General features: G+C 71.5%; 91 protein-coding genes, 1 tRNA gene and 5 pseudogenes. 60 read left to right on the plus strand and 37 right to left on the minus strand.

Annotated elements, in window-relative coordinates; translation table 11 throughout:
- The first annotated feature begins 13 nt into the window (after positions 1-13).
- A complete protein-coding gene (locus ACGFW5_RS06165; RefSeq protein WP_393832988.1) occupies positions 14-1,000 on the plus strand; it encodes an MDR family oxidoreductase in 987 nt (328 codons plus the stop codon).
- Here the strand turns inward: ACGFW5_RS06165 and ACGFW5_RS06170 are convergent.
- Positions 990-1,955 carry a TetR/AcrR family transcriptional regulator C-terminal domain-containing protein gene (locus ACGFW5_RS06170; RefSeq protein WP_393832989.1) on the minus strand — a complete coding sequence of 322 codons (966 nt, stop codon included), beginning with the start codon at positions 1,953-1,955 and terminating at the stop codon, positions 990-992. The two genes, ACGFW5_RS06165 and ACGFW5_RS06170, sit on opposite strands and share 11 nt — an antisense overlap.
- 218 nt (positions 1,956-2,173) lie before the next feature.
- Here ACGFW5_RS06170 and ACGFW5_RS06175 point away from each other — a divergent pair, with 218 nt between their 5' ends.
- Positions 2,174-3,292 (plus strand): FAD-dependent monooxygenase, encoded by a 1,119-nt coding sequence (locus ACGFW5_RS06175; protein ID WP_393832990.1) that lies wholly within the window; start codon positions 2,174-2,176, stop codon positions 3,290-3,292.
- A 12-nt stretch (positions 3,293-3,304) separates the two neighbouring features.
- Here the strand turns inward: ACGFW5_RS06175 and ACGFW5_RS06180 are convergent, their stop codons facing one another.
- Entirely contained in the window at positions 3,305-4,243 is a 939-nt protein-coding gene (locus ACGFW5_RS06180) for a DMT family transporter (protein ID WP_393832991.1), read from the minus strand.
- The gene (locus tag ACGFW5_RS06185) at positions 4,240-5,175 is read right to left on the minus strand and encodes a phosphatase PAP2 family protein (RefSeq protein WP_393832992.1); all 936 of its coding nucleotides are present in this window, start codon (positions 5,173-5,175) and stop codon (positions 4,240-4,242) included. Before ACGFW5_RS06185 ends, ACGFW5_RS06180 begins: the two co-directional genes overlap by 4 nt.
- 181 nt (positions 5,176-5,356) lie before the next feature.
- On the opposite strand from ACGFW5_RS06185, the gene ACGFW5_RS06190 reads away from it, so the two are divergent.
- On the plus strand, positions 5,357-5,956 hold the full coding sequence (locus tag ACGFW5_RS06190) for a TetR/AcrR family transcriptional regulator (protein WP_393832993.1): 600 nt from the start codon (positions 5,357-5,359) through the stop codon (positions 5,954-5,956).
- Between the two features lie 87 nt (positions 5,957-6,043).
- Here the strand turns inward: ACGFW5_RS06190 and ACGFW5_RS06195 are convergent, their stop codons facing one another.
- A complete protein-coding gene (locus tag ACGFW5_RS06195) occupies positions 6,044-6,823 on the minus strand; it encodes a DeoR/GlpR family DNA-binding transcription regulator (RefSeq protein ID WP_393832994.1) in 780 nt (259 codons plus the stop codon).
- 139 nt (positions 6,824-6,962) lie between these two features.
- On the opposite strand from ACGFW5_RS06195, the gene ACGFW5_RS06200 reads away from it, so the two are divergent.
- The 6 genes and pseudogenes from ACGFW5_RS06200 to ACGFW5_RS06225 all read left to right on the plus strand — a co-directional run bounded on the left by ACGFW5_RS06200 (position 6,963) and on the right by ACGFW5_RS06225 (position 13,063).
- Positions 6,963-7,847 (plus strand): SIS domain-containing protein, encoded by an 885-nt coding sequence (locus ACGFW5_RS06200; protein ID WP_393832995.1) that lies wholly within the window; start codon positions 6,963-6,965, stop codon positions 7,845-7,847.
- 65 nt (positions 7,848-7,912) lie between these two features.
- Positions 7,913-8,770, plus strand: coding sequence for a ketose-bisphosphate aldolase (locus ACGFW5_RS06205; RefSeq protein ID WP_393832996.1), 858 nt, complete (start codon positions 7,913-7,915; stop codon positions 8,768-8,770).
- Between the two features lie 108 nt (positions 8,771-8,878).
- Positions 8,879-10,108, plus strand: coding sequence for a cytochrome P450 (locus tag ACGFW5_RS06210; RefSeq protein WP_393832997.1), 1,230 nt, complete (start codon positions 8,879-8,881; stop codon positions 10,106-10,108).
- A 159-nt stretch (positions 10,109-10,267) separates the two neighbouring features.
- Positions 10,268-11,023, plus strand: a complete 756-nt coding sequence (locus ACGFW5_RS06215) for a (Fe-S)-binding protein (protein ID WP_393832998.1) — start codon at positions 10,268-10,270, stop codon at positions 11,021-11,023.
- Positions 11,020-12,437, plus strand: a pseudogene (locus ACGFW5_RS06220) (lactate utilization protein B). The gene ACGFW5_RS06215 and the pseudogene ACGFW5_RS06220 overlap by 4 nt, the downstream one beginning before the upstream one ends.
- Positions 12,434-13,063, plus strand: a complete 630-nt coding sequence (locus ACGFW5_RS06225; RefSeq protein ID WP_393832999.1) for a lactate utilization protein C — start codon at positions 12,434-12,436, stop codon at positions 13,061-13,063. Before ACGFW5_RS06220 ends, ACGFW5_RS06225 begins: the two are co-directional and overlap by 4 nt.
- A 77-nt stretch (positions 13,064-13,140) precedes the next feature.
- On the opposite strand, the gene ACGFW5_RS06230 is transcribed toward ACGFW5_RS06225, so the two are convergent.
- The gene (locus ACGFW5_RS06230; protein ID WP_393833000.1) at positions 13,141-13,626 is read right to left on the minus strand and encodes a DUF309 domain-containing protein; all 486 of its coding nucleotides are present in this window, start codon (positions 13,624-13,626) and stop codon (positions 13,141-13,143) included.
- Between the two features lie 93 nt (positions 13,627-13,719).
- Between ACGFW5_RS06230 and ACGFW5_RS06235 the strand changes: the two genes are divergently transcribed.
- A tRNA-Pro gene (locus ACGFW5_RS06235) sits at positions 13,720-13,793 on the plus strand.
- 244 nt (positions 13,794-14,037) lie between these two features.
- Here the strand turns inward: ACGFW5_RS06235 and ACGFW5_RS06240 are convergent.
- Positions 14,038-16,002: an FG-GAP-like repeat-containing protein gene (locus ACGFW5_RS06240; protein ID WP_393833001.1), complete on the minus strand. Its 1,965-nt coding sequence runs from the start codon at positions 16,000-16,002 to the stop codon at positions 14,038-14,040.
- A 65-nt stretch (positions 16,003-16,067) separates the two neighbouring features.
- Complete coding sequence (locus tag ACGFW5_RS06245) at positions 16,068-16,787, minus strand: hypothetical protein (RefSeq protein WP_393833002.1); 720 nt, start codon at positions 16,785-16,787, stop codon at positions 16,068-16,070.
- A 285-nt stretch (positions 16,788-17,072) separates the two neighbouring features.
- Between ACGFW5_RS06245 and ACGFW5_RS06250 the strand changes: the two genes are divergently transcribed.
- A complete protein-coding gene (locus tag ACGFW5_RS06250; protein ID WP_393833003.1) occupies positions 17,073-18,170 on the plus strand; it encodes a hypothetical protein in 1,098 nt (365 codons plus the stop codon).
- 43 nt (positions 18,171-18,213) lie between these two features.
- Complete coding sequence (locus tag ACGFW5_RS06255) at positions 18,214-18,702, plus strand: hypothetical protein (RefSeq protein ID WP_393833004.1); 489 nt, start codon at positions 18,214-18,216, stop codon at positions 18,700-18,702.
- 54 nt (positions 18,703-18,756) lie between these two features.
- Here ACGFW5_RS06255 and ACGFW5_RS06260 read toward each other — a convergent pair whose 3' ends face one another.
- Both ACGFW5_RS06260 and ACGFW5_RS06265 read right to left on the minus strand, forming a co-directional pair.
- Positions 18,757-20,283, minus strand: coding sequence for an RICIN domain-containing protein (locus ACGFW5_RS06260; protein ID WP_393833005.1), 1,527 nt, complete (start codon positions 20,281-20,283; stop codon positions 18,757-18,759).
- 488 nt (positions 20,284-20,771) lie between these two features.
- Positions 20,772-20,954 carry a hypothetical protein gene (locus ACGFW5_RS06265; protein ID WP_393833006.1) on the minus strand — a complete coding sequence of 61 codons (183 nt, stop codon included), beginning with the start codon at positions 20,952-20,954 and terminating at the stop codon, positions 20,772-20,774.
- Positions 20,955-20,979: 25 nt separating this feature from the next.
- Here ACGFW5_RS06265 and ACGFW5_RS06270 point away from each other — a divergent pair, with 25 nt between their 5' ends.
- The 4 genes from ACGFW5_RS06270 to ACGFW5_RS06285 all read left to right on the plus strand — a co-directional run bounded on the left by ACGFW5_RS06270 (position 20,980) and on the right by ACGFW5_RS06285 (position 23,630).
- Complete coding sequence (locus ACGFW5_RS06270) at positions 20,980-21,465, plus strand: aminotransferase class III-fold pyridoxal phosphate-dependent enzyme (RefSeq protein ID WP_393833007.1); 486 nt, start codon at positions 20,980-20,982, stop codon at positions 21,463-21,465.
- Positions 21,466-21,710: 245 nt separating this feature from the next.
- On the plus strand, positions 21,711-22,238 hold the full coding sequence (locus ACGFW5_RS06275) for a hypothetical protein (protein ID WP_393833008.1): 528 nt from the start codon (positions 21,711-21,713) through the stop codon (positions 22,236-22,238).
- Between the two features lie 157 nt (positions 22,239-22,395).
- Complete coding sequence (locus ACGFW5_RS06280) at positions 22,396-22,860, plus strand: HIT family protein (protein WP_393833009.1); 465 nt, start codon at positions 22,396-22,398, stop codon at positions 22,858-22,860.
- A 125-nt stretch (positions 22,861-22,985) separates the two neighbouring features.
- Positions 22,986-23,630, plus strand: a complete 645-nt coding sequence (locus ACGFW5_RS06285) for a hypothetical protein (RefSeq protein ID WP_393833010.1) — start codon at positions 22,986-22,988, stop codon at positions 23,628-23,630.
- Between the two features lie 93 nt (positions 23,631-23,723).
- Here the strand turns inward: ACGFW5_RS06285 and ACGFW5_RS06290 are convergent, their stop codons facing one another.
- A complete protein-coding gene (locus tag ACGFW5_RS06290; protein ID WP_393833011.1) occupies positions 23,724-24,305 on the minus strand; it encodes a dihydrofolate reductase family protein in 582 nt (193 codons plus the stop codon).
- Between the two features lie 496 nt (positions 24,306-24,801).
- Between ACGFW5_RS06290 and ACGFW5_RS06295 the strand changes: the two genes are divergently transcribed.
- Together ACGFW5_RS06295 and ACGFW5_RS06300 are read left to right on the plus strand one after the other, a co-directional pair.
- On the plus strand, positions 24,802-24,996 hold the full coding sequence (locus ACGFW5_RS06295) for a hypothetical protein (protein ID WP_393833012.1): 195 nt from the start codon (positions 24,802-24,804) through the stop codon (positions 24,994-24,996).
- Positions 24,997-25,057: 61 nt separating this feature from the next.
- Complete coding sequence (locus ACGFW5_RS06300; RefSeq protein WP_393833013.1) at positions 25,058-25,705, plus strand: hypothetical protein; 648 nt, start codon at positions 25,058-25,060, stop codon at positions 25,703-25,705.
- Positions 25,706-25,828: 123 nt separating this feature from the next.
- Here the strand turns inward: ACGFW5_RS06300 and ACGFW5_RS06305 are convergent, their stop codons facing one another.
- On the minus strand, positions 25,829-26,575 hold the full coding sequence (locus ACGFW5_RS06305) for an alpha/beta hydrolase (protein WP_393833014.1): 747 nt from the start codon (positions 26,573-26,575) through the stop codon (positions 25,829-25,831).
- Positions 26,576-27,273: 698 nt separating this feature from the next.
- Between ACGFW5_RS06305 and ACGFW5_RS06310 the strand changes: the two genes are divergently transcribed.
- The 4 genes from ACGFW5_RS06310 to ACGFW5_RS06325 all read left to right on the plus strand — a co-directional run bounded on the left by ACGFW5_RS06310 (position 27,274) and on the right by ACGFW5_RS06325 (position 29,720).
- A complete protein-coding gene (locus tag ACGFW5_RS06310; RefSeq protein WP_393833015.1) occupies positions 27,274-27,519 on the plus strand; it encodes a hypothetical protein in 246 nt (81 codons plus the stop codon).
- Positions 27,516-28,088: an RNA polymerase sigma factor gene (locus ACGFW5_RS06315; protein WP_393833016.1), complete on the plus strand. Its 573-nt coding sequence runs from the start codon at positions 27,516-27,518 to the stop codon at positions 28,086-28,088. The genes ACGFW5_RS06310 and ACGFW5_RS06315 overlap by 4 nt, the downstream gene beginning before the upstream one ends.
- Positions 28,088-28,834 (plus strand): hypothetical protein, encoded by a 747-nt coding sequence (locus tag ACGFW5_RS06320; protein ID WP_393833017.1) that lies wholly within the window; start codon positions 28,088-28,090, stop codon positions 28,832-28,834. The genes ACGFW5_RS06315 and ACGFW5_RS06320 overlap by 1 nt, the downstream gene beginning before the upstream one ends.
- 166 nt (positions 28,835-29,000) lie before the next feature.
- Positions 29,001-29,720, plus strand: coding sequence for an MgtC/SapB family protein (locus ACGFW5_RS06325; protein WP_393833018.1), 720 nt, complete (start codon positions 29,001-29,003; stop codon positions 29,718-29,720).
- A 264-nt stretch (positions 29,721-29,984) separates the two neighbouring features.
- Here the strand turns inward: ACGFW5_RS06325 and ACGFW5_RS06330 are convergent, their stop codons facing one another.
- Positions 29,985-30,713: a hypothetical protein gene (locus tag ACGFW5_RS06330; protein WP_393833019.1), complete on the minus strand. Its 729-nt coding sequence runs from the start codon at positions 30,711-30,713 to the stop codon at positions 29,985-29,987.
- Between the two features lie 393 nt (positions 30,714-31,106).
- Between ACGFW5_RS06330 and ACGFW5_RS06335 the strand changes: the two genes are divergently transcribed.
- Positions 31,107-31,766 (plus strand): chaplin, encoded by a 660-nt coding sequence (locus ACGFW5_RS06335; protein WP_393833020.1) that lies wholly within the window; start codon positions 31,107-31,109, stop codon positions 31,764-31,766.
- A gap of 193 nt (positions 31,767-31,959) precedes the next feature.
- On the opposite strand, the gene ACGFW5_RS06340 is transcribed toward ACGFW5_RS06335, so the two are convergent.
- On the minus strand, positions 31,960-32,490 hold the full coding sequence (locus tag ACGFW5_RS06340; protein WP_393833021.1) for a hypothetical protein: 531 nt from the start codon (positions 32,488-32,490) through the stop codon (positions 31,960-31,962).
- Positions 32,491-32,741: 251 nt separating this feature from the next.
- On the opposite strand from ACGFW5_RS06340, the gene ACGFW5_RS06345 reads away from it, so the two are divergent.
- Positions 32,742-33,617, plus strand: a complete 876-nt coding sequence (locus tag ACGFW5_RS06345) for an ABC transporter substrate-binding protein (protein ID WP_393833022.1) — start codon at positions 32,742-32,744, stop codon at positions 33,615-33,617.
- Positions 33,618-33,808: 191 nt separating this feature from the next.
- Entirely contained in the window at positions 33,809-34,633 is an 825-nt protein-coding gene (locus ACGFW5_RS06350; RefSeq protein ID WP_393833023.1) for an SAM-dependent methyltransferase, read from the plus strand.
- Between the two features lie 23 nt (positions 34,634-34,656).
- Here ACGFW5_RS06350 and ACGFW5_RS06355 read toward each other — a convergent pair whose 3' ends face one another.
- The 3 genes and pseudogenes from ACGFW5_RS06355 to ACGFW5_RS06365 form a co-directional block, all read right to left on the minus strand.
- A complete protein-coding gene (locus ACGFW5_RS06355; protein ID WP_393833024.1) occupies positions 34,657-34,926 on the minus strand; it encodes a hypothetical protein in 270 nt (89 codons plus the stop codon).
- Positions 34,927-35,146: 220 nt separating this feature from the next.
- Positions 35,147-36,046: a hypothetical protein gene (locus ACGFW5_RS06360; RefSeq protein WP_393833025.1), complete on the minus strand. Its 900-nt coding sequence runs from the start codon at positions 36,044-36,046 to the stop codon at positions 35,147-35,149.
- Positions 36,047-36,141: 95 nt separating this feature from the next.
- A pseudogene (locus ACGFW5_RS06365) lies at positions 36,142-37,143 on the minus strand (SPFH domain-containing protein); the annotation flags it as partial.
- Positions 37,144-37,539: 396 nt separating this feature from the next.
- Here ACGFW5_RS06365 and ACGFW5_RS06370 point away from each other — a divergent pair.
- A complete protein-coding gene (locus ACGFW5_RS06370; RefSeq protein ID WP_393833026.1) occupies positions 37,540-38,775 on the plus strand; it encodes a hypothetical protein in 1,236 nt (411 codons plus the stop codon).
- A 335-nt stretch (positions 38,776-39,110) separates the two neighbouring features.
- Positions 39,111-39,311 carry a hypothetical protein gene (locus tag ACGFW5_RS06375; RefSeq protein WP_393833027.1) on the plus strand — a complete coding sequence of 67 codons (201 nt, stop codon included), beginning with the start codon at positions 39,111-39,113 and terminating at the stop codon, positions 39,309-39,311.
- Between the two features lie 131 nt (positions 39,312-39,442).
- Here the strand turns inward: ACGFW5_RS06375 and ACGFW5_RS06380 are convergent, their stop codons facing one another.
- Positions 39,443-40,168 carry a phosphatase PAP2 family protein gene (locus ACGFW5_RS06380; protein WP_393833028.1) on the minus strand — a complete coding sequence of 242 codons (726 nt, stop codon included), beginning with the start codon at positions 40,166-40,168 and terminating at the stop codon, positions 39,443-39,445.
- Positions 40,169-40,292: 124 nt separating this feature from the next.
- Positions 40,293-40,967, minus strand: coding sequence for a DedA family protein (locus ACGFW5_RS06385; protein WP_393833029.1), 675 nt, complete (start codon positions 40,965-40,967; stop codon positions 40,293-40,295).
- 122 nt (positions 40,968-41,089) lie between these two features.
- Between ACGFW5_RS06385 and ACGFW5_RS06390 the strand changes: the two genes are divergently transcribed.
- The 5 genes from ACGFW5_RS06390 (at position 41,090) to ACGFW5_RS06410 (ending at position 44,319) form a co-directional block, all read left to right on the plus strand.
- Positions 41,090-41,485: a BlaI/MecI/CopY family transcriptional regulator gene (locus ACGFW5_RS06390; RefSeq protein ID WP_393833030.1), complete on the plus strand. Its 396-nt coding sequence runs from the start codon at positions 41,090-41,092 to the stop codon at positions 41,483-41,485.
- On the plus strand, positions 41,482-42,414 hold the full coding sequence (locus ACGFW5_RS06395) for a M56 family metallopeptidase (protein WP_393833031.1): 933 nt from the start codon (positions 41,482-41,484) through the stop codon (positions 42,412-42,414). Before ACGFW5_RS06390 ends, ACGFW5_RS06395 begins: the two co-directional genes overlap by 4 nt.
- Before the next feature lie 214 nt (positions 42,415-42,628).
- Positions 42,629-43,159 carry a DoxX family protein gene (locus ACGFW5_RS06400; protein ID WP_393833032.1) on the plus strand — a complete coding sequence of 177 codons (531 nt, stop codon included), beginning with the start codon at positions 42,629-42,631 and terminating at the stop codon, positions 43,157-43,159.
- A 126-nt stretch (positions 43,160-43,285) separates the two neighbouring features.
- Positions 43,286-44,137, plus strand: a complete 852-nt coding sequence (locus ACGFW5_RS06405; RefSeq protein WP_393833033.1) for a helix-turn-helix domain-containing protein — start codon at positions 43,286-43,288, stop codon at positions 44,135-44,137.
- A complete protein-coding gene (locus tag ACGFW5_RS06410) occupies positions 44,134-44,319 on the plus strand; it encodes a DUF397 domain-containing protein (protein WP_393833034.1) in 186 nt (61 codons plus the stop codon). The genes ACGFW5_RS06405 and ACGFW5_RS06410 overlap by 4 nt, the downstream gene beginning before the upstream one ends.
- Before the next feature lie 121 nt (positions 44,320-44,440).
- Here ACGFW5_RS06410 and ACGFW5_RS06415 read toward each other — a convergent pair whose 3' ends face one another.
- The 6 genes and pseudogenes from ACGFW5_RS06415 to ACGFW5_RS06440 all read right to left on the minus strand — a co-directional run.
- Positions 44,441-45,700, minus strand: a complete 1,260-nt coding sequence (locus ACGFW5_RS06415) for a PASTA domain-containing protein (RefSeq protein WP_393833035.1) — start codon at positions 45,698-45,700, stop codon at positions 44,441-44,443.
- A gap of 225 nt (positions 45,701-45,925) precedes the next feature.
- Complete coding sequence (locus tag ACGFW5_RS06420) at positions 45,926-46,546, minus strand: hypothetical protein (protein ID WP_393833036.1); 621 nt, start codon at positions 46,544-46,546, stop codon at positions 45,926-45,928.
- A gap of 193 nt (positions 46,547-46,739) precedes the next feature.
- Complete coding sequence (locus ACGFW5_RS06425; protein ID WP_393833037.1) at positions 46,740-47,249, minus strand: hypothetical protein; 510 nt, start codon at positions 47,247-47,249, stop codon at positions 46,740-46,742.
- 1,866 nt (positions 47,250-49,115) lie between these two features.
- On the minus strand, positions 49,116-49,544 hold the full coding sequence (locus ACGFW5_RS06430) for a hypothetical protein (RefSeq protein ID WP_393833038.1): 429 nt from the start codon (positions 49,542-49,544) through the stop codon (positions 49,116-49,118).
- A gap of 261 nt (positions 49,545-49,805) precedes the next feature.
- Entirely contained in the window at positions 49,806-51,431 is a 1,626-nt protein-coding gene (locus ACGFW5_RS06435; RefSeq protein WP_393833039.1) for a SpoIIE family protein phosphatase, read from the minus strand.
- Between the two features lie 178 nt (positions 51,432-51,609).
- A pseudogene (locus ACGFW5_RS06440) lies at positions 51,610-51,812 on the minus strand (hypothetical protein); the annotation flags it as partial.
- A 445-nt stretch (positions 51,813-52,257) separates the two neighbouring features.
- On the opposite strand from ACGFW5_RS06440, the gene panD reads away from it, so the two are divergent.
- Together panD and ACGFW5_RS06450 are read left to right on the plus strand one after the other, a co-directional pair.
- Positions 52,258-52,689: an aspartate 1-decarboxylase gene (gene panD, locus ACGFW5_RS06445; RefSeq protein WP_393833040.1), complete on the plus strand. Its 432-nt coding sequence runs from the start codon at positions 52,258-52,260 to the stop codon at positions 52,687-52,689.
- 151 nt (positions 52,690-52,840) lie between these two features.
- The gene (locus tag ACGFW5_RS06450) at positions 52,841-53,482 is read left to right on the plus strand and encodes an aspartate/glutamate racemase family protein (protein WP_393833041.1); all 642 of its coding nucleotides are present in this window, start codon (positions 52,841-52,843) and stop codon (positions 53,480-53,482) included.
- Between the two features lie 530 nt (positions 53,483-54,012).
- On the opposite strand, the gene gndA is transcribed toward ACGFW5_RS06450, so the two are convergent.
- On the minus strand, positions 54,013-55,455 hold the full coding sequence (gene gndA / locus ACGFW5_RS06455) for an NADP-dependent phosphogluconate dehydrogenase (protein WP_393833042.1): 1,443 nt from the start codon (positions 55,453-55,455) through the stop codon (positions 54,013-54,015).
- A 232-nt stretch (positions 55,456-55,687) separates the two neighbouring features.
- On the opposite strand from gndA, the gene ACGFW5_RS06460 reads away from it, so the two are divergent.
- Positions 55,688-56,923, plus strand: a complete 1,236-nt coding sequence (locus tag ACGFW5_RS06460) for a transglycosylase family protein (RefSeq protein ID WP_393833043.1) — start codon at positions 55,688-55,690, stop codon at positions 56,921-56,923.
- Here the strand turns inward: ACGFW5_RS06460 and ACGFW5_RS06465 are convergent.
- Positions 56,893-57,852, minus strand: a complete 960-nt coding sequence (locus tag ACGFW5_RS06465) for a DMT family transporter (protein WP_393833044.1) — start codon at positions 57,850-57,852, stop codon at positions 56,893-56,895. The two genes, ACGFW5_RS06460 and ACGFW5_RS06465, sit on opposite strands and share 31 nt — an antisense overlap.
- Before the next feature lie 392 nt (positions 57,853-58,244).
- On the opposite strand from ACGFW5_RS06465, the gene ACGFW5_RS06470 reads away from it, so the two are divergent.
- The 7 genes from ACGFW5_RS06470 (at position 58,245) to ACGFW5_RS06500 (ending at position 68,274) form a co-directional block, all read left to right on the plus strand.
- Positions 58,245-58,946 (plus strand): (2Fe-2S)-binding protein, encoded by a 702-nt coding sequence (locus ACGFW5_RS06470; protein WP_393833045.1) that lies wholly within the window; start codon positions 58,245-58,247, stop codon positions 58,944-58,946.
- A 161-nt stretch (positions 58,947-59,107) separates the two neighbouring features.
- Positions 59,108-60,634, plus strand: a complete 1,527-nt coding sequence (locus tag ACGFW5_RS06475) for an SDR family NAD(P)-dependent oxidoreductase (protein ID WP_393833046.1) — start codon at positions 59,108-59,110, stop codon at positions 60,632-60,634.
- 457 nt (positions 60,635-61,091) lie between these two features.
- The gene (locus tag ACGFW5_RS06480) at positions 61,092-61,265 is read left to right on the plus strand and encodes a hypothetical protein (RefSeq protein WP_167152006.1); all 174 of its coding nucleotides are present in this window, start codon (positions 61,092-61,094) and stop codon (positions 61,263-61,265) included.
- Positions 61,266-61,504: 239 nt separating this feature from the next.
- Positions 61,505-63,553 (plus strand): prolyl oligopeptidase family serine peptidase, encoded by a 2,049-nt coding sequence (locus ACGFW5_RS06485; RefSeq protein WP_393833047.1) that lies wholly within the window; start codon positions 61,505-61,507, stop codon positions 63,551-63,553.
- Between the two features lie 135 nt (positions 63,554-63,688).
- Positions 63,689-64,858: a DUF6777 domain-containing protein gene (locus tag ACGFW5_RS06490; protein WP_393833048.1), complete on the plus strand. Its 1,170-nt coding sequence runs from the start codon at positions 63,689-63,691 to the stop codon at positions 64,856-64,858.
- Positions 64,859-65,086: 228 nt separating this feature from the next.
- On the plus strand, positions 65,087-66,106 hold the full coding sequence (locus tag ACGFW5_RS06495) for a hypothetical protein (RefSeq protein WP_393833088.1): 1,020 nt from the start codon (positions 65,087-65,089) through the stop codon (positions 66,104-66,106).
- Positions 66,107-66,282: 176 nt separating this feature from the next.
- Positions 66,283-68,274 (plus strand): SpoIIE family protein phosphatase, encoded by a 1,992-nt coding sequence (locus tag ACGFW5_RS06500; protein ID WP_393833089.1) that lies wholly within the window; start codon positions 66,283-66,285, stop codon positions 68,272-68,274.
- 10 nt (positions 68,275-68,284) lie between these two features.
- Here ACGFW5_RS06500 and ACGFW5_RS06505 read toward each other — a convergent pair whose 3' ends face one another.
- Positions 68,285-68,959 carry a TetR/AcrR family transcriptional regulator gene (locus ACGFW5_RS06505; protein WP_393833049.1) on the minus strand — a complete coding sequence of 225 codons (675 nt, stop codon included), beginning with the start codon at positions 68,957-68,959 and terminating at the stop codon, positions 68,285-68,287.
- 185 nt (positions 68,960-69,144) lie between these two features.
- Between ACGFW5_RS06505 and ACGFW5_RS06510 the strand changes: the two genes are divergently transcribed.
- Complete coding sequence (locus ACGFW5_RS06510) at positions 69,145-70,263, plus strand: serine hydrolase domain-containing protein (RefSeq protein ID WP_393833050.1); 1,119 nt, start codon at positions 69,145-69,147, stop codon at positions 70,261-70,263.
- Positions 70,264-70,339: 76 nt separating this feature from the next.
- Positions 70,340-71,200: an Fpg/Nei family DNA glycosylase gene (locus ACGFW5_RS06515; protein ID WP_393833051.1), complete on the plus strand. Its 861-nt coding sequence runs from the start codon at positions 70,340-70,342 to the stop codon at positions 71,198-71,200.
- Positions 71,201-71,283: 83 nt separating this feature from the next.
- On the opposite strand, the gene ACGFW5_RS06520 is transcribed toward ACGFW5_RS06515, so the two are convergent.
- On the minus strand, positions 71,284-71,904 hold the full coding sequence (locus tag ACGFW5_RS06520; protein WP_393833052.1) for a hypothetical protein: 621 nt from the start codon (positions 71,902-71,904) through the stop codon (positions 71,284-71,286).
- Between the two features lie 72 nt (positions 71,905-71,976).
- Between ACGFW5_RS06520 and ACGFW5_RS06525 the strand changes: the two genes are divergently transcribed.
- From ACGFW5_RS06525 to ACGFW5_RS06540, 4 genes are read left to right on the plus strand one after another with little or no spacing between them, the layout of a single operon-like run.
- The gene (locus ACGFW5_RS06525; protein ID WP_393833053.1) at positions 71,977-72,723 is read left to right on the plus strand and encodes a LytR/AlgR family response regulator transcription factor; all 747 of its coding nucleotides are present in this window, start codon (positions 71,977-71,979) and stop codon (positions 72,721-72,723) included.
- A gap of 45 nt (positions 72,724-72,768) precedes the next feature.
- Positions 72,769-73,146 (plus strand): hypothetical protein, encoded by a 378-nt coding sequence (locus ACGFW5_RS06530; protein WP_393833054.1) that lies wholly within the window; start codon positions 72,769-72,771, stop codon positions 73,144-73,146.
- Complete coding sequence (locus ACGFW5_RS06535) at positions 73,143-74,819, plus strand: cation acetate symporter (RefSeq protein WP_393833055.1); 1,677 nt, start codon at positions 73,143-73,145, stop codon at positions 74,817-74,819. The genes ACGFW5_RS06530 and ACGFW5_RS06535 overlap by 4 nt, the downstream gene beginning before the upstream one ends.
- Complete coding sequence (locus ACGFW5_RS06540; RefSeq protein ID WP_393833056.1) at positions 74,816-76,036, plus strand: sensor histidine kinase; 1,221 nt, start codon at positions 74,816-74,818, stop codon at positions 76,034-76,036. Before ACGFW5_RS06535 ends, ACGFW5_RS06540 begins: the two co-directional genes overlap by 4 nt.
- Positions 76,037-76,043: 7 nt before the next feature.
- Here the strand turns inward: ACGFW5_RS06540 and ACGFW5_RS06545 are convergent, their stop codons facing one another.
- A complete protein-coding gene (locus ACGFW5_RS06545; RefSeq protein WP_393833057.1) occupies positions 76,044-76,538 on the minus strand; it encodes a hypothetical protein in 495 nt (164 codons plus the stop codon).
- Between the two features lie 122 nt (positions 76,539-76,660).
- Here ACGFW5_RS06545 and ACGFW5_RS06550 point away from each other — a divergent pair, with 122 nt between their 5' ends.
- Positions 76,661-76,867, plus strand: coding sequence for a zf-HC2 domain-containing protein (locus tag ACGFW5_RS06550; RefSeq protein ID WP_393833058.1), 207 nt, complete (start codon positions 76,661-76,663; stop codon positions 76,865-76,867).
- Between the two features lie 2 nt (positions 76,868-76,869).
- Here ACGFW5_RS06550 and ACGFW5_RS06555 read toward each other — a convergent pair.
- Positions 76,870-77,436: pseudogene (locus tag ACGFW5_RS06555) on the minus strand (sigma-70 family RNA polymerase sigma factor); the annotation flags it as partial.
- A 226-nt stretch (positions 77,437-77,662) separates the two neighbouring features.
- On the opposite strand from ACGFW5_RS06555, the gene ACGFW5_RS06560 reads away from it, so the two are divergent.
- Positions 77,663-78,856, plus strand: a complete 1,194-nt coding sequence (locus ACGFW5_RS06560) for a CapA family protein (protein WP_393833059.1) — start codon at positions 77,663-77,665, stop codon at positions 78,854-78,856.
- 135 nt (positions 78,857-78,991) lie between these two features.
- Here the strand turns inward: ACGFW5_RS06560 and ACGFW5_RS06565 are convergent, their stop codons facing one another.
- A complete protein-coding gene (locus ACGFW5_RS06565) occupies positions 78,992-79,471 on the minus strand; it encodes a universal stress protein (protein ID WP_393833060.1) in 480 nt (159 codons plus the stop codon).
- Positions 79,472-79,542: 71 nt separating this feature from the next.
- Here ACGFW5_RS06565 and lysX point away from each other — a divergent pair, with 71 nt between their 5' ends.
- Positions 79,543-82,812, plus strand: coding sequence for a bifunctional lysylphosphatidylglycerol synthetase/lysine--tRNA ligase LysX (gene lysX / locus ACGFW5_RS06570; RefSeq protein ID WP_393833061.1), 3,270 nt, complete (start codon positions 79,543-79,545; stop codon positions 82,810-82,812).
- A gap of 129 nt (positions 82,813-82,941) precedes the next feature.
- Positions 82,942-83,787, plus strand: a complete 846-nt coding sequence (locus tag ACGFW5_RS06575) for a polysaccharide deacetylase family protein (protein ID WP_393833062.1) — start codon at positions 82,942-82,944, stop codon at positions 83,785-83,787.
- A 227-nt stretch (positions 83,788-84,014) separates the two neighbouring features.
- Here the strand turns inward: ACGFW5_RS06575 and ACGFW5_RS06580 are convergent, their stop codons facing one another.
- Positions 84,015-84,674 carry a class F sortase gene (locus tag ACGFW5_RS06580; protein ID WP_393833063.1) on the minus strand — a complete coding sequence of 220 codons (660 nt, stop codon included), beginning with the start codon at positions 84,672-84,674 and terminating at the stop codon, positions 84,015-84,017.
- Between the two features lie 331 nt (positions 84,675-85,005).
- Between ACGFW5_RS06580 and ACGFW5_RS06585 the strand changes: the two genes are divergently transcribed.
- Complete coding sequence (locus tag ACGFW5_RS06585) at positions 85,006-85,497, plus strand: hypothetical protein (protein WP_393833064.1); 492 nt, start codon at positions 85,006-85,008, stop codon at positions 85,495-85,497.
- A 206-nt stretch (positions 85,498-85,703) separates the two neighbouring features.
- Here ACGFW5_RS06585 and ACGFW5_RS06590 read toward each other — a convergent pair whose 3' ends face one another.
- The 3 genes from ACGFW5_RS06590 to ACGFW5_RS06600 form a co-directional block, all read right to left on the minus strand.
- Complete coding sequence (locus ACGFW5_RS06590) at positions 85,704-86,261, minus strand: hypothetical protein (RefSeq protein WP_393833065.1); 558 nt, start codon at positions 86,259-86,261, stop codon at positions 85,704-85,706.
- A 294-nt stretch (positions 86,262-86,555) separates the two neighbouring features.
- Positions 86,556-87,320, minus strand: coding sequence for a hypothetical protein (locus ACGFW5_RS06595; RefSeq protein ID WP_393833066.1), 765 nt, complete (start codon positions 87,318-87,320; stop codon positions 86,556-86,558).
- A gap of 25 nt (positions 87,321-87,345) precedes the next feature.
- On the minus strand, positions 87,346-87,936 hold the full coding sequence (locus tag ACGFW5_RS06600; RefSeq protein ID WP_393833067.1) for a hypothetical protein: 591 nt from the start codon (positions 87,934-87,936) through the stop codon (positions 87,346-87,348).
- A gap of 226 nt (positions 87,937-88,162) precedes the next feature.
- On the opposite strand from ACGFW5_RS06600, the gene ACGFW5_RS06605 reads away from it, so the two are divergent.
- From ACGFW5_RS06605 to ACGFW5_RS06615, 3 genes are all read left to right on the plus strand, one after another.
- The gene (locus tag ACGFW5_RS06605) at positions 88,163-89,125 is read left to right on the plus strand and encodes an SCO0930 family lipoprotein (RefSeq protein WP_393833068.1); all 963 of its coding nucleotides are present in this window, start codon (positions 88,163-88,165) and stop codon (positions 89,123-89,125) included.
- 255 nt (positions 89,126-89,380) lie between these two features.
- Positions 89,381-90,193: an SAM-dependent methyltransferase gene (locus ACGFW5_RS06610; RefSeq protein WP_393833090.1), complete on the plus strand. Its 813-nt coding sequence runs from the start codon at positions 89,381-89,383 to the stop codon at positions 90,191-90,193.
- Between the two features lie 29 nt (positions 90,194-90,222).
- Positions 90,223-92,364 carry a putative bifunctional diguanylate cyclase/phosphodiesterase gene (locus tag ACGFW5_RS06615; protein WP_393833091.1) on the plus strand — a complete coding sequence of 714 codons (2,142 nt, stop codon included), beginning with the start codon at positions 90,223-90,225 and terminating at the stop codon, positions 92,362-92,364.
- 57 nt (positions 92,365-92,421) lie between these two features.
- Here ACGFW5_RS06615 and ACGFW5_RS06620 read toward each other — a convergent pair whose 3' ends face one another.
- Entirely contained in the window at positions 92,422-93,324 is a 903-nt protein-coding gene (locus tag ACGFW5_RS06620) for a LysR family transcriptional regulator (RefSeq protein ID WP_393833069.1), read from the minus strand.
- 83 nt (positions 93,325-93,407) lie between these two features.
- Between ACGFW5_RS06620 and ACGFW5_RS06625 the strand changes: the two genes are divergently transcribed.
- Genes ACGFW5_RS06625 through ACGFW5_RS06635 form a run of 3 tightly spaced genes read left to right on the plus strand, consistent with a single transcriptional unit; the run spans position 93,408 to position 96,872 of the window.
- Positions 93,408-94,112 (plus strand): succinate dehydrogenase cytochrome b subunit, encoded by a 705-nt coding sequence (locus ACGFW5_RS06625; protein ID WP_393833070.1) that lies wholly within the window; start codon positions 93,408-93,410, stop codon positions 94,110-94,112.
- A gap of 1 nt (position 94,113) precedes the next feature.
- Entirely contained in the window at positions 94,114-96,120 is a 2,007-nt protein-coding gene (locus tag ACGFW5_RS06630) for a fumarate reductase/succinate dehydrogenase flavoprotein subunit (protein ID WP_393833071.1), read from the plus strand.
- Positions 96,117-96,872: a succinate dehydrogenase/fumarate reductase iron-sulfur subunit gene (locus tag ACGFW5_RS06635; RefSeq protein WP_393833072.1), complete on the plus strand. Its 756-nt coding sequence runs from the start codon at positions 96,117-96,119 to the stop codon at positions 96,870-96,872. Before ACGFW5_RS06630 ends, ACGFW5_RS06635 begins: the two co-directional genes overlap by 4 nt.
- Before the next feature lie 132 nt (positions 96,873-97,004).
- Here ACGFW5_RS06635 and ACGFW5_RS06640 read toward each other — a convergent pair whose 3' ends face one another.
- Positions 97,005-98,753, minus strand: coding sequence for a glycosyl hydrolase family 18 protein (locus ACGFW5_RS06640; protein WP_393833073.1), 1,749 nt, complete (start codon positions 98,751-98,753; stop codon positions 97,005-97,007).
- 393 nt (positions 98,754-99,146) lie between these two features.
- Between ACGFW5_RS06640 and ACGFW5_RS06645 the strand changes: the two are divergent.
- Positions 99,147-99,429 (plus strand): annotated as a pseudogene (locus tag ACGFW5_RS06645) (hypothetical protein); the annotation flags it as partial.

A 99,429-nucleotide genomic window follows, 5' to 3' on the forward strand; every position in this document is an offset into this window, starting at 1 on the left:
GGAGATCGATTCGATGTCATTTCGCGCCATCCGTGTGACCAAGGGCGAGCAGGGCCACCGGGCCGACACCGTCACGCTCCAGGAGAACGAGCTCCACGAGGGCGATGTGACCGTCGCCGTGGAGTACTCGACCGTCAACTACAAGGACGGCCTCGCGCTCGCCCATGGCAAGGGCGTCGTGCGGACCTACCCACTGGTTCCCGGCATCGACTTCACGGGCACCGTCGAGTCGTCCACCCACTCCTCGTTCGCGCCCGGCGACAAGGTGGTGCTCAACGGATACGGCGTCGGGGAGGAGCACGACGGCGGGTTCGCGCAGAAGGCCCGGGTCGACGGCGACTGGCTGGTCCCGCTGCCCGCCGGGCTCACCACGTTGCAGGCGGCCGCGATCGGGACCGCCGGGTACACGGCGATGCTCAGCGTGCTCGCCCTGGAGGACGCGGGACTCACCCCGGACAGCGGCGACGTGCTGGTGACGGGCGCCGCGGGCGGTGTCGGTTCGGTCGCCGTGTCGTTGCTGGCGGGGCTCGGTCACCGGGTGATCGCCTCGACCGGGAGGCCCGCCGAGGCGGACTACCTGCGCGAACTGGGCGCCGCCGAGATCATCGACCGCGCCGAACTCTCCGCGCCCGGCCGCCCGCTCGGCACGGAGCGCTGGGCGGGGGCGGTCGACTCGGTGGGCAGCCACACCCTGGTCAACGTCCTCGCGGGCACCCGCTACGGCGGCACCGTCACCAGCTGCGGCCTCGCCCAGGGCGCCGACCTGCCGGGCACCGTACTGCCGTTCATCCTGCGCGGGGTGACCCTGGCCGGCATCGACTCGGTGCGGGCCCCGATGGAGCGCCGGATCCGGGCGTACGAGCGGCTGGGCCGCGATCTCGACCTCTCGCGCCTGGAGCGGATGACCACCGTCGTCGGCCTGGCCGACGTGCCGGGCGTCGCGGACCGCATCCTCGCCGGCCAGGTCCGCGGCCGGACCGTGGTGGACGTCAACGCCTGACCCCCGCCGACGGGGGCGGCGCCGCCGCGCCGCCGCCCTCGACGATCCCGGCGAACCCGTCGAGCAGCGGGCCCAGGCCGAACTCGAAGAGCTCGTCGAAGCGCAGGTCGTATCCGTTCGCCAGTTCCGTGGTGACCCGGGTGAAGACGGGATAGCGCCCTGACGCCTTCAACGCGTCGAGCGCCATGGTCTGGTGCTCCATCCAGCCCTCGTCGCTGACTCCCGTCGCCGCGGCGGCCTGTGTCTCCTGTTCAAGACCGGCCGCGAGCCCCTGCACATAGCCGTACAGAAGCACGTGAATGTCCATCATGGTGGACGGCCCAAGGCCGTGCCCGTCGAGTGCGGCGAGCGCCCACTCGGCGTGCGTCATGAGGTTGGGAAGCAGCAACGGCCGGGTCAGGGGCGTGAGTTGGGCCAACCACGGATGCTTGCGGAACAGTGACCACAGGGTACGGGCGCCGAGTTCGAGCCGGGCGCGCCAGCCGTCCGGTTGCACCGCCGGGTAACGGGCCTCGCCGAACGCGGCGTCCGCCATCAGAAGCACCAGCTCGTCCTTGCTGCCGACATACCGGTACGGGGACATCGCGGCGACCCCGAGGCGGGCGGCGACCCCGCGCATGGACAGGGCGTCCAGACCCTCGCTGTCCGCGATCTGCATGGCGACGCCCACGATCCGCTCGCGCGTCAAGTCGTGCTCGGGCTGAGCACGCACGCGCACCGGCCGGGCCGGGGCGCGGTCGCTCACGACCGTCCCGACCCGGGGCACGGTTTCCACGAACCCCTCCAGGCGCAGGGTGGTCAGCACCTTGGTCGCGGTGGCCGACGCGACCCCCCACTCCTTGGCGATCGCCCGGGTCGAGGGCACCCGGTCACCCGGCGCGAGCTCGCCACTCGTGATGCGGTGCCGAATCTCGCCGGCGATGCGCCGGTAGGGCGGTTCGCTCTGCGTCGCCATGTACGCCGTCCTTCCCTGTCCGCAGCCACGGAGATTTTTGTCGGCCGACTCTCGCTGTACTAGTGCAGAGGCTAGCAGCGAGAAGGGCTCTGAACGAGGTCCTGTACTAGTTCAGCACAAGGAAAACGGCTGTTGGCAGGCGTGTGTGTACGCCGTACATTCAGTGGCGTACGGTATTTCAGCTGAGCTGCCTGTCACCATCGGACAAGGAGTCCGCCATGCAGACCGTCCTCATCTCCGGCGCCGGTGTCGCCGGTTGCACGCTCGCGTACTGGCTGCGCCGCAACGGTTTCGCGCCGACCGTCGTCGAGCGTGCTCCGGGGCCGCGGCCCGGCGGGCAGGCGGTCGACATCAGGGGAGTGGCACTCGATGTCGTGGAATGCATGGGGCTGCTCGGCCGGGTGCGTCAGGTGGCCACCCGCATGCGAGGGATGTCCCTGCTCGACGCGGACGGCAGCGAGGTCCACCGAAGCACGGAGTTCACCTTCAGCAGCGGCCGCCTGGACAGCGGGGATGTCGAGCTGCTGCGCGAGGACCTGATGGCCATGCTGTCCCAACTCGCCTCCAGAGAGGCCGAGTTCATCTATGCGGATCGTGTCACAGGGCTCGTCCAGGACGACGGGGGCGTCCATGTCGACTTCGAGCACCGCGCGTCGCGCACCTTCGATCTCGTGGTGGGGGCGGACGGGCTGCACTCGGCGGTGCGTGGGCTCGCCTTCGGGCCCGAAGCGGAGTTCCTGCACCACCTCGGCACGCATCTCGCGATCTTCAGTTCGGACAACTTCCTCGGGCTCGACAACTGGCAGCTGTGGCAGCGCGACGGCGACGCCGGTTACGGCATCTATCCGGTGCGCGACAACAGCGAGTTGCGGATCACTTTCGGCTTCGCTTCCGGACCACTCGACCCGGAGACCTTGTGCCCGGAGGTACTGAAAGCCAAGGTGGCCGAGCGGATGGGCAGGCTCCGTTGGGAGACACAGCGGCTGGTGAAAGCGTTGTGGGCGGCCCCCGACTTCTACAGCGACGCCATGGCACAGATCCGGCTCGACCAGTGGTCGCGGGGGAGGGTCGTACTGCTCGGGGACGCCGGATGCTGTGCCTCGCCCCTGTCGGGTCAGGGCACCAGCCTCGCGCTGGTGGGCGCGTACGTCCTCGCGGGCGCGCTGGGCCAGGGCTCCGGTGACCACCGCGCGGCGTTCGCGCGTTACGAGGCACGGCTGCGGCCCTTCGCGGCGCTCAACCAGGCACTGGCGACGGAGAACCCGGGGGGTCCGGCCAGTGCGGAATCCGTGGAACGCGCCAAGAACGCCATCGCCCTGGACGTCCGAGGCACGTGACCCGGCGCGTCCTCAGGCCGTGATCCTCACGGCCGGTTCCTGGGTGGGGAGGTCCGTGAGGCGGAGCGTGGGTTCTGGGGGCGGCGAGTCCGTGGGCAGGGGTGCCGGGAGGTCGGCCGGGGCCGGGGCGGTCAGCATGATCACGCCGCGGGCCGCGACGCCTGCCGACGCGGCGGCCGTCAGCCAGCCCAGTGCGCCGCCGTGGAAGGTCTCGCCCAGCAGCGCGACCCCGATCACCGCGGCGGCCGCCGGGTTGGCGAGGTTCACCACGGCCAGCGGGGCGGCGAGGCCGCCGCGGTAGGCCGCCTGCGACAGCAGCAGGCCGCCCACCGCGAAGGTCGCCACGAGGAACGCGAGCAGCGTGGTCTGCCACCAGGTCAGCGGGCCCGAGGGCAGTTCGCGGGCCAGTGCGGCGGTGACCGTCTGGGTCAGCGCGGAGGCCACCCCGGAGGCGACACCGGACGCGGCGGCCAGGCGCAGGCGGCCGCCGTGTGCGGAGTGCGCGCCGGCCCGCACAAGGAAGGCGAGCAGCAGAGCGGTGGCCGCGGCGATGGCGAGGGCTTCGCTGAGGCTGAGCGCGTCTCCGGGGCTCGCGGGCCCGGTGACGGCGATCAGGCCGGTGAGTCCGGCCAGCGTCCAGGCCGCGCCGCGCCACTCGCGGCGGCTGACGCGGCGCCGCTCGTAGTACGCGGAGAGCGGCAGCGCGGCGACCAGGGTGAGCGCGCCGAGCGGCTGGACCAGGGTGAGCGGGCCGTAGTGGAGTGCGGCCACGTGCATGAGGGCGCCCGCGGCGTTCAGGCCGACGGCCCACCACCACAGCGGCCGCCTGAGCAGCTGTCCCATGCCCCCGCCGCCCTGGGCGGCGAGCCGGGACTGGCCCACCGCGGCCAGCGCGTAGCCGGCGGCCGAGGCGAGTGAGAGCAGGATGGCGAGCAGCGCGGATTCGTTCATCGCACGGCCTCGGAGAGCTGGGGCGCGGGAGCGCGCGGGGGAGTGGGCGTCTGCGACGGCGCGGGCTGGGGCGGTGGCGCGTCCTCGGGCTGGTACGGGGACATGGTTCGCGTCACCGCGGCCGGCCGGCCCGCGGGCGGAGCGGACGTCCGCGACGACGGCTTGGATGCCGCAGGCAACCGTAGGGCGTGCTTCGGCGCCGGTACGAAGAAGAGGACCGCGCCCAGCAGCGCCGTGGCCACGATCACGTCGAGCCAGTAGTGGTTCGCGGTGCCGACGACCACCAGCAGGGTGAGCAGCGGATGCAGCAGCCACAGCCAGCGCCAGCGGCTCCGGGTCGCCATGATCAGCCCGATGGCGACCATCAGCGCCCAGCCGAAGTGCAGCGAGGGCATCGCGGCGAACTGGTTGGCCATGGCGTCGGTGTCCGGCGTCGCCGCGTACACGGAGGGCCCGTACACCTGCGCGGTGTCGACGAGTCCGGCCGTGGTCAGCATCCGCGGCGGGGCGAGCGGGACCGTGATGTGGAGCACCAGGGCGGCGGCGGTGAGCCCGGCGAGCACCCGGCGCGACCAGAGGTAGTGCCCGGGGCGGCGCAGGTACAGGTAGACGAGGAAGGCCACGGTGGCGGGGAAGTGCACCGTCGCATAGAAGGTGTTGGCGACCTTCACGAGGGTGTCGCCGTGCAGCAGCAGGTGTTGCACGGAGCCCTCGCCGGGCAGGTGCAGCGCGCGCTCCCAGCTCCACACGCGGTCGGCGTTGTCGAAGGCGCTCGCCTCGTGCCCGTTCGCCAGCTGACGGCCGAACTTGTAGACGAGGAAGAGCGCGGTCACGAGCAGCAGCTCGCGTACCAGGGGCGGCCGGGAAGCGGTCGTCTCCGGTCCTGCGGGACGGGTCTGGCGCCGCGTCCCCGTGGTTATACCGGCAAACATTCTCCGGCCCCTTTGAACCTGGATCGAATCGTGGAAAAAACACAAGCAAACATAGGAAGGCTAGATCCAAACTCATCGAGACGCAAACGTCTCGATACGTTTGCGTCTCGAACGGGCGGAGCCTACTCTCGTCCCAGCAGGAGCACCCCTTGTTTTTTCTCCGGAGGGAACGATGTCGACGATGTCGACGCAGGCCGCCACGGCCGCCGCCCGTCGCAGCAAGATCAGCCCCGAACGTGAGCTGGAGCTGTACGACGCGGTGCTCGACCTGCTCAGAGAGGGCGGCTACGACTCCGTGACCATGGAGGGCGTCGCCGCGCGGACCAAGTGCGGCAAGGCCACCCTGTACCGGCAGTGGAAGAGCAAGCCGCTGCTCGTCACCTCGGCGCTCGCCAGGAGCCGCTGCTCGTTCTTCGCCGGCATCGACACCGGGACGCTCGCAGGAGACCTGCGCGAGGCGGCCCGCGCGGTCGGCCGGCGCGAGGGACGCGACACCGAGCTGATGGAAGCCGTCGGGCAGGCCTACATCAAGCATCCGGACCTGCGCGAAGCCCTGCGCGAGACGGTCCTGAACCCCGAGATCGCGGCGCTGGACGCCATGCTCGCGCGCGGGGTCGAGCGCGGCGAGATCGCGGCGGACCATCCCGCGCTCGGGTACGTGGCTCCCATGATCATGGGCATGCTGCGCATCGAGCGGCTTTTCGAGGACCGCTTCCGCGGTGCGGACACGCTGCTCGGGCTGGTCGAGGCCGTCGTCCTTCCGGCGCTGAGGATCGGCTGACCCGCAAGGGCGGCCGAGCGGCCGAACGGGCCTCGGCCGGGGCCCGGGGCCCCGACAGGGCCCGGCCGTACGGCAGTTGACGCGGGATCAGACCGCGACGACCGTCACCCCGGCCTCGGTGAACCGCGCGGCCATTTCGTCGGACACGGCGGTGTCGGTCACCAGTGTGTCCACCTGGGCCGTCGCGCAGATCCGGGCGAACGTGCGCTTGCCCAGCTTCGTCGAGTCCGCGGCCACCACGACCCGCTCGGCACGCTCGCACAGCAGCCGGTTGATCCCGGCCTCGTCCTCGTCGTGGGCCGAGGCCCCGTGCGTCACATCGAACGCGCCGACGCCGAGCACCGCCACGTCCATCGTGATCTGGTTCAGGACCCCGCCCGCGAGCGGCCCCGTGAGCTCGTAGGACTGCGGTCGGGCCACCCCGCCCGTCACCACGATCTTGAACTGCGGCCGCACCGCGAGCTCGTTGGCGATGTTCAGCGCGTTCGTCACGATCGTCAACGCCGGTGATCCGCCGGCCAGTTCGGGCCGCACCGCGAGCGCGCGGGCGACCTCCGTGGTCGTGGTGCCGCCGGTCAGACCGACCGCCTCGCCCGGCGCCACCAGATCCGCCACCGCTTTCGCGATGCGCTGCTTCTCCGACGCCTGGCGCGCCGTCTTGTAGCGCAGCGGCAACTCGTAGGAGACGCCGTGCACGAGCGCCCCGCCCCGGGTCCGCACCAGCATCTGCTGCTCCGCGAGCTGGTCGAAGTCGCGGCGAATCGTCGCGGCCGACACCCCGAGGGCGGTGGCCGCCTCGTCGACATCGAGGCGGCCCTGCTCCACGAGAAGTTCCAGCAGCGCCTGCCAGCGGGCATCGCGCGACATCCCTGTCCACCGTTCTTCGTACCGGTAACCGTCCGTAGTGACCTTAGCGCACCGCATATGCTTGATCGTGCTCGAAATCGAGCTATATTTTGCAGAAACACGCACGCAGGCGCAGCAGATCCACAGGGTGGGAGCCGGCATGAGCCATGTCGAGAACGAACTGACCAGTCAGCCCGAATGCTGGAAGCGGGCCGCCGAACTGGCCCTCCAGCACAAGGACGCCCTGCCGGCCGCCGGTGAGCGCGTCGCCGTCGTCGGCTGCGGCACCTCCTTCTTCATGGCGCAGGCAGTCGCCGCGCTCCGCGAGAGCGCGGGCCTCGGCGAGACCGACGCCTTCGCCGCATCCGAGTTCCCCGCCGCCCGCTCCTACGACCGGGTCGTCGCGCTGACCCGCTCCGGCACCACCACCGAAGTGCTCGACCTCCTCGCACAAGTGCGCGGCAGCGCCCGTACCACCGCCGTCACGGCCGACCCCGCCACGCCGGTGATGCGGGCCGCCGACGACATCGTGGTCCTCGACTTCGCGGACGAGGAGTCGGTCGTCCAGACCCGCTTCGCGACCACCGCCTTCACTCTGCTGCGCGCCCACCTCGGGCTGCACACCGAGCAGGCCGTCACCGACGCGCACACCGCCCTCGCGCAGCCGCTGCCCGCAGGCCTCGTGGAAGCCACCCAGTTCAGTTTCCTCGGCCGGGGCTGGACCAACGGTCTCGCCCAGGAAGCCGCCCTCAAGATGCGCGAGGCATCGCTGTCCTGGACCGAGGCCTACCCGGCGATGGAGTACCGCCACGGTCCCATCAGCATCTCCACCACCACGACCGCCACCTGGATGTTCGGCGAGGCGCCCGAGGGCCTTGCCGAACAGGTGGCCGCGACCGGCGCGCTGTGGATCGAGGGCCGCCTCGACCCGCTCGCCGAACTCGTCCGCGCCCAGCGCCTGGCCGTCGCCGTCGCCGCCGCGCGCGGACTCGACCCCGACCGGCCGCGCCACCTCACCCGCTCGGTCATCCTCGACGGCGCCTGAACGGAACCGGCACATGACACCGGACGACACGCCACAGCCGCAGCACAGGTGAAGGGAAAGCACTGATGCCACTCGCACGGACCGGCACGCTCGTCGCCGAGGCCGCCGTCAAACGCCGCGCCGTCGCGGCCTTCAACATCATCACGCTGGAACACGCCGAGGCCGTCATCGCCGGCGCCGAGGCCGCCAGGTCGCCGGTCGTCCTCCAGGTCAGCGAGAACGCGGTCAAGTTCCGCTACGGCCGGGTCCTGCCGCTGGCCCGCGCCGCGGCCGCTGCCGCCGAGGCCGCGTCCGTGCCGGTCGCGCTGCACCTCGACCACGTCAAGCAGGACGAACTGCTCCGCCAGGCCGCCGACGCCGGCTTCAGCTCCGCCATGTACGACGCCGCACACATGCCGTACGAGGAGAACCTGGCCGCGACACGCGCCGCCGCCGACTGGGCGCACACCCAAGGGCTGTGGATCGAGGCCGAGTTGGGCGAGGTGGGCGGCAAGGACGGCAGAGCACCGCTCGACGCCCACGCGCCCGGCGCGCGCACCGACCCCGAACAGGCGCGGCAGTTCGTCGCCGAATCCGGCGTCGACGCGCTCGCCGTCGCCATCGGCAGTACGCACGCCATGACCTCGCGCACCGCCGAACTCGACCACGCCCTGCTCGCCAGGCTCGACGACGTCCTGCGCGTGCCGCTCGTGCTGCACGGCTCGTCCGGAGTCCCCGACGACGCGCTGACGGCCGCGGTCGCCGGCGGCATCGCCAAGGTCAACATCGGCACGGCGCTGAACCTGGCGATGACCGACGCGATCCGCGCCTACCTCGCCGCCCACCCCGAGGCGGTCGACGCCCGCACCTATCTGACGGTGGGGCGCCAGGCGATGGCGGCGACCGTCACCCGCCTGATCGGGGTCCTCGACGGGACCGCCTGACACGTACGCGCCGCCGCCGGGCCCCGCGGCGGCCCCGGCGGCGAAAGCGCCACGTTCCGCCCCTGCGGCGCTCTTCCGATGTGGCCGGGCGTCATAGACGATGGGCCTGTGGACAGGCATGAGCACGCTCGGCTCGACGCGCTGCAGCGCGACCCGTATCCGCACTACGCGCGGGCCCGGCACGCCGAGGGCCTGACCTTCGTACCGGAACTCGACGCGTGGCTGGTGGCCAGGGACGCCGACGTGCGCGAAGTCCTGCGCCGCCCCGAGGCGTTCTCCTCCGCCAACGCGCTGCGCCCCGACGTCCTGCCGGGGCCCACGGTGCTCGCCGAGATGGGCCGCGGGTTCGGCGGCCGGCCCGTCGTGGTCAGCTCCGACGGCGCCCTGCACCAGCGCCTGCGCGCGCCCGTCGTGCACGGCCTCTCGCCCTCGCGCGTCGCCGCCGTCGTGCCGTACGCCGCCGCACGGGCCACGCAACTCGTCGACGGCTTCGCGGCCCGGGGCTTCGCCGACCTCATGGCCGAGTTCGCCCTCAAGCTGCCCGGGCAGGTCATCGGCCACCTCATGGGCCTCGACCCGGCGGACGTGCCGCTCGTCGTGCACGGCGGCCACCGGGCCGAACAGCTGCTGTTCCGGCCGATGGACGAGGCGGACCAGCTCGCGGCGGCCCGTGACGTCGTCGCGATGCAGCACCTCCTGGACACCTATGTACGCGAACGCCACGCCCGCCCCCAGGACGACCTGTGCAGCTCGCTGATCGCCGCGCTCGCGGGGGGCGGCGAGGCGGCCGGCGGCGAGCTCACCCTGGACGAACGCCATGAGATGGTCGCCCATCTGCAGAACTTCCTGCTGGCCGGGCACCTCACCACGAGCGCGCTCATCGGCTCCACGCTGCTGCATCTGTTGCACCACCGTGCGCAATGGGAACTGCTCTGCGAGAAACCCGAGTTGATCCCGGCCGCCGTCGAGGAAGCCGCCCGCTACGACAGTCCGATCCAGGGCTTCCGACGCATCACGACCCGGCCGGTCGTGCTGTCCGGCACCGAACTGCCCATCGGGGCGGTGGTGTTCGTCGCCTACGGCTCCGCCAACCGCGACCCCAGCCGCCACGAACGCCCCGACGTCTTCGACATCACCCGCCCACCCGCCCGCCACCTCGCCTTCGGATACGGCGTGCACGGCTGTCCGGGCTCCCAGCTGGCCCGCGAACAGCTGCGGATCAGCCTGGAACTGCTGACGACACGGCTGCCCGGACTGCGCCTGGCCGAGGACAGACCCGTCGTCATGCGCCCGACGATGATCCACCGCTCGCCGGAGGAGCTTCCGCTGACCTGGTGAGCGACCGAATCGCTCCGGGCAGCAACGCGGCCCACCCCCACGGCAGTCGGCCTGCCCCTCAGGACGGGCTGCGCACCTATGAATCGCGGCCCGCATCCGACCGTGCTCCTCGATCGCCGGGTTCTTTCGGCGGGTCCTGCGGCGGCATATCCTCCGACCATGCGCGTCGCACTCTTCGTCACCTGCGTCAACGACGCGGTGTACCCGGCCACCGGCATCGCGACGGTGAAGCTGCTCGAACGGCTGGGGGTCGAGGTCGCGTTCCCGCCGGGGCAGACCTGCTGCGGGCAGCCCCAGTTCAACACCGGCTACCGGCGCGAGAGCGAGCCCCTGGTGCGCCGGATGGCCCGGGTCTTCGCGGGGTACGACCACATCGTCACCCCCTCGGGTTCCTGCGCGGCCATGGTCCGCGAGGCCTATCCGCGCATCGCCCGCAAGGCGGCCGCGGAGGGCCGGGGCACGGAGCTGACCGAGGCCGCCGACGCGCTGGCGCCGCGCATGTACGAACTGACCGAATTCCTCGTCGACGTACTCGGAGTGACCGACGTCGGCGCGTACTTCCCGCACACCGTCACCTACCACCCCTCGTGCCACGGCCTGCGCACCCTCGGCCTCGGCGACCGGCCGCGCCGACTGCTCGAAGCGGTCAAGGGCCTGGAACTGCGCGAGCTCCCCGACGCCGAGGAGTGCTGCGGCTTCGGCGGCACCTTCGCGCTCAAGAACCCGGACGTCTCCGTGGCCATGGGCGCCGACAAGGTGCGGAACGCCGCGTCCACCGGGGCCGACGTGCTGTGCGGCGCGGACAACTCGTGCCTGATGCACATCGGCGGCATCCTCCACCGACAGGACGCCCCGATGCGGGCGCTCCACATCGCCGAGATCCTTCTCAGCACGGAAGCGGAGCCCCCCGTATGAGCGCCACCTTCGTCGGCATGCCCGCGTTCCCCGAAGCCGCCCGCGACGCCGTACGCGACACCACCCTGCGGGCCAATCTGCGGCACGCCACCCACACCATCCGTGACAAGCGCGCCGCAGCCGTCGCCGAGCTGGCCGACTGGCAGCAGCTGCGCGAGGCCGGCAAGCAGATCAAGGACCGCACGCTGCGCCACCTCGACCGCTATCTGGTGCAGCTGGAGGAGGCGGTCACCGCAGCCGGCGGCACCGTGCACTGGGCCGCCGACGCGGCCGAGGCCAACCGGATCGTCACCGGTCTGGTCAAGGCCACCGGGGAGAGCGAGGTGGTCAAGGTCAAGTCGATGGTCACGCAGGAGACCGGCCTCAACGAAGCCCTCGCCGCCGAGGGGGTCCACGCCTATGAGACGGACCTCGCCGAGCTCATCGTCCAGCTCGGCGACGACCGTCCCTCGCACATCCTGGTACCGGCGATCCATCGCAACCGGGGCGAGATCCGCGACATCTTCCTTCGCCGGATGGGGAGTTGGGGAAGGGCAGCCCCCGAAGGACTCACCGACGAGCCCGCCGACCTCGCCGAAGCGGCCCGGCTGCATCTGCGGGAGAAGTTCCTGCGGGCGAAGGTGGGGATCTCGGGCGCCAACTTCATGGTCGCCGAGACCGGCACCCTGGTCGTCCTCGAATCCGAGGGCAACGGCCGCATGTGTCTGACCCTCCCCGACACCCTGATCTCGGTCGTCGGCATCGAGAAGGTGGTTCCCAGCTGGCGGGATCTGGAGGTCTTCCTTCAGACCCTGCCTCGCTCGTCGACGGCCGAGCGGATGAACCCGTACACCAGCATGTGGACCGGCACCGCCGACGGCGACGGCCCGGGGACCTTCCACCTGGTGCTGCTCGACAACGGCCGCACCGACGCCCTCGCCGACGACATCGGCCGCCAGGCGCTGCGCTGCATCCGCTGCTCGGCCTGCCTCAACGTGTGCCCGGTGTACGAACGGGCCGGCGGCCACGCCTACGGCTCGGTCTACCCGGGCCCGATCGGCGCCATCCTGACGCCCCAGCTCCGCGGCACGACGAGCGAGCTCGACGCCTCCTTGCCGTACGCGTCCTCCCTGTGCGGCGCCTGCTACGAGGTCTGCCCCGTCGCCATCGACATCCCGGAGGTCCTGGTCCACCTCCGCGAGCAGGTCGCAGGTCAGGGCGGCCGCGGGCACCGCGTGGAGAAGGCCGTGATGAAGGCCGCGACCTGGGCCATGGACCATCCGGCGGTCATGGCGGCGGGGAGCGGGCGGCGGCGAGGACCCGCGCGCTGCACCCGAAGCACCCGCCCGGCGTGCAGGCCTGGACCGAGGGCCGTGGCCTGCCGCGACTGCCCGAAGAACCCTTCCGTGACTGGTGGAAGAAGAACCGCACATGAGCTCACGCGACCGCATCCTGACCCGTGTACGGGCCGCCGTGGACGGCGCCCCGGCGGCCCCCGCGCCGAGCCGCGACTACCTCGCAAGCCACACCGCCGACGACCCGGCCGCCGTGCTCGGCCTGCTGCACGACAACCTTGCCGACTACCGTGCCGTCGTGCACCGCACGGACCCGGCCTCGGTGGCCTCGCTCATCGCGCGCCTGCTGACGGCGCGGGGGTCCAAGAGCGTGCTGACGCCCGCGGGACTGCCGCCGGCTTGGCTCGCGGACACCACCTGCGTACGCGTCATGGACACCGCGCAAGCGACGGCGCACGAACTCGACGCCGTGGACAGCGTGGTCACCGGGTGCGCCCTGGCCATCGCCGAGACCGGCACCATCGTCCTGGACGGTGGGCCGGGCCAGGGGCGCCGCCGGATCACCCTCGTCCCCGACCATCACATCTGCGTCGTACGGGCGCCGGGACAGGTCGTCGCCTCCGTCCCGCAGGCCATGCCACGCGTGGATCCCCGCCGGCCGCTGACCTGGATCTCGGGCCCCTCGGCCACCAGCGACATCGAACTCGACCGGGTCGAGGGCGTGCACGGCCCCCGCGCCCTCGACGTGGTCCTGCTCAGCGAGTGAGGCGGGCTCAGTGCGTGAGCGGGCTCGGTCAGTGAGCGGGCTCAGTCAGTGAGGCGGGCTCGGAGCGTGATGTGGGCTCAGTGGGTGAGGCGCGGCGCGTCCGTCGCCGCGTCGACGGGCCCCGGCAGCCGGCCGGCCAGTGCCCGCGCCCACCCGGCGAGCCCGTCCAGATCCATCCCGTACGTCGGTACGCCCTCTCGCGCCGCATACCGCGCGAGCGAGCCGGTGCCCCGTTCGAGAAGCGAGGCGGCACCCTTGGCGTTGCCGCGTGCGGCATGCGTGAGGCCCACCGCGAGCTGCGCCAACCCCCGCCACAGCGGCTCCTCCTGTGCGGGTCCGGACTTCCACGCGTCCTCGAACACCTCGTGGGCGTGGAACGGCATCCCCGCCGCCAGGAGCCGTTGCGCCTCGCGCACCGTCTCGTCGGGACGCCTCGTCACGCCCTCCGGCTGGCGGGCCACGCCCTCGGCACCGTAGGGCAACGGCCGGCCGAGCCCGTCCCTGGGCCGGGCGTTGCGCGCCCGCCCTTCGGCATCACGATCCCGGGCCGCAGAACTGTCCATGTGCCGATTGTGCCCCGTTCCTGGTGCGGCCCCAGAGTGCGGTATGGTTCTCATGCACGAACGGCCGGGGGAAACCCCAGGTCAGGCGGGCATCGGGACGTGGCGCAGCTTGGTAGCGCACTTGACTGGGGGTCAAGGGGTCGCAGGTTCAAATCCTGTCGTCCCGACTTGAGAGAGTCGAGATCAGGGCCGGTATCGGAGACATCCGATACCGGCCCTCGATCGTTTCGGGACCTGTGGGGGACCGGCGGGCAAGGGCTCCTGGCCCCTCAGGTGTGTCCGTGTGCAGGCTGCTGGCGGTGAGACCGCGATCGGACGCGGTGCGAGGCACCGGAGCTGACGCATCGTCATCTGACCGGTGGGTGCCTGTAGTTGGCGACGCGGATGCCGGGCGCGGCCCGGCCGGGTTGCTCAGCGGGTCCTGAAGCGGCGGAAGAGGTTGCGGGCCACGTACACCCCCGGACCGCCGAAGCCGACGATGTCGACGCGCCCGTCGCCGGTGATGTCGGCGAGGTACCGGGGGTGGCGGCCCACCCGCCAGGCGCCGGCGTCGTCGGCGTACCCGAAGCCGCGGCACACCAGCTGGGCCTGCTCGAAGCCGCCGTCGCCGCGGCCGTGCGCCACCCAGACCCCTTCGTCGCCGAAGCCGACGACGTCCGGTGCGCCGTCACCCGTGACGTCGACGAGGAACCGGAGGTGCCTGTCGCTGCTCCAGCCCTGGTCGTGCCCGAAGTCGTTCAGGACGAGTTTCGCGGGCTCGAATGTCCCGTCACCGCGTCCGTGTGCGACGACGACGCCCTGCGGGCCGAATCCGACGATGTCCACCGCACCGCCGCCGGTGGTCGCCGTCAGGAACCGTGGGTGCGCAGCGGCGGAGCTCCAGCCCTGGTCGACCCCGAAGTCGTCGAGGACGTAGAGGGGTTCGGCGAACATGCCGTCCTCGTCCTGGAGGGAGACCCAGACGCCGTCCTCGTGGCAGCCGACGAGGTCGAGCCTGCCGTTGCCGGTGGTGTCGGCGAGGAAGCGGGGGTGCTTGCCGGCGTCCCAGCCGCCCGCGTCCTCGGCGCGGCCGAACGCCGTGAGGGCGGGTTCGTCGGCGAGCGGCGCGAACGTGCCGTCCTCGTCCTGGACGGAGATCCAGACGCCGTCCTCGTGGCAGCCGACGAGGTCGAGCCTGCCGCTGCCGGTGGTGTCGGCGAGGAAGCGGGGGTGCTTGCCGGCGTCCCAGCCGCCCGCCTCCTCGGCGCGGCCGAACGCCTTCAGTGCCGGTTCACCGCTCGCGGGCGCGAACGTCCCGTCGTCCTGCCGGGCGGACACCCGCACGCCGTCGGCGGACAGCACGACCACATCCGGTTTGCCGTCCCCCGTGATGTCCGCGAACGTCCACAGGTCCGCGGGGTTGGCGGAGGGCGGGCCCTGGAGCAGGACGCGCTCGGCGTCGGCGAACGTGCCGTCGCCCCCGCTGGACGCCGCCACCGCCCCCTTCGGGAGCCTGAGCCCCACGATGTCGTGCCGTCCCGCTCCCGTGGTGTCGGCGAGGAAGCGCGCATCGGCCCCGGTCCTCCAGCCCGGTTGTCCACTCAGGGAGCAGTCGTTCGGCACGCCTTTCCAGCCGCCCGCGCTCTGGTCGCTGCCGAACCGTTCGAGGACCAGCAGCAGGTCGCTGAAGGAAGGTGTCGCCTCGGGTGCCGGCCGCAGCGCGGCGGAACGGGCCAGCCGCCAGGACTGCCGGCCGTTCCAGTGGCTCAGCGACGCCCAGCGCAGCACCGGGTCGCTGGTGCGCTCCGGTTCGTCCGGGACGAACCGCCAGCGCTGGCTCCGCGCGGCGTCGTCGTATGCGCGCAGCACGACCTTCCTGTCGCCCAGGTCGGCCCCGGCCCCGGCCCCGGCCCCGGCCCCGGCCCCGGCCCCGGCCCCGGCCCCGGCCCCGGCCCCGGCCCCGGCCCCGGCCCCGGCCCCGGAGCCGGAGCCGGAGCCGGAGCCTGGACCGGGGTCGGCGAGGTCGAGGACGGTGCCGTCGGTCGCGGTCTCGATGACGTACAGGCCCGCCTCACCTTCGACAGGGACGATGTGCCACTGCTGGCTCTGCTTGCCACCGGAGGCAGCGGCCCGGCGCACTCCGTGGTCGGGGGCGGCCGGATTGTCGAGGACCTTGCCGCCGGCCGCGTCGCCGATGACGTACGCCTCGTCGGCCTGCGCGGCGGGCAAGGGGGTGAGGTGCCAGAGCTGTCGACCTGGGCGTCGGCCCGGGCCTTCGTCGGCGACGTGACGGACGACCAGGGGTCCGTCCGCGCCCGGCGCGGCCTGCACGCCGAGGGTCTGCCCCGTGGCGGCGTTGACGATCTCCAGCTTCAGTTCTTCCATGGGCACGGGCATCGTGGTGCCTCTTCCATGAGGTGCGGACGACGACTCGGGACAGGTCTGGCGGGCGGATGACGCCCCTACGTGAAGACGTGGTGGTAGGGGACGGTCCACTCGCTGGGCAGCCGCGGGTAGAACGTGTTGATGACCGTCCCCGTGAAGTCCCCGCCCCAGTTGTAGGTGAGGCGCGCTTCGCTGTCGGCGGTCACCGCGTGGTCCTTGAACCCGAGGATGGCGTCGGGGTGGGTGATCGGCACGAACGTGATCCCGCCCCATGGCGTCACCGTGACCACCCACAGCTGCGTGTCCTCGGGCGCGCCGTTCTTCCCGCGCCACTTGTCGCCGACCTTGTCGGGGAGGCCCACCTGCACGGTGTCGGCCGTGCTCTTGGGGGCCTCCTGGTGGACGGTGACACGCCTGCGCTGCGGCTTGGGCACGCCGTCGTCGCCGCGCCCGTCCCCGGCCCCGCCCGCGCCGGCGGGATCGGGCTCCACCTGGCCCGCGGCGCTCTCGATGAAGTACAGCGGCCGCTGTCCGAAGAAGCCGGCGGGGGTGACGTACCAGAGGTGTCCCTGCGCGTCCTTCGTGGCCGGGTCGAGCGCGGTGGCGAGCTTGACGCCCTTGTCGTGGCTCTCCTTCGCCAGCTCGGCGGGGCGCAGGTAGCCGCCGTTGAAGGCGTGGACGAGCATGACCGGCCGGTTCTCCACCAGCGCCGCCACGATCGCGTTGTCGTAGCTGTTGACCGCCACCGGGCCGCCGACCACCAGATTCGCCATCGTCGTGCGTTCTTGGGTGTACATCGCGAAACCTCACCTCTTTCTGAATTCCTGAATCTTGAATGGGCAGAAAACGAATCGGGCATCCGGTTTTCCGAATTCCCGTGTTGATGACAGCGCTTCAATCTAGCGATCCGGTCCGCGAGTTGAGAACAGTCGGAACATACGATTCACTCGATTGAGGGTGATGCGTGAAAGGGTCTTCCCGAGGAATTGGAGCCCGTGTTAGCTTCGATTACCGCACAGCACGTACACGCATTTTTCCATTCCATCAAGCGTGATTCGACAAGAATCAGTCGAGGACGGGGAATGCCTTCCAACGCGTACAACCTGGGTCAGGCGAAGCGCCAGCCACTGACCAAGAAGAACCTGGGAGAACTGGGCATCGCCCAGAACTGGCAGTCGATCCTGAACCATCCCAACTTGGTCTTCACCGACGCCTCCGGTGTGCAGCACCAGCCCATCGGGTTCTCCGTGAACAAGTCGGCCTTCGGCACCATCCCCAGCTCTGCTTTCCAGTTGGGCTGGCTCTCCTACATGAATCTAGGAGAGCCGCTGATCGAGGAGCGGCTGAACATCACCCAGCCGCCGGCCGACACCTTTTCCTCCCGCTCCTACGTCAACCGCAGTCAGACGACCAAGATGACGTTCACCGACTCGGTCGATTTCACCGTGTCGAACGGCGTCACCTGGTCCCTGCACGGCGACGCCAAGCTCACCTTCGGCGGCAGCGTCAGCGCTTCCCTGCAACTCCAGTTGCAGAACCAGCTCCGGCTCGATCTCCAGTCGCAGCAGCAGACGCAGACGCAGAACGAGCAGGCGAACCGGAACACGGACACCGTGACCAACAAGAACAGCAAGGACAGCGTCGGTGTGGACAACGCCCACGCCTCGGAGGTGTCCTCAAGAAATGCCGCGTCGAATTCGGCGTCGAACGGAATGACCAACTCGGTGGGGTTCACGACCACGGGCAGCGCCACCGGCAGTGCGTCGCTCAACGCGCAGTTGGCGCTGGGCATCGCGGCCAGTGTCGGCGGATCCCTGACCACCACGTGGGCGTCGAAGTCGCAGATCTCCGGCGAGGTCCCGCCGGACTCCAGGGTGGCGACCCTCGTCACCCAGCGGCGCACCCGCAAGCAGTACTCCTACGAGATCCCGGTGACCTTCTCCGGGCTGATCGCGGTGTACTACAGCGTGCCGGTGGCCGTCCTTTCCCCGCCGCAGCCGGGGACCTATCCCGCCCTCGACCGGCTGGTCGCCCGCGACATCGGAGACATCGAGCTGACGGCCGGCGGCTTCCGGATGCAGGGATCGGCCGAGGTCGTCTCCGCGCTGGACGTCCACCACACGATGTTCGACGTCGAGGACCTGACCGACAGTCAGCGATCGCTGCACAAGCAACCGTGACCGGGCGGCGCCGCCGCCACGACGACAACCAGGGGTGACGACCATGGTGTTCGACAACATCTTCAACTCCGCGGGACAGGGCGCGGGCCTCTTCTCGGTGACCACCGACAGGCTCAAAGCGCAGCCGGGTGCGGGCGTCGACTTCGAGGACTCCGAGGACGACACGTACGACGACACGAGCACGAGCCTGTTCAACAGCGCGATCCACGGGGCGTCCTCGCGCGCGAAGGTCGTGCAGGAGCAGTCGCCCGAGGCGCGGGCGGTGCTCGGATTCCTCGGGTCCTTCATCCAGGCCACCCAGGCGTCGGCCGGGGCGCAGGCCCAGTACGCCCAGGACCCCGGCTCGGTGACCAGGGCCGCATCGGACGGGATGAAGGAGGCGAGCACGACGGTGACGGAGCACGGCGACCTCCAGAAGGACGGGGACCTGGAGAACAGGCCGAAGAAGAGCGACTACTCCAAGGCCCCCAGGACGCCGGAGGCCCCCAAGGCGGCCAAGCCCGCCGCCGAGGACCCGTCGGCTTCCCGGTAGTGCCCGACGTCCGGGGGCGGAGGCGACCTCGCCTCCGCCCCCGGACGTCCTGCGTCATCCCGGCAGCAACTGCCACTGCCGGTTGCGGTGGTCGCCGTCCGCGTCGTGTTGCCTGACCGGCGTCGGGGCGTTGGTGTCGACCCGCAGGAGCAGCCCGCTGTTGCCGTTGGCGATCTCGAACACCCGCGGGGTGTCGGTCACCGGGCCCACCGGGATCAGCCGCCACTGCTGGTGGCGTGCGTCGGCGCCCTCGTAGGCGCGCTGCGCGACGACCGCCCCGGCGTTCTCCAGCGCGTCGACGACCTCAAGGACCTTGCCGCTGCGCAGGTTCTCGATCCGGTACAGGACCTCGCCGTCGTCCTGGCCCGCCGCCACCAGCCGCCACCGCTGGTGGTCCCGGGGAGCGGGCAGGGACTGGTGGATCTCGGCGCCGTCCTTGGTGGACTCGCGCAGGACGCCCAGCCGCAGCCTGCTGCGGACGTTGGTCCAGCGGACCACGGTGCCCGAGTCGGGCAGCCCGGCCGTCTTCGAGGAGGCGATCTTCCGGATCCGGTGGTTCATGTGGTCGGCGATGAAGAGGCTGTCGATGCAGTCCACCGCGAGCCCGAACGGATAGTTCAGCTGCGCCGACGCCGGTGGTCCGTCGTCGCCGCCGAACCCGGCGACGCCCGTGCCGGCCACCGTGCTGATCGTCCCGTCCTGTGCGACCCTGCGGACCCGGTGGTTGCTGTAGTCGGAGATGTAGAGGGTGCCGGTGCTGTCCACCGCCACCCCGACCGGACCGTTCAGCTTCGCGGAGACCGCCGGGCCGTCGTCGCCGCTGAAACCCGCGGTGCCGGTGCCGGCCACCGTGGTGATCCCGCCGTCCGGATCGATCTTCCGGATCCGGTGGTTGGCGTAGTCGGCGACGTAGAGGCTGCCCGCGTGGTCCACCGCCAAGCCGTGGGGGTTCCTCAGCTGGGCGGAGGCCGCCGGGCCGCCGTCCCCCTTGAACGCGGCCTGCCCGGTGCCCGCGACCGTGCTGATCGTCCCGTCGGCGGCGACCTTGCGGACCCGGTTGTTGTAGTACTCGCTGATGTACATGTCGCCGGCGCTGTTCACCGCCAGCCCCACGGGGAGGTTGAGCCGTGCGTCGGTGGCGGGGCCGCCGTCGCCCGTGAAGCCCGCGGTACCGGTGCCGGCCACCGTGCTGATCGTCCCGTCGGCCGTGACCTTCCGGATCCGGTGGTTGTTGGTGTCCGCGATGTAGAGGGTGCCGGTGCTGTCGACCGCCACCTCACGCGGGTAGTTCAGCTGGGCGGCCGCCGCCGGGCCGCCGTCCCCCTTGAACGCGGCCTGCCCGGTGCCCGCGACCGTGCTGATCCTGCCGTCGGTGGTGATCCTGCGGACCCGGTTGCTGTAGAAGTCGGAGAAGTACAGGGTGCCGTTGTCGTCCACGGCGACCCCGTACGGGCGGTTCAACTGGGCTGCTGCCGCAGGCTCGTTGTCCCCCTTGTACGCGGCGACGCCGGTGCCCGCGATGGTGCTGATCGCCGGGGCGGGGTTCTCGTCGTGGGTGGCTGGCTCCTGGGTGGTGCTCATGGTCATCCCTTCCGTACCGTTGCCGGCCCGTGCCCAGGGTGAACCCCGGCGGCGGCCGTCGCCGGGGGACACGGCGTCAACGTGGGCGATTTCCGGGGCCCTTGCCCGTAGCGGCTGGTCAGGCCGAGGGCGTCGTCCTCGGCCATGAGGACGGCGTGGCCCCGGGGACGCTTACAGGAGACCGCAGCGGGGCCGCACCGAAAAGCCCGGCAGTACACGGTTCGGTCATCTCACCACGAAGGGTTTGAGGGTGCGGGACGCGTACCGTTCCAGGTGTCCGGCACGTGCCACCGGCATTCATCCGCACCGGGCTCGCCGGGTGGAGCCGGGACAACGGCTCAAAGACACCGAGGATCCGCACCCGTCCAGGTGAACATTCCGTCCCCGCGCATTCCTGCGGGCGCGTCGGGCTCGGACGGCGCGCCCCCAAGGCACCCATGGCCCGGTGCCTGCCCCTTCGCGCGCGAGCCCGCTGCACTCACCAGTGCTCAACGGGCTTGCGCAGGCGCGGAGTTCACCTCCTGGCGGGGTTCGGCTGCGGATCCGGGCGGCAGAAAGCTGGTCCAGGCGGTGCGGGCGGGCAGCGGGTGGACGGTGCGGCCGGCGACCGCGTTCAGGATCACGGCGGCCCGGTGCGCACCGAGGCCGAGGTCGGGCCCGTGCCTGTCCAAGTCGATCAGCGGTTACGGGATGCCCATGGCGCTCACGCTGATGCGTCCCGAGTACGACGTGTGGCGTCCCGGCGAGCACAACGGCACCTTCCGGGGCTACAACCCGGCGTTCGTCACCGCTGCCCGGGCCCTGGAGGTCTTCTGGTCCGACGGTGCGCTTCAGGCCAGGACCGCCGTGCTGGGCGAACGCGTGCGCCGCGCCCTCGTCGAGATGGCCCGCCGTCATGGGCTCGCGGCCCCGCGCGGACGGGGTCTGGCGTGGGGGCTGCCCCTGGACCGCCCGGGCGCGGCCCGCGAGGTCTGCGACGCCGCCTATCGGGCCGGGCTCCTCCTGGAGACCGCGGGCCTCCAGGAGGAGGTGGTCAAGCTGCTGCCGCCGCTCACTGTGACGGACAGTCAGGTGGAGCGCGGCCTGGCACTGCTCGACCATGCCGTCGCGGCGGTGGCCGGTGTCCGGGAACGGACGATTCGTCGATCGGACAGCCGTCCGGCGTGGAGCGGTCGTCGGTGACGACGCTGAGCGCGGGCGTGCTTCCCGACGGGTGCCGCGAACACCGACCTGCACGGCGACCATCCATCCTGCCCGGCGACCATCCGTCGATCACCGGGGTAGGTACGCCCTTCGTGTGCTCCCCGAGCTCGATCCCCGGGGCTTGAGGAGGAAGGGCCTTGACCTCAAGTGCACTTGATGCTTGAGAGTCGGCGCCCATGACACGTTTCTTGGACCTCGTTCGCCCTGCCGCCGGGACCGCTCTGATGAGTGAGTGGATCACTGGCGCCACCGAGCGTTCGCACCTGGCCGTCGACGCGTTGATGGGAGAGTGGGCGGCGGCCGAGACGCCTCCGGGGCGCCTGGCGCAGCACGTCTTCCTGTCCACCGATGGTGCCGGTCTCCTCTTCTACGCGCAGTGGACCAGCGATGAGGACCACTTGGCATGGGCCCGTGCCCATCGCGCCAGTGCCGTCAGCCGCGTCGACGCGCTCGTGCCCGGCATCGAGCGTCCCGGTCTGACCCGAACTCGCTTGATGCGCAAGGTCGTTCACGATGCGGAGCGGCCGGCCGGCGTCTTTGTGGTGAGTACGTTGGCGCTGGGCGACGTGGACTCCGCGGTCGCGCCGGCGTCGGGCTTGCTCGCGGCACACGTCCACCTGACATCGGACGGCGAGCACGCGATGGTGGTCGCCGAATGGGTCGACGTCGCCGCCCATGAAGCCGCCACCCCGGGTGCGGGCGACTCCAAGCGGTACACGCTCTACCGCGCCTTCGACGACGACCGCCGTTAGCGGCCCGCATGGTGGGCGCCGGGCAACAGGGGCAACGGCACCGGTCGGCCAACGCCCGCGGCTCCGGCATGACGGGTGACGAGTGATCGGTGATCGGTGATCGGTGGGCTGAGGCCGACCGGCGTTTCGTGGTGCGGCGGTTCTACGATCTCAGTTCATGACGACTCCGGACTGCTACGCATGCGGCAGGGAAGCAGAGTTCGACCACCTTCCACCCCGTGAGTGCGTGGTGCATGACCAGCACTGGCGGGTGGCCCACGCCTTCAACACCGCAGTGCCCGGCTGGCTGGTGCTGCTGCCTCGGCGCCACGTTGTCGCGGTTCATGACCTCACCGACGCCGAGGCATCTGCGCTGGGGGTATGGCAGGTCGAGCTCTCCCGGGCCCTTCGCAGCGTGACTGGTTGCGCCAAGACCTACGTCGTCCAGTTCGCCGAAGCCGAAGGCTTCGCACACGTGCACTTCCACATCGTTCCGCGCATGACAGATCTGCCACCGGAGCATCGCGGGCCCGGCATTTTCGAGCTGCTTCGGCGACCGGAGCAAGAGCGAGTGACGGCTGACCGGGCGGATCAGACAGCCCTCACTCTCCGAGCTCGGCTCCGGCACCGGAACGCCCAGTGATACGGGGTGCCGGGGTGACCGTGGGGCACCTGTGCGGAAGCTGCCGGAACGGTCAGGCGGTCAGCAGGCCCTGGGGCAAAAGAATCCATACGTGCGCGAGAGGAATCCACACGTATGCTCGATTCGTGCAGCTGCCTTCCCACACAAGTAACCCATTGATCGCCGCGTTTCCAGCCGGGCTCGTCGAAGACGTCGAGGCAGTTCTGGCGGTCATGCCCGCCTCTGAACTCGCGCCGATTGCTTGGTTTTCGGTCGTCGTGGAGGGCTGGCGGGTGTCTCTTCCCGAGCGGGTCTACAACGACGAACCCCCGGCCGGTGCGCTGGGGTCGCTCTCGCCGCGTCAACGGCAGATCCTGCACTGCTTGTACTCCCGGCACTGCGACGGGCGGGTGCGGCAGCGCCATCTGGCGGAGGTCGTCGGCTCCACGGAAGCCTGGGTGATTCCGTTCGTCGTGCGGTTGGTTGGTGAGTACGTCCTGGAAATCCTGGTCGTCATCCGCGACGAGCTCCGTCAGCTCGCCTCGCCGGGCGCACCCGGACACCTCGCGTACGGGCACTTCATCGTGGAGAACCCGGAGTTCTTCGCGCGGACCGAGCGCCGGGTGGTGAGTTACTGGAGCTGCTACCACCGCCATGCCTATGCGAGTTTCCAGGGTTATCCGGGGTCGACCGTGCTCGACCTGCTCCGTTCCGCTGCCTCCGACAGGGCGGGACGGCCCTGGCCAAGCCTCGCTCCGGCCGGCCGCGCCAGGGTGGACGGGTACTGCTAGCGCGGGCCGGGCCGACGCGGTCAGAGGTCTCCCCGGTGCGTCCCTTCGTACTCAGGCTCAGGCGAACAAGACGGGCGGCGCGCAGGGAAACGCTCAGCCGTGCAGCGTCGGCCGGTAGGTGAGCTCTTGGATGTCGCCGTCGAGCGTTCGGCTCTCGATCAGTTCGAGGTCGAAGTCGGCCGCACCTCGGAAGATCGGGGCGTCCCCGGTCCGACCTGTGATCACCGGGAAGAGCGTCACCTGGACGCGGTCGACGAGACCGGCGGCCATCAGCGCCCGGTTCAACGACAGGCTGCCGTGCGAGCGCAACGGCACCGTGGACTCCCTCTTGAGCCGGGCGACGACATCGACGGCGTCACCGCGCACGACCGTCGCATCCGGCCAGTCCAGCGGCTCGTCCAGCGTGCTCGACACCACCGTTGCCGGCATGCTCCTCATCCGCGAGACCCAGGCGTCACGCACCCCGGACTCCTCGGTGCTCTCGGCCAGCATCTGCGCGAAGGCGCGATACGTGGTGGCCCCGAAGACCATCCGCTGCTCCTTGTCGAACAGGGCGAGGCGGTGGTCGAGCAGTTCCGGGCCCTGCTTGCCCCAGTAACCGCCCCAGCTGTCGTTGCTCACGCCGCCGAAGCCGTCGAGGCTCGAAAAGACGTCGAAGGTGTACGTGACGGTCATGATGGGCTCCTCGCCTGATGGTTGATCCGGCCCTCAACCTGTGGTCGGTTGACCGGGCCGCACCCGTGCTTGATGGGCTCTCATGAGGGAGACCCGGGGCCACGGCGAAACTCATCGTCACCGCATTCCTGGATCGCGGCACCCGGACGCGGGTGGACGCGGTGTAACAAGTGCCGTTTCCGAGGGTTCTCGTCGCCGCTGACGTCGTCGACGACGAGGGTGTGGTCGTCCCACCGCGGGTCCCGCGCTCACCCACGTGTCTGTCCTCTCTTCCTAGGATTCGAGGACAGGAGAGGACAATGCCGATACGGTGAGCATGTCTGGGCCGGTTCTGCTACCGGCGCTCTATTGGTCCATCCGCAGCCCGCCAGGGCATGGACGCAGAGGCGGAAGAAGATGCAGGTCACGGCACATTCATTGCGAGCCGGGGCGCTTATCCGAGCGAGACTGCAGCAGGGGGCCCGGGCCTCCGTGCCCGCGGCGCGGAGGTCGTGCGGTGACTGAGCTCCACCTCCTGCTGTTCATCGTCGTCGCCGAGGCCGGACTGCTCGGCGCGGCCGGCGGCGGCATCCTCGCCCATTGGAGCGGCGCGTCCGCCGCCAAGACCGCCCGAGACTCCGTGATCGGCGCCGGCGCAACCCTCACGTTTGTGATCTCCGTGATGGTGGCCGCGGGCATTTTCCGAAAGTAGCCCCACCCAAACCGGGGGCGGACCGGGACGGTTCGCCCCGCCACCTGTGAAGGAGAGCCTCGTGCTCCGTGTCCGGCTCGGCCCGCGTCGCTACATCGGCGACCAGGAACTCGACGACCCGGTCCTGCGCCGCAGCCTGGTCGGTTGGGACCCCACCATGAGCCCCGACGAAACCACGCTCGCCGCCCGGGGCTGGTGGCGGGTCGGCGAGCGCGCCGACGGCGAGCACTACGTGGCAGTGGTCGGCGGCGGCGTGATCCGCCAGGTGATCGCCATCGAGCGCTGGCACACCCGCGAGGACGGTCGCAGGGCGTTCGACGGGGATGTCCTGCCCCCCGGCCACACCATCTCCGCACGCCTCGTCGGCAGGGACGACCCGCTCCCCGCCATGGCCCGCAACCCCGTTGGTTATTTCGACGATGATGCGGACCTGCGCCCCTGCGCCTGCGGCTGTGGCACCCGGGTGCGCGGCACATGGTCGGCCGGCCACGACCAGCAGGCCTTGCACCGCACCATCGCGGCCAATTGGCACAGCGTCGAGGCCTTTATTACCTGGTGCCGCGCCAAGGGCATGGAAGTACCGCCGCCCGCCACGGTCGGCGCGCCTGCCACGGTCGGCGCGCCCGTCACGACCACGGCTGCACCGGACCCGACGCCTTCCCGTGCAGCGGGGCCCGCACCCACCGACCCCACGGTGGCGCCGTCGTGACTTGCCGACGGGCAGGAACCCGTGGTGCAAAAGGCATGGCTGCGGAGGGACTGGGGCCCGCCCTCGGCGAGGGGCGGGCCGTCGGTGTCAGCTACCGGCTGCTGCCGGTGCTCGCGCCCGATCTCACTTCAGGTGGCGGGTGAAGAACCGGGCGGCGTCGTCCCCCGCGGACTGCGGGACGCCGGTGTGTCCGCCCATGTTGGCGACCAGGGTCTTCTCCTTGGAGCCGAAGGCGTCGAACAGGTCCAGGGCTGCCTGACGGTCGTTCCCCTCGTCGTCCCACTGGAGCAGGACGTGGAGGGGAATGGTCACCCGGCGGGCCTCATCGAACATGGTGCGGGGCACGAGACTGCCGGCGAACAGACCGGCGGCCGCGATGCGCGGTTCGACCACCGCCAGCCGGATGCCGATGGAGATCACTCCGCCCGAGTATCCGACCTTGCCCCCGATCTCGGGCAACGCGAGGAGGGCGTCAAGAGCGGCCTGCGCTTCCGGCACCGCCTTCTCGACGAGCGGCAGGACGAGGGCGTCGACGATCTCGTCGCTGACCGGCTCTCCGGCCTGCATGACCCGACGCAGGTCGGCGCGGGCCTGTTCGGCGGCGGCCGATCGGGGCCGGTCGCCGCAGTCGGGGAGCTCAAGGGTGGCCGTGGCGAAGCCGTCCGCCGCGGCGTGCCGGGCCCGGCCCACCAGCCGCGGGTACATCTTGCGCAGCCCGAGGGAAGGCTGGCCGAGCAGAATCAGCGGTGCGGGCGTGCTCGCGGATGCCGATGCCGGCGTCCACAGAATGCCGGGGACGTCGCCGAGGGTGAATGCGCGTTCGAGGACGCCGTCGTCGAGGCGCTGCTCGGAAGTGAAGGTGAGATGCATGGTCGTGCCTTTCGGGAGTGCACTGGAACGGCGCTCCCGGACGACGACCTGTCTATCGCCCGACCGTGACCCCGGAGGAGAGCACCCATGTCGATACTGCGTTCACGGGTACCACCTCCTCGATCTCTCGCACGGCCTGGCGGAAATGTAGCAGCGGTCGCCCCGTCCGCCCAACGAGTTTCCGACTCGCCACCGAGGACGCACCCATGTCCCGATACCGACGCGCGTTGGGCGGCCTGCGCGCACTGGTCGCGGTGACCGGCGGCACGGCCCCGCCGGACGGCAGCCCCGGTGCGCTCCTCGCGTCGGGAAGCGGGGCCCGCGGTCTGGAGAGCCGGCGAGGGGCCGGACGCCGGCAGCGCCCTTGCCCCGGAGGCCGCCGTGGCCTCCCGCGCCTCCATGATCGCGACTGCGACGGGCGGAACGCGCCGATCCGGGCAGGGGAGCGCGGGTGAGCGGTGGGTTCGTGCGCGTGACGTACGCGGGAGCAACAGTTGTGACGTCGGTCACACGAGTGAACTGCGGTGCAGGTCATGGCACTTGGGGTGATCGTACGGTTGCTCTGCGCTGGGAACGCGTGTCCTGGAGGTAACCCGCACGGGGGTCGGTTTCGGTGTGCAGGGGTGAGAACACAGATGTTCCGCCCCGGCACGAAGATGTGCGCTCCGGGGCTCCAACGAAAGAACGAGGAGGGCTTCGTGGGGCTACACCTGACCTGGTACGCGTTCGCCGTTGTCGGCGCCTACCGGACGATCACCGTGTGCTTCGAAGCCGTCGTACGGCACGCACTGCGCATCGCCGCGCAGGACCGCTCCACCGCCCCTGCCGGGACGCCCGCCCGCCGGCCCGCCGCGGGCTCCGGCCGGCCTCTCGGCCCACACGCCCTCACGCTGTACCAGGACCTCGCGCAGGCAGCGCACCAGGACTCGGAGGCGGACCGGTGAACGACGCCCCCGGCCAGGAGTACCACCTGATCGAGCCCGACCCGGAGCGGCCCGCGCTGCCCCCCGACTTCGACTCCTTCTTCCGTCGGCACAAGGACGAGTTCCTGCGCATAGCCCAGTACCGGCTGCGCAATCTGCACGACGCGGACGATGCCCTCATGGAGGCCGCACTCGTCATGCACCGCAAGGCGGAACGGATCCTCGCCCATCCCAACCCGATCGCCCTGGCCCACCGGATCCTCAACAACGCGATCGTCGACTTCTACCGCCGCCGCGTCCGTATCTCCTCCCGCGAACGCAGCGTCGCCGAGCCTCCCGACAGTGCCTACCTCACCGAACTGCGGGGCAGCGACCGCCTCGACCGGGCGGTGGAGTACCTGCGGACGATCGCCCCGCTCCAAGCCCAGTGCCTGGAGCTGCACCACCTCGCCGAACTGACCTACAAGGAGATCGCCCGACGACTGGAGATCACCGAGAACGCCGCGAAGACCAATGCCTGCAAAGGCAAGAAGAAGCTGGAAACTCTCATGCGCACGGACCTTCCTGACGTGGAGAAAGGGGACTCCTGATGCTGGAAGACCTCCTGAAGAAACAGGCGGAGCACCTGCGTGCCGAAGTCGCCGCCCACAGCACGGACCACTTCATGCACCGCCTGGCCGCCCGGGCCGCCGAGGACGCCCGGCGCCCCGGCCGGATCCAGCAGCTGCCCGCGGCCGCCGCCCTCGCCGGGCCTGCCTCGCCGCGCAGCACGCCGCTCCCGGTCGTCCAACTCGCCCCGCCGCCGCCGGGCCCGGCCACCGCCGCGGGCGGACCGAGCAGGCCCCGTACCCGGCGCGGCATCCGCCGCCGTCCCACACCGATCATCGTCCACGACCCGGCCGTCGCCCAGATCGCCGTATTCGGGTACGTCCAGCAGCTGTGCGACATCGTGCTGCGCTCCAACGACATAGACACTTTGGCCGCGTTCGACGCGCACTACGACGGTGCGGGGGCGCGCACCTTCGCCTGTCTGCTCTACACCCTCGACAAGCGCGAGAGCGCCCTGTACTGGTGGCGGTTCGCCGCGGGCACCGGGGACCCCCTCGCCGCCCACCTGCTCGCCGCCTATCACGCGGCGGTCGGCACGGCGGCCGATGCCCGGCTGTGGCGGGTGTTCGCGCGAACGCTGGGGTTCGCCCGCGACCGGCATCTGCCGCAGCCCGTACGCAGACGCACCGAACTCGCCGAGGGATTCGCCCGCGACTTCCCCTGCAACCAGGAAGTACGGCTGTTCATGCGCTATCCGCACCTGCCGCGCGAACTCGCCGCACGCTGACGCGCGAGCCGGGCTCGCCCGCGCGGGGCCGGCCTCGGGTGGCCGCCACCCCGCGTTCGGCCCCGACCGGGGCGGCCGTGCGGGCGGAGCGCCATGGAATGTGGCTCCATGGGTAGGGAGAGCCTGTTCGTGCGGTGGGCGAGGGCTGAGCGGGAAGGGGCGCGGGATGGTGCTGCTGGCGGCCGGGGCGGTGGAGCCCACGGGGCAGGGCTGGCTCCAGGCGGGCGAGTTCGGCCTGGCGTTCCTGCTGTCGGCCGCCATCGGCCTCGAACGGGAGATCCGTCAGAAGGCGGCGGGCCTGCGGACGTACACGACGGTCGGCGTCGGCGCCGCACTGTTCACGCTGGTCAGCAAGTACGGCTTCGGTGACGTGCTGCACGCCGGGACCATCGAGCTCGACCCGTCGCGCGTGACGGCGCAGATCGTGTCGGGGGTGGGCTTCATCGGTGCCGGGGTCATCTTCGTGCACCGGGGCTCGGTCCAGGGCCTCACCACGGCGGCGACGATCTGGCTGACGGCGGCCGTCGGCGCCGCCGCGGCTGCGGGACTGCCGCTCCTGTCGATCCTGGCGGCCGCCGCGTACTTCGTCGCCGCGTACGTGGTCCGCCCCCTGGTCCACCGGTTGCCCGCCATGCGGTCGGTGGCCTCGCACTTCCGGATCACGTACGAACAGCGGCCCGGCCTCCTTCAGGAACTGATGGAGCAGTGCGAGCGCGCCGGGTTCACCGTCGCGGGGCTCCAGATGCTCAGGGCGGGCGGCACGGGGGAGATGGGGGAGGTTCTGATCTCGGCGGCCGGCCGCGGCGACCCCAGCGCGCTGACCGCCCGGTTCGCGGATGTCGCAGGCGTGGTGGCGTGCAGCCGCGGAGGCAACGAGGACGAGTGAACGCGCCCGGGCCGGTCTTCCGCCGGGGCTGCCCCGCTTCCGCCTGGCCCGGCTTACGAACCCGGACCCGGACCCGGACCCGCTCAGTCTCCCAACTCGGCCAGTCGCCCAACTCGGTCAGTCTCTGGAGCCGGCCAATCTCCGGGCCTGACCAGCTTCCGGGCCCGGCCGTCTCCCGACCCGGCCAGTCTCCGGGCCCGGCCTTCTCCCGACCTGGCGGTGTTCGTATTCGCCCGGCCCGCGGGCCGCGGACCGCGGCCCGCGTCAGGCGGTCGCGGGCCGTTCCATGGCGTGCGGCACGGTTTTCCTCGGCCGACGGGAAGCGAGAAGGCCCAGCACCACGGCGAACGCGATGGCGACGATGTGCTCGCGGCCCGCCAGGTTCGGCTTCTCGAAGGACCGCAGCACCGTCGGGCCGACGGCGCACACGAACAGCACCGGTGCCCGCTTCACGGTGGCGATGTGGGCGAAGAGACCGACCACGGCGGCCGACGCACCGGTGTCGATGACTTGGGCCGCCTCCGGCGGCAGCCCCCACCACCGCGGTCCCGCCGCGATCATGACGCGGGCGCTGAGCGTGCCCGCGAGTGAGACGGCGTACGCCACGAGCAGGGTCCTGCGGAGGCCGAGCACCAACTGGGCCAGCGCGAACGCGAGGAACAGCACAGGGATGCCGGGCAGGGCCGCCATGTCGCGCGCGGGGACGAACAACGAGAGGGGCGTACGGAGCAGCACGAGCGGGAGCGGGATGTCACCCCGTACGTGGGAGATGAGCCGCACCAGGACGGACCCCGTCCGCGACTGGTCCACCGCGTGCAGCAGGAGCACCGCAGCCGATGCGCAGACCGCCAGGAGTGCGCCGGACAGCCCGCGCCGCACGAGGGCCCGGACCGGCTCGACCACGACGGAGCGGAACTCGCGGCGCAGGTTCCGTGCGAGGAAACGTACGAAACGCTTGAGGCTGCGTTCGGCCGCCCCGAGCGGTTCGGTCACGGGGGCGGCGACAGGGAGCGCGCGTTGCGCGACCCCCGGCCCCGGCTCCACCGTCCGTATCCGGACGTCCGTCTCCCCGCGCACCATGAACCCCCACACCCGCCCCGGCCAGGGACTCCCCGCCGGCCTTCGGCCGATCCTGCCATGGGGCGCACGCGGAACCCCGGCCGCCCCCACCCTTTTCGATCACCTGTACGGCATCGCGCCGTATGCCACGCATACGCACATAACGACGTAAGTCTTACTAATCAGTTTCAATCGAAAATCAGGCCACTCGATGGAGTGAAAGGCGTATTAGGCATAACCCATCTGGCCCTGGCGGCGTTGATGGCGGTGCGGGCGAGTGGCCCGCGACCAACTCCGGAAGGCAGGAAACCAATGAGACGGGTCGCCATGAAGGGTCTGGTCACGGTGGTGGCCACGGGCGGTGTGCTGGCAGCGGCCGGCTACGCCCACGCGGACTCCAGCGCCGGCGGGAGCGCTGTCTCGTCCCCGGGGCTGCTGGCGGGCAACGCCGTGCAGCTTCCGGTGGACCTCCCGGTCAACGCCTGCGGGAACACGGTCGACGTGCTCGGCCTGCTCAACCCCGCGGCGGGCAACACGTGCGCCAACGTCTCGGGTGCCCACCACGGCGCGCGGCCGGGTTCGGCGCACTCGGGCAACGGCGGGGGCGCCTCCGCGTCCGGGGCAGGGGGGAATTCGCCGGGGCTGCTGTCCGGCAACGGCCTCCAGCTTCCGGTGGATCTGCCGGTCAACATCGCGGGCAACTCCGTCAGCGTGGTGGGCGTGGGCAACCCGGCTGTCGGCAACACGGCGGTGAACCACACCACGCCGCCAGTCCGGCACCGCCCCGCGCCGCCGCCCGCCCCGGCGCCCAAGCCGGCCCCGGCACCGCCCGTGACGCGTGCGAACCCCGTGCCGCAGCAGCTGCCCCAGGCAGCCACGCTCGCGCACACCGGCGCGGACGGGCTCGGCCTTGCGATTCCCGCCTCCGCCGCGCTGCTCCTGGGCGGCGGGGTGCTCTACCGGAGGTCCCGCGGCGCCCAGCGCTAGGTATCCGAAGGACGCCCCGGCGGACGACGCGCGCACCGCGCGCGCGGCAGGCCGGGCGCAGACCGTGCGGTCGGCCCGAAGCAGGCCGCGCGGCAGGCGTGCGGCATGCGTGCGGCATTGGCGCGGCAGGCGCGCGGCAGACGTGGCCCCGGTGTTGGCGCACACCGGGGCCACGGCCGTGCGGCGGCGCGGCTCAGGAGTGTGCGGGCGGGCAGTCGACCCGGACGACTGGGCTCCAGTACGTGTCGCTCGTGTCACTGGTGGCGAACAGGCCGCCGCCGTACTCGTAGTAGAGGTACGAGGAGAAGCCCAGGCTCCGCCCGCACGCGGAGTCCACGGCGATGCGATAGGTCAGGGTCACCGTGCGGCTCTCGCCCGGGGCGAGGGGAAGCGAATAGGCGCGGCCCAGGTTGCCGGCGCCGTCGAACCCGCAAGGAGCGTCCTCCGTGCGGCAGGACACCACCGCGTACTTCAGATCCGGCTGCCGGCTGGTCTCCCAGGTCGGCCGGATCGACTGGTAGACGAATCTGATCCCGGTCGACTGCGTGTTGGTGAGCGTCATCGACACGTCCACGGTGGAGCCCGGCGTGACCGCGGCCGTATCCGTGCTGAACGTCAGATCGGCCGTGTCGGCGTTCGCGGGCGTGCCCACGGCGAACAGCAGGGCGCCGGCGCATGAAAGGACCGCGGCGAGGCCAAGACCTGCGAGGCGTGTCGTCTTCATGGCCCAGCAGACTAGAAGCTGCCCCGCCCGCCGTCCCCCCGCTTCTGCTCCAACGGCTCGAAACCACCGGTGCGCCGGGGACACGAAGCCTTTCGCCAAAGTCGTCCAGAAGGCGGGTAGTTGGGGGATCGGGCCGCCAACAAGCGTGATGACCACGGGCGTTGGGCAGGCAAGCGAAGTACCGGCTCCTTTGGGCCGGACCGGCTCTCCCCGAGCCCGGCCACTCGACCGCATTGGGGGCGGATGACGTCATGGAGCAGCAGCCCTGGCGATTCTCGGACGACCGTGGACAGGTGTCGACGGCGGCGCGACCGCCGTCCCGCGTGGTGGCCTACATCCAGGCCGGGGCCACGTTGGAGGACCTGGGCGTCCGCCCGGTGGCCGTGTTCGGGTCCTTCCACGACGGGCCGCGGCCCGACCCGGCCAAGCGCGGCGCGCTGCCCCTGGACGAGGTCGGTTATCTGGGGGCGGGCGGCGACCTCGACGTGGAGGCGCTGCTCGCCGTCGCACCGGATGTCGTCGTCGCCGTCAGCTACGGCGGGGGTCAGGTGTACGGGCTCGACCCCGACACCGCCAAGCACCTGGAGGAGCGCGTCCCGGTGGTCGTGCTCGACGTGGGGCAGGCGGGCACCCTGGCGCGAACAAGGGGCCGATTCGCCGAGCTCGCGCGGTCGTTGGGCGCGCCCGCCGAGGACACCACCGCACTGGCCGCCGCCGAGGAGCGGCTGTGTGCGGCCGCCCGGCAAACACCCCGGCCGCGCGTCCTCGCCCTCTCCCCGGCCGGTCCTGAGCAGGTCCATCTGGCCCGCCCGCAGGCCTGGACCGAGCTGCGGGACCTGACGCGGTGCGGGGTGGAACTGATCGAGCCGGGGCAGGGACCAGGCACGGGCTGGCTCACCACGCACTGGGCGACAGCCGCCGAACTGCGCCCCGACATCGTCCTCGTGGACATCAGGGCGAACGCGGCTCCCCTCGACACGCTACGGTCCGACGCGTCGTGGCGCGCCCTGGAGGCGGGGGCCCGCGTCATCGCCTGGAACCCGGAGCTCCCGTGCAGCGCCGCCGCCCACGCCGCGTTCTTCGAGCGGTTGGCGGCCGCGGCCGAGGAGTGCGACGGGGCTGTCTGAGGGAGCGTCGGGGGCTGGGCCGAAACCGCCGAACGCAGGCCGTGCCGCCCCGCCCCCGGGCCACGGCGCGGCCCTCACCGGCCGGTCACGCGGCGACACCTCTTGAGATACGGCACGTTCCCTGTGACAGGTCGCAACGCGAGTATCTACATTGGCCGTTGACGCAGCGACGCACCCCAGGAGACACACCCGTGACCGAGAACCCCGCACCCTCCTCGACGCCCGACCATGTGCGTGACCGCATCAACACCGCACAGCCGCACACCGCCCGGATCTGGAACTACTGGCTCGGCGGCAAGGACAACTACCCCGTCGACCGGGAGACCGGCGACCAGATCCGCGCGCTCCACCCGGGCATCGGCGACTACGCGCAGGCCGACCGGCTCTTCCTCGGGCGGGCCGTGCGCCATCTGGTGGCCGACCGGGGCGTGCGCCAGTTCCTCGACGTCGGCACCGGGCTGCCCACCGCCGACAACACCCACGAGGTCGCCCAGCGTCTGGCGCCCGAGGCGCGGATCGTCTACGTGGACAACGATCCGCTGGTCCTCGCGCACGCCCGCGCCCTGCTGACCAGCACCCCCGAAGGGCGCACGGACTACCTCGACGCCGACCTGCGGGACAGCGCCACCATCCTGGAGCACGCGGCGAAGACCCTCGATCTGAGCCGGCCGGTCGCTCTCATGCTGCTCGGCGTCGTCATCTTCATCGAGGACGAGGCCGAGGCGCGCGGGCTCGTACGCGATCTGATGAAGGAACTGGCCCCGGGCAGCTTCCTCGTTCTCTCGCACACCATCACCAGCCCGGCGATGCCCGACGTCGACGACGCCGTGGCGTTCTGGAACCAGCACGGCACGCCCAAGCTGACCCAGCGCACCCCGGAGCAGGTGGCCCGGTTCTTCGAAGGGCTCGACCTGCTGGAGCCCGGGCTCGTGTCGTGTTCGCGCTGGCGCCCGGACACGGCCGGTGAACTTCCCGACGAGGTGGCGATGTACGGCGGTGTCGGCCTCAAGCGCTGAGCCCGCGCCCCGCAGCGGGGTGTTCACGGCCGGGGCGGCCCGGACGAGGGCGCCCCGCCCGTGTGCCCGCCCGTGTGCAGGCTGCCCACGAGTGTGAAGAGCGCGGCCTCATTGCCCGCGAGCCCCGCCTGCGCGAGCGCTTCGTCCGCCTCGGCGATGACCCCTTCAAGTGCGAGCGGGGCCTGCGGGCGGTCCGGGGGCGCGTCGAGGGCGGCCCGCACGGTGCTCAGCAGGCGCAGATAGGCCTGGGCGGCTGAGCGTTCATGGGATGTCATCACAACGGTGGTGGTCATCGGCGGCCTTCCCTCGGCAGTACGGGCTCACCGTTCACGATGCCGTACGCCACTGACAATCGTCCGTCACGGCCCGCTGACGCGCGACCGCTTGGGGCCCGAACCGGCGTGACGGGCTCGCCGCCGCAGGCCTTCGAGCCCGTCGTTCCGCACCGGCCGGCCGACGGCGCCGCCTCAGCGACGCCCCGCAAAACACGGGCTCTTGATCGGGCCGTACGCCTCAACCCACCAGCCGCAGAGCCGTGTCCGAGACCCCCACGCGCACCGACTGACCCCACGTCAGGTCCAGCGCGTCGTTCTCCATCCCGTCGCCGAACGCGACCAGGCGGTCCGACTCGACGGTGATCCGCAACCGCTCCGACCGGGACAGCTCCCCTTCGACCAGCGAGGTGCCGGTCACCGGCGACGGCCATGCCTCGCGCACGAACCACACCAGGCGCGGATCGGCACGGCCGGGCAGCGCCGGTGCGTCCGCGCGCTGCCGCCACAGCGAGCGCAACCAGCCGGTCGCCCCCGTGCCCGTACCCACCAGGACACCCGACGAGGCGTGCGCCTCCGAGGTGGCGTCCGGGTGGTCGGGGCCGATGCGGTAACGGGCGGTCTGGTGGCTGGGTGCGCCGAGGTAGATCTCGTTGAGCGCGAGCAGCCGCTGGCCGTCGTCGGTGTATGCCTCCACCATGGTCAATTCCTCGACCGTGCGGCCGTGTGACGCCGCCGAGGACAGCAACTTCGCCGTGGCGGAGGGCCGGTGGCGCACCAGCACTCCGGGGTTGCGCCCCGGTTCGGGGTCGACCCCGATGACCGGCTGACCCGCGAGGTACTTGGCGGCGTTGGCGACCAGACCGTCCTGTCCGACGACCACGACGACGTCCTGCGGAGCGAACAGGAAGCGGTCGAGGTCGGCGCGCTCGACGCGGGCCTGGCGCCATGTCGGAGGAATCGCCGCCGCCACGTCGGCCAGGGCACGCAGCGTCCGGTGATGACGGTCGGCCACCTCACGGATGCTCCGGCCCCGCGTGGAGAGGAAGAAGTCGGCCTGGCCGTGCGTGCCGTGCCGGGCCAGCAACTCCTCGTACTCCGATGCGCGATGAACGAGCACCGCGCGAGGCGCCAGACTCACGACGGCTCACCCCGTCCAGGTTCACGCGGTTCACGCGATGAACTCCGCTCACCCTGTGCACCAGGTTCACCCCGGTCACCCCGCTCACTTCGCTCACCCCGGCCACCCCGGCCGAGCCGGGCCAGTACGTCCGTGAGCAGGTCGGGGGAGAGGGTGAGGCTGTCGATCCGGGGCAGGTTCTCCGCCAGCCGGGTCGCGGCGAGAGCGTGCAGGGTCGCCGTGTCCGCCTCACCGTGCACCCGAAGCCAGGCATCCTGGGCGCCGGCCCGCGCCTCGCCCGCCGCGCGGGCGGCCTCCGCCTCGGCTCGGGCCAGCCGTACCGTGCGGGCGGCCTCGGCCTCGGTGCGCACCGCGTCCGCCGCCGCTGCCTCCTCCGCCTCGCGACGGGTGTTGGTGCCGCGCTGTTCCACCAACTGCTCCTCGCGCCGGGCGAGTTCGATACGGCTGGCGAGCTCGTTCTCGGCGATGGTCCGCTCCCGCTCGACGGCCACCGCGCGTCGTTCGTACGTCGCCCGGTCCGCCTCCTGCTGGATCCGCTCCCGCGCCGGAGTCCGCAGCGCACGCTCCACCTCGGGTTCCGGCCGGATCGCGACCACGCGCACCGCCACCACTTCGATGCCGGTCGCGGGCAGCCGGGGTTCCGTCGCGAGCCCGGTCGCGATCCGTTCGCGTACCGCTGCGACGCCGTCGGCGAGCGCGGCCGACAGCTCGGTGCGCGCCAGTACGTCCAGCGCATGCTGCTGGGCCGTCTCGGTGAGCAGGGTCGACAGTTGTTCCAGAGGGTCGCCGCGCCAGATCCCGGTGTCCGGGTCGAGCGAGAAGTCGAGCCGGTCGGCGGCGGTGCCCGGCTCGCTGATCCGGTACGTCACGGTCGCCTGCACGGTGACGTCCTGGAAGTCGGAGGTACGCGCGTGGAAGGCCATGGCCAGTTCCCGGTCGTTGACCGGGACTTCCGACAGTGCGGCGCTCAGCGGCCTGAACCAGAAGCTCAGCCCGGCTCCGTCATGAGCCAGGGCGCCGTTCCTGTGGTGCCGGACGTGCGACGTGGGTGCCGAGCGCAGATGGCGCCAGCCGAAGCGCCTGGAGATGTCGGCCATGGGAGAACCCCTCTCTTTTCGTCACCTTGACGATAGGCGGGCTCGTCTTTCTCGTCAAGGTGACGTAAAAGAGGGGTGCGAGGGGGACGGGCGCCCGCCTCTCTCGAAGCGAGTTCACTCAACGGTGTCGAAGGTGCGCGGGAGGTGCTTCGAGGCTGCGCGCGGGGTGCGTCGAAGGCGGGACCGCGGTGCGATTCGGCGGGGGAGGTCATCCGAGGCGGGATGTCGGCGCTTTAACTTCGCTTTGCCCGATCAAGGGAGTTGGGGCCCTTCGGGCGGGATGGCCCTCGTCTTCGAGCGGCGCGGCGTGCGGCTCAATTTGAATGCATATCGGGTTATTTCACCGCTGTCCGGTCTACACATCAGGAGTCCGTGGGATCAGTGACGGGAGCGGGAATGTCAGACATCAGCCGAAGGGGATTGCTGGGAGCGGGACTTGGAGTGGTGGCCGCGGCGGGACTCGCCGGGTGCGGCTCGCTGGGGGACGAGGACGCCGGCCGACCGGGCCGGCCGGGCCAGGGGCAGGGGCCGGGGAAACCCGCGAAAGCGCAGGTGAAGAGGATTGGTGACGGTTCGACGGCGGACACGGGCGAGCAGCCCAACCAGCCCGAGAAGCCCGTCCCGCTCGAACCGGGCCAGACCCCACCGCAGTTCGTGATCTTCTCCTGGGACGGCGCGGGCGAGGTCGGCAACGGGCTCTTCCCGCGCTTCCTCGAACTGGCGAGGGATCACGGCGCGGGGATGACGTTCTTCCTCTCCGGCCTCTATCTGCTCCCCGAGTCGAAGAGGAGCCTCTACCGCCCCCCGAACAACCCCGTCGGCGCCTCCGACATCGGCTACCTCTCCAACACGCACCTCAAGGAGACGCTGAAGTACACCGGGCAGGCCTGGCTGGACGGTCACGAGATCGGCACGCACTTCAACGGCCACTTCTGCGGCGGCTCCGGATCGGTCGCGGCCTGGACCCCTGCCCAGTGGAACAGCGAGATCGACCAGGCTGTCTCCTTCGTCACCGAGTGGCGCACCAACACCGGCTGGAACGACGAGGACCCGCTGCCGTTCGACTACCACAAGGAGCTCGTCGGCGGCCGCACGCCGTGTCTCCTGGGCCAGGACAACCTGCTGCCGACGGCGAAGGACCGCGGCTGGCGCTATGACGCCTCGTCACCCGGGGGCCGCCAGAAGTGGCCGGAGAAGCGCCACGGCGTATGGGACCTGCCGCTCCAGGGCATCCCGTTCCCCGGCCACTCCTTCGAGGTCCTTTCGATGGACTACAACATCCTCGCCAACCAGTCGAAGAACAGCACCAAGGGCATGACGTCGCGCTATCTGGGCTGGCGGACCCAGGCCACCGCCGCGTACCTGGCGGGCTTCAAGCGCGCCTACGAGACCAACCGTGCGCCCTTCTACATCGGCAACCACTTCGAGGAGTGGAACGGCGGCATCTACATGGACGCCGTCGAGGAGGCCCTGAAGGCGATGGCGGGCAAGCGGGACGTACGCCTCGTGTCGTTCCGCCAGTTCGTGGACTGGCTCGATGTCCAGGACCCGAAGGTGCTCGACCGGCTGCGTGCCCTGGAAGTGGGGCAGGCGCCGCCCGGCGGCTGGAACGCCTACTTCAAGGCGGCCTGAACGCGGCCTGCACCGGGGACGGGTCAAGGGCGACACGCGGGAGCGTGGTCGCCGACCCCCGGAAAGTTCACTCGACCGGGCGACGTGCTCCACATTTTGCCCGGCTCCGGCCCGACCGGCGCACCCTGCGGCGATGGGCGCCGTCGAGGGCGACGCGCCCGATTCGGCGGGGCTCGCCGGGTGGTGCCGGGAGGCGGGTACGCCGGGCCCGGGGTCTGCTCGAAGGAGGCAAGCGTGCCCCCGGCCATCCGGGTGGCGCGGCCGCGCACACCGGCGGCCTCGGGACTCGAAGCGCGCAGCGGTTCGGGCGCAGCCCGGGGCGGATGGAGCACACCATGCACGAAATGCGAGCGGAAACAGTCCTCGACGGGCTGGACGCGGAGAACCGGGACGCTCTCCTGTGGCACGTCATGAGCGACCAGGACCCCACCACGCTGTGCGGCCGGAGCCTCGAACGACACGAGGCGGCGACCCGGGTGCCCCCGGAGCTGACCGACGCCGACCGCTACTGCGGGGCCTGCATGGCCTCCTGCTGAAGGCGCACGGACCCTCGATTCGAGGGGCGCGTCGAGCGGCCTTCGACGAACGCGTCGAGCAGCCCTCGACGAATGCGTCGAGCCGTCGTCGGCGAACGCGTCGAGCGGCCTTCGACGAACGCGCCCGTCCATCAAGGGAGTTGATCGCGGGGCGCGCCGTCCCGCGGTCCGTTCGGGAGCGGGGCACCCGGGGGCCCGGGTGAGGGATCGACCGGGCGACCGCCCACGATCCGCGCACCGCGCGCCGTGGCCAGGGCCGCGAGGCAGAGCCAGAGCGAGGCGAACAGCCAGCCGCCCAGCACGTCGCTCGCCCAGTGCACCCCCAGGTAGACCCGGGAGAGGCCGACGGCCACCGCCCACAGGGACAGCACGGCGATGGTGGGGCGGGCGGCCGAGGAGGTCGAGCGGGTCAGCACCGCCCAGGCGAGCAGCCCGGCGGTCAGGGCGCTCGTGGCGGTGTGCCCCGAGGGGAAGGAGAACCCCGAGGCGGTCGTCGCCCAGTCGACGGCGGCCGGGCGCGGCCGGGAGACGGTGGCCATCAGGGCGTACCGCACCGCCTGGCCGAGTGCGAGCACCGTGAGCGCCCCGGCCACCGCGTACCGGCGCCCCTTGCCGCCGCGGCCGGCGATCAGGCCCGCGACGACGACCAGGACGTAGGGCACGACGCCGGTGCCGGTGGCCGTGATGGCGCGGGCGGTGGCGACGGCGACCGGCGGACGGTGGTCCAGGGGCCAGCGGTGCAGGGCGCGGTCGCCGGGCAGCGGTGCTCCGTGCCGTACGGCGACGACCACGGTGAGCAGGGTGAGGAGCGCAAGCAGGAGGCAGGCCGCCGCGCCTGTGCGCCGGACAGTTGTCATCGAGCGGTCACCGCCGGCCGAGGCGGTCGAGTGCGCGGACGGTCGTCATCGAGCGGTCACCGCCGGCCGAGGCGGTCGGCGGGCCCGGCGTGCGTCAGGGCGTGCGGCCCGCCGTGGGTGTCCATCAGCGGGATTCCTCCGTGGCCGCACGCGCCCGACGGGCGCGCAGCACCTCCAGGGCGACAGGGGTGAGCGACACGGCCACGACCACCGCCACGAGCGGCAGCAGATAGCGGTCCACGTTGGGCACGGACGAGCCGAGCGCGTATCCGCCGAGCACCAGCGCACAGGTCCACACGAGTCCGCCCGCGATCTGCCAGAGCGCGAAGACCCGGGCCGGTACGCCGAGGGCGCCCGCGAGGGGGTTGAGCACCGTACGGACGATCGGCACGAAGCGCGCCAGCACGATCGCCTTCGCGTGCCCGTACTTGGCCAGCAGCTCCTCGGCGCGGGCCGCGCCCTCGTGCAGTTTGCGGGATTTGCTGCGGGCCAGCAGGGCGCGCCCGCCGCGACGGCCGATCACGTATCCCACCTGGGCGCCCACAAGGGCGCCGGTCACCGAGCAGACCAGGACCTGCCCCAGCGACAGTGAGACGGGCCCGTTGCCGCCGGGCACGCTGAGCAGGCCGGCGGTGAACAGGAGGGAGTCGCCCGGCAGCAGGAAGCCCACGAGCAGACCGGTCTCGGCGAAGAGCACCACGGCGATGCCGAGGGCGCCGAATGCGGACAGCAGCGAGCCCGCGTCGAGGACGTTCACGGCCTGCGGGGCCGAGGCTGCGAACAGGGGTACGACTGCCATGTCAGTGGGCCCTCCCATAATGGTGGTCGGGCCGCCCGTCCAGAGACGCGCACGGCCCGGCTGACTACAGTGATGTAGGCGGTCTACAGAACTGTAGACGAACGAGGCGGGAGGAGTGGCCCATGACTGCCGGCGACGGTATCGGGCACGGGGAGCCACGACGGCCCGCGGGCGAACTGGAGGCCGGGGTGCTCGCCGCGCTCTGGGCCGCCGGTGCGCCGCTCACTCCCGGCGAGGTCCAGGCGGAGCTCGGCGGCGGCCTGGCCCGCACCACCGTGACCACGATCCTGACCCGCCTGTACGACAAGGGTGCGCTCACCCGCCGCCGTATCGGGCGTGGTTACGCGTACACCCCCACGGAGGACGCGCCGGGCCTCACCGCCCGCCGGATGCACACCGAACTGGCCAAGGAGGAGGACCGCTCCACCGTCCTCGCCCGGTTCGTCTCCCAGCTCAGCGACGAGGACGAGCGGCTGCTGCGCTCCCTCCTCGATGAGTCCGGAGGTGACCCGCGGTGATCTTCTCGGTGTGGATCCCGCTCCTCGTGCCGTTCCTCGCGGTCCCTGCGGCGCGTCGGCTCGCCGAGGCCCTGCCGCCCCGGCCGGCCGGCTGGCTGCTCGCCACCGCGGCGACCGGCCTTGCCGTCTGCTCGACCGCGGCGCTGGGTCTGATCGCGCTGGCCGGAGCGCTCCGGCTGCCCTTCGTCGCCTCGCTCGGCCACCTGACCGCGCCGCTGGACGCGCTCCCGGCCTGGCTCGCCCTCCCCGCGGCCGCCACCGCGGCCGGACTCGTCGCCCTGTCGGCGGCCGCCGTGGTCCGTACGGTGCGCCGTCACCTTGCCGAACTGCGCCTCGCGCGCGCCCAGTTGGGTTCGGCCACGGCCGAGCTCGCCGTGCTCAGGGACCCCGATCCCGACGCCTACGCGCTGCCCGGCCGCCCCGGCCGCATCGTCGTCACCACCGGAATGCTCCGGGCGCTCCAACCCGCCGAGCGCGAAGCCCTGTTCGCCCACGAGCGGGCCCACCTCGTCGGCCGCCACCACCTGTTCCTGGTCGCCGCCGAGCTCGCCGGGCACTGCCACCCCTCGCTGCGTTCGCTGCGCGCGCCGCTTGCCTTCGCCCTTGAGCGGTCCGCCGACGAGTACGCCGCCGCGGCCGTCGGCGACCGCGGGCTCGCCGCGCGGGCGATCGGGCGCGCCGCCCTCGCGTCCCGTGCCGCCGCGTCCCGCCCCCGCATGGCGCTCGCCGCGACGGCGGGACCGGTGCCGCGCCGTGTCGCCGCCCTGCTCGACCGCCACCCCGCGGCCAGGTCGGCCCGCTCGCGCGGCGCCCGGCTGATAGGCGCCGTCCTGGTGAGCTGTCTGTGCGTCTCGGCGGCATCGGCGATCGAGGCCGCAGCGGATCTGCACGGCGGAATCGAGATCGCCCAGGGCGAGACCGGCCGCTGACGCCCGCCTCGCCGGTCGGGGCCGACCCTCGCATCCGCGTCCGCGTGGCCGACGCCGCATCGGCCTCGGAACCCCGTCTCCGCTGCCACCGCCGCCTGCCCCGGCGGCCCGTGCCGGCCCGCGTGACCCGTACGGCCCAGCAACAGTGAGGGTCGGCTCCGCGCGCACCCGAGACTGAAGGCCGAGCCCATCGCCCCACGCCCCGGGAGACTCCATGACCTGCCTCAGCCGACGCGACCTCGGCCTGCTCGTGCTGCGGACCGGCACCGGCGCCGTCCTGATGGCGCACGGCGCCCAGAAACTTTTCGGCTGCTTCGGTGGCGGCGGGCTCGACGGCACCGCTGCCGCCATGGAGCAGATGGGCTTCCGCCCCGGCAAGCAGAGCGCGATCGCAGCCGGTCTCGGCGAGATGGGCGGCGGCGCCCTGCTCGCCCTCGGCCTCGCCACCCCGGCGGCGGGAGCGGCGGCGGCCGGCGCCATGGCGGGCGCGGTCTCCGTCCACGCCCCGGCCGGCTTCTTCGCCCAGGGCGGCGGGTTCGAATACCCGGCCTTCCTCGGCTTCACCGCCGCCGCGATCGGCCTCGCGGGGGCCGGCCGCTACTCCCTGGACCATGCCACGGATCACGTGGTCGACCAGCCCTGGACCGTGGCCCTCGCCTTCCTCGGCAGCGCCGTGGCTGCCGCGGCGGTGGTCGGACGCCGGGCGAAGGAGCAGGCCAAGCCGGACGAAGAGCCCTTCGGCTGAGGCGATCCGTACGCTGCGTCAGCGTACGGGCACGTTCCGTGGACCGTACGACCGTTTTTCCGTCACGCTGGGTGCTGTCGATCGCGGAAATCCCGCAGAGACGAAGGCACTTGGAGGTGGCCGCGTATGACCGACAGCAGCGACGAGACGGCTTGCGACTGGGAGCGCGAGCCTGATCCGTCGGACAGCCTGCGGACGTTCGGCGCCTTTGTCCAGGCCCTGCGCGAACACGCCGGGCTCAGCCGTGTCCAGTTCGCGGCACTCGTACGGTTCTCGAAACACACCGTGGAATCGGTCGAGTTGGGGCGACGGATGCCCGACGAACAGTTCGTTGAGCGGGCGGAGGAAGCGCTGGGGAACACGGGCGCACTGCGCAAGGCGGCCAGGCACCTCACGCGGGGCGAGGCGGGCCTTGCGGCCTGGTTCCGGCGGTGGGCCCGGCTGGAGAAGGTCGCGGTGAGCCTGTGTACGTACGAATGCAGGCTGGTTCCGGGCCTGTTGCAGTCGCAGGAGTACGCGCGAACGGTCTTCGAAGGCACGATTCCGGTGATCACGGACGAGGAGCTTGAGACCTTGCTCGCCGTCCGCATGGAGCGGCAGCGGATGCTGTACGAGCGGCCGGTCGTGCCGTTCAGCTTCATCGTCGAGGAGTACGTGTTCCGGCGCAGGTTCGCGGGCGTGGAGCAGATGCGGACGATGCTCGACCACGTGCTGGAACACAGCGCACCGCGCAACGTGACGCTGCAAATCGTGCCTCTGGAGGCGGGGTTGCATGCGTGCCTGGACGGGCCGGTGCGGTTACTGGAATCGGGGGAGGGGCGGCGTTTCGCGTACTCCGAAGGGCAGCAGAACGGGCGCTTGATCGGCGACGTGAAGGAGGTAAGTCTCCTTCAGCAGCGCTATGACAGACTGCGGTCGCAGGCCCTGAACCCCGAAGACTCGCGGGGTCTGTTGGAGAGACTGCGAGGAGAGCTATGAGCACGACGGAACTCGCCTGGTTCAAGTCCAGCTACAGCGGCAGCCAGGGCGACGATTGCGTAGAGGTCGCCGTCACCGAACGGGCCGTCCACGTAAGGGACTCGAAGGATCTGACATGCCCTCACTTCACCATGGGGCGTGACGGGTGGACGCGGTTCGTGCGGTACGCGTCGCACGGCTGAGGTGTAGGCGGAATTAGGGCGTAGGGCAGCCCGGCTTCCAGCCGGACTCGGGTGGGGGCTCCGACCGGAACCCCCACCCGACCGCGGTCCAGGGGGCGTTGACGCGTACCGCGTCAGCGCGTCAGGCGGCGTGCCACCGGTTGCGTCCGTCGGAGCCGGGTCCGCAGACCATCGGGGTCCCCGCCGTGGTGACACCGGTCGCGCCTGCCGGAGCACAGAACGAACCGGGATGCACCGTTCCGACGCTGCCGCCTCCGCCGGAACCCCCGGATGTGGACGTGGAACCGCCGGACGAGGACGAACTGCCGCCGGTCGAGGACGAAGAGCCCCCGGACGAGGACGAGGAACCGCCGGACGTGGACGACGAGCCCCCGGACGTCGACCGCGAACCGCCGGACGAGGACGACGAGCCCCCGGACGTGGACCTCGAACCGCCGGTCGAGGACGAGGAACTGCCGCCCGAGGAACCACCGTTACCGGTGGAGCCGCCATCGTCCTTCTTGTGGGCGGGATCGTTGGCCGGGATCTTGTAGGTCGTGTTCTTCGCCTTCGGGCAGCCCGTGACGAGGTCGGATTCGGTCCACCGGCCCAGGTCGAGAGTGACCGATGTGGTGGACGTGACCTTGGTGCGCTCGGCCGGAGCCTGGAAGCACACGTGCCATTCCTCGCCGTCCTCGGCGGCCTGCTGGGCGGTGGGGGAGTCGACGTCGAGGTAGACGTCGTCGAGCCTGACGGCATCGAGGTCGATGCCGGCGTCCTTCAGATCCTTGGTGGCTGCGTTGTACGTGGCGCCGACCACGTTCGGCATCGTCGGCCACGGGAGCGGGCCGCCGTCCTGCGCGGGGCAGGGTTCGCCGCTCTTGACGGCCGCGAAGTCGATGGTCTTCGCCGTGGCGTCGGCCTTCTGGAAGCACACCGTCCACCCGGACGGCCCGGCGACCGCGCGGTGGTCCTCGGCAGCATCGTGGTGAGCCGGGGTGAATCCGGCGGAGCGCGCCAGCTTCTCCGCCTCGTCGAGTGGCTTGGTGGTGTAGTCGGCGGCCTTGAGAGCCTGCGCGAGGACCGGGGACGCCGTGGCCTTGGCGTGGTCGCCGCCCTTGACCTGCGCCTTGGCGTCCGTCTTGTGCGGTGCGCTGTCGAGCTGTCCGCCCAGCCCCGCGCCGACCGCCAGAAGCGCGAACGCGCCGAACGTTGCCCCGAGTTTGGCGAACCAGCGCCATCGCGGCAGCATCCACACGGCCACCATGGCGGCGACCATGACGAGGAAGCCGAATCCGAAACTGAACGCGCCGACCAGGGCCACCAGGGCCAGGATGCCGAGCACGGCGGGAGTGGTCTTCCACCAAGGCGGGGGCGCGGCCGGGGTGTTGTAAGGGTTCACTGGCGCTCAGGCTCCTCTGACAGGAACGGGTTGACCTACGCCGCATCAGCTGGTGCCGGGAGCGTGGTGCATGCAGAGGGTGACGATCCGTATGCGCAAAAGGTTGCACGAGTTCCGGAAGGGAAGTGGCCGAAGGGCCCGACGGGCCCCGCCACAAGGACACATGGGCACAGCTGCCCGAACATCCGAACCTTCGTACGCCGAGGTCGTGCCCCTCGGCACGGGTCAGGACGTTCCGCCGGTGCGTGTCGTGTACCGACGGCTCGACCGCCCCGGGTGGCCGTCCGGCGACGCGGTGCGGGTCCGGCGGCGGTAGTAGGCGATGGCGAGGGCGATGATGATGGGCCCCCATACGGCGGTCGGCGCGATGCACACCGTCGCGAGCGTCTGCCAGGCGTTGTTGGTGTATTCGACGGTTTCGATGATGCCGTACGGGGTGAGCCGGCGGCGCCCGCCGAGCGGGACGTCGGTGAACAGGAACGTGAGGATCAGCCCGCCGACGAGGGCGGGCACGACGGCCGCCAGCGGCCGGATGCGTCTGCCGCCGATGACCGGGATCCAGGCGGGCGCGACCTCGCCCCACCCCCGGACAAGCCCGATGCCCAAGATCGCGGTCACTTCCGACAACACGCTGAGCCCGAGCACGTAAGGAATGCTCACCCCATAGGGCGGCATGCCCCCGTCGTGCGCCTGGCCCATGGCGAAATGGGCGGCGAAGGGCAGCCGCCACAGGCACGACGGGAGCAGAAGCAGCGGAAGCGCGTAGGCCAGACGCATCGCCCAGCGGGGCACCGGCCGTTCGGTGTCGCTGACGGGCGGGGGCGTGTGAAAGATCCTCGGTGGCATGGCTCCAGCGTTGCGGAGCGGGCGCACCGAGGAATCAGCCCTGCGGTCAGAACCGTTCCGCCTCACGGCGGAGGTCGACCGTTAGAGCGCCTGGAGTGCGAGGAGTACCCCTTCGCATCAACGTACGAAGGGTCTGCGCAGTCGATCTACGAGCCGACGAAGCCGAAAGGCAACTTCTCGGCCCTGGCTGTCATCAATTGCTGCCGCCGCTGCCTAAATGGCGCCTTCGTGTTTCGTAGGGGGACTCCCTCATGCGCTCCCGGTCGCGCGCTACCCGCGCCCACGGCCCGTCTTCGGTTTCTTGCTCATCCGTACGCGCCGGCTTCTCCATCCTCAATGAGTCGAGGCGGTTGATGCGAGCCTCATTGTTGATGCCGGCCGCACGGGCGAACGCCGCGTCCATCGCCCTCTGATGCGCGGCGATCTCTTCCGGTGTCTTTTCCGCCCGCTGCCGTTGTCGCTCTGTGCGGTCGCGTTGCCTTAGTTCCTCGGCGCGCTCGCGCAGGAGAAGCGCTTGCCGCCTGGCGAGCCCTGCCCACCTGGGGCGCCACCCCCTGCCCGTTCGCCAGTAGGAGATGCGCTGGGGGTAGGACTGTGGCGGCTCGGCTTCCCGGAGTCTGCCGCCCCGCTCCTCCAAGAAAAGCGCGAGCGCCTCCCACTCGAAGACATCCCTCACCTCGACCGACTCCAGCCGTTGGGCCACAACTTCCCCCTGTCGTCTCTCTCGTGGCGCGGAGCACGTTCAGCATCCCGCCTGGCGTAGGTACAGGCGGCTTCCGCTGCTTCGACTATCCCGAAAAAGCCGACGCTCCGCAGCTCCGTCGGCCAGAAAAAGAACCGCTCCCGGCCGGAGTGTTATTCAGGTGAGGTGTGATCAAGGTTTCACTCGGAGCCCGTGGAGACCCAAAAGCCCGGCAGAGACGAACTGGTCGGGCAGCAGCACCCGCAAGTGCAGTTGTAGGAGGGCGCGGTGACGGAGTTTCGGACGCCGTCTGATTGCAGGACGTCGACGGGTCTGTCCTCCAGCGTGCTGAAGTCGACGTACGGGTGTCGTGGTCCTCTGGGCGATCCCCGGTTCGTGAGCGGAGTACACGCCGAACCGGTTGATGTGCTCGGTCAGTACGGCGAGGTGCGTGATCGACAGGAACACCGTCCAGGGTCGGCGCCCTGCGCCGGGCGCGGCGGGCCGGCACGGGCCTTGAGAAGCAGGCCTGCCAGGCCGACAAGGCCATGCGCGTGTACGGCCCGCGCGGGTTACGTCACCGTCAGCTGTTGCGGATCAGCCTGGTCGACGGCACCACCGAGTTCATCAAGGGTCTTCGTCCGACATGATCTTGGACGTGACCGGACGTGACCAGGGCTCTTGTGCCGGATGACCTATGGCCGCATTGCTCTGATTCTGCCTCCCCGTCCGCAGCGCCGGAGCTTGTCGGCCAGTACCTGCTGCGGGGAGCTGGGCCGGGTTGTGGCCTGGTTGCAGAGCACCGCCGGGAACGCGGCTGTCGTCCATTGCCGTACCCCGCCAGGGCGGGTGCCCGCAACCGGCGCCGTGCTGGTGCCGCTCCGGCTGGGCCCAGACGTGGCCGGTACGCCACAGCCGGCAGTTGCGCTCGCGCCGCCCTCCATCACAAGGTCGGCACCAAACCCCGCCGAACTGCTGAACGAAGAAATCCGTACGCTCGGGCGTCACCACCAGGCAGGATGGGCCGGTGAAGGATCTACCGCCGGGCCTGCCACCGGCAGACTCGCGTAAATGGCACAGCCGCCGATGGTGGGACCAACTGGGATATCTGCGCGTGCGTTCCTTGGCGAACCCGAGCTGGGCCAGGGACATACCGTGGCTGATTGCGTGGCTGCGACGCGAGCGCTCGACTGCCCTCCCAACGGATCACGCCCTCTATGACGACGCGATCACCGCAGCTCAGAGCTATGCACGGACTCGCAGTAAGTCCCCAGAAGCGGACCGCGCCTGGGATCGGGTTCTTGAACCAATCGATGAGTTGCTGACGCGGCGGCAGGCGAGACACCTCGGCGAAGTCCGCAAGGCTCAAGCCGAGCAACGCAACCCAGGTTCCTGACGTCGTCACGAGCGCTCAGAGGTTGGAAGGCAAGCTGATGCCGAGGTACCCGATTCCGGCGGCACCGGGTCGTACGGGTCTTGAGCTCCCCGGTGAGGAACCACAGTGGCTCCAGATCGACCTCGTGGGTCACTGGGGCCAGGACGGAGCCCCGGGCCATACGGCCCGGGGCTCTTCGTTCGTGCTCCCTCATGTATGGCTGAACGACACGGCATCCAGGCCTGGCGCGAAGACTGGAACCGACCCACGGCCTACGTGTTGCACGAGCCCGGACCAGCTCCTCCACAACCTCGCCGGCACAGCCGAGGTGTCACCGACTCAAGCGGCTAGGGGGTGTCTGGTGGATCAGGGTCGGTCAGGGTGCGGCGCCTGGTGCGGTGCATCGCAAGGCGCCGGAACGTCGTGATAGCGGAGCTATCGGGGCGTTTCGGCAACGCCGCGAGGTGCCGTGCCAGGCGCCGCACCCCCGGCCATGATCCACCAGACACCCCCTAGTGCCACTTGGTGCAGTAGTTCGTTCCATGGGTCCAGGTACAGGCTCGGGCCTGCCAGGGCGCGCCGTCGTAGATGGGGGCGTTGAAGGAGGCCGAGTCCTGGACGCCGGAGTCACCGGGAAGAATCTGGGTTTTGTTCACGTACGGATCCCACCCGGCATCATGGTTCGTGGACCGGTCGAACCACACCTCTTGCCAGGTGTCGCCGATGATCTTCCAGTGGGCATACTCGTGGTGGTCGGAGTGGAGTTCGGTGTAGATCGCGATCCATCCGTTGGGTGTGTACGTGACGTCACAGAAATGGCTCCCGGGTTTGAGGTTCCCGCAGCCCTGTGCAAAGGCGTTCGTTTCCGTGGCAGCCAGGAACCCGGCGGTGACTCCGAGTGCGAGGGTGCAGCGCAGCGCGACAGTGCCAAGACGGTGCACAGCAGTTCTCCGTTTCTCGGGCGAGTCAAGATTCAACACGGCAAAGAAATGACCGTGTTCCGACAAGCAAAGTCTCTGGTCGGGTATATCGACGGTCAATAACGCACATCGCGCCAACTGACCTGAACGTCGAGGGGCGGCCCTGGAGTCATGGCTCGCACACCAGCCGCGAACCAGCCGACCGCCGTACGGCGTGGGTGATGCGGTCGAGCCGGCGCTCCAGCGCGATCGACCTGCCGTCCAGGCGAGCGGTGGCCAGTGCTACGGGACGCGCACGGCCAAGAGGGCGACATCGTCGTCGTTGTCGTCGGGGCGGACACGCTCCAGGAGAAGATCGCAGAAGGACTCCACGGTGCGGGTTGCGAGTGCTGCTGCGTGGCGACGCAGGCGGGCCATACCCGCGTCCACGCCGTTGGTATGCGATTCGATCAGACCGTCGGTGTAGAACAGCAGAGTGGCCCCGGCCGGCAGGGTGCAGGTGTTGTCCTTGTGGCGGAAGGACGAGCTGGTGCCGAGCAGCAGGACAGGGCCGCTGTCCAGGTAGTGGCTCTTGCCGTCCTGGGTGACCAGCAGCGGCGGGGGGTGGCCGGCGTTGCTCCAGCGCAGTGTCCAGCCCTGTTCGGGGTCCTGGTGCAGGCGAGCCAGGACCAGGGTGGCCATGGTGACGCTGGAGATGCGGTGCAGGGCCTCGTCCAGGCGGTTGATGACGGCTGCCGGATGTTCGTGGTGGGACCAGGCCAGGGCGCGGAGCATGTTGCGGACCTGGGCCATGCCGGCGGCGGCGTCGATGTCGTGGCCCACGACGTCGCCGATGGCCAGTGCGGTCGCGCCGTCCGAGAGTGGAAAGGCGTCGTACCAGTCGCCGCCGACTTGTGAGGCGTCGGGCGCGGGGAGGTAGCGGGCGGCCATCTGCAGTCCGGGTACGTGCGGCAACTGTGGCAGCAGGTGGCGCTGCATGGTCTCGGCGATGTGCCGCTGGCGCTGGTACAGGCGGGAGTTGGACAGCGCCAGTCCGGCCCGGCGGGTGATGTCCTCCAGCAGGGTCAGCTCTGGGGTGGTGAAGGCGTTGCCGGGAGCGGTGCGGCCCAGCGTCATCGCGCCCAGGACCTCGCGTGGTCCGCGGATGGGCGCGATGGCGGCGGAGCGAATGCCGGCCGTCGCGAACAGTTCCTGCTGGATCACCGTGATGCCGGAGTCGGCTTCCCCCTGGTACACCGTGAAGTCGGCGAGGGAGGCGGCAACCCCGCGCAGGGCTCGCGACAGTGGCATCTGCGAGTCGGGCGAGGCGGCGGGCATCGGGCCCTCCAGGTCCTCGCGGCGCGCCAGGCGCCCGTCCTGGTGATGGGCCACGGCGGTACGCCAGACCTCGCCCTGGTCGTTGGTCAGGTCGATGATCGCCCAGTCGGCCAGGCGAGGGACGACAAGGTCGATCAGCCGTTCCACGCATTCGGCCTCGTTGAGGGTGGAGGTGAGTGTTGAGGTGGTCTCCGCCAGCAGCGCCAGCCGTTCCAGCTCGCTCAACGGCTCGGCCGCGGCACCGGGGGCCGGCGGGGCAGTCTCATTGAAGATCACGATCATCCCGGTCTGATCCTGGCCCCAGGCGCACGGCAACGTCGTCCACGACACGGCGATCATGGTGCCGTCACCGCGCTCGAACCACGTCAGGGCACCCTGCGACGGGCGACCGGACAGCAGGGCATGCATCAACGCGCTCTGTGCGGCCGGCACGGTCCCCCCGTCCTTGCCGCGTATCAGCTCCTGCTGGTCCAAGCCCGCGAGTTCCTGCCGGCTACGTCGCAGCATGCCCTCCGTGCGGGCGTTGACAGCCACGATGCAGCCGTGGTCGTCCACCACGTAGACGCCCGCGTAGGGGAAGGACACCTGCATCGATTGCAGATCCGCCCGGACCCCAGCGCCTTGATCACCGACCACAGAACCGTCCTCGAATCACTCGGCCCAAGGCCTCGAATAGGTTTCCGACCCTCTCCACAAGGCTACGAGGCTGCCCGCCTTCTGCAGAAACGGCCCCGCGCCGTGGCGTTCGTCCCTTGGCGCAACCGACGCCGTCGAAGAAGGCGAGGTCGATGAGGCCGGAGCCTTCTTTGAGGGTGACGAAGACGGCTCGCCTCCCGGACGGCATGGGCGGTGTCTGTGTGGAGGTCCGTACGCCTGCCACCAGGACTGCCCAGGGACCATGGTCTGGCGATGGGCTGCGTCGGTGGCGCCGAGGTCGCGCAGCAGCCGGTGATGGTGCTCCATCAGGTGCTGGCGAAGTCTCGATGCCTCCCTGTAGACCCAGCTCGTGGACATATTGAGCATCGCCGCGACCTCAGAAGTGTCCACAAGGACGGGCTCGACGCCGAGGCGGAACGGAGCGGCCTGGGCCGGGATCACCCTGCCGACGCGCACCCCCCCGGGCCCCGTCGACCGCCTTCGTTCCTGACCGCTGCCCAGGTCGCCGAAGTGACGGTGATCACGGGCCCTCTTCGGGGGGCACTGCGTAGGCTTGTGCAGTCGTCGCGGCGAGGCCCGGGAGGGCCTGAGGGCTCTCCCGCATCTCCCTGACGATGCATCAGGAAAGTCGGCGAGCGGTCAGCATGAGTCCTGGAAAACCCGGGGACAGCTGCCCGGACCTGCGACTCGTTGTAGGGTGTCGAAACAGCCCTTGACCTGCAAAAACGCAGGCAGGGAGCCTACGTGTGGGAGTGCTCCAATGATGCGTACCATGTTCAAATCCAAGATCCACCGTGCCACCGTGACCCAGGCCGACCTGCACTACGTGGGCTCGGTCACCGTGGACGCCGACCTGATGGATGCCGCCGACCTGCTGCCCGGCGAGCTGGTCCACATCGTCGACATCGACAACGGCAACCGCCTGGAGACGTACGTCATCGAGGGCGAGCGCGGCTCCGGGGTCATCGGCATCAACGGCGCCGCCGCGCACCTCGTGCACCCCGGTGACCTGGTGATCCTCATCAGCTACGCGCAGGTCGACGACGCCGAGGCGCGCGCACTCAAGCCGAGCGTGGTGCACGTGGACGGAGCGAACCGGATCGTGGAGCTCGGCACCGACGCGTCGGCGCCCGTCCCCGGAAGCGACCAGCGGCGCAGCCCGCACGCCCGCGTTCCCGCCCCCCAGGGCTGAACCCGGCCGCGCCCCGGCCCGCATCGGAAAGGACTCCCTGCCATGGCAGAGCTGCGAGACGATCGCCCCAGAGGTGTGCTGGAGGCGCTCCAGTGACGCCCGCTCCAGTGACGCGCCGCTCGCGTGCGGGTCGAACGTGCCAGGAGCTCCCGTGACCACGCTCGCCCTGCTGCACACCTCGCCGGTCCACGTGCCGGTCTTCGACGCCCTGCGCGACGAGGACGCCGCGGATCTCGAACTGCACCACCTCGTGCACGAGCAACTACTCGACCGCGCAAGGGAGTCGGGGCCCGAGGCGGTAACCGGGGCTGTCCGGGCCGTCCTCGCCGAAGCGGTGGCGCAAGGCGCGGACGCGGTGCTGTGCACCTGCTCCACCATCGGCGCCGTCGCCGAAGCGGCCTCGGCCTCGCTGGGGGTCCGGGTGCTCAGGGTCGACCGGCCGATGGCCGCGGCCGCCGTCGCGCAGGGCCGTCGGGTCGCCGTCGTGGCCGCCGTCGCGTCCACCCTGGAACCCACGGCCGCGCTGATCCGCGAAGAGGCAGGTGCCCGGCCGCTCGACCTCATCGAGGTCCTGGCCGAGCACGCCTGGCCGCACTTCGCGTCGGGCGACACGGACGCGTACCACGCGGAGATCGCCCGGACGGTGGACGCGCTGGCGGATGTCGATGTCGATGTCGTCGTCCTGGCCCAGGCCTCGATGGCGCCCGCCGCGGCACGGACGACGATCGGCGTCCCCGTCCTGGCCAGCCCCCGCCTCGGGCTGCGGGCGGCGGCAGCCACCGTGCTGGGCTGAGCCGGCCGGGTGGAGCGCGCCGGGTCCGTACACCTCCACCGTGCTGGGTTGAGCCGGTCGGGTGGAGCGCGCCGGGTCCGTACGCCTCGACCGTGGCCGGATCGGCCCCCGTGCCGCACCACCCGGCCCAAGCCGTGCACCCCGTGACCTGACCCGGACGGGTTGAACCGGCGGGCGTCGGGCAGGCGGGCGGGTGAAGCTGAACTCAGACCCTGAGGAGGCCGATCATGACCGTGCCGCACCCGGAGCCCACCCAGCCGTGGCCCACCCCGCTGCCCGACCCCGAACCGGGCCCGCTCCCCGGCCCTGGACCCGGCCCTGGGCCCGATCCCGTGCCGCCGAGGCCCGGGCCCGGGCCTGATCCCGTGCCGCCGAGCCCGGGGCCCGACCCGCAGCCGCCGCGACCCGACCCGGACCCGGATCTGCCCGACCCCGTGCCGCAGCCCCCTGGCCCCGATCCCGTACCGGGCCCGCCGCAGCCCGAGCCCGCGGGCTGACGGGGCCCGGCGGCCGGGCCGGGAAGCCGTCGGTCAGCCGGCGCTTTCCTCGGACCGGTCGCCGCCCCACAGCGTGTGGAACGAGCCCTCCCGGTCGGTGCGACGGTAGGTGTGCGCGCCGAAGAAGTCGCGCTGGCCCTGCGTGAGCGCCGCCGGGAGGCGTTCGGCGCGCAGCGCGTCGTAGTAGGCGAGCGCCGCCGAGAAGCCGGGCACCGGTACGCCCTGGCGGGCCGCCGCCACGATCACCGCGCGCCAGTCGTCCTGCGCCGCCCCGATCTCGTCCGCGAACCGCTTGTCCGAGAGCAGGCTCGGCAGGCCGGGCTCGGCGTCGTAGGCGCTCCGGATCCGGTCGAGGAACGCGGCACGGATGATGCAGCCCGCGCGCCAGATCGCCGCCACCGTGCCCGGGTCGACGTCCCAGTCGTAGGTGTCGCTGCCCGCCCGGATCTGGTGGAAGCCCTGCGTGTACGACACGATCTTGGAGGCGTACAGCGCCTGCTCGACCTGGTCGGCGAAGGCCGCGGCCTCCGACTCGCCGAGCGGGTCGGCCGTGGGGCCGGTCAACGAGCGGGCGGCCTCGCGCAGTTCGGCGTGGCCCGAGAGGGAGCGGGCGAACACGGCCTCGGCGATGCCCGACACCGGGACACCCAGGTCGAGCGCGATCTGCACCGTCCAGCGTCCGGTGCCCTTCTGCTCGGCACGGTCCTGGACCACGTCGATGAACGGCTTGCCGGTCGCCGCGTCGACATGGGCAAGCACCTCGGCTGTGATCTCGATCAGATAGGAGTCGAGCCGGCCGGTGTTCCAGCCCCGGAACGTCTCGGCGATCTTCTCGGGGGAGTAGCCCGCGACCGTACGCAGCAGGTGGTACGCCTCCGCGATGAGCTGCATGTCGGCATACTCGATGCCGTTGTGGACCATCTTCACGAAGTGGCCCGCGCCGTCCGGGCCCACATGCGTGACACACGGGGTGCCGTCCGGGGCCTTCGCCGCGATGCGCTCAAGGAGCGGGCCGAGCGATGCGTACGACTCGGCCGAGCCGCCCGGCATGATGCTGGGCCCGTGCAGCGCGCCCTCCTCGCCGCCGGAGATGCCGACGCCGACGAAGTGGATGCCGCGCTCGCGCAGTTCGCGCTCGCGCCTGCGGGTGTCCTCGAAGTGGGCGTTGCCGCCGTCGATGAAGACGTCGCCCTCCTCCAGGAGCGGCGCGAACTCCTGGATCACCGCGTCCGTCGGCTCGCCCGCCTTAACCATGATCACGAGGCGGCGCGGGCGCTCAAGGGCGGCGACGAACTCCTCGGGTGACTCGGCCGCCACGAAGCTGCCCTCGTCGCCGAACTCCTCGACCAGCGCATGGGTCTTGGCCGCCGTCCGGTTGTGCACGGCGACCGTGAAACCGTTGCGCGCGAAGTTACGGGCGAGGTTGCGGCCCATGACCGCGAGTCCGGTGACGCCGATCTGGGCTGTTCCACTCATGCGTGTGCTCCTGGATCCTCGGGGTTCGCGGCGCCACGAGCGAGCGTCACGGCGCGCACGGTCGCCGCCCACCCTACGTAACGCACCACGTCAGGCGGCACGGCTTCGTTTCCCGACACGGGCGCCGGACATCCCGCCTCGCAGGAAGGCTGCCCTCCGCTTGTCCGACCCCTTGTCATGGCCAGTTCCCAGCCCCTATTTTGGCGGCTCTTGATGCCTTCGAGGGGGACTCATGGCCTTACGCGGCCGGCACCGCCGGTATCAGCCGAGCCGGATCAACCAGGCTTCCCTGACGGTCACGGCTGGCGGTGTGGGCATCGCCCTTCCGCTGATGGGGGCGGGCACCGCGGACGCCGCGTCCATCGATGTGTGGAACAAGGTCGCGGCCTGCGAGTCGACCGGCAACTGGCACATCAACACGGGCAACGGCTTCTACGGCGGGCTTCAGTTCACCCAGTCCACCTGGGAGGCGTACGGGGGCCGCCAGTACGCGCCGCGCGCGGACCTCGCCGGCCGCGACCAGCAGATCGCGATCGCCGAGAAGGTGCTCAAGGGGCAGGGGCCCGGCGCCTGGCCGGTCTGTTCGGCCGAGGCGGGGCTCAGCCGGGGCGGATCGGCCCCGCACCTGACGACAACGACGCAGCACCGTACCGAGATCAAGCAGACGGCGGCCCCGGCCAAGCCGTCCGCCGCCGGGCATGCCGCCGTCAAGCCGGCCGCCGCGAAGAAGGCCGAGCAGGCGAGCCCCACCAAGGTGCCGGGCCTCCGGGAGTCGTACACCGTGGTGCACGGCGACTCGCTGTCCCTGATCGCCGAGCGCGCACGCGTCCAGGGCGGCTGGCCGCATCTGTACGCCGAGAACCGCACGGTCGTCGGCGCGGACCCGGACCTCATCCGGCCCGGCCAGCACCTGACGCTGCCCGGCGGCACCTCGGCGAAGCCGACGACCCCGCCCCGAAGCGCGCCGAAGGCCCCGGCCGCAAAGCCCACGGCCAAGCCGCCCGCAGCCAAGGCGCCCGCCGCCAAGCCCGTGGCGAAGGCACCCGCCAAGTCCGCCAGGTCCGCCGACTTCACCGCGCCGGTCGACGCGCACCCCAGCACGCCGTACCGCAAGGCCGGTGCGTCCTGGGCGAGCGGCTACCACACCGGCGTCGACTTCCCCGTCTCCACCGGCACCTCCGTCAAGGCGGTCACCTCGGGCACGGTCGTCGAGGCGGGCTGGGGCGGGTCGTACGGATACCAGGTGGTGATCCACCACCCCGACGGCCGGTACAGCCAGTACGCACATCTCTCGGCGCTCACCGTGAAGGCGGGCCAGCGGGTCAACACCGGCCAGCGGATCGGTCGTTCGGGCGCGACGGGCAATGCGACCGGGCCGCATCTGCACTTCGAGGTGAGGACCGGACCCGCCTACGGCTCCGACGTGGACCCCCTGGCCTACCTCAGGGCGGGCGGCGTGGCGGTCTGATCCGGGCTGTCCCCCCGGCGCTCCGATCCGGGCGCCGGGTGTGCACCCGAGGCCATGACCGGGGTGTCGTGGGAGTTCATGACCGGTTTGTCGTGCCGCCCGGCGACGCCGAGCCGTTCCGTGGTGAGCAGGATCAGCCCGCCCGCGGCCACGACGCCGAATCCGAGCGCGATGGCGGTGCCCGCGGTCCCGTACCGGAAGGATTCGCCGAACAGGGTCAGACCGATGGCCGCGGCCACCACCGGGTTGACGACGGTGACCGTCGCCAGCGGCGCGGCGAGACCGGCGCCGCGATAGGACGCCTGGGAGAGCAGCAGCCCCGCGCCCGCGAACCCGGCTATCGCGAACAGGAGGGGCAGCTCCCGCAGCGGGAGCCCCGACTGCCAGTCCTCGGCGACGGACTTGGTGAACACCGAGGCGAGTCCGAACGCGGCGCCGGCCGCGGCGGCGAGCACGACGCCGCGGGTGGCGGCCCTGTGCAGGGCCTTGGACGCCAGGAACAGCGTCGCCACCGCTCCGAATCCGACGCCGGCCAGCACCAGGCGCGACCCCATGGCGAGCGTTTCGGCGTCCGCGCCGTTGGTCAGCGCGAGCAGACCGGCCAGGCCGGCCGTCGCCATCACGGCCCCGCGCCAGGCGGCGGTCCCGGCCCGTCGGCGGATGAAGGCCGCCGACATCGGCAGCGCGAAGACGATGGTGAGCGCGCCCATCGGCTGCACCAGGGTCAGCGGCCCGAACGCCAGGGCCGCGACGTGCAGGGTCGCGCCGAGCCCGTTGAGGGTGACCGAGCCCCACCACGCCGGGCGGCGCACGGGAGCGTACGCGCTGCCCGGGGCGGACGCGGCGACGCGCTCCTGAATGATCGCCGCCGCCGCATACGCGACGGCGGAGACCAGGGACAGCAGCACGGCCAGGACTAGGGCGCTCATGGCTCCCACGATGTCTCGTCGCGGACCCCGTGTCGTCGTCCCTGAGCACAGAATGCGCCGTACTCCAGGAGGAGTAGGGACGTACGACCCAAGGGGTCCCAGATATCGGACTTTCAGTAAAACCGCAGCTCAAAATGGACGTCAAGGGGATCGGAAGATCACCTTCCGTGCGCGGGCGTGAGCGGGCGCGCCGCCGCGGAACCTCCCTGTCCACGGCCCCGGAACCGCTCGCATCGCACTCGTGCCACAGTGGCACGTACTGCCATGCACGGTGGTACGTACGGGCCCCTGATGGGGGATGCGGCCGGGGAGCGGCCCCCGGGTGCGCGCCCGGCCGGACGCCGCCCGAATACTGGGGGTGTTCGTATGCGGAGGAAGAAGGGGCGGGCGGGTTGAGTCCGGAGGAATTGGCGGAGGTGTCGTCGGTCGGGGGTTTCTTCGCCCTGCGGACCGCTCATGGAGTCCGCCCCCATGTCCCACTCGCTGCCCTGTACGCGGGGGAGACGGCGCCGCTGGCCGCACGCGTCGACACGGTCGCGGCCCGGCTGCGTACACCCGAGCGCCGTGTGGCGGCGTCCATCGCGCATCTGGGCCTCGCCGCCCGGCTGTGGTCGATCGCCCTGGGGCCGGCTGTTCTCCACGGTGTCCTGCCGGACCTCGCGCCGGACCGGCTGTACTGGGACGGTGCGCGTACCTCGCCGGACGATCTGCTCCTCGCGCCCGGCGTCGGGGAGGACCGTGAGGCCACCGCGCAAGCCATCCTGGAGACCGTCCTGGCCGCTCACCTCACCCCGCTCGCCGAGGCGTTCCGCCGCGACACCGCCGTGTCCGCCGGGCTGCTGCGCGGCAACGCCGGGTCCGCCCTGGCCGGCGCGGTACGCGAACTCCACGGCTGGGCGCGGCGCGAGAGCCGTCCCGAGCTGGGGGAGCGGGCCCTGGAACTGGGCACCGAGCTGTTCGCGCACCCCGACCTGGCCGGCACCGGCGTCCTGCTGGCGGGCCCGGCGTTCCGCAGGCGCAGCTGCTGCCTCTACTACCGCTGCCCCGGCGGCGGGCTGTGCGGGGACTGCGTCTTCGACCGCCCACCCCGGTAAGCGGCGCCGCGACCTGCGCCCGGCGCCGTGACCTGCCCCGGCCTCCAGGCCCCAGCGGTTTGGTGTGGAGGGGGATCGCTCCGTACCATGGCGCTTTTGGGAACTTGATATGCACGACTGATCTACGACTGATCCACGACTGATCGAGGAACGCGGCGGCCATGACGGTGACAGAGGACTTCCAGGACCAGGGGCACGGTCTTGGTGTCGACGAGCGGCCCGGTCAGGGCGTCGACCAGGACTTCGGCCCCGGTATCGACCCCGAGCGGCTCGCGCTCTGCCTGAGCGTGCTCGCCGAGCTCGACCAGATCGACGTCGACCACCCCGACGCGATCGCCGTGCGCCGTGCCACCGCCGGTGTGTACCGGACCGTGAAGCAGCGCCGCCGCCAGGAGCGCCGCGCCGCCAAGACCGCTCACGACCGGGCGGTCACCGAGGCGACCGCGACCGGCTCGGCCGAGCGCATCGACGACGAGACCGAAGGCCTGCTGCCCAGCTCGTCGGTCACCGGTGAGATCGCGGGCATACTCCAGCGCCCCCGCTCCTGCTACATCTGCAAGGGCCGGTACGTCGAGGTCGACGCGTTCTACCACCAGCTGTGCCAGAAGTGCGCCGCCGAGAACCGGGCCCGCCGCGACGCCCGTACCGACCTCACCGGCAAGCGCGCCCTGCTCACCGGAGGCCGCGCCAAGATCGGCATGTACATCGCGCTGCGGCTGCTCCGCGACGGTGCCCACACCACCATCACCACGCGCTTCCCCAAGGACGCCATCCGCCGCTTCAAGGCTATGGAGGACTCCGCGGAGTGGATGCACCGTCTCGAAGTCGTCGGCATCGACCTGCGCGACCCGGCACAGGCCGTCGCCCTCGCCGAGCAGACCGCACAGCAGGGCCCGCTGGACATCCTGATCAACAACGCCACCCAGACCGTGCGCCGGCTGCCGTCCGCCTACGCCGCCCTGGTCGACGGCGAGAGCGCGCCGCTGCCCGCGGGCGAACTCCCCGCCCACCACGTCATCGGGGCCTTCAACTCCGGTTCGGTGGACGGACTCACCGCGCTGCCCGTCGGCACCTCGGGCCTCGACGCCCAGCGGGTCGCCGACCTCGCCCTGGTCGCCGGCAACGCCAGCATCGCCCGGCACCAGGACGGCACCGCTCTCGACGCGGGCGGTCTGCTCCCGGACGTCGTCGACAGCAACACCTGGGTGCAGTCCATCGACCAGATCTCCCCGGTCGAGCTCCTGGAAACGCAGCTGTGCAACTACACGGCGCCGTTCATCCTGATCAGCGCGCTGCGTCCCGCGATGGCCGACGCCGCGCGCAAGGCACCCAACGGACGCGCCTACGTGGTGAACGTCTCCGCGATGGAGGGTGTCTTCAGCCGCGGGTACAAGGGCGCGGGACACCCCAACACCAACGCCGCCAAGGCCGCCATGAACATGGTCACGCGCACCAGCGGCCAGGAGATGTTCGAGACCGACAAGATCCTCATGACGTCGGTCGACACCGGCTGGATCACCGACGAGCGTCCGCACCACGACAAGCTGCGGCTCGCCGAGGAGGGCTTCCACGCCCCGCTCGACCTCGTCGACGGCGCGGCCCGCGTCTACGACCCGATCGTGCGCGGTGAGCTGGGCGAGGACCTGCACAGCGTCTTCCTCAAGGACTACGCGCCCGCCAACTGGTAGCGGACCCCGGCCGTCACTGGGATGGCGTACCCACCCGAGATCGCGCACGGGCCCTTCGACGCACGGATTCGCCGTACGGTCCGGGCCGCGAGGGCGCCCTTCGGCGGCTCCGCGCGCCCGGGTCCCGGCGCGCGGCAGTCCGCCGCACCGGCAGATCATGACGGGGTGAACATATCGGGCTGAACGCCCGGCGAAGGAAAGTTGACGCAAAGGAAGTGGCGCTATCGAGCGCAACCGCGCTCATTTGGTTACTCTGGTGCGAACGGTAGCCACAGCGGGTCCACCAACCCTCCAGGCCCGTTCCGGATCCGTCCCGCAACCTGTGGCCGTGATGCGGACAGAGTGCCGGCGCCACCGCGTCAGAACTGCCCTAGCCCCTGCCCTCGGGCGGACGGACACCGGGTCGAGAACGACGCAACCGGGACGCCCAGGGTTACGCGACACAGAGGAGTGCGCGGTGACACCAGAGACGACAGAGCGCGAACGCCGGACACCGGAACGTGGCGGCGAGCGAGCCGGACGGCCCGAGAAGCTCCGCAACATCGAGGTCTGGGCCCGGTCGGCCCCGATTCGCCTCGCCGGTTACGAAGAGGACCTGGCCGAGCCGCACATCCTGCCCGGCATCGACTGACCCGCGCGATCCACCGGTCCGTGCCCCCTGTGCGCAAGGGGCGCGGACCGTTGTGGTGTCACCGCCCGGGAGCCGCCAGCGGCGCACAGGCGGGAACCACCCCCGAAAGCGCCGGATCGGATCGATCTTCGTCAAGTCGCACAACTCCGGTGCCGGGCAGGCAATATGACGTTGCGTCAGGAATGCCCCGGTTTCAAAGCCCTTGTTGGCAGGGAACCCGCCGGGGCAGGATGGCCGGCATGCCCGAGTCACCCGGCGGCACGACCGCCTTCCACGACCTGTCCGCCTTCCTCGCGACGCCGCGCGTCACCGGCCTCGCGCTCTCGCCCGACGGAACGCGGCTCGTGGCCTCGGTGCAGAGCCTCGACACCCACGGCACCGGGCATGTGTCGGGACTGTGGGACATCGACCCCGCCGCGATACGCGAACCCGTCCGGCTGACCCGCTCGCACGCGGGCGAATCCGCGCCCGCTTTCGCCGCGGACGGCACCCTGTACTTCCTCTCCGGACGGCCCGACACCGACCCCGGCGCGGCGAAGGACGACGAGGAAGGCGCCGGCGTGTGGGCGCTGCCCGAGCGCGGCGAGGCGGCACGCGTCGCCCGCCACCCCGGCGGCATCGCCGATTTCACCCTCGCCAGGGACACCGGAGTGCTCGCCTACACCGCCGGACTGCTGCCAGGGGCCGCCGACGCCGAGGCACACGGCAAGCTCCGCAAGGACCGCGCGGACGCCAAGGTCACCGCGATCCTCTACGAGTCGGGGCTGACCCGGTTCTGGGACTCCGACCTCGGCCCCGAGGAGCCGCACACCTTCGTCCGCGGCGCCCACCGGGGCAGCCCGGTCCTTGAGGGGGACGACACTGCGGCCGTCGACACCGGCGGGCAGGGCTTCATCAACGAGTCCGGGCCGGTGCTCTCGCCGGATGGCACCCGGGTCGCCTACACGCGCTTCGTGCACGGCCGGGTCCCCGACGGCAACCATACGGTCGTCGTGGTCGCCGACGCCGCCACCGGCCAGGAGCTGCACATCGCCGACCGGGACGGATACCAGTACAGCGCCCCGCTGTTCACCGCCGACGGCTCCGCGGTGCTGTGCGTCCGCGACCGGCTCGCCACGTACGAGGCATCGTTCTCCTACACCATGGTCCGCCTCGACCTGCCGGGCGGCGCCGAGAGCGACCTCCTGGAAGGATTCGCCAACTGGCCGTCGGAGACGGCCATTTCGCCGCGCCCCGACGACACGGGCATCTGGTTCACCGCCGACGAACTGGGCCACGCGCCGGTCTTCCGCCGCGACCCGGACGGCACCGTCACCCGCCTCACCGCCTCCGGCGCGTACACCTCGCTGTGCGTGGCACCCGACGGCCGGACCCTGTACGCGCTGCGCAGCGCCGTCGACGCGCCGCCCACCCCGGTCCGTCTCGATGCCGCCGCGCCCGACCAGGAACCCGTCATGCTCAAGGCGCCGGGCGGCGTGGGACGGCTGCCCGGCACCCTGACCGAGGTGCATACCGAGGGCGACGACGGCTCCCCGCTGCGCTCCTGGCTCGTGCTCCCCGAAGGCGCCTGCGCCGAACGGCCGGCGCCGCTGCTCGTCTTTCCGCACGGCGGCCCCCAGGCCTCCTGGAACTCCTGGACCTGGCGCTGGAATCCCTGGCCCTTCGCGGCCCGCGGCTACGCGGTCCTGCTGCCCGACCCCGCCCTCTCGGTCGGCTACGGGCCGCAGATGCACGAGCGGGGCTGGGGCCAGTGGGGCGGCCGGCCCTACCGGGACCTGATGGCGATGACCGACACCGCCGAGGCCCGCCCCGACATCGACGAGACCCGCTCCGGCCTCGCGGGCGCCTCGTACGGCGGCTACATGACCAACCGCATCGCCACCCTCACCGACCGCTTCAACGCGATCGTCTCGCAGGCCTCGATCTGGGACCTGCGCTCCTTCCAGGCGGACTCGGACGCCTCGATGTACTTCCGGCGTATCTTCGGGGACCCGCTGACCAGGGCCGAACGGTACGAGCAGGACTCGCCGGCCCTCGCGGCGGACCGCATCCGCACGCCCATGCTCGTCGTCCACGGAGCGAAGGACTACCGGGTGCCCGTCGGCCAGGGCATGGCCCTGTTCCAGGACCTCCAGCGCTGCGAAGTCCCCGCCCAGTTCCTGTACTTCCCCGACGAGGGCCACTGGATCCTCCGCCCCGGCCATGCCCGGCTCTGGTACGCGGCGCTGCTCAACTTCTTCGACCACCACCTGCTCGGTACTGCGTGGCGGCGCCCCGCACTGCTGTGAAGCACCGGGCGGGCGCAGGGTGGGCAGGACCGCGCGGCGAGGTGACTCGCCCGTTCGCCCCGCTCCGTTTGCGCGGGCCCCGAGCCTGCCGCACACAATGAGGGGCAACTCGGGGCGTACAGGTGGGAGATCCACGTGCCCTCGACCCTGCGCACCATCGTCACTGCCGCCGCCGTGCTGTCCGTCGGCGCCTTCGCCGCCGGATGCGGTGGCGGCGCCAGCGGTGCCGACAGCCAGCAGGACCTCAACCTCCAGCCGATCGCGGCCCAGGGACCGGACCCGTTCACCCCGTCCACGGCCGAGTCGACGGCGACCCCCGCCCCGGCCACGCCGCCCGGCACCCCGAGCGGTGCGGCGACCGCCCTTCAGTCGCTGCGTACCGTCTCGGGTTCCACGCCGGGCCTGTACGGCGGCACGCAGTCGGTCGCCAGTTGCGACGTGGAGAAGCAGATCCGCTTCCTCGGCGGCGACCGGGCCAAGAACCGGGCGTTCGCCGATGCCGCGGGAGTCGACCCGGGGTCGGTCGCGGGCTTCCTGCGCGGTCTGACGCCCGTGGTGCTGCGCGTGGACACCCGCGTCACCAACCACGGCTTCCGCGACGGCGCGGCCACCAGCTTCCAGTCGGTGCTCCAGGCCGGCACGGCCGTCCTCGTGGACGACCACGGCGCGCCGCGCGTGCGCTGTGCCTGCGGAAACCCGCTGAAGCCGCCCAACGCCCACCAGGGCGACTGGAACAACAAGGGCAAGCCGTGGCCCGGCTACCGCGGTGACCGCGTCGTCGTGGTGCGGCCCACCACCGTGGTCATCAACAACCTGATCATTGTGAACGTCGTCAACAACACCTGGATCGAGCGGCAAAGCGGCGACGACGGCGAGCACGACCGCCGCCGCCCCGACATCCACCTCGACCCCGTCAAGCCGCCCGTTCCCGAGCCGCTGACGCCGCCGACCGGCCCCAGCACATCGCCCCCGGTCACCAGTCCGCCGCCGAGCCCCGACTGCGCGACCCCGACGCCCACCGTCACGGTCACCGAGACGCCGACCCCCTCGGCGCCCTCCAGGCAGGCCGCGCCGCCCAGTGCACCCGCGCCGTCCGCGAGCGGCTGCCCGACGGCCACCGCGACCGTGACCGCGCCACCGCCCTCGCTCTCCCCTTCGCCGCCGCCGTCGCCGTCGTCCTCGCCGGAGCCGAAGACGAGCCCGCCCGACGACCTGCCCTCGCAGCCCTCCGACGTCCCGAGCGGCCAGCCGAGCGGGCCCGACTTCGACATCTACGGGCCGTCACCGGAGTCGGAGAACGTCTGAGCACGCCCCGGCACCGCGCGCGACACGAGGGAGTCACGAAAAGCCGGACCAAGGGGCGCAGATAGGCTGCACCCCTTGTCCGACTCGTTCGTCGTCCTCCCCGAGCAGCCAGGAGCGCCCTCCGTGACCGTCGCGATCGACCTGCCCGAGCCGTCCGGATCGTCCGCGGTTCCTACGATCGACCTGCCCGAGCCGTCCGTGTCGTCCGTGTCGTCCGCGGCGCCCACGATCGACCTGCCCGAGCCGTCCGCGCCTCCCGTCGGCGACGTGCACGAGAGCGTGGCGCGCGACGCCCGCGAGTTCGGCGCCTACGCCCGCACCGGCGGCTGGGCGTTCGCCCTGAAGGTGGCACGCAGCGTACGGCCCGGCGGGCAGGCGGCCGACGGGACGCCGAAGATCTCGGCGAAGGAGTTCAGCGCGCTCGCCGGGTGCTCCGCCGAGCGCGTCATGCGCTACTACAAGGCGTGGGACAAGGCATCCGACGACGGCCTCGTCCCGCTCTTCGAAGCGCTCGTGCCGGGCGAGGACATCGAACTGCCCGACGCCGACGTGTGGTTGGCGTACTACGTGTCCCGCTCCAGTGCGACGTCCGAGCGCGGGAGTGCCATCACGGCGGCCGCGCAGGCCGAGGGAATCCGGCCGACCAAGGCGCTGGAGGTCGCCGAGAACCCGACCGCGCTGCGCGCCGCGATCCTCGCCGACCCCGGCACCGCCCAGGCCGCCCGCGCCGCCCTCCTCGACCGCCTCAAGGACGACCCGGCGCTCCAGACCGAGCTGGCCCGCGACATCGCCCGCACCGACGAGCTGAAGAAGGCCGTCGCCAGCGAGACCAGGGCGGCCGACCGCATCGGATACGTCCGCCAGATCGTCGAGAACGGCCAGATCAGGACGCCCGCCGGGCAGATCGTGGACGCCCCCGCCGAACTCCGCGCCGAGGCCGAGCGGCACCTGTCCCTCCTCGACGAGCTCGACGACTCCGAAGAGAGCGGCGAGTGGGCAGGCGAGGCCTACGACACCGTCAAGGGTCTGGTCGCCGAGGCCGTGGAGGCCGACCCCGAGCTGCGCGTCCAGGAGCGCCGCACGAAGTTCTACAGCAGCCTGCACAAGGCGACGAAGGTGTTCGAGGAGCTGACGCTCGACGACGCCGACGACATCTACGAGGACGACATGGTGCAGCGCCTCGAAGCCCTCCAGTCGGCCATCGGCACCTGCATCACCGCCCTGCGCAAGGCTTCCCCGGCACCCTGACCCGTTCGCGCCGCGCGCCCCTCCGCCTCCCGCATGCGCCCGGTCCCGGCTGCGCCTAGCGTGGCCCCATGGACGAGGCTGAAGGGGGCGCAGGGGCGGCCGACCTGTGCCACTGCGGCGGTCCGGCCGACGGCGAGGACTGCCGCTTCCTTCACTCGTACGGCCCAGACCTGCGGATGGGCAGCTTCGACTGGGACCTGGTCACCGGCCTCATGCACATGGACGAGCCCGCGCTCGGCGTGTTCGACCTGCGTCCCGAGGAGTACGACAACAGACCGGAGTCGCTGGCGGGCCGGGTGCCGCCCGCCGAGGCCCTGCGGCTCGACGCGCTCGTCTCGCAGGCGCTCAAGAACGGCAGCGTCAACTACGGCGTGTACTTCCGCATCCGGCGCCGCGACGGCAGCCTGCGCTGGACACACACCCAGGGGTTCGTACGCCGCGACGACACCGGCCGGCCGCTGCGCATCATCGGCATCGTCCGCGACGCCACCCAGGAACTCGCCGAGACCACCGCCCGGGTCGGCCTCGACGACGAGCGGCGCCGCACCACCTCCGTCGTGGAGGCCACGACAGCCGCCCTCGCGCACGCCAGGACCGTCAAGGACGTCATCGACGTCATGAAGGACTCCCGGGGTCCCGAATACCTGGGCGCCACCAGCCTGGTGATGGGGCTCCTCGAAGCGGGCCGCATCCATCTGATCGCCGAGGGCCCCGAGGGCAGTTTCGTGCCGGGCACCCGGTGGACCCGGATCGACGAGCGGTACCCGATGAGCGAGGTCGTGCGGACCCTGGCACCGCGGTTCATCGAATCGTCCAAGGACTTCGCCGAGTCCTACCCGGGCCTGTGGCCCAACATCAGCGGGCTCGGCATCACCTCCGCCGCCTATCTGCCGCTGATCGCCCAGGCCCGCCCGATCGGCGCGATCGGGCTGCTCTACAGCGACAAGTCGGGATTCAGCAGCGAGGAGCGCAACCTCCTGGTGGCGCTGGGCAGTTCGATCGCCCAGTCCCTCCAGCGCGCCATGCTGTACGAGCAGGAGCACGACCTCGCCGAGGGACTGCAACAGGCCATGCTGCCGCGCCGCATCCCCGAGGTCCCCGGGGCCCAGCTCGCGGTGCGCTACCGCTCGGCACGGTTCGGCCGTGACATCGGTGGCGACTGGTACGACGTGGTGCCGCTGCCCGGCGGCCGCGTCGGCGTGGCCATCGGCGACGTACAGGGACACGACACGCACGCCGCCGCCGTGATGGGCCAGCTGCGCATCGTGCTGCGCGCGTACGCCGCCGAGGGCCACGCGCCGGCCACCGTGATCGCACGTGCCTCGGTCTTCCTGCACGAGCTGGACACCGACCGCTTCGCGACCTGCACGTATGCGGAGGCCGACCTGAGCACCGGCGTGTTGCAGATCGTGCGCGCCGGGCACGTCGACCCGCTGGTACGCCTCGTGGACGGCACCTGCCGCAGGCTGCCGGTCGAGGGCGGCCTTCCGCTGGGGCTGTCGGCCGAGTTCGGGCGGCTCGAATATCCGGTGTCGACGGTCGAACTCGACCCGGGCCAGACGCTGTTGCTCTACACCGACGGACTCGTGGAGCAGCCCGGCACCGATCTCGACGACGGAATGCAGCTCCTGGCGTCCCTGGTCCGCTCCGGACCGGAGGAACTGGAGGCGCTCGCCGACCGGCTCTGCGACGTGGTCGACGAGCGGGCCGGCGACGACGACGTGGCGCTGCTGCTGTTGCGCCGGAGCGCCATGGAGGCGCCGCAGGGCGGCGGCAGGCTGCGCCAGCACGTGGCACAGAACGACCCGGAGGCGCTGAGCTCGGCCCGGCACATGATCCGGGCGGCCGTGCGCGCCTGGGGCGCCCGCGAGCGGTCCGACGAGATCGAACTCGCCGCCGACGAGCTCATGACCAACGCCCTGATGCACACCGACGGAGGGGCGATCGTCACCATCCGGATCCTCTCCGGTCCCGAACGCCGTCTGCGTGTCGAGGTCGAGGACCGCTCCAGCGCTCTGCCGCGCCGCCGCGAGGCCGGCGCGTCCGGGGTGTCGGGGCGCGGCCTGATGCTGGTGGACCGGCTGGCGGACGTGTGGGGCGTGGAGTCGCGGGGCGGCGGCAAGTGCGTGTGGTGCGAGTTCGCCGTCCCGGAGCGCGAGGCCGGCTGACCCGGCCGGCTCAGGCGCCGGCCGGCCGGCCGGGGCCGACCGACGCCTCGATGTGGGCGAGTTGGGCGCCCAGGATCTCTTCGAAGGCGGCACGGCGGTCCGCGCCCAGGGGCTGGATCGCGCGGGCGAAGTGGGCCAGGGCGGGGAAGCGTTCGGGGTCGGCGCCCAGGACCGCGACGCGGAACAGCTCCATGCCCTGTTCGTGCTCATCGGGGGAGAGGGCGCTGACTCCGGCTTCGGAGGAGATCAACGAGACGATGAGGATCACGATCCGGTGGTAGCGCCCGGGGACCTCCTCGTCCGCGAGACCCGACGCCCGCAGGGCCTGAAGCACCTCCTCCATCACCAGCCGGGAGCCGGCGCCGCTCGACGCGTGCCGGCCCCAGACCGAGGCGAGCTGGGGCTGCTGACCGAAGGCCTCGCGCACCCGCAGGGCCAACGTGGTGATGCGCTGCTTCCAGTCGCCCTCGGGGCGATGGCCCTCCATGGCGGCGAGCAGGATCCGGTCGGCGACCGCGCGCAGGAGTTCGGTCTTGCTGCGGAAGTGCCGGTAGAGGCTTGAGGAATCGGTCCCGAGCTCCGCCGCGAGCCGGCGCACGCTGAAGGACTCGGCGTCGCCCGTGCGCAGCAACTCGGCCGCCCCGTCCAGGATCTCATCGGTCGACCAGCGCCTTCGCCCTGCCATCGTGCTCCTCTCGTCCCGGTCACTCTACTTGTGCACTTGGTGTTGCACGCACCGCGTGCATAATAAGGGCATGGGCGTGTCGGCAGCCGTCGGCGGGCAACCGCCGAGCGCTGCGCCCGCCCGGCGGGCCGGTGGCACCCCACCCCCGGTACGTGAAAGCCGTCTCGTCACGAAGGGCACCCACCATGAGCAACACCGCACTGGATCCGGCCCGGCTGGACGCCGCCATGGAGAACGTCCACCGAGCCGGAGTGCCCGGCGTGTTCGCCGAGGTGCGGGCGGGCGACCAGGTCTGGCGCGGCGCCGCCGGGTTCGCCGATCTCGGCACGCGCCGCCCCGCCACCCCCGACCTCCGCCACCGCGTCGGCAGCATCACCAAGACCTTCGTCACCGCCGCGGTGCTCCAGCAGGTCGAGGCGGGCGACATCGACCTCGACGCACCCATCGGCCGATACCTCCCAGGGCTCGTACCGGGCGGGCGCGGCCGGGCGATCACGGTCCGCATGCTGATCCACCACACCAGCGGCCTCGCCGAGTACCTTCCGTACGCCTATCCCTCCCTCAAGGGGTTCCCCGACCCCGCCCACACGGGGCCCGCGAGCCTGGACGACCACCGGTTCACGCGCTTCCACCCCACCGAACTCATCGAGATGGGGGTCGGTGCGCCCGCGGCCGGCGCCCCGGGCGCCACTCCGGGGACGTACTCGAACACCAACTACCTGCTCGTCGGGCGCCTTCTGGAACAGGTCACGGGCACCACGGCCGAGCGGTACATCACCCAGAACGTCATCGAACGGGCCGACCTCCGGGCCACCGAACTTCCCACCGGGCCGCACATGGAGGGGCCGCACCCCCGGATGTACGAGGCGTGGTTCGGCATGATCGACCCGCCGCGCGACTACAGCGTCTTCGACATGTCATGGGTGTGGTCGGCGGCGTCGCTGATATCGACCGTGGGAGACCTCAACCGGTTCTACGCCCTCCTGTTCGCCGGTGAGATCGTCAGCCCCGCCTCGCTGGCACAGATGCGGCGCACCGTCCCGGTCGTCTCGCAGCAGGGCACGACGATCGACTACGGCCTCGCCCTGCACCCCTGGACGTCCGCCGCCGACAGCTCCTACTGGGGGCACGGCGGCTCCGCCTGGGGCGCGGGAACGCTGGCCATGGCCCGCACCGACGGCAAGCGGCAGCTGGCCGTGGCGGTCAACCTCCAGCGATGGAACAGACTCGACCCGGCGGGCCGCCCCCGGCGCCATCCCATCGACGACGCGCTCGCGGCCCTGTACCGGGTGGCCATGGGCTGAGGACCCGCCGCGGGCGACCGACGGGGGCCGCGCGTGCGGCTCGCCGAGCCGGGCGGGGCGGGGCACCCTGGTACGTATGCCGGAACTGCCCGAAGTCGAGGCCCTGCGGGACTTCCTCTCCGACCACCTGGTCGGGCAGGAGATCGCGGACGCCCAGCCCGTAGCGATCAGCGTCCTGAAGACGTACGACCCTCCGTACACCGCCCTGGCCGGGCGTACCGTCACCGGTGTCGCCCGGCACGGCAAGTTCCTCGACATCGACGCCGAGGGGCTGCACCTGTGTGTCCACCTCGCCCGCGCGGGCTGGCTCCGCTGGCACGACACGCTGCCGGCCGCGCCGGCCAGACCCGGCAAGGGCCCGCTCGCGCTGCGGGTGGCGCTCAGCGGGGGCGCGGGGTTCGACCTCACCGAGGCCGGCACCCGCAAGAGCCTCGCCGCCTACCTCGTCCACGACCCGTCCGAGGTCCCCGGCATCGCCCGGCTCGGCCCCGACCCGCTGGCAGCCGGCTTCGGCCGTGACGAGCTCGCCGCCCTGCTCGCGGGCGAGCGACGCCAGCTCAAGGGCGCCCTGCGCGACCAGTCCCTCATCGCCGGGATCGGGAACGCCTACAGCGACGAAATCCTCCACGTGGCCCGGATGTCTCCGTTCAAGCCGGTTGCCCACCTCACCGACGACGAGATCACCGCCCTGTACGAGGCGATGCGCACCACCCTCACCGATGCGGTCGAGCGTTCCCGTGGCCTGGCGGCGGGCCGCCTCAAGGCGGAGAAGAAGAGCGGGCTTCGGGTGCACGGCAGGGCCGGGCAGCCGTGCCCGGTCTGCGGCGACACGGTGCGCGAGGTGTCGTTCGCCGACTCCTCCCTCCAGTACTGCGCCACCTGCCAGACCGAGGGCAAGATCCTCGCCGACCGGCGCACCTCGAAATTCCTCAAGTAGCCCCGCCCCGCGCACAAGTGGCCCCGGTACCGCCCTGGCCGCCCACCTCCTGCGGCCGCGCGCCGTTCCCCGTCCCCGTCGCCTCACCCCGGTGTGATCGTCGCGAGCCGTGCCCCGTCCGCCGCCCGCACCTCGAACCGTGCGATGGCGTCCTGCGCCAGGGCGGCGCCGCCCCGCATCCGCGCCGGCCGCCCGCCCTGCTCCGCCCAGGTCGCCACCGTCTGCCGTGTCCCGTCGCGGCCCACCGCGACCAGCGTGCACACCTGCGGCGCCGCGCCCGCGAGAGCGAGGTCCACATCCGTGCCCCAGTCCCGCGCCTCGGTCGCGAGCGACGCCGTCACTCCCGGCGCGTGCGAGGCCACCTCCCACCGGGGAGCCGCTGGCCACAGGACGACCCCGGCCCCGCCCGCCACCAGCACCCCCGCGGCAGCCACCAGGGCGATGCGCACCGCGCGCCCCCGCCGCCGCCGTGCGGCCACCACCGCCAGCATCCGGTGCGGCACCTCCGCTGCCACCGCGCCGGCCGGCAGCGGGCCGTCCGCGACGTACGCGGCGAGCGCCACCGTCACGCCGCCCAACTCGGCGAGCAGCGCTCGACACAGCGCGCAGCCGCCGAGGTGGTCCTCGAAGCGGAAGGCGTCGGCGGCACCCAGCACACCGAGGGCATAGGGCCCGGCGTCCTGGTGGATCTGCGGCGAACTCATGCCGTCAGGTACGGAAAAAACGGTCCGAACACTCAAGACACACCGGCGTCCACGCACCTACACTCCGGGCCCATGCTGCGCGTACTGGCCGTCGACGACGAAGCGCCCGCCCTCGAAGAACTCCTCTATCTGCTGCGCTCCGACCCCCGGATCCGCTCCGCCGATGGCGCGAGGGACGCCACCGAGGCGCTGCGGCTCATCGGCGCCGCCCTCGAAGCGGGCGAGGACGGTGAGCGGGGCGTCGACGTCGTCTTCCTCGACATCCACATGGCCGGCCTGACCGGACTCGACATCGCCCGCCTGCTCGCCGGGTTCGCCCGGCCACCGCTGATCGTCTTCGTCACCGCACACGAGGGCTTCGCCGTGCGCGCCTTCGACCTCAAAGCCGTCGACTACGTCCTCAAACCGGTCCGTGGGGAACGGCTGGCCGAAGCGGTCCGCCGCGTCGCCGAGCTCGTCGGCGACCGTACCGCCACCGTCCAGGAAACCGACCAGATCCCCGTCGAACTCGGCGGCGTGACCCGCTTCCTGCCCATCGCCGACATCGCGTACGCCGAGGCGCAGGGCGACTACGCCCGCCTGCACACCGCACGCGGCAGCCACCTCGTACGGATCCCGCTGTCCGCCCTTGAGGAACGCTGGCGGGGCCGGGGCTTCGTCCGGATCCACCGCAGCCATCTCGTGGCGCTCGACCGGATCGACGAACTCCGCCTGGACGGAGGCAGCATGAGCGTGCGGGTCGGGGACGCCGAGCTTCCCGTCAGCCGCCGCCACGCGCGTACGGTGCGCGACCGCCTGCTGCGGCGCGCCACCCACTGACCTGGCCCTTCCCCCACCCCTGTCGCGCTGCGTACACTCCGCGTCATGTCCGCAGAGCAGGCGGCGCGACGCGAGACGGTCACGGGGGAGCCGAGAAGGGTCCGCCCGCTGCCCCGCCACCGCGCCCAGTCGGAGATCGACGACCAGACCGCGCTCGGCGGTGCCTATGTACGGTCCCTGATGCGCGGTCAACTGCGGGCGGCGCTCACCGCGTTCGGCGTCCTCGTGTTCACCGCCGCTACCCTCCCCCTCGCCTTCCGCGCCCTCCACGACGACACCGTCACCTGGTGCGTGCTCGGCTTCGCGCTGTACCCGCCGCTCGGCCTGACCGCCTGGTGGTACGTGCGTACCGCCGAACGCAACGAACGCGACTTCGCCCGCCTGGTCGCCGACCGCCCCACGCAAGGCCGTTCCGCTCCGTGAGCCAGACGTACGCCGTGGTGGCGGTGACCGCCGTCGTGCTCGCGACCGCCCTCGTCGGCGGGTTCGGCCTGCGCATATCGCGCACCACCTCCGACTTCTATGTCGCATCGCGCACGGTCGGCCCCGGCCTCAACGCGGCCGCCATCAGCGGCGAATACCTCTCAGCGGCCTCCTTCCTCGGCGTCGCCGGGCTCGTCCTGGTGCAGGGCCCCGACATGCTCTGGTACCCGGTCGGCTACACCGCCGGGTACCTGGTGCTCCTGTTGTTCGTCGCGGCCCCGCTGCGCCGCTCGGGCGCGTACACCCTGCCCGACTTCGCCGAAGGACGGCTCGAATCGCGTGCCGTGCGCCGCCTGGTGAGCGTGTTCGTGGTCGGCGCGGGATGGCTCTACCTGGTGCCCCAACTCCAGGGCGCCGGGCTGACGTTGAAGATCCTCACCGGCGCGCCCGGCTGGCTCGGGGCGGTGCTCGTCGCGGGCGTCGTGGTCCTCGCGGTCGCCGCGGGCGGCATGCGCTCCATCACCTTCGTCCAGGCCTTCCAGTACTGGCTGAAACTGACCGCGCTGCTCATCCCCGTGTTCTTCCTGGTCCTCGCCTGGCAGAGCGACGGTGCGCCGCGCCCCGTCCAGGACGAGCCGGCGGCCCTGCGCCACCAGCAAACCGTCCGGTTCGCCGACGAACTGACCCTGCGCCTGGACCGTCCCCTGCCCGTCCGCGCGCACGGCACGGTCGACGGCCGCCGCCACGACGGCGACCCGCTGACGCTCGCAGCGGGCGAGCACCGCGTCGACGCCGGCACGCGCCTCGACCTCGCCGCCGCGACCCGCGTCCCCGGCAGCGACTCCCGCACCGAGTACCCCCTGTACGCCACCTACGGGCTCATCGTGGCGACCTTCCTCGGCACCATGGGCCTTCCCCATGTCGTCGTCCGCTTCTACACCAGCCCGGGCGGACGTGAAGCCCGCCGCGCCACCGTCGTCGTCCTCGCCCTCATCGGCGCGTTCTACCTGCTGTCGCCCATCTATGGCGCGCTGGGCCGCCTGTACACGCCCGAACTCGCCCTCACCGGCGACGCGGACGCCGCCGTACTGCTCCTGCCCGAGCGGATGATCGGCGGACCGGGCGGCGATCTGCTGGGTGCGCTGGTCGCGGGCGGCGCCTTCGCCGCGTTCCTGTCCACCGCGTCCGGGCTGACCATGGCGGTCGCCGGTGTCCTCACCCAGGACGTGCTGCCCTCGCGCGGCGTGCGCCATTTCCGACTCGCGACCCCGCTCGCGATCGTGGTGCCCCTGCTCGGCGCGCTGCTGGTGACCGGGATGCCGGTGGCCGACGCCGTCGGCATGGCGTTCGCGGTGTCCGCCTCCTCGTTCTGTCCCCTGCTCGTGCTCGGCATCTGGTGGCGCCGGCTGACCCCGCCGGGCGCGGCAGCGGGACTGCTGCTCGGCGGGGGCTCGGCGCTGGTCGCCGTCGCCCTCACCGTCCTCGGCGCGGCGCCGCCCGGCCTGCTGCACGCGCTGTTGGCCTGGCCCGCGGTGTGGTCGGTGCCCGTCGGCTTCCTCACCATGACCGGGGTGTCGCTGGCGACCGCGGGCCGGATCCCGGCGGGCACCAACGCCGCCATGGCCCGCTTCCATCTGCCCGAGTCGCTGGTGCGGCGAGGGGGCACCCCATGACCCTGGCGGTCCTGCTCTTCCTCGGCCCGCTGCTGGCCGCCGGCGCGTTCCTGCTCGGCCGGCGCACCGCACGGGGCACCCGTACCAGCGATGTCGGAACCCCCGTCGAGCACGCCACGTTCGAGACCCTGCACACCGCGTCCCTCGCCGCGCCACCTCTGCGCGCGGGGCTCACCGCCGAGGCCGCGCGCAAGTCGGCCCGCGGTCTTCGCTCGCTGCTCGGCACCGACGCGCTGTGTCTCACGGACCGCGACACCATCCTCACCTGGGACGGCGCGGGGGAGCAGCAGCACGCCGCGCACGTCATGGACCAGATACGGGCGCTGCTCGACACCGGGCGCGACAGGGCGTTCGTGCCGGGCTGCGCCGATCCGGACTGCCCGCTGCGCTGGGCGGTGGCCGTGCCGCTCACCGTGGATGACCGTGTGCTGGGCGCGCTCATCGCCTATGCGCCCAGGGAATCGGCGGTCCTGGCACGCGCGGCGGGCGAGGTCGGCCGCTGGGTCTCGGTCCAGCTGGAACTCGCCGAGCTCGACCGCTCCCGCACCCGTCTGATCGAGGCCGAGATCAAGGCGCTGCGTGCCCAGATCTCTCCGCACTTCATCTTCAACTCGCTCGCCGCGATCGCCTCGTTCGTACGGACCGACCCGGAGCGGGCCCGTGAACTCCTCCTGGAATTCGCCGACTTCACCCGCTACTCGTTCCGCAGACACGGCGATTTCACCACGCTCGCCGAGGAGCTGCACTGCATCGACCAGTACCTGGCGCTGGTACGGGCCCGCTTCGGCGACCGGCTCTCGATCACCCTGCAAGTGGCCCCCGAGGTGCTGCCGGTGGCCCTGCCGTTCCTCTGCCTCCAGCCGCTCGTCGAGAACGCGGTGAAACACGGCGTCGAGGGCGCGGCCACCGCTCCACCGGCTGCCGGCTCCGTTCGCGCGCGGGACACCCCGCTGCGCATCACCATCAGCGCCCTGGACGCGGGCAGCGAGGCGGAGGTCGTCATCGAGGACGACGGCGCGGGCATGGACCCGGCGCAGTTGCGCCGCGTCCTGCGGGGCGACGGCGCGACCTCGGGCGGCATCGGCCTGCTCAACGTCGACGAACGGTTGCGTCAGGTGTACGGCGATGCGTACGGCCTGGTCATCGAGACCGGCATCGGCGCGGGCATGAAGGTGACGGCGCGGATACCCAAATACCGTGCGGGCGTACACACATGATGCGCCGTCAGAACAGGTGGATGGCCAAGTGGCCCAACGGCAGCCCCAGTTCCCAGGCCGGCGTCCACACCCGGGGCTCGTCCTCCTCGCGTGCGTGGGGGTCCACCCCGCCCGGCACCACCGCGTCCAGGTCCGCGGCCAGCAGCTCGGTCTCCTCCAGCCATCGCCAGGCGGCCCGCGCCAGCTCCAGGTCGGGCCCGGAATCCTGATCGCGGTCCAGCCGGCCCAGCTGTCCGCGGACCCAGCGTCGCCACGGCCGCCCGGCCGCGGTGAGCGAGCTCCACTCATCGAGCCGGGCCACCACCCGCGCCCCGCCGACCGCCCCGTCGGACAGGAAGATCGTCAGGGCGAGGGCATTGCGCCCCGCCCGGAATTCCAGTGTCGTCGCCGGCATCAGATCGCCGGTACGCAGCAATTCGTCGGCGATGTACTCCGCGTACATCCACGCCATCGGCACCACCAGTTCGCCACCACTGGTCCCGCTACTTCCCTCCGGACGCATCCTGTCTCGCCTCTTTCATCGACCGTCCCGGCGCTCCCGGGGAGCTCCAGGGAGCATTGAACCGGGGGCGCGTGCCCGCCGTGGCCAGAAGGGCAGGATCCGTCACACGACACGAGGTGCTCATGCATGTGCGGCAGCTGCTCGGCGCCTACGTACTGGGCGCTCTCGCGCCCGGCGAGGACCGCACCGTCGCCGCGCATCTGCGCCGGTGCGCACCGTGCCGCAGTGCCTGTCTGGAGGTCGCCGAGGCGCCCTCGCTGCTCGCCCTGCTCACCGAGGCGGACCTGGAACCCGCCGAGGAGAGCCCTTCCGGGCCTGACGCAGAATAGCCGGGCAGCAGCCGGGCCAGTGCACGCAGCGCGTAGTAGGAACGGGACTTGACGGTCCCGGGCGGAACACCGAGCACATCGGCCGCTTCGTTCACACTCAGGCCCCGGAAGTACAACTGCACCAGGACCGCCCGGTGTTCGGGTGTGAGCGACCTCACGGCCGCGCGGACGTCGAGCGCCGCGGCGCACCGCTCGGTGTGGTCGTCGTCCTCCGCCGTCGCGAGCAGCACCTCGTCGCCGACCTCGGCGGGGCGCGCGAGTCGTCTGCGCCGGGCGTCGATGGCCAGGCGCCGTGCGACCGTGAACAGCCAGGGCCGCATCGAGCCGTACGGCGCGTCGAACGCCTCCGGATGCTGCCAGGCCCGCACCAGGGTCTCCTGCACAAGGTCCTCGGCGCGCTGGCGGTCCCCATAGGTGAGCCCGAGCAGGAACCGCAGCAGCGCGGGGCCGTGCGCCCGCTGCAACTCGGCCAGGTCCCGCTCGCGGGTGCGCCGTGTGTCCGCGACCGACGTCGTCACCGTGCACGCCCTTTCCCCGAAACGCCTCGACCGAGCCGTATCCGAGCGCATCCGGGTGCGGCGGGACAGGGGCCGCACCACCCGCTGCGACGAGCGGTCGAACCGAGCGGCGAGTGGTGCGTCGAGCGGTGGGGCCGGGGGCGCCACCGGTAAGACCCCGGGTGCGTCCGTTCCAGTGATCGTGAGTCGTATCAACGGCTTTTCGGCTTGACCGACCTGTTCTCGCGGGGTGGATTTCGGACACACGTCCACCCTCGAACGACGGAGTCCGACGCCGATGCACCAGCCGACCCAGCGCGCCCGCACCACGGCGGCGGCCGTCGCGGCCCTTCTGCTCGCGGCCACGACGGGATGCGGCGGCGGGCACGAGCCCTCCGCCCGGACCCCACGCCCCCAGCACTCCCCGGCCTCCGGCGCGGCGCCCGCCCTGCACCCCTTCACGCTGGTCGCCACCGGCGACGTACTGCCCCACGACTCCACGATCCAGCGGGCCAAGTCCGATGCGAAGGACGGGAGTTACGACTTCCGGCCGATGCTCTCCGGCGTCAGGCCGATCATCTCCCGCGCCGATCTGGCGATCTGTCACATGGAGACGGTGTACGGCCCCGACGAGGGCCCCTTCACGGGCTACCCGGCGTTCACGTCCCCGCCGCAGGTGGCCGCCGCGCTCAAGGACACCGGCTACGACTCCTGCTCGACGGCCTCCAATCACACCCTGGACGACGGGGCCGACGGTCTCGCCCGCACCCTGAAGGCGTTCGACAAGGCGGGCCTGAAGCACACCGGCTCGGGCCGCACCGCCGAGGAGTCCGCGCGCCCGGCACTCATGTCGGCCGGCGGCGCCAAGGTCGCCCAGCTCGCGTACACCTACGACACCAACGGCTACCCGATGCCGGACGGGCAGCCGTGGGCGGTCCACCTCATCGACCAGAAGAAGATCATCGCGGACGCCCGGGCGGCCCGCGCGGCGGGCGCCGACGTGGTGGTCGTCAGCCTCCACTGGGGCACCGAATGGCAGACCGAACCGGACGAGCAGCAGCTCACCCTCGGCAAGGCGCTCACCGCGTCGAAGACGAACGGCCGCCCCGACATCGACCTGATCCTCGGCACCCACGCGCACATCCCGCAGGCGTACGAGAAGGTCAACGGCACCTGGATCGTCTACGGCGAGGGCGACCAGATCGCGGGGGAGATGTTCAACGAGAGCGGAGAGCGCGACGAGCGGGGCAACATGAGCTCGATCGCCCGCTTCACCTTCGCGCCGCCGGTGCGGCCCGGTTCGCGCTGGGAGGTCAGCAGGGCGGAGTTCGTCCCGCAGTGGATCGACGTGGAGCGCGGCCGGGTGATGAGCCTGCCCGACGCCCTCGCGAAGTCCCCCGGCAACGAGACCTACACAGAGACGCAGCAGCAGATCAGCGAGGCGGTGCTCAGCCGGGGCGCCGCGAAGGACGGCCTGAAGATGTCCCACTGATCCGGTGGGCGGGCCGGATGCTCGCCGACCCGGATGGGCGAGGCCGGATGCGCACCGACCCGGATGGGTGAAGCCGGATGCTCGCCGACCCCGGATGGGTGAGGCCGGGCTCCGCCGACCGGGCGGGGCGGGACGCTACGGCACCACGGTGACCGGCCAGCGGCCCGCCTTGACCAGGCGCACCGCCACCGAGCCGATGATGCGGTGGCCCGCCGACTCGGACGCGCCCACCACCACCGCGTCCGCCGTGAGCTCGTCGGCCGCCGTCACCAGGCCGGAGTAAGGATCGCCGCGGAAGGTGTGGAACTCCCAGCGGACGTCCCAGATGCCACGGACCCGCTCCGCCGCCGCCCTGATCTCGGCGACCAGGCCCTCGGCGATCTCCACCGTCGTGTCGGCGACGGGCGCGCCGAGCGCGGCACCCGCCGGAAGCACGGGCTGCACGTACACCAGGGCGAGCAGGGCGTTCTGGCGCCGGGCAAGACCACTGGCGTACGCCGCCGCTCTGAGCGAGGACTCGGAGCCGTCGACGCCGGCGACGATCACCTTGGGACCGTCGGTACCGCGTTCGAATCGCTGGGACTCGGGGTGGGGCTGGGGCCGCTGCTCTGTCACGCACCGAGGCTAACGGGCCGGGTGCGGCGCCCGACAGGCGGCCCGGCCCAGGGCTACCTAGAGTGCTGAGCATGGCTGTCAGGGAGGCGGCGCCGATCGCGCCCCGCACCGGCTTTCTGGGGCGGGTGCCCGAAGCGTTCGCGATGTTCTTCGGCGCGCTGGGGCTGTTCTGCGGCGTCATCGCGCTCATTTCGCCGCTGCGCCGACTGCTCCACCCCGTCTCCTGGTTCCTTGACCGGGTCACGGTGCCGGTCAGCGCCAACCTCGCGTACGCCGTCTTTCTGCTGCTCCTCGCGGCCGCGATCGGCGCCCGCAAGAAGGTCGCCTGGTGGCTGGTCGTCGTCTACCTGGGGCTGCTCCTCCTGCTCGACGTGCTGCTGATCGCCGTCACCGAATGGGCGTGGATCCCCAACGGCGTCTTCTGCGGCGTCGCCCTCGTGGTGCTGATCCTGGCCCGCGGGCAGTTCTACGCGCAGACCCGCCGGGGCGCGTTCCGCCGGGCGGTGGGAGTGCTGTGCCTCGGGCTCGCGGCCGGCGTGCTCGTCGGCTGGGGTCTGGTCGAACTGTTCCCGAACAGCCTGCCGCGCGGCCAGCGCCTGCTGTGGGCCTCCAACCGCGTCTTCGGCGGTCTCGTCTCCAACGGCCGGTTCGACGGGAGCCCGCCGAGGCCCCTGTACTTCCTCCTCGGCCTGTTCGGCGCCATCGCCCTGCTGACGGCGGCCTCCACGCTCTTCCGCTCGCAGCGGATGGAGGCCGCGCTGCACGGCGACGAGGAGCCGCGCATCCGGGCCCTGCTCGGCGCGTACGGCCGCCAGGACTCGCTGGGCTACTTCGCCACCCGCCGCGACAAGGCGGTGGTGTTCTCGCCCAACGGCAAGGCCGCCGTCACCTACCGCGTCGAGGCCGGCGTGGCGCTCGCCAGCGGCGACCCGGTGGGCGACACCGGGGCCTGGGGCCCGGCCATCGACGCCTGGCTCGACATCGCCCGCCAGTACGCCTGGGCGCCCGCCGTGATGGGCGCGTCCGAAGAAGGCGCCACCGCCTACGCGCGGCACGGCCTCGGCGCCATCCAGCTCGGCGACGAGGCGATCCTGAACGTCGCCAAGTTCGACCTGGACGGCCGTGACATGCGGGTCACCCGCCAAGCCGTCCGCCGCGTCGAGCGGACCGGCGCCACCACCCGCATCCGGCGCCACTCGGCGCTCAGCGACGAGGAGATGCGGCAGATCGTGGAGCGCGCCGACGCCTGGCGCGACACCGAGACCGAGCGCGGCTTCTCCATGGCGCTCGACCGGCTCGGCGACCCCGCCGACGGCGACTGCCTGCTCGTCGAGGCCTTCGACGCCGAGGGCGGGCTGATCGCGCTGCTCTCCTTCGTGCCCTGGGGACGCGACGGCATCTCGCTCGACCTGATGCGCCGCGACCGCAGCGCACCCAATGGCGTCATGGAGTTCATGGTCGCCGAACTGTGCGCCGTCGTACCGAAGTTGGGGGTGCGACGGGTCTCGCTCAACTTCGCCGTGTTCCGCTCGGCCTTCGAGGAGGGCGCCCGCATCGGCGCCGGGCCCGTGCTGCGGCTGTGGCGCCGGCTGCTGCTCTTCTTCTCCAAGTGGTGGCAGCTGGAAGCGCTCTACCGCTCCAATGTGAAGTACCAGCCGCAGTGGTTCCCCCGCTTCCTGTGCTACGGCGACGCCGGCTCGCTCGCCCGTGTCGGCCTCGCCTCCGGCATCGCCGAGGGCTTCGTCTCCGTACCGAGCCTGCGCAAGCTCTGGGGCAAGGGCCGCGCCAAGGGCGTCACCAAACCCGTCACCACCGCGGGCCTGCCCTCCATCGAGGCGCTTGGCCTGGCGGGCCCGGACAGCGGTGAGATGACGGAGCGTCAACTCCCGGACCAGGTGCGCGTACGCCACCGCAAGCTCGACAGGCTGCGGGCCGACGGAGCCGAGCCCTACCCCGTCGTCATCGCGGCCCGCACCCACACGCTGGCCCGCCTCCGGGCCCAAGGAGAGGGCATGGAGGCCACCGTGGCCGGCCGGGTCATGGCCGTCCGCGACTTCGGCGGCGTCGTCTTCGTCGTCGTACGCGACTGGTCGGGCGATCTCCAGCTCGTCCTCACCCGCGAGGGCGCCGGCGTCGACGTCCTCGACCGGTTCACCCGCGACATCGACCTCGGTGACCACATCACCGCCACCGGCACCACCGCCACCACCGAGAAGGGCGAGTTCTCGCTCTTCGCCACCGGCTGGCAGATGACGGCCAAGTGCCTGCGCCCGCTCCCCGACAAGCGGCGCGGCCTCGCCGACCCCGAGGCCCGCGTGCGCCGGCGCTATCTCGACCTGGTGGCGAGCCCCGAGGCCCGCGACGTGGTCCGCCACCGCTCCACCGCCGTCCAGGCGCTGCGCCAGGGCCTGCTGGACCGGGGCTATCTGGAGGTCGAGACACCGATGCTCCAGCAGATCCACGGCGGCGCCAACGCCCGCCCCTTCACCACCCACATCAACGCCTACGACCTCGATCTGTACCTGCGCATCGCGCCCGAGCTGTACCTCAAACGGCTCTGCGTCGGCGGCGTGGAGAAGGTCTTCGAAATGGGCCGCACCTTCCGCAACGAGGGCGTCTCCTACAAGCACAACCCCGAGTTCACGATGCTGGAGGCCTACCAGGCGTACGCCGACTACGACGTCATGCTCGACCTCACCCGCGAGCTGATCCAGGGCGCCGCCACCGCCGCCTTCGGCTCCCCGATCGCCCGCAAGGCAGGCTCCGACGGCAAGGTCGTCGAGTACGACATCTCCGGGCCCTGGCCCGTCAAGACGCTGTACGGGGCGGTGTCCGAGGCGCTGGGCGAGGAGATCGGCGCCGACACCGGCGAACAGGCGCTGCGCCGACTGTGCGACCGGGCCGGGGTGCCGCACACCCCGGACAGCACACGCGGCGACGTCGTCCTCGAAATGTACGAACGGCTGGTCGAGGAGAAGACACAGCTGCCCACCTTCTACAAGGACTTCCCCACCGAGGTCTCCCCGCTCACCCGCCAGCACCGCACCGATGCGCGGCTCGCCGAACGCTGGGACCTGGTCGCCTTCGGCACCGAACTCGGCACCGCCTACTCGGAGTTGACCGACCCGGTCGAACAGCGGCGCAGGCTCACCGCGCAGTCGCTGCTCGCGGCGGGCGGCGACCCCGAGGCGATGGAGATCGACGAGGACTTCCTCGACGCGCTCGAATACGCCATGCCGCCCACCGGTGGCCTCGGCATCGGCGTGGACCGGCTCGTCATGTTCCTCACCGGCCTCACCATCCGCGAGACGCTGCCCTTCCCGCTGGTCCGCCGTACCTGAACCGCGCCCTGAGCGGTACCGACGGATGACTCCATTCGTGCTGGTGTCGTACGGCTGCTGACGTTTCGCGGGCCCCGCCACGGCCGGCACGCCCTACCCTGCCGCCATGACGAACAAAAGCCGCATGTCATGAAAAGGGATCAGATGATCCCCAGTCGGCGGACACTGCTCCGGATCACCGCCTGCCTCGGAGCCGCCGCCGCGGTACGCCTGCTCACCGCCGAGGACGCCGTCACCCCGACGGCCCCGACCCGGGCGGCGCCGGCCGCGGGTCCCCAGGCCCCCGCCGCCCGGCCGCGGGCCGGCGCCTACCGGCTCGAACCCATGACCGCCTACACCCCACCGCGCTATCACACCGCGCTGCCGCCGGTACGGACCAGACCGTTCCTGAGCATGCCCCAGCTGGGGGAGCACTCGATGGTGCTCACCTTCGACGACGGCCCCGACCCGCGCTACACGCCGGGCATCCTCAAGACCCTGCGCGAGCACGACGTGCGCGCCGTGTTTTTCCTGTGCGGCGAGATGGCCACCGACAACCGGGACCTGCTGCGCGAGATGCGGGACGACGGGCACGTCATCGGCAACCACACCTGGACCCACCCGCAGCTCAACCTGATGGCGCCCGCCGTGATCCGCTCCGAGATCGGCCGCACCAGTGAGGTCATCGAGCAGACACTGGGCGAGCCCCCGCAATGGTTCCGCGCGCCGTACGGTGCGTGGAACCGCAATGTGTTCGAGATCCAGGCCGAGATGGGAATGGAGCCACTCGCCTGGACCGTGGACACCCTCGACTGGACCACGCCCGGCACCCCCACCATCATCCGCCGGGTCATGGACGGAGCCGCGCCGGGCGTCGTGGTGCTCTCGCACGACGCGGGCGGCGACCGCTCGCAGAGCGTGGCGGCCCTGCGCAGCTATCTGCCCCAACTCCTGTCCCAGGGATACGAGTTGAAAGTCCCGCCGCGTCGTAGGTGATCCCGCCCCCGACGGCGTCCCGGCAGGCGTGCCCGGCCTCCCGGCAGGCGTGCCGGCCGCTCCAGGGCTGCCCGGGCACGTGTCAGGACGTGCTCGGGCACTCCAGGACTCGCTCGGGCACGCCGGAACGTGCGCGGGCGCTCCAGACTCGCTCGGGCACGCCGGAACGTACTCGGGCACGCCGGAACGTACTCGGGCACGTCAGAACGTGCTCGGGCACCTCACGGTCACTTGACGGACACCAGGCGCGCGAAGGCCACCACGTTCCCGTCGTACCCACGGGCCTTGGAGAAGCCGCCGCCACACGTGATCACCCGCAGCTCCGGGTGCCCGGTGTCGCCGTACACGCGGGCGCCCGGGAAGGTGGCCTTGTCGAAGACCTCGACGCCGTACACCTCGAACACCGCGGTGCGGCCGTCGAAACGGTCCACCTCGATGTGGTTGCCCTTGTCGAGCGACCCGAGCCCGTAGAAGACCGCGGGGCCCTTCATGTTGTCGACGTGGCCGACGATCACCGACGTACCGCGCATGCCCGGGGCCACGCCGTTCTGGTACCAGCCGGCCAGGTTCGCGTCCTGGGGCGGAGGCGCCTGCACCCATCCCTGGGCGTCGGTGCCGACGTCCATGAGCGGCGCGTTCACATTGATCGCGTCGATCCGCACGCGGGAGGCCGGCGCGAACGGCAGCGGCTCGACCGCGGCGGCCGGCGGAGGCGTGGACACGGCCCCCGAGCTGCTGGTCAGCGCCGCCGCCGCGGCCGGCTGAGGCGGGCCCATCGTCACGTCCGCCCCGTTGCGCAACAGTGCCAGGCCGGTGAGCATCACCAACGCCAGGGCCCCCCAGGGGGAACGCCTGCGATGCTCCATGCCGCTCTCTTCGTGCGCCATGTCTCTTCGTCAACTCCTTCGCCGTCCACCCTCAGCGCGCCTTCGAGCACCGTAAGGGCGGGGCGGCCGCCCGGCGATCGGACGGCGGCGAACGGGTGGCGGTCAACCGGGCCTGACCCATCCGGGTAGTACGCCGGCGAAATTGATCTGACGGTCTGTGACCTGCGGGTCCGTCAGATTCCGGGGCCGAACGGGGGGCCCGCCGTTCACCAGGGTGGATGAGTGCCGAAATGCGGCTTGTATGAGCGGCGGTGAGGGTTCGTCGTGGGAGGCGTACTCGTCGATCATCCCGGAGCACGGCTTCGGGGCGTCCTCCCATGGAGGTTCAACGATGCGTGCTTCACGCGCTCTAACGGTGGCGCTGGTGGCCGGCGCCGCGCTCGGGTTCGCCGCCCCGATGGCCGTCGCAGGGGGGCCGCCGTCCGGTGGGCCGACCAGTGTCGAAGTCGACCCCTCCGAAGTCCACCAGGGCGCCACCCTGAGGGTCACCGTCAGGGGCTGCCCGAACGGCGGCAGAGTCAGCTCGAACGCCTTCGACGAGGTCTACCTGTCGCGGGGCGGCGAGCTCAGCTTCGCCACCGCGAGGATCCACGACCACACGACGCCGGGCAACTACAGCCTCGCGGTCAAGTGCAACGACAACGACCGGGTCGCGACGCGCAGCTTCCGGGTCCTCGAAGGCCGGGGTGCCGACGGCGGGCTCGGCGGCGCCGCGGGCCCGACCAGCACCGAGATGGCGGTCGGCGGCGGCCTCGTCGGCACGGCCGCGATCGGCGGCGCGCTGTTCGTGGCCCGTCGGCGCCGCGCAGGCGTAGGGGTCTGACCGGACGAACCTCCCGGAAGGACCTCACGGCCCGTCGTCCCCGAGTCCCGGCCAGGACTCGGGGACGACGGGCGTGGCGGCCGGGTGGGAAGCGGGGGAGGCGGCGCGGGGAGCGCGAAACGTGCCGCCATGGCCGGGCGTGTGTCCCGGACACGTGGGTGTTCCGGACACGCGGCTGGTCCCGGCCATGATCCACCAGACACCCCCTAGTGCTGCCGTCCGGCGGAGCGCCTGCGCAGGACGTAGAACGCGCCGCCGCCCGCCACCGCGATCAGCGCCGCGCCGACCGCAAGCTCGACGACGTCGAGACCGTCGCCCGTGCTGCCGCCGAGGCCGCCGCGGACACCGAGCGGGGGTGTGGTGGTCCGGACGGTGGGGCTGACGGTGGGCCGGGTGGTGGAGCTGGCGGTCGGCGAACCACCGGCGATCGTCAGCTGCGTGGTTCCCCGCACGCCGTCGCAGTTGAACGTGACCGTGTACGAAGCGCCGCGCTTCGCGTCCGAGTCGACCGTCGCGTTCCTTGAGCTGTCCTTGGGGATGGTGACGGTGTTGAAGACGCCGGAGGTCGCCGTCGCATCGCCGGAGCAGTTGGTGGCGTTCAGCGTGACCTGGCCACCGGGCGCGATCACCGACGGGGTCACGCTGAAGGCGGGCGTTCCGGGGTTCGCGTTGGCGCTGCCGTTGGCCGCCACGGCCGTGGACGGGGCGAGCGCGAGCGCGCCGGCGCCGATCAGTGCGACGGATGCGATGCGTATCGCGCCCATGGTCAATCCTCCGGTCCCCGAGGAGCAGCTGCGGAACCGATTCCACATAAGGGGTCAATGCACCTCGATGCCCGGAACGCTAGGAGGCGGCGCGGCGTGTCGCGATCGGTGTCCGGCGAATGGGGCATCGAGGTCCCCCACCCGGCCGAGCGGACACCGCGCCGAGCGGACACTGGGCCCAGCGGACACCGGGCCCAGCGGACACCGCGCCGGGCGGCGCGGTGTCAGGGGCTCGGCGTCAGGGGTGGGGTGTCGGGGGGTGGGGTGTCGGGCGGTGACGCAGCCCTCGGCGGGTCAGCCGATGCCGGGGAACAGGTCGAGGAAGGGGCCCGCCGTCGCGGAGATGCCCCGTCCGAAGGGGGCGTCGAAGTCCCAGATCAGGAAGAGCAGGAAGGCGATGAGGGCGCTGAAGAGGCCGGCCAGCAGCAGTTCCCGCCAGGTGCGCCTGATCTGAAGGGTGAAGATCAGGCCGACGGTGACCAGGGCCCCGGTGATCAGGCCGAACCAGACGACCCCCGGCATGGTGGCGCCCGCCCCCTGCCCGCGGGCGGTCCGGGCGGCGTCCACGGCCCCGACCTGGTCGATCAGCGGCTGGTAGGCCTGCGCCTCGAAGTCGTTCGCGGGGTGGTAGTCCGTCACGTCGCGGCGGATCTTCTCCAGTTTCTGCGCGCCCTCGTCGGTGAGGTCGCCGTGCTTGGCCATGTGGCTCCACTCGGTGTGCACCACGTAGGACGCGTACGCCTCGACGTCCGCCCGGGTCCGCTCGCGCACCTCGGCCGGGTACACCTGGACGCGCTGGCTGATCTCGTGCAGCGCCTGGGCCTCCTGCTGTACGTCCGCCTGGGCGGCCCCGCGGCCCTCCCACACGCCGGCGATGGCGAGGCCGAGGACGATGGCGTACACCACGCCGATCATCATCGTCATGTACTCGATGACGTCCGGAGTGCCGGAGGGGTCGTCGTTCTCCGGGTCGACGCGGCGGTTGCTGAACAGGGTGATGGTGAGGACGACCGCGCAGGCGGCGGCCATCGCGATGACCAGGACGAGCCAGTCGGACAAGGGGGGCCTCTCAGGAATGCGGGGCTCAGCGCGAGCGGGAGCCGGAGCGGGTGCGCAGCAGTGCCGCGCCGAGCACGGCGGGCGCGGTGATGAGCAGCGTGAGGGTGACGGGGGAGAGCCGCGGCGCGGGCTTCTTGCGCGGCGGCATCCGGTAGGCGCGCAGGACGATCCGCTGCGCGGCCGGCGGCCCGGGGCGCGGCGAGGCGCCGGGCGGGGGCGGAACCGGGGGCGCCACCGGCGCCCGGGGCGGCGGGGGCGGCACGGGCGGCACGGCGGGCCGGTGCACCACCGGAGGAGGCGCCGGGGCGGGCGGCGCGGGGTGCGACGGCGGGGTGGGGCGGGGCGCGGGCGGGGCCGGTGGAGGCGGCGGCGGGGGTGTCGGCGGCGGTGGCGGCGTGGGCACCCGGGTGTGTGTGGGCCTGGGGTGCGGCCAGGGCGGGAAGGGGCAGTGGGCATGGCCCGAGCCCGCCACCGCCCAGGGCGATCCGCCCCCGCTGCCCTGCGATACGGACGCGTACGCACAGGCGTCGGCCCGCGCGGGCGGCGCCGGCGCGGCCAGCAGCACGGTGAAGGCCGTGGCGGCGAGCAGCCGCCCGGCGAGGTGTCGTCCTTGCACGCAGTGATCATCGGGCCGCCGGGCCCGCAGCAGGGGGGCCGTCGAATCGATTCGCCTGAAGGAAGGAGTTAGCGGCGCTTTGTGTCCGTCGCGTTGACCAGCTGTTCGGGTCCGTTCGGAAAATTCCTGGGCCCGCGTTGAACGCACCGTCGCCCGCCGCCCGTACTTAGGGCCAGTAACCGGTGCCACCGGCGCCTCAACAGCCTTACGGACAACGGGAGTTGACATGAGCACCTGGCGCAGCGCAGCGCTCGCGGCAGCGGCGGCAACAGTACTGGCGGTGACTGCGACGGGCTGCGGCCAGGACAAGGGCAGCGGCTACGCGAGTGGCAACGGACAGCCGGTCGCCAACGCCGGCGCCGCCCAGCAGCCCACCGGCAGCGGCTACGGGTCGAGCGGCGGATACGGGCAGGCGGGCGGCGCGGTGTCCGCGGCGAAACAGGCCGGACAGCTGACGGTCACCGACAGCAAGGACCTGGGCAAGGTCGTCACCGACAGCGCCGGGTTCACGCTCTACCGCTTCGACAAGGACACCGCGAGTCCCCCCGCATCGAAGTGCGACGGCGACTGCGCGAAGACCTGGCCCGCGGTGCCCGCCGACGGCGTCACCGCGCCGGCGGGCACCGACCAGTCCAAGCTCGGCTCGGTCACCCGCGCGGACGGCACCAAGCAGCTCACCATCGGCGGCTGGCCGATGTACCGCTATGCCAAGGACACCAACCCCGGCGACACCAACGGGCAGAACGTGGGCGGCACTTGGCACGCCGCGGCGCCCGACGGCAAGAAGGCATCAGCGGCGGCGGCCGCGCCGGCCGCCACCGAGGCGCTGCCGGGCCTCTCCGTCCGCAAGGACGCCAAGCTCGGCGACGTCATCGTCGACGCCCGCGGCATGACCGTCTACCGGTTCAAGAAGGACTCGGCCTGGCCCATGAAGTCGGCCTGCACCGGCGCCTGTCTCCAGAAGTGGCCGGTGGTGGCGCCCGTCGAGAAGGACAACACCAAGGGCATCGCGCTCAAGGGTTTCGTGACCTTCGACCGGCCCGACGGCGTCAAGCAGCAGTCCATCACCTGCTGGCCCGTCTACACGTTCTCCGGCGACACCAAGCCCGGCGACACCAACGGCCAGGGCGCGGGCGGCACCTGGTACGCCGTCTCCCCCCAGGGCAAGCTCGTCGGCGCGCCCAAGTAGCCCTGGGCGCAACCCCGTCGGCCCGGCACCGCGACCCCCGCGCGGCGCCGGGCCCACGCGTGTGTCCACCCACCGGTACGATTGCGTGCCTCGCCGTGTCTGCCCGTACGATACGGCGCACATGCCCTCGGCCTGTGACCAAGAACGGACGAGCATTTTCCGTTTTTACTCGCTCTCCCGGCGGACGATCAGTAGCCTCAGGCGCAAACAATGGTCATGGTCATGGCCTCCTGCGGCGACTTGTTGGAGACATTGATGGAGCGTCCCGCCTGGGCCCCCCAGGGCATCGACATCTCGGTGCCGAGCGTGTCCCGCATATACGACTACTACCTGGGCGGTTCGCACAATTTCGAGGTGGACCGGGAAGCGGCCCGCGAGGCCATGCGGTTCATGCCGGGGCTTCCCAAGGTCATGCAGGCCAACCGCGCTTTCATGCGGCGCGCCGTGCGCTTCGCCGTCGATGAGGGCATCACGCAATTCCTGGACATCGGATCCGGAATCCCGACCTTCGGAAATGTTCACGAAGTCGCCCACGCGGCCAGCCCCGGGGCCCGCGTCCTGTACGTCGATCACGACCCGGTCGCCGTCGCCCACAGCCGCGCCGTCCTTGAGGGCAACGACCAGGCCGCGATCACGGCGGCCGATCTGCGCAAGCCGCAGGACATCCTGTGCGCTCCCGAACTGAACCAACTCCTCGACCTGTCACGGCCGGTGGCGCTGCTCCTGGTGGCCGTGCTGCACTTCGTCGAGGACCAGGACGACCCCCGCGCGGCGGTCGCCGAGCTGCGCGACGCACTCGCCCCGGGCAGCCTGCTCGTGCTCACCCACGCGTCCTACGAGGGCATCCCGCTCAGCGAGGAAGAGGCCGGCGGCACGGTGGGCGTCTACCGCAACATCAAGAACCCGCTGGTCATGCGCTCCCGCGAGGAAGTCGCCGGATTCTTCGACGGGTTCACGATGGTCGAGCCCGGCCTGGTCTCGATGCCGCTGTGGCGGCCCGAGAACGACACCGACCAGGAAGATCCGTACGCCTTCTCGGGCTTTGCCGGCGTGGGGCGCAAGGCGTGAGCACCCCGCCCCCGGCGCCGGCTCCGGACATGGCGCCGGACAGCCCCGAAGACCGGCTCAGACGGTTCGCGACGATCTGGAGCCGGGCGATCTTCCCGGTGACGGCGACCTCGCTGACCCGGCCCGAGTTCGAGCAGCACCTGGTGCCGCTGGCCCGTCGTCTCATCCACGCCCTGCACGGACGCCACTTCGACCCGGCCCCCGCCCACGAGGCGGGAGCCGCCCTGGTCGCCGCGCACTGCACCGACCCGGACGCCCTCAGCCGCACCCTCGGCGTCGTCGAGTCCTACCTCGTCCTGTACTGCGGCACGGGCGACGCGCTCTCCGCCGAAGAGGCGCGGGCCCGCTGTGCCCGGCTCCAGCACGCCCTCGCGGCCGGTTTCGCCGGGGCCCTGCGCGAACGCACCCGGTCCGAGCAGGAAGCCATCGCACGCTCGGCGATGTCGGCGCGCAGCGCGGCCCTCGAAGCCCTGCACACCACCGAGACGCGCTTTCGCGCCGTCTTCGAGGGCGCCGCGATCGGCATCGGCATCGCGGACCTGGAAGGCCGGGTCCTGGAGGTCAACGAAACCCTCACCCGGATGTTCGGCGGCATCGAGGGCCAGATCCGCAGCCGCAACGTCAGCGAGTGGGTGCACCCCGAGGACGCCCCGCAGGTGTGGCGCCTGTACGGGGAACTCGTGCGGGGCGAGCGCGACCACTACCGGGTCGAGAAGCCCTACTACCGGGGCGACGGCACGGTCCTGTGGACCAACCTCACCGTTTCGCTGCTGCGTGACGCCGAGGGCCGCCCCAAATACCAGCTCGCGCTGATGGAGGACACCACCGAGCGACGGCTGCTCAATCTGCGGCTGCGCTACGAGGCCACCCACGACGCGCTCACCGGACTGCCCAACCGCACCCTGTTCTTCGAACGCCTGGAGAAGGCGCTCGCGCCGGGCGACGGCAAACGGTTCGGGCTCTGCTACCTGGACCTCGACGGGTTCAAGGCGGTCAACGACAGCCTCGGCCACTCGGCGGGCGACCGGCTCCTGGTCGAGGTCGCCGACCGGCTCCAGAGCTGCGCGACCGGGCCCGGCGAGATGGTGGCCCGGCTCGGCGGCGACGAGTTCGTGGCGCTCACCACGGGCCCCGACACCGCGTTCGAGGCGGACGAGCTCGCCTCACGGATCCTGAGCACCCTCGCCACCCCGATCCGCATCGAGGGCCGGGAGCTGACCGTGCGGGGCTCGATCGGCGTGGTCGAGGGGCCCGCCGGCGAGCGCAGCGCCGCCGAGGTGCTGCGCAGCGCCGACATCACGATGTACCGGGCGAAATCGGCGGGCGGCAACCGCTTCGAGTTCGCCGACGCCGAGGCCGACGCCCGCGCCATCACCCGGCACGGGCTCACCAACGCGCTGCCCGCCGCCCTGGAGCGCGGCGAGTTCTTCATCGAGTACCAGCCGCTCGTGCACCTCGGCGACGGCAGTGTGCACGGCGCCGAGGCGCTGGTCCGCTGGTCGCATCCGCAGCACGGCGTGCTCGGCCCGGACCGTTTCATCCCGCTCGCCGAACACACCGGCCTCATCGTGCCGCTCGGGCGCTGGGTGATGCAGGAGTCGGTGCGCCAGGCCAGGGCCTGGCAGGAGGCCCACCCCGGCGCCACCGACGGCGGCCCGCTGCGCATCAACGTCAACCTGTCGCCGACCCAGCTCTACCATCCGGGACTGGTGGCCGACACCGTGGAGATGCTGGAGCGCACGGGGCTCGCCCCCGGCGCGCTCTGCCTCGAAGTCACCGAGTCCGCGCTGATCGGCGCCGACGACGACCTTCTCAAGCCGCTGCGTCAGCTCGCCGACATGGGCGTGGACATAGCCCTCGACGACTTCGGAACGGGCTACTCCAACCTGGCCAACCTGCGCAGGCTCCCGGTGAGCGTGCTCAAGCTGGACCGGTCCTTCACCCAGTCCATGCAGCAGCTGCCCGCCGACCCCGTCGACATCAAGATCGTCGAGGGGATCGTGGCGCTGGCCCACAGCCTGTCGCTGGCCGTGACGGTGGAGGGCGTGGAGACGGGCGCGCAGGCCGAGCAGCTGAAGGAGCTGGGCTGCGACACGGCCCAGGGCTGGTACTACGCGCGGCCCGGGGCGCCGGACCGCATCCACTCCCTGGCGCTCATCGACGCGGTGTGATCTCGCGGGGCGGGGGACCGGGGCCGGCGCGCCCCGGCCCCCCGCCCGCGGAACAGGTCAGCCCCCTTCACGTCGCCCCGTCCCGATGCTGAGCAGCAGGCGCTGCAACTCCCGCGCCGCACGCGGCGGGTCGACGTCGCTGCGGTGGGCGAGCGCGATCGTGCGGCGCAGGCCGGGACGGGCCAGCGGGGTCACCCGCAGGTCCCCGGCCCGCGCCGCCACCATGCTCGGCACCACGGCGAGCCCGAGCCCGGCCCGTACGAAGCCGAGCACCGCGTCCATCTCGCCGCCCTCCACGGTGAACGCCGGCTCGAAGCCCTCGGCCCGGCACGCGGCCACCGTCAGCTCCCGCAGGTCGTAGCCGTGCCGGAACATCACGAGCGGCGCATCGCGCAGATCGGCGATGCGCACGCAGGAGTGCGACCCCGGCGCGGCCTCGGCGGTCGAGGAGACGACCACCAGGTCCTCCTGGAGCAGTTCGATCGTGGTGAGAGCGGGCGAACCGGCCGGGAGGGGCAGCACGATGAGGGCCAAGTCCAGTGCGCCGCGCGCCAGTTCACGTACGAGATCGTGTGAGCCGCCCTCCTCGATGAGGAGCTGGATGCCGGGGTGGCGGTCGTGGAAGGCGCGCAGCACGTCCGGCAGGAGCCCCGTGCACAGGCTCGGGGTCGCACCGAGCCGCACCCGGCCGCGCCGCAACTGCGCCAGCTCCTGCACCTCGATCCGGGCGGTGTCCGCGTCCGCCAGGATGCGCCGGGCCAGTGGCAGCAGCGCATCGCCCGCGTCGGTGAGCGCGATATTGCCCCGGGCGCGGCTGAACAGCTCGGCGCCCAGCTCGTTCTCCAGCGCCTTGATCTGCTGGGAGAGGGAGGGCTGAGAGACGTGCACACGCTCGGCGGCCCGGGTGAAGTGCCGGGTCTCGGCGACGGCCACGAAGTAGAGGAGCTGCTGGAACTGCATACCCCTACGATAGGGCATTCCTATGGAGATGAGCCCAACCATGTCTTGGACCTCTTGGGCCCTTCGCCCCTAGCGTCAATCACATGGCTCTGGCAACGCGGACGGACCAACGGCCGTCCATGACGCGCACACTGTGGGACTCGACCCTCGGCAAGAAGACGATCATGGCGGTGAGCGGCCTGATCATGCTGTCCTACCTGGTCGCCCACATGATGGGCAACCTGAAGATCTTCTTCGGGGCCGGCCAGTTCGACTCCTACGCGCACTGGCTGCGCACGATGGGCGAGCCCTTCCTGCACTACGAGTGGGCGCTGTGGCTCATCCGCGTGGTGCTGGTCGCCGCCGTCGTGGGCCACGCCGTCTGCGCCTACCAGCTGAGCCGCCGCGACATCCGGGCGCGGCCCGGCGGTTACGTCCACAAGCGGGCCAGGGCGAGCTACGCGACGCGCACGATGCGCTGGGGCGGCGTGATCCTCGCCCTGTTCATCGTGTGGCACATCCTGGACCTCACGACGGGCACCGTGCACTCCGGCTTCCGGCCCGGCCACCCCTACCAGAACATCGTGGACACCTTCTCGACCTGGTACGGGAACGCGATCTACATCGTGGCGGTGGCCGCGCTCGCCCTGCACGTCCAGCACGGGCTCTGGAGCGCCGCGCAGACCCTCGGGGTGGGCAACGCCACCAGGAACCGGATCCTGAAGGCGCTCGCCCGTGCCCTCGCGCTGCTGCTCTTCGCCGGATTCGTCTCCGTACCCGTAGCCGTCATGACCGGAGTGGTGAGCTGACATGACCTCGTACACCGACTTCACACTGGGCGACCCGATCGCCGACGGCCGGGCGCCGCAGGGGCCGATCGCCGGGCGCTGGGACACCCGCCGCTTCGAGGCCAAGCTGGTCAACCCGGCCAACCGCCGGGGCCGCACCGTCATCGTGGTCGGCACCGGCCTGGCCGGCGGCGCGGCGGGCGCCACCCTCGCCGAACAGGGCTACCACGTCGTCCAGTTCTGCTTCCAGGACTCGCCGCGCCGAGCCCACTCGATCGCCGCGCAGGGCGGCATCAACGCCGCGAAGAACTACCGCAACGACGGCGACTCCGTCCACCGGCTCTTCTACGACACCGTCAAGGGCGGCGACTTCCGCTCCCGCGAATCCAATGTGCACCGCCTCGCCCAGATCTCCGTCGAGATCATCGACCAGTGTGTGGCCCAGGGCGTCCCCTTCGCCCGTGAGTACGGCGGACTCCTCGACACCCGCTCCTTCGGCGGCGTCCAGGTCTCGCGCACCTTCTACGCCCGCGGCCAGACGGGCCAGCAGCTCCTGCTCGGCGCCTACCAGGCACTGTCGCGCCAAATCGCCGCGGGGAACGTGGAGTTGCACCCTCGCACCGAAATGCTCGACCTGATCGTGGTGGACGGCAAGGCGCGCGGCATCGTGGCCCGCGACCTCGTCACCGGCAAGATCGACACGTACTTCGCGGACGCCGTGGTGCTCGCGAGCGGGGGCTACGGCAACGTCTTCTACCTCTCCACCAACGCCATGAACTCCAACGCCACCGCGATCTGGCGGGCTCACCGGCGCGGCGCCTACTTCGCGAACCCCTGCTACACCCAGATCCATCCGACCTGCATCCCGCGCACCGGCGAGCACCAGTCCAAGCTCACCCTGATGAGCGAGTCGCTGCGCAACGACGGCCGTATCTGGGTGCCGAAGACCAAGGGCGACGCCCGTCCGCCGGGCGAGATCCCCGAGGACGAGCGCGACTACTACCTGGAGCGCATCTACCCCGCCTTCGGCAACCTCGTGCCGCGCGACATCGCCTCGCGCGCCGCCAAGCACGTCTGCGACGAGGGGCGCGGGGTCGGACCCGGTGGCCAGGACGGGAGGGGCGGAGCCGAAGGCTCCTCGGCCGAGGGCGGTGGCGGGCGACGGGAGGGCGTCTACCTCGACTTCGCCGACGCCATCGCGCGGATGGGCCGCGCGGCCGTGGAGGCGAAGTACGGCAACCTCTTCGACATGTACGCGCGGATCACCGCCGAGGACCCGTACAGCACACCGATGCGGATCTACCCGGCCGTGCACTACACGATGGGCGGCCTCTGGGTCGACTACGACCTCCAGACCACGATCCCCGGTCTTTTCGCCATCGGCGAGGCCAACTTCTCCGACCACGGCGCCAACCGTCTCGGCGCCTCCGCCCTGATGCAGGGTCTCGCCGACGGATACTTCGTCCTGCCCGCCACGATCAACGACTACCTGGCCCGCAACCCGCACCAGGAACCCGTCACCGACGCACACCCGGCGGTCGCCGAGGCCGTCGCCGAGACCGAGGACCGCCTCCACCTCCTCCTGGCGGTCGACGGCGACCGCACGCCCGACTCCTTCCACCGTGAGATCGGCGAACTCATGTGGGAGTACTGCGGGATGGCCCGCACCGAGGCGGGACTCCGCAAGGCGCTCGACCGGATTCCGCAGATCCGTGCGGAGTTCTGGCGCCGCATCAAGGTGCCGGGCAGCGGCGAGGAGTTCAACCAGTCCTTGGAGAAGGCCAACCGGATCGTCGACTACCTGGAACTCGCCGAGCTCATGTGCCTCGACGCCCTGCACCGCGCCGAATCCTGCGGCGGTCATTTCCGCGAGGAGTCCCAGACCTCCGGCGGCGAGGCCGAACGGCGTGACGCGGAGTTCTCGTACGCCGCCGCCTGGGAGTTCACCGGCATCGGCGCCGCGCCCGTCCTGCACAAGGAAGACCTCGTCTTCGAGTACGTCCACCCCACTCAGCGGAGCTACGCATGAAGCTCACCCTGCGCGTCTGGCGCCAGAAGAACGCCAACTCTGCCGGAAACATGGCCACTTACGACATCGACGACATCTCGACGGACATGTCCTTCCTCGAAATGCTCGACACCCTGAACGAAGAGCTCATCGTCAAGGGCGAGGAGCCCATCGCCTTCGATCACGACTGCCGCGAAGGCATCTGCGGCGCCTGCTCACTCGTCATCAACGGCGACGCCCACGGCCCCGAGAGGACCACCGCCTGCCAGCTCCACATGCGTTCGTTCAGGGACGGCGACACCATCGATGTCGAGCCGTGGCGCGCATCGGCGTTCCCGGTGGTGAAGGACCTGGTGGTGGACCGCTCGGCCTTCGACCGGATCATCCAGGCGGGCGGATACATCAGTGTGCCGACCGGCGCCGCCCCCGACGCGCACGCCACCCCGGTGCCCAAGCCCGACGCGGACTTCGCCTTCGAGCACGCCGAGTGCATCGGCTGCGGCGCCTGCGTGGCGGCCTGCCCCAACGGCTCGGCGATGCTGTTCACCTCCGCGAAGATCAACCATCTCAATGTGCTGCCCCAGGGCGCGCCCGAACGTGAGACACGGGTCCTGGACATGGTCGGGCAGATGGACGCCGAGGGCTTCGGTGGCTGCACCCTGACGGGGGAGTGCGCGACGGCCTGCCCCAAGGGCATCCCGCTCCCGTCGATCGCGGCCATGAACAAGGAGTGGCTGCGGGCGACGAGGAAGGCGCGGAGGGCGGGGCGCTGAGGCGAGGGGGCGAAGGGGCGAGCGGGTGCAGGGGCGTTGAGGCGAAGGGGCGAGCGGGCGAAGGGGCGCGCCCCCGGGTGCCCCCGGGTGCGCGCCCCTGCGTGCACCTCGTACGCGTCGCCGACCGGTTGGCTAGGCCACCGAGAGGTCGTCCCCGTACACCGCACCCTGGCCGTACCATCCGTGCAGGTAGACGGTCACGGTGCCCGAGGCGCCCGTGGTGAACGGCACGCTGAGCTTGCTCCAGCCGCTGGAGTTGGTCCAGGCGCTCCCCGTGGCGCCGCCCCGTACCCCGAGGTAGGCGTAACTGCCCTGCACCCAACCACTCAGCGTGTACTGGGTGTTGGGGGCCAGGGTGAGCGTCTGCGCGCACTCGCCGGTCGTCGCTGAGGTGGGCGCGGTCTTCAGGGCGTACGAACCGCCGTGCGCCGGGCTCGACACCACGGAGGCGCCGCTCTCACAGGTCCACGGGGCGAGCGAGCCGCTTTCGAAGCCGCCGTTGACCAGCGCGCCGGTGGTGCCGCCCGGGCCCGACACGGTGAGGGTGAAGGTGGTCGAGTGGGTGAGCGTACCGGCTGTGCCCGTCACGGTGATCGGGTACGTGCCCGGCGCCGCGGAGGCCGAAGCGGCAACCGTGAGCTGCGCCGAGGCGCCCGCGGTGACGGAGCTCGGGCTGAGCGTCGCCGTCACGCCTGCCGGGGCGCCGGTGGCGGTCAGGGCGAGGGACTTGGCGTTGCCCGACGTCACGGCCGTGCTCACCGTGGCGGTGGTGGAGCCGCCGGGTGCGACGGAGGCCGAGCCGGGTGTGACACCCACCGAGAAGTCGTCCTGGACGGGCCCGCCGCCGCCGGTGAAGGGCTCGAAGGTGTGGCTGAAGTACCACGTGTCCTGGGCGATGCCGGAGCAGGTGTCCGAGCCGCCGGTGCCCGGGCAGCCGCCGTTGTCGCGCTGGAGGGCCCAGAAGGACAGCGTGTTGATGCCCTTGGAGACGGCCCAGTTGTAGACGGCGGTCGCGTCCGCGGTGGTGAACGTCTCGGCCGGCCCGTAGTCGTCGATGCCCGGCATCTCGGTGACGCCGACCATGCCCCACAGCTGGGCGGAGGTACGGCCCGGGTAGAGGGTGTTCAGCTGGTTGTAGAGACCGGTGGCCGCGCTCTGGGTGTCGTTGGCCATGTTGTGGGTGGCGCCGTCGTAGTAGTCGAAGGTCATGAGGTTCACGACGTCGACCTTCGCGCCGTACTTGACCGCGCTCTTGAGCACCGCGAGCCCGCTGTCGGCGAGACCACCCGTGGTGGTGGGCAGGGTGTAGGAGATCTGCACCGAGCGCCCGTTGGCCGCCGCCCAGTCCTGCACCTTCTTGATCGCCTGGTTGCGGCGGTCGATGCCGGCCTTGTTGGTCAGCGAGTTGTCCTCGATGTCCATGTCGAGCCGCGAGAGGTCGTAGGTGGTGATGACCTTCTCGTACGCGGCGGCGATCGAATCCACGGAGGCGCAGCTGTCGGCGATCTCGGTGCCGCCGTTGTCGGCCGCGTATCCGCCGAAGGACGGGATGACGTCGCCACCGCGCGAGCGGATGGTGGAGATGTCGGCGCCGAACACGGACGACGAGATCGGCTGCTCGGTCGAGCCGTTCCAGTACGGGGTGCAGGAGCCCTTGGTCTCGGTCTGCACGAACGCCATGGTCAGGTACTTGGCGCCCGACTTCTGCGCCAGGTCGGCGGGGCTGTCCGAGGAGTACGCCTCGAAGTAGGGCGCGAAGACATGGGCCGGGAGCGGAGTCGCGGCGTGCGCCGCGCCGCCCGTCCCGATGACGAGGCCGGCGGACGCGGCGACGGTGCTGAGCGTGGCGAGCAGGGCGCGGACGGATCTCGGACGTCTCATCGGGGCTCTCCGACGGGGGTGTGAGAAGGGTGCGGACGCCCCATGATTGGTCTGGACCAGCGACCGGTCAAGGGTCTAGGCCAATATTTCCGCGTGAGGTGAGCGGCGTGCCCAACTGGCCGCTCGGGAAAGGGAGTCGGAGTACTTCTGTCGTCGTGGCCGTCCGCGGAGGCCCTGACTCCCGCGGCGCTGGAGCAGGTCGGCCACGGCGGCCGGAGGGGCAGCCGTTGCGGCGGACCAGCGCGGCCGCGTCAGGTGCGGCCGGGGGTCGGTGCCGGGCGGGGCCGTTCTCAGCCGCAGTCGTCGGGCGAGCCGGCCGGATCCTCGTGATTCTGGGCAACTCCGCGATGCGCTCCCGTAATTCGGGTCGCGTGGTGCTGTCATCCTTGGTCGGTGTCTTCATCTGATCATGCGGGCGTCGTGTTCTTCGATGTCGATGGCACCCTCGTGCCGGGTGCGAGCTCGTCGGTCTTCCTGGCCGGCTTCCTCGGCCATCGGGACGAGTTGACCAGGGCCGAGGATTCCTATGCCTCCGGTGACCTGGACAATCGGCAAGTTTCCGAGCTGGACGCCAAGGGCTGGGGGGTGTCTGGTGGATCATGGCCGGGGGTGCGGCGCCTGGCACGGCACCTCGCGGCGTTGCCGAAACGCCCCGATAGCTCCGCTATCACGACGT

Origin of the sequence: Streptomyces sp. NPDC048416, assembly GCF_043200435.1 — a bacterium.
GTDB lineage: Bacteria > Actinomycetota > Actinomycetes > Streptomycetales > Streptomycetaceae > Streptomyces.

Excerpts from the sequence above, each read along its gene's own strand:
- ACGFW5_RS06325 (WP_393833018.1), top strand. The coding sequence starts at position 29,001 with ATGGTGCTGCTGGCGGCCGGGGCGGTGGAGCCCACGGGGCAGGGCTGG.
- ACGFW5_RS06410 (WP_393833034.1), top strand. The coding sequence starts at position 44,134 with ATGAGCACGACGGAACTCGCCTGGTTCAAGTCCAGCTACAGCGGCAGC.
- ACGFW5_RS06640 (WP_393833073.1), bottom strand. The coding sequence starts at position 98,753 with ATGAGACGTCCGAGATCCGTCCGCGCCCTGCTCGCCACGCTCAGCACC.
- gndA (WP_393833042.1), bottom strand. The coding sequence starts at position 55,455 with ATGAGTGGAACAGCCCAGATCGGCGTCACCGGACTCGCGGTCATGGGC.
- ACGFW5_RS06215 (WP_393832998.1), top strand. The coding sequence starts at position 10,268 with ATGCGCGTCGCACTCTTCGTCACCTGCGTCAACGACGCGGTGTACCCG.
- ACGFW5_RS06340 (WP_393833021.1), bottom strand. The coding sequence starts at position 32,490 with ATGAAGACGACACGCCTCGCAGGTCTTGGCCTCGCCGCGGTCCTTTCA.
- ACGFW5_RS06585 (WP_393833064.1), top strand. The coding sequence starts at position 85,006 with ATGCGTGCTTCACGCGCTCTAACGGTGGCGCTGGTGGCCGGCGCCGCG.
- ACGFW5_RS06475 (WP_393833046.1), top strand. The coding sequence starts at position 59,108 with ATGACGGTGACAGAGGACTTCCAGGACCAGGGGCACGGTCTTGGTGTC.
- ACGFW5_RS06405 (WP_393833033.1), top strand. The coding sequence starts at position 43,286 with ATGACCGACAGCAGCGACGAGACGGCTTGCGACTGGGAGCGCGAGCCT.
- ACGFW5_RS06185 (WP_393832992.1), bottom strand. The coding sequence starts at position 5,175 with ATGTTTGCCGGTATAACCACGGGGACGCGGCGCCAGACCCGTCCCGCA.
- ACGFW5_RS06550 (WP_393833058.1), top strand. The coding sequence starts at position 76,661 with ATGCATGTGCGGCAGCTGCTCGGCGCCTACGTACTGGGCGCTCTCGCG.
- ACGFW5_RS06545 (WP_393833057.1), bottom strand. The coding sequence starts at position 76,538 with ATGCGTCCGGAGGGAAGTAGCGGGACCAGTGGTGGCGAACTGGTGGTG.
- ACGFW5_RS06355 (WP_393833024.1), bottom strand. The coding sequence starts at position 34,926 with ATGACCACCACCGTTGTGATGACATCCCATGAACGCTCAGCCGCCCAG.
- ACGFW5_RS06170 (WP_393832989.1), bottom strand. The coding sequence starts at position 1,955 with ATGGCGACGCAGAGCGAACCGCCCTACCGGCGCATCGCCGGCGAGATT.
- panD (WP_393833040.1), top strand. The coding sequence starts at position 52,258 with ATGATGCGTACCATGTTCAAATCCAAGATCCACCGTGCCACCGTGACC.
- ACGFW5_RS06320 (WP_393833017.1), top strand. The coding sequence starts at position 28,088 with ATGCTGGAAGACCTCCTGAAGAAACAGGCGGAGCACCTGCGTGCCGAA.
- ACGFW5_RS06390 (WP_393833030.1), top strand. The coding sequence starts at position 41,090 with ATGACTGCCGGCGACGGTATCGGGCACGGGGAGCCACGACGGCCCGCG.
- ACGFW5_RS06625 (WP_393833070.1), top strand. The coding sequence starts at position 93,408 with ATGGCTCTGGCAACGCGGACGGACCAACGGCCGTCCATGACGCGCACA.
- ACGFW5_RS06505 (WP_393833049.1), bottom strand. The coding sequence starts at position 68,959 with ATGGCAGGGCGAAGGCGCTGGTCGACCGATGAGATCCTGGACGGGGCG.
- ACGFW5_RS06465 (WP_393833044.1), bottom strand. The coding sequence starts at position 57,852 with ATGAGCGCCCTAGTCCTGGCCGTGCTGCTGTCCCTGGTCTCCGCCGTC.
- ACGFW5_RS06385 (WP_393833029.1), bottom strand. The coding sequence starts at position 40,967 with ATGGCAGTCGTACCCCTGTTCGCAGCCTCGGCCCCGCAGGCCGTGAAC.
- ACGFW5_RS06485 (WP_393833047.1), top strand. The coding sequence starts at position 61,505 with ATGCCCGAGTCACCCGGCGGCACGACCGCCTTCCACGACCTGTCCGCC.
- ACGFW5_RS06635 (WP_393833072.1), top strand. The coding sequence starts at position 96,117 with ATGAAGCTCACCCTGCGCGTCTGGCGCCAGAAGAACGCCAACTCTGCC.
- ACGFW5_RS06260 (WP_393833005.1), bottom strand. The coding sequence starts at position 20,283 with ATGAGCACCACCCAGGAGCCAGCCACCCACGACGAGAACCCCGCCCCG.
- ACGFW5_RS06250 (WP_393833003.1), top strand. The coding sequence starts at position 17,073 with ATGCCTTCCAACGCGTACAACCTGGGTCAGGCGAAGCGCCAGCCACTG.
- ACGFW5_RS06275 (WP_393833008.1), top strand. The coding sequence starts at position 21,711 with ATGAGTGAGTGGATCACTGGCGCCACCGAGCGTTCGCACCTGGCCGTC.
- ACGFW5_RS06510 (WP_393833050.1), top strand. The coding sequence starts at position 69,145 with ATGAGCAACACCGCACTGGATCCGGCCCGGCTGGACGCCGCCATGGAG.
- ACGFW5_RS06615 (WP_393833091.1), top strand. The coding sequence starts at position 90,223 with ATGGCGCCGGACAGCCCCGAAGACCGGCTCAGACGGTTCGCGACGATC.
- ACGFW5_RS06280 (WP_393833009.1), top strand. The coding sequence starts at position 22,396 with ATGACGACTCCGGACTGCTACGCATGCGGCAGGGAAGCAGAGTTCGAC.
- ACGFW5_RS06590 (WP_393833065.1), bottom strand. The coding sequence starts at position 86,261 with ATGGGCGCGATACGCATCGCATCCGTCGCACTGATCGGCGCCGGCGCG.
- ACGFW5_RS06240 (WP_393833001.1), bottom strand. The coding sequence starts at position 16,002 with ATGCCCGTGCCCATGGAAGAACTGAAGCTGGAGATCGTCAACGCCGCC.
- ACGFW5_RS06575 (WP_393833062.1), top strand. The coding sequence starts at position 82,942 with ATGAAAAGGGATCAGATGATCCCCAGTCGGCGGACACTGCTCCGGATC.
- ACGFW5_RS06610 (WP_393833090.1), top strand. The coding sequence starts at position 89,381 with ATGGAGCGTCCCGCCTGGGCCCCCCAGGGCATCGACATCTCGGTGCCG.
- ACGFW5_RS06380 (WP_393833028.1), bottom strand. The coding sequence starts at position 40,168 with ATGACAACTGTCCGGCGCACAGGCGCGGCGGCCTGCCTCCTGCTTGCG.
- ACGFW5_RS06335 (WP_393833020.1), top strand. The coding sequence starts at position 31,107 with ATGAAGGGTCTGGTCACGGTGGTGGCCACGGGCGGTGTGCTGGCAGCG.
- ACGFW5_RS06630 (WP_393833071.1), top strand. The coding sequence starts at position 94,114 with ATGACCTCGTACACCGACTTCACACTGGGCGACCCGATCGCCGACGGC.
- ACGFW5_RS06605 (WP_393833068.1), top strand. The coding sequence starts at position 88,163 with ATGAGCACCTGGCGCAGCGCAGCGCTCGCGGCAGCGGCGGCAACAGTA.
- lysX (WP_393833061.1), top strand. The coding sequence starts at position 79,543 with ATGGCTGTCAGGGAGGCGGCGCCGATCGCGCCCCGCACCGGCTTTCTG.
- ACGFW5_RS06400 (WP_393833032.1), top strand. The coding sequence starts at position 42,629 with ATGACCTGCCTCAGCCGACGCGACCTCGGCCTGCTCGTGCTGCGGACC.
- ACGFW5_RS06290 (WP_393833011.1), bottom strand. The coding sequence starts at position 24,305 with ATGACCGTCACGTACACCTTCGACGTCTTTTCGAGCCTCGACGGCTTC.
- ACGFW5_RS06345 (WP_393833022.1), top strand. The coding sequence starts at position 32,742 with ATGGAGCAGCAGCCCTGGCGATTCTCGGACGACCGTGGACAGGTGTCG.
- ACGFW5_RS06420 (WP_393833036.1), bottom strand. The coding sequence starts at position 46,546 with ATGCCACCGAGGATCTTTCACACGCCCCCGCCCGTCAGCGACACCGAA.
- ACGFW5_RS06225 (WP_393832999.1), top strand. The coding sequence starts at position 12,434 with ATGAGCTCACGCGACCGCATCCTGACCCGTGTACGGGCCGCCGTGGAC.
- ACGFW5_RS06435 (WP_393833039.1), bottom strand. The coding sequence starts at position 51,431 with ATGCAGGTGTCCTTCCCCTACGCGGGCGTCTACGTGGTGGACGACCAC.
- ACGFW5_RS06530 (WP_393833054.1), top strand. The coding sequence starts at position 72,769 with ATGTCCGCAGAGCAGGCGGCGCGACGCGAGACGGTCACGGGGGAGCCG.
- ACGFW5_RS06180 (WP_393832991.1), bottom strand. The coding sequence starts at position 4,243 with ATGAACGAATCCGCGCTGCTCGCCATCCTGCTCTCACTCGCCTCGGCC.
- ACGFW5_RS06190 (WP_393832993.1), top strand. The coding sequence starts at position 5,357 with ATGTCGACGCAGGCCGCCACGGCCGCCGCCCGTCGCAGCAAGATCAGC.
- ACGFW5_RS06515 (WP_393833051.1), top strand. The coding sequence starts at position 70,340 with ATGCCGGAACTGCCCGAAGTCGAGGCCCTGCGGGACTTCCTCTCCGAC.
- ACGFW5_RS06525 (WP_393833053.1), top strand. The coding sequence starts at position 71,977 with ATGCTGCGCGTACTGGCCGTCGACGACGAAGCGCCCGCCCTCGAAGAA.
- ACGFW5_RS06375 (WP_393833027.1), top strand. The coding sequence starts at position 39,111 with ATGCACGAAATGCGAGCGGAAACAGTCCTCGACGGGCTGGACGCGGAG.
- ACGFW5_RS06205 (WP_393832996.1), top strand. The coding sequence starts at position 7,913 with ATGCCACTCGCACGGACCGGCACGCTCGTCGCCGAGGCCGCCGTCAAA.
- ACGFW5_RS06305 (WP_393833014.1), bottom strand. The coding sequence starts at position 26,575 with ATGCATCTCACCTTCACTTCCGAGCAGCGCCTCGACGACGGCGTCCTC.
- ACGFW5_RS06270 (WP_393833007.1), top strand. The coding sequence starts at position 20,980 with ATGGCGCTCACGCTGATGCGTCCCGAGTACGACGTGTGGCGTCCCGGC.
- ACGFW5_RS06175 (WP_393832990.1), top strand. The coding sequence starts at position 2,174 with ATGCAGACCGTCCTCATCTCCGGCGCCGGTGTCGCCGGTTGCACGCTC.
- ACGFW5_RS06500 (WP_393833089.1), top strand. The coding sequence starts at position 66,283 with ATGGGCAGCTTCGACTGGGACCTGGTCACCGGCCTCATGCACATGGAC.
- ACGFW5_RS06245 (WP_393833002.1), bottom strand. The coding sequence starts at position 16,787 with ATGTACACCCAAGAACGCACGACGATGGCGAATCTGGTGGTCGGCGGC.
- ACGFW5_RS06165 (WP_393832988.1), top strand. The coding sequence starts at position 14 with ATGTCATTTCGCGCCATCCGTGTGACCAAGGGCGAGCAGGGCCACCGG.
- ACGFW5_RS06520 (WP_393833052.1), bottom strand. The coding sequence starts at position 71,904 with ATGAGTTCGCCGCAGATCCACCAGGACGCCGGGCCCTATGCCCTCGGT.
- ACGFW5_RS06230 (WP_393833000.1), bottom strand. The coding sequence starts at position 13,626 with ATGGACAGTTCTGCGGCCCGGGATCGTGATGCCGAAGGGCGGGCGCGC.
- ACGFW5_RS06560 (WP_393833059.1), top strand. The coding sequence starts at position 77,663 with ATGCACCAGCCGACCCAGCGCGCCCGCACCACGGCGGCGGCCGTCGCG.
- ACGFW5_RS06460 (WP_393833043.1), top strand. The coding sequence starts at position 55,688 with ATGGCCTTACGCGGCCGGCACCGCCGGTATCAGCCGAGCCGGATCAAC.
- ACGFW5_RS06370 (WP_393833026.1), top strand. The coding sequence starts at position 37,540 with ATGTCAGACATCAGCCGAAGGGGATTGCTGGGAGCGGGACTTGGAGTG.
- ACGFW5_RS06200 (WP_393832995.1), top strand. The coding sequence starts at position 6,963 with ATGAGCCATGTCGAGAACGAACTGACCAGTCAGCCCGAATGCTGGAAG.
- ACGFW5_RS06255 (WP_393833004.1), top strand. The coding sequence starts at position 18,214 with ATGGTGTTCGACAACATCTTCAACTCCGCGGGACAGGGCGCGGGCCTC.
- ACGFW5_RS06620 (WP_393833069.1), bottom strand. The coding sequence starts at position 93,324 with ATGCAGTTCCAGCAGCTCCTCTACTTCGTGGCCGTCGCCGAGACCCGG.
- ACGFW5_RS06580 (WP_393833063.1), bottom strand. The coding sequence starts at position 84,674 with ATGGCGCACGAAGAGAGCGGCATGGAGCATCGCAGGCGTTCCCCCTGG.
- ACGFW5_RS06540 (WP_393833056.1), top strand. The coding sequence starts at position 74,816 with ATGACCCTGGCGGTCCTGCTCTTCCTCGGCCCGCTGCTGGCCGCCGGC.
- ACGFW5_RS06195 (WP_393832994.1), bottom strand. The coding sequence starts at position 6,823 with ATGTCGCGCGATGCCCGCTGGCAGGCGCTGCTGGAACTTCTCGTGGAG.